At 29.0% G+C, this 110,641-nt stretch carries 103 protein-coding genes and 1 CRISPR repeat array; of the genes, 20 read left to right on the top strand and 83 right to left on the bottom strand.

Annotated elements, in window-relative coordinates; translation table 11 throughout:
• Window positions 1-302 precede the first annotated feature (302 nt).
• Complete coding sequence (locus TR13x_RS06105; RefSeq protein ID WP_054871018.1) at window positions 303-893, top strand: hypothetical protein; 591 nt, start codon at window positions 303-305, stop codon at window positions 891-893.
• A gap of 88 nt (window positions 894-981) precedes the next feature.
• On the opposite strand, the gene pelG is transcribed toward TR13x_RS06105, so the two are convergent.
• From pelG to TR13x_RS06075, 6 genes are read right to left on the bottom strand one after another with little or no spacing between them, the layout of a single operon-like run.
• The gene (gene pelG, locus TR13x_RS06100; protein WP_054871017.1) at window positions 982-2,436 is read right to left on the bottom strand and encodes an exopolysaccharide Pel transporter PelG; all 1,455 of its coding nucleotides are present in this window, start codon (window positions 2,434-2,436) and stop codon (window positions 982-984) included.
• Window positions 2,437-2,440: 4 nt separating this feature from the next.
• Entirely contained in the window at window positions 2,441-3,853 is a 1,413-nt protein-coding gene (gene pelF / locus TR13x_RS06095) for a GT4 family glycosyltransferase PelF (protein ID WP_054871016.1), read from the bottom strand.
• A gap of 12 nt (window positions 3,854-3,865) precedes the next feature.
• The gene (locus tag TR13x_RS06090; protein ID WP_054871015.1) at window positions 3,866-4,831 is read right to left on the bottom strand and encodes a hypothetical protein; all 966 of its coding nucleotides are present in this window, start codon (window positions 4,829-4,831) and stop codon (window positions 3,866-3,868) included.
• A gap of 8 nt (window positions 4,832-4,839) precedes the next feature.
• Window positions 4,840-6,666 (bottom strand): DUF2194 domain-containing protein, encoded by a 1,827-nt coding sequence (locus tag TR13x_RS06085; protein ID WP_054871014.1) that lies wholly within the window; start codon window positions 6,664-6,666, stop codon window positions 4,840-4,842.
• A complete protein-coding gene (locus TR13x_RS06080) occupies window positions 6,663-7,889 on the bottom strand; it encodes a GAF domain-containing protein (protein WP_054871013.1) in 1,227 nt (408 codons plus the stop codon). The genes TR13x_RS06085 and TR13x_RS06080 overlap by 4 nt, the downstream gene beginning before the upstream one ends.
• Window positions 7,882-8,805 carry an NAD-dependent epimerase/dehydratase family protein gene (locus TR13x_RS06075; RefSeq protein ID WP_054871012.1) on the bottom strand — a complete coding sequence of 308 codons (924 nt, stop codon included), beginning with the start codon at window positions 8,803-8,805 and terminating at the stop codon, window positions 7,882-7,884. Before TR13x_RS06075 ends, TR13x_RS06080 begins: the two co-directional genes overlap by 8 nt.
• 146 nt (window positions 8,806-8,951) lie before the next feature.
• Between TR13x_RS06075 and TR13x_RS06070 the strand changes: the two genes are divergently transcribed.
• From TR13x_RS06070 to hcp, 3 genes are all read left to right on the top strand, one after another.
• A complete protein-coding gene (locus tag TR13x_RS06070; protein WP_054871011.1) occupies window positions 8,952-10,583 on the top strand; it encodes an MBL fold metallo-hydrolase RNA specificity domain-containing protein in 1,632 nt (543 codons plus the stop codon).
• 101 nt (window positions 10,584-10,684) lie between these two features.
• On the top strand, window positions 10,685-10,948 hold the full coding sequence (locus TR13x_RS06065) for a hypothetical protein (RefSeq protein ID WP_054871010.1): 264 nt from the start codon (window positions 10,685-10,687) through the stop codon (window positions 10,946-10,948).
• Window positions 10,949-11,082: 134 nt separating this feature from the next.
• The gene (hcp, locus tag TR13x_RS06060) at window positions 11,083-12,729 is read left to right on the top strand and encodes a hydroxylamine reductase (RefSeq protein ID WP_200905826.1); all 1,647 of its coding nucleotides are present in this window, start codon (window positions 11,083-11,085) and stop codon (window positions 12,727-12,729) included.
• A gap of 44 nt (window positions 12,730-12,773) precedes the next feature.
• Here hcp and TR13x_RS06055 read toward each other — a convergent pair whose 3' ends face one another.
• The 14 genes from TR13x_RS06055 to TR13x_RS05990 all read right to left on the bottom strand — a co-directional run bounded on the left by TR13x_RS06055 (window position 12,774) and on the right by TR13x_RS05990 (window position 25,555).
• A complete protein-coding gene (locus TR13x_RS06055; RefSeq protein ID WP_054871009.1) occupies window positions 12,774-14,189 on the bottom strand; it encodes a nitrogen regulation protein NR(II) in 1,416 nt (471 codons plus the stop codon).
• Window positions 14,190-14,348: 159 nt separating this feature from the next.
• The gene (locus tag TR13x_RS06050) at window positions 14,349-14,657 is read right to left on the bottom strand and encodes a YHS domain-containing protein (RefSeq protein WP_054871008.1); all 309 of its coding nucleotides are present in this window, start codon (window positions 14,655-14,657) and stop codon (window positions 14,349-14,351) included.
• A 119-nt stretch (window positions 14,658-14,776) separates the two neighbouring features.
• A complete protein-coding gene (locus TR13x_RS06045) occupies window positions 14,777-14,986 on the bottom strand; it encodes a heavy-metal-associated domain-containing protein (protein WP_054871007.1) in 210 nt (69 codons plus the stop codon).
• A 23-nt stretch (window positions 14,987-15,009) separates the two neighbouring features.
• The gene (locus TR13x_RS06040; RefSeq protein WP_054871006.1) at window positions 15,010-17,466 is read right to left on the bottom strand and encodes a heavy metal translocating P-type ATPase; all 2,457 of its coding nucleotides are present in this window, start codon (window positions 17,464-17,466) and stop codon (window positions 15,010-15,012) included.
• 242 nt (window positions 17,467-17,708) lie between these two features.
• Window positions 17,709-19,967: a hypothetical protein gene (locus tag TR13x_RS06035; RefSeq protein ID WP_054871005.1), complete on the bottom strand. Its 2,259-nt coding sequence runs from the start codon at window positions 19,965-19,967 to the stop codon at window positions 17,709-17,711.
• Between the two features lie 21 nt (window positions 19,968-19,988).
• Window positions 19,989-20,228 carry a DUF2933 domain-containing protein gene (locus TR13x_RS06030; protein ID WP_054871004.1) on the bottom strand — a complete coding sequence of 80 codons (240 nt, stop codon included), beginning with the start codon at window positions 20,226-20,228 and terminating at the stop codon, window positions 19,989-19,991.
• 12 nt (window positions 20,229-20,240) lie between these two features.
• Entirely contained in the window at window positions 20,241-20,489 is a 249-nt protein-coding gene (locus tag TR13x_RS06025; RefSeq protein WP_054871003.1) for a zinc ribbon domain-containing protein, read from the bottom strand.
• A 210-nt stretch (window positions 20,490-20,699) separates the two neighbouring features.
• Window positions 20,700-22,124 carry a HAMP domain-containing sensor histidine kinase gene (locus TR13x_RS06020; RefSeq protein ID WP_054871002.1) on the bottom strand — a complete coding sequence of 475 codons (1,425 nt, stop codon included), beginning with the start codon at window positions 22,122-22,124 and terminating at the stop codon, window positions 20,700-20,702.
• Between the two features lie 2 nt (window positions 22,125-22,126).
• The gene (locus TR13x_RS06015; RefSeq protein WP_054871001.1) at window positions 22,127-22,819 is read right to left on the bottom strand and encodes a response regulator transcription factor; all 693 of its coding nucleotides are present in this window, start codon (window positions 22,817-22,819) and stop codon (window positions 22,127-22,129) included.
• Between the two features lie 83 nt (window positions 22,820-22,902).
• Window positions 22,903-23,130, bottom strand: a complete 228-nt coding sequence (locus tag TR13x_RS06010; protein ID WP_054871000.1) for an SHOCT domain-containing protein — start codon at window positions 23,128-23,130, stop codon at window positions 22,903-22,905.
• A 14-nt stretch (window positions 23,131-23,144) separates the two neighbouring features.
• A complete protein-coding gene (locus TR13x_RS11395) occupies window positions 23,145-23,357 on the bottom strand; it encodes an SHOCT domain-containing protein (protein WP_304438592.1) in 213 nt (70 codons plus the stop codon).
• Between the two features lie 11 nt (window positions 23,358-23,368).
• Window positions 23,369-24,175, bottom strand: coding sequence for a hypothetical protein (locus TR13x_RS06000; protein WP_054870998.1), 807 nt, complete (start codon window positions 24,173-24,175; stop codon window positions 23,369-23,371).
• Window positions 24,176-24,191: 16 nt separating this feature from the next.
• The gene (locus TR13x_RS05995; protein ID WP_054870997.1) at window positions 24,192-24,848 is read right to left on the bottom strand and encodes a hypothetical protein; all 657 of its coding nucleotides are present in this window, start codon (window positions 24,846-24,848) and stop codon (window positions 24,192-24,194) included.
• Entirely contained in the window at window positions 24,848-25,555 is a 708-nt protein-coding gene (locus tag TR13x_RS05990) for a PspA/IM30 family protein (protein ID WP_054870996.1), read from the bottom strand. Before TR13x_RS05990 ends, TR13x_RS05995 begins: the two co-directional genes overlap by 1 nt.
• A 178-nt stretch (window positions 25,556-25,733) precedes the next feature.
• Between TR13x_RS05990 and TR13x_RS05985 the strand changes: the two genes are divergently transcribed.
• Window positions 25,734-26,186, top strand: a complete 453-nt coding sequence (locus TR13x_RS05985) for a hypothetical protein (protein WP_054870995.1) — start codon at window positions 25,734-25,736, stop codon at window positions 26,184-26,186.
• 62 nt (window positions 26,187-26,248) lie between these two features.
• On the opposite strand, the gene TR13x_RS11350 is transcribed toward TR13x_RS05985, so the two are convergent.
• From TR13x_RS11350 to phnD, 5 genes are all read right to left on the bottom strand, one after another.
• Entirely contained in the window at window positions 26,249-26,371 is a 123-nt protein-coding gene (locus tag TR13x_RS11350) for an LDCC motif putative metal-binding protein (RefSeq protein ID WP_255351314.1), read from the bottom strand.
• 197 nt (window positions 26,372-26,568) lie between these two features.
• Entirely contained in the window at window positions 26,569-27,918 is a 1,350-nt protein-coding gene (locus tag TR13x_RS05980; protein ID WP_082394807.1) for a sigma-54 dependent transcriptional regulator, read from the bottom strand.
• 118 nt (window positions 27,919-28,036) lie between these two features.
• Entirely contained in the window at window positions 28,037-28,783 is a 747-nt protein-coding gene (gene phnC, locus TR13x_RS05975; protein WP_054870994.1) for a phosphonate ABC transporter ATP-binding protein, read from the bottom strand.
• Entirely contained in the window at window positions 28,783-29,550 is a 768-nt protein-coding gene (phnE, locus tag TR13x_RS05970) for a phosphonate ABC transporter, permease protein PhnE (RefSeq protein WP_054870993.1), read from the bottom strand. The genes phnC and phnE overlap by 1 nt, the downstream gene beginning before the upstream one ends.
• Before the next feature lie 106 nt (window positions 29,551-29,656).
• On the bottom strand, window positions 29,657-30,550 hold the full coding sequence (phnD, locus tag TR13x_RS05965; protein ID WP_054870992.1) for a phosphate/phosphite/phosphonate ABC transporter substrate-binding protein: 894 nt from the start codon (window positions 30,548-30,550) through the stop codon (window positions 29,657-29,659).
• 280 nt (window positions 30,551-30,830) lie between these two features.
• Here phnD and TR13x_RS05960 point away from each other — a divergent pair, with 280 nt between their 5' ends.
• Genes TR13x_RS05960 through TR13x_RS05950 form a run of 3 tightly spaced genes read left to right on the top strand, consistent with a single transcriptional unit; the run spans window position 30,831 to window position 33,074 of the window.
• Complete coding sequence (locus TR13x_RS05960; RefSeq protein WP_054870991.1) at window positions 30,831-31,478, top strand: class I SAM-dependent methyltransferase; 648 nt, start codon at window positions 30,831-30,833, stop codon at window positions 31,476-31,478.
• Between the two features lie 2 nt (window positions 31,479-31,480).
• Entirely contained in the window at window positions 31,481-31,942 is a 462-nt protein-coding gene (locus TR13x_RS05955; RefSeq protein ID WP_054870990.1) for an S-ribosylhomocysteine lyase, read from the top strand.
• Between the two features lies 1 nt (window position 31,943).
• Complete coding sequence (locus TR13x_RS05950; protein WP_054870989.1) at window positions 31,944-33,074, top strand: bifunctional cystathionine gamma-lyase/homocysteine desulfhydrase; 1,131 nt, start codon at window positions 31,944-31,946, stop codon at window positions 33,072-33,074.
• A 15-nt stretch (window positions 33,075-33,089) separates the two neighbouring features.
• Here the strand turns inward: TR13x_RS05950 and TR13x_RS05945 are convergent, their stop codons facing one another.
• From TR13x_RS05945 to TR13x_RS05930, 4 genes are read right to left on the bottom strand one after another with little or no spacing between them, the layout of a single operon-like run.
• Window positions 33,090-34,046, bottom strand: coding sequence for an ABC transporter ATP-binding protein (locus TR13x_RS05945; RefSeq protein WP_054870988.1), 957 nt, complete (start codon window positions 34,044-34,046; stop codon window positions 33,090-33,092).
• On the bottom strand, window positions 34,009-35,745 hold the full coding sequence (locus TR13x_RS05940; protein ID WP_242851734.1) for an iron ABC transporter permease: 1,737 nt from the start codon (window positions 35,743-35,745) through the stop codon (window positions 34,009-34,011). Before TR13x_RS05940 ends, TR13x_RS05945 begins: the two co-directional genes overlap by 38 nt.
• Window positions 35,711-36,751 (bottom strand): ABC transporter substrate-binding protein, encoded by a 1,041-nt coding sequence (locus tag TR13x_RS05935; RefSeq protein ID WP_054870987.1) that lies wholly within the window; start codon window positions 36,749-36,751, stop codon window positions 35,711-35,713. Before TR13x_RS05935 ends, TR13x_RS05940 begins: the two co-directional genes overlap by 35 nt.
• A complete protein-coding gene (locus tag TR13x_RS05930) occupies window positions 36,748-37,392 on the bottom strand; it encodes a PHP domain-containing protein (protein WP_054870986.1) in 645 nt (214 codons plus the stop codon). The genes TR13x_RS05935 and TR13x_RS05930 overlap by 4 nt, the downstream gene beginning before the upstream one ends.
• Before the next feature lie 216 nt (window positions 37,393-37,608).
• Between TR13x_RS05930 and TR13x_RS05925 the strand changes: the two genes are divergently transcribed.
• From TR13x_RS05925 to TR13x_RS05910, 4 genes are all read left to right on the top strand, one after another.
• Complete coding sequence (locus tag TR13x_RS05925; RefSeq protein WP_054870985.1) at window positions 37,609-38,079, top strand: spore coat protein; 471 nt, start codon at window positions 37,609-37,611, stop codon at window positions 38,077-38,079.
• Between the two features lie 327 nt (window positions 38,080-38,406).
• On the top strand, window positions 38,407-38,661 hold the full coding sequence (locus TR13x_RS05920; protein WP_054870984.1) for a TM1266 family iron-only hydrogenase system putative regulator: 255 nt from the start codon (window positions 38,407-38,409) through the stop codon (window positions 38,659-38,661).
• A 60-nt stretch (window positions 38,662-38,721) separates the two neighbouring features.
• On the top strand, window positions 38,722-40,140 hold the full coding sequence (gene hydG, locus TR13x_RS05915; RefSeq protein WP_054870983.1) for a [FeFe] hydrogenase H-cluster radical SAM maturase HydG: 1,419 nt from the start codon (window positions 38,722-38,724) through the stop codon (window positions 40,138-40,140).
• Window positions 40,141-40,289: 149 nt separating this feature from the next.
• Window positions 40,290-41,084, top strand: a complete 795-nt coding sequence (locus TR13x_RS05910) for a glycosyltransferase family 2 protein (protein ID WP_054870982.1) — start codon at window positions 40,290-40,292, stop codon at window positions 41,082-41,084.
• Window positions 41,085-41,106: 22 nt separating this feature from the next.
• On the opposite strand, the gene TR13x_RS05905 is transcribed toward TR13x_RS05910, so the two are convergent.
• The 9 genes from TR13x_RS05905 to TR13x_RS05865 form a co-directional block, all read right to left on the bottom strand.
• Window positions 41,107-42,414, bottom strand: a complete 1,308-nt coding sequence (locus TR13x_RS05905; protein ID WP_054870981.1) for a UDP-glucose/GDP-mannose dehydrogenase family protein — start codon at window positions 42,412-42,414, stop codon at window positions 41,107-41,109.
• Between the two features lie 535 nt (window positions 42,415-42,949).
• Window positions 42,950-44,242 (bottom strand): VTT domain-containing protein, encoded by a 1,293-nt coding sequence (locus tag TR13x_RS05900; RefSeq protein ID WP_054870980.1) that lies wholly within the window; start codon window positions 44,240-44,242, stop codon window positions 42,950-42,952.
• Between the two features lie 238 nt (window positions 44,243-44,480).
• Entirely contained in the window at window positions 44,481-45,059 is a 579-nt protein-coding gene (locus TR13x_RS05895; RefSeq protein WP_242851733.1) for an undecaprenyl-diphosphatase, read from the bottom strand.
• Window positions 45,060-45,126: 67 nt separating this feature from the next.
• Window positions 45,127-47,376: a glycosyltransferase gene (locus TR13x_RS05890; protein ID WP_054870979.1), complete on the bottom strand. Its 2,250-nt coding sequence runs from the start codon at window positions 47,374-47,376 to the stop codon at window positions 45,127-45,129.
• A 32-nt stretch (window positions 47,377-47,408) separates the two neighbouring features.
• A complete protein-coding gene (locus tag TR13x_RS05885) occupies window positions 47,409-48,494 on the bottom strand; it encodes a lysylphosphatidylglycerol synthase transmembrane domain-containing protein (protein ID WP_161802934.1) in 1,086 nt (361 codons plus the stop codon).
• Window positions 48,495-48,626: 132 nt separating this feature from the next.
• Window positions 48,627-49,931, bottom strand: coding sequence for a phosphatase PAP2 family protein (locus TR13x_RS05880; protein ID WP_054870977.1), 1,305 nt, complete (start codon window positions 49,929-49,931; stop codon window positions 48,627-48,629).
• A gap of 46 nt (window positions 49,932-49,977) precedes the next feature.
• A complete protein-coding gene (locus TR13x_RS05875) occupies window positions 49,978-50,901 on the bottom strand; it encodes a zinc ribbon domain-containing protein (RefSeq protein ID WP_054870976.1) in 924 nt (307 codons plus the stop codon).
• Window positions 50,901-51,179, bottom strand: a complete 279-nt coding sequence (locus TR13x_RS05870; RefSeq protein WP_054870975.1) for a hypothetical protein — start codon at window positions 51,177-51,179, stop codon at window positions 50,901-50,903. Before TR13x_RS05870 ends, TR13x_RS05875 begins: the two co-directional genes overlap by 1 nt.
• A gap of 1 nt (window position 51,180) precedes the next feature.
• Window positions 51,181-51,726 carry an RNA polymerase sigma factor gene (locus tag TR13x_RS05865; protein WP_054870974.1) on the bottom strand — a complete coding sequence of 182 codons (546 nt, stop codon included), beginning with the start codon at window positions 51,724-51,726 and terminating at the stop codon, window positions 51,181-51,183.
• Window positions 51,727-52,582: 856 nt separating this feature from the next.
• On the opposite strand from TR13x_RS05865, the gene TR13x_RS05860 reads away from it, so the two are divergent.
• A complete protein-coding gene (locus TR13x_RS05860) occupies window positions 52,583-53,416 on the top strand; it encodes a glycosyltransferase (protein WP_054870973.1) in 834 nt (277 codons plus the stop codon).
• Between the two features lie 251 nt (window positions 53,417-53,667).
• Window positions 53,668-55,029, top strand: a complete 1,362-nt coding sequence (locus tag TR13x_RS05855; RefSeq protein WP_054870972.1) for a D-serine ammonia-lyase — start codon at window positions 53,668-53,670, stop codon at window positions 55,027-55,029.
• Window positions 55,030-55,147: 118 nt separating this feature from the next.
• On the opposite strand, the gene TR13x_RS05850 is transcribed toward TR13x_RS05855, so the two are convergent.
• From TR13x_RS05850 to TR13x_RS05640, 43 genes are all read right to left on the bottom strand, one after another.
• Entirely contained in the window at window positions 55,148-55,564 is a 417-nt protein-coding gene (locus tag TR13x_RS05850; protein WP_054870971.1) for a ferritin family protein, read from the bottom strand.
• 155 nt (window positions 55,565-55,719) lie between these two features.
• A complete protein-coding gene (larB, locus tag TR13x_RS05845; RefSeq protein ID WP_054870970.1) occupies window positions 55,720-56,466 on the bottom strand; it encodes a nickel pincer cofactor biosynthesis protein LarB in 747 nt (248 codons plus the stop codon).
• A 24-nt stretch (window positions 56,467-56,490) separates the two neighbouring features.
• Window positions 56,491-57,297: an ATP-dependent sacrificial sulfur transferase LarE gene (gene larE, locus TR13x_RS05840; protein WP_054870969.1), complete on the bottom strand. Its 807-nt coding sequence runs from the start codon at window positions 57,295-57,297 to the stop codon at window positions 56,491-56,493.
• The gene (gene larC / locus TR13x_RS05835) at window positions 57,287-58,531 is read right to left on the bottom strand and encodes a nickel pincer cofactor biosynthesis protein LarC (protein ID WP_054870968.1); all 1,245 of its coding nucleotides are present in this window, start codon (window positions 58,529-58,531) and stop codon (window positions 57,287-57,289) included. The genes larE and larC overlap by 11 nt, the downstream gene beginning before the upstream one ends.
• 30 nt (window positions 58,532-58,561) lie before the next feature.
• Complete coding sequence (locus tag TR13x_RS05830) at window positions 58,562-59,287, bottom strand: energy-coupling factor ABC transporter ATP-binding protein (protein WP_054870967.1); 726 nt, start codon at window positions 59,285-59,287, stop codon at window positions 58,562-58,564.
• 22 nt (window positions 59,288-59,309) lie between these two features.
• The gene (locus TR13x_RS05825; protein ID WP_054870966.1) at window positions 59,310-60,110 is read right to left on the bottom strand and encodes an energy-coupling factor transporter transmembrane protein EcfT; all 801 of its coding nucleotides are present in this window, start codon (window positions 60,108-60,110) and stop codon (window positions 59,310-59,312) included.
• An 8-nt stretch (window positions 60,111-60,118) separates the two neighbouring features.
• On the bottom strand, window positions 60,119-61,123 hold the full coding sequence (gene cbiM / locus TR13x_RS05820; RefSeq protein ID WP_054870965.1) for a cobalt transporter CbiM: 1,005 nt from the start codon (window positions 61,121-61,123) through the stop codon (window positions 60,119-60,121).
• Window positions 61,124-61,684: 561 nt separating this feature from the next.
• A complete protein-coding gene (locus TR13x_RS05815) occupies window positions 61,685-61,927 on the bottom strand; it encodes a DUF2164 domain-containing protein (RefSeq protein ID WP_082394805.1) in 243 nt (80 codons plus the stop codon).
• Window positions 61,920-62,780, bottom strand: coding sequence for a hypothetical protein (locus tag TR13x_RS05810; RefSeq protein WP_054870964.1), 861 nt, complete (start codon window positions 62,778-62,780; stop codon window positions 61,920-61,922). Before TR13x_RS05810 ends, TR13x_RS05815 begins: the two co-directional genes overlap by 8 nt.
• Entirely contained in the window at window positions 62,767-63,636 is an 870-nt protein-coding gene (locus TR13x_RS05805; protein WP_054870963.1) for an ImmA/IrrE family metallo-endopeptidase, read from the bottom strand. The genes TR13x_RS05810 and TR13x_RS05805 overlap by 14 nt, the downstream gene beginning before the upstream one ends.
• Window positions 63,637-63,644: 8 nt before the next feature.
• On the bottom strand, window positions 63,645-63,977 hold the full coding sequence (locus TR13x_RS05800; protein WP_054870962.1) for a helix-turn-helix domain-containing protein: 333 nt from the start codon (window positions 63,975-63,977) through the stop codon (window positions 63,645-63,647).
• Between the two features lie 178 nt (window positions 63,978-64,155).
• On the bottom strand, window positions 64,156-65,430 hold the full coding sequence (locus tag TR13x_RS05795; RefSeq protein ID WP_054870961.1) for an MFS transporter: 1,275 nt from the start codon (window positions 65,428-65,430) through the stop codon (window positions 64,156-64,158).
• 161 nt (window positions 65,431-65,591) lie between these two features.
• The gene (locus tag TR13x_RS11160) at window positions 65,592-66,419 is read right to left on the bottom strand and encodes a pyridoxamine 5'-phosphate oxidase family protein (protein ID WP_161802933.1); all 828 of its coding nucleotides are present in this window, start codon (window positions 66,417-66,419) and stop codon (window positions 65,592-65,594) included.
• 416 nt (window positions 66,420-66,835) lie between these two features.
• The gene (glmS, locus tag TR13x_RS05785) at window positions 66,836-68,662 is read right to left on the bottom strand and encodes a glutamine--fructose-6-phosphate transaminase (isomerizing) (RefSeq protein ID WP_054870960.1); all 1,827 of its coding nucleotides are present in this window, start codon (window positions 68,660-68,662) and stop codon (window positions 66,836-66,838) included.
• Between the two features lie 364 nt (window positions 68,663-69,026).
• Complete coding sequence (gene glmM / locus TR13x_RS05780; RefSeq protein WP_054870959.1) at window positions 69,027-70,373, bottom strand: phosphoglucosamine mutase; 1,347 nt, start codon at window positions 70,371-70,373, stop codon at window positions 69,027-69,029.
• Between the two features lie 159 nt (window positions 70,374-70,532).
• Window positions 70,533-72,881, bottom strand: coding sequence for a glycoside hydrolase family 65 protein (locus tag TR13x_RS05775; protein WP_054870958.1), 2,349 nt, complete (start codon window positions 72,879-72,881; stop codon window positions 70,533-70,535).
• Between the two features lie 211 nt (window positions 72,882-73,092).
• The gene (locus tag TR13x_RS05770; RefSeq protein ID WP_242851732.1) at window positions 73,093-74,499 is read right to left on the bottom strand and encodes an ABC transporter substrate-binding protein; all 1,407 of its coding nucleotides are present in this window, start codon (window positions 74,497-74,499) and stop codon (window positions 73,093-73,095) included.
• A gap of 129 nt (window positions 74,500-74,628) precedes the next feature.
• Window positions 74,629-75,501, bottom strand: coding sequence for a carbohydrate ABC transporter permease (locus tag TR13x_RS05765; protein WP_242851731.1), 873 nt, complete (start codon window positions 75,499-75,501; stop codon window positions 74,629-74,631).
• On the bottom strand, window positions 75,498-76,571 hold the full coding sequence (locus TR13x_RS05760) for a carbohydrate ABC transporter permease (RefSeq protein WP_054870957.1): 1,074 nt from the start codon (window positions 76,569-76,571) through the stop codon (window positions 75,498-75,500). The genes TR13x_RS05765 and TR13x_RS05760 overlap by 4 nt, the downstream gene beginning before the upstream one ends.
• Window positions 76,572-76,712: 141 nt before the next feature.
• Entirely contained in the window at window positions 76,713-77,723 is a 1,011-nt protein-coding gene (gene galT / locus TR13x_RS05755) for a galactose-1-phosphate uridylyltransferase (protein ID WP_054870956.1), read from the bottom strand.
• On the bottom strand, window positions 77,723-79,207 hold the full coding sequence (locus TR13x_RS05750; RefSeq protein WP_054870955.1) for a glycosyltransferase: 1,485 nt from the start codon (window positions 79,205-79,207) through the stop codon (window positions 77,723-77,725). Before TR13x_RS05750 ends, galT begins: the two co-directional genes overlap by 1 nt.
• A gap of 10 nt (window positions 79,208-79,217) precedes the next feature.
• Entirely contained in the window at window positions 79,218-80,180 is a 963-nt protein-coding gene (locus TR13x_RS05745) for a carbohydrate kinase family protein (protein WP_054870954.1), read from the bottom strand.
• Window positions 80,181-80,329: 149 nt separating this feature from the next.
• A complete protein-coding gene (locus tag TR13x_RS05740) occupies window positions 80,330-81,331 on the bottom strand; it encodes a LacI family DNA-binding transcriptional regulator (RefSeq protein WP_054870953.1) in 1,002 nt (333 codons plus the stop codon).
• A 169-nt stretch (window positions 81,332-81,500) separates the two neighbouring features.
• Window positions 81,501-82,388 (bottom strand): YitT family protein, encoded by an 888-nt coding sequence (locus TR13x_RS05735; protein WP_242851730.1) that lies wholly within the window; start codon window positions 82,386-82,388, stop codon window positions 81,501-81,503.
• 148 nt (window positions 82,389-82,536) lie between these two features.
• Window positions 82,537-83,076 carry a 2-oxoacid:acceptor oxidoreductase family protein gene (locus TR13x_RS05730; RefSeq protein ID WP_054870952.1) on the bottom strand — a complete coding sequence of 180 codons (540 nt, stop codon included), beginning with the start codon at window positions 83,074-83,076 and terminating at the stop codon, window positions 82,537-82,539.
• Window position 83,077: 1 nt separating this feature from the next.
• The gene (locus TR13x_RS05725; protein ID WP_054870951.1) at window positions 83,078-83,824 is read right to left on the bottom strand and encodes a thiamine pyrophosphate-dependent enzyme; all 747 of its coding nucleotides are present in this window, start codon (window positions 83,822-83,824) and stop codon (window positions 83,078-83,080) included.
• Window positions 83,824-84,885, bottom strand: a complete 1,062-nt coding sequence (locus tag TR13x_RS05720) for a 3-methyl-2-oxobutanoate dehydrogenase subunit VorB (protein WP_054870950.1) — start codon at window positions 84,883-84,885, stop codon at window positions 83,824-83,826. Before TR13x_RS05720 ends, TR13x_RS05725 begins: the two co-directional genes overlap by 1 nt.
• Window positions 84,886-84,905: 20 nt before the next feature.
• Complete coding sequence (locus tag TR13x_RS05715; RefSeq protein WP_054870949.1) at window positions 84,906-85,136, bottom strand: 4Fe-4S dicluster domain-containing protein; 231 nt, start codon at window positions 85,134-85,136, stop codon at window positions 84,906-84,908.
• 134 nt (window positions 85,137-85,270) lie between these two features.
• Window positions 85,271-85,945, bottom strand: a complete 675-nt coding sequence (locus TR13x_RS05710; RefSeq protein ID WP_054870948.1) for an ATP-binding protein — start codon at window positions 85,943-85,945, stop codon at window positions 85,271-85,273.
• Between the two features lie 11 nt (window positions 85,946-85,956).
• Window positions 85,957-87,033, bottom strand: a complete 1,077-nt coding sequence (gene buk / locus TR13x_RS05705) for a butyrate kinase (protein WP_054870947.1) — start codon at window positions 87,031-87,033, stop codon at window positions 85,957-85,959.
• 14 nt (window positions 87,034-87,047) lie between these two features.
• Window positions 87,048-87,953 carry a phosphate butyryltransferase gene (gene ptb / locus TR13x_RS05700; protein ID WP_054870946.1) on the bottom strand — a complete coding sequence of 302 codons (906 nt, stop codon included), beginning with the start codon at window positions 87,951-87,953 and terminating at the stop codon, window positions 87,048-87,050.
• On the bottom strand, window positions 87,946-89,037 hold the full coding sequence (gene buk, locus TR13x_RS05695) for a butyrate kinase (RefSeq protein WP_054870945.1): 1,092 nt from the start codon (window positions 89,035-89,037) through the stop codon (window positions 87,946-87,948). Before buk (TR13x_RS05695) ends, ptb begins: the two co-directional genes overlap by 8 nt.
• 226 nt (window positions 89,038-89,263) lie before the next feature.
• A complete protein-coding gene (locus TR13x_RS05690) occupies window positions 89,264-90,982 on the bottom strand; it encodes a sigma-54-dependent Fis family transcriptional regulator (RefSeq protein WP_054870944.1) in 1,719 nt (572 codons plus the stop codon).
• A gap of 17 nt (window positions 90,983-90,999) precedes the next feature.
• Entirely contained in the window at window positions 91,000-92,238 is a 1,239-nt protein-coding gene (locus TR13x_RS05685) for a YbbR-like domain-containing protein (protein ID WP_054870943.1), read from the bottom strand.
• Window positions 92,219-93,052 (bottom strand): diadenylate cyclase CdaA, encoded by an 834-nt coding sequence (gene cdaA / locus TR13x_RS05680; RefSeq protein WP_054870942.1) that lies wholly within the window; start codon window positions 93,050-93,052, stop codon window positions 92,219-92,221. Before cdaA ends, TR13x_RS05685 begins: the two co-directional genes overlap by 20 nt.
• Window positions 93,053-93,145: 93 nt before the next feature.
• On the bottom strand, window positions 93,146-94,348 hold the full coding sequence (locus tag TR13x_RS05675; RefSeq protein WP_054870941.1) for a CapA family protein: 1,203 nt from the start codon (window positions 94,346-94,348) through the stop codon (window positions 93,146-93,148).
• Between the two features lie 69 nt (window positions 94,349-94,417).
• Entirely contained in the window at window positions 94,418-95,131 is a 714-nt protein-coding gene (locus TR13x_RS05670; protein ID WP_255351313.1) for a PrsW family intramembrane metalloprotease, read from the bottom strand.
• A gap of 231 nt (window positions 95,132-95,362) precedes the next feature.
• Window positions 95,363-95,971, bottom strand: a complete 609-nt coding sequence (locus tag TR13x_RS05665) for a DUF5317 domain-containing protein (RefSeq protein ID WP_054870939.1) — start codon at window positions 95,969-95,971, stop codon at window positions 95,363-95,365.
• A complete protein-coding gene (locus TR13x_RS05660) occupies window positions 95,961-97,247 on the bottom strand; it encodes an HD-GYP domain-containing protein (RefSeq protein ID WP_054870938.1) in 1,287 nt (428 codons plus the stop codon). Before TR13x_RS05660 ends, TR13x_RS05665 begins: the two co-directional genes overlap by 11 nt.
• A gap of 262 nt (window positions 97,248-97,509) precedes the next feature.
• Window positions 97,510-98,139, bottom strand: coding sequence for a hypothetical protein (locus TR13x_RS05655; RefSeq protein WP_054870937.1), 630 nt, complete (start codon window positions 98,137-98,139; stop codon window positions 97,510-97,512).
• 166 nt (window positions 98,140-98,305) lie between these two features.
• Complete coding sequence (locus tag TR13x_RS05650; RefSeq protein WP_054870936.1) at window positions 98,306-98,857, bottom strand: rubrerythrin family protein; 552 nt, start codon at window positions 98,855-98,857, stop codon at window positions 98,306-98,308.
• 111 nt (window positions 98,858-98,968) lie between these two features.
• Window positions 98,969-101,473: a CoA-disulfide reductase gene (locus TR13x_RS05645; protein WP_054870935.1), complete on the bottom strand. Its 2,505-nt coding sequence runs from the start codon at window positions 101,471-101,473 to the stop codon at window positions 98,969-98,971.
• Between the two features lie 92 nt (window positions 101,474-101,565).
• A complete protein-coding gene (locus tag TR13x_RS05640; RefSeq protein ID WP_242851729.1) occupies window positions 101,566-101,799 on the bottom strand; it encodes a helix-turn-helix transcriptional regulator in 234 nt (77 codons plus the stop codon).
• 429 nt (window positions 101,800-102,228) lie between these two features.
• Here TR13x_RS05640 and TR13x_RS05635 point away from each other — a divergent pair, with 429 nt between their 5' ends.
• Together TR13x_RS05635 and TR13x_RS05630 are read left to right on the top strand one after the other, a co-directional pair.
• On the top strand, window positions 102,229-103,434 hold the full coding sequence (locus TR13x_RS05635; RefSeq protein WP_054870933.1) for a DUF1576 domain-containing protein: 1,206 nt from the start codon (window positions 102,229-102,231) through the stop codon (window positions 103,432-103,434).
• A 1-nt stretch (window position 103,435) separates the two neighbouring features.
• Window positions 103,436-103,777: a hypothetical protein gene (locus TR13x_RS05630; RefSeq protein WP_054870932.1), complete on the top strand. Its 342-nt coding sequence runs from the start codon at window positions 103,436-103,438 to the stop codon at window positions 103,775-103,777.
• A gap of 28 nt (window positions 103,778-103,805) precedes the next feature.
• On the opposite strand, the gene TR13x_RS05625 is transcribed toward TR13x_RS05630, so the two are convergent.
• Window positions 103,806-104,207 (bottom strand): arsenate reductase ArsC, encoded by a 402-nt coding sequence (locus TR13x_RS05625; RefSeq protein WP_054870931.1) that lies wholly within the window; start codon window positions 104,205-104,207, stop codon window positions 103,806-103,808.
• A gap of 229 nt (window positions 104,208-104,436) precedes the next feature.
• Here TR13x_RS05625 and TR13x_RS10940 point away from each other — a divergent pair, with 229 nt between their 5' ends.
• Genes TR13x_RS10940 through TR13x_RS05615 form a run of 3 tightly spaced genes read left to right on the top strand, consistent with a single transcriptional unit; the run spans window position 104,437 to window position 105,438 of the window.
• Window positions 104,437-104,580, top strand: a complete 144-nt coding sequence (locus TR13x_RS10940) for a spore coat associated protein CotJA (RefSeq protein WP_082394809.1) — start codon at window positions 104,437-104,439, stop codon at window positions 104,578-104,580.
• Window positions 104,581-104,599: 19 nt separating this feature from the next.
• Window positions 104,600-104,851 carry a spore coat protein CotJB gene (locus TR13x_RS05620; protein WP_054870930.1) on the top strand — a complete coding sequence of 84 codons (252 nt, stop codon included), beginning with the start codon at window positions 104,600-104,602 and terminating at the stop codon, window positions 104,849-104,851.
• 14 nt (window positions 104,852-104,865) lie between these two features.
• Window positions 104,866-105,438, top strand: a complete 573-nt coding sequence (locus TR13x_RS05615) for a manganese catalase family protein (RefSeq protein ID WP_054870929.1) — start codon at window positions 104,866-104,868, stop codon at window positions 105,436-105,438.
• An 89-nt stretch (window positions 105,439-105,527) separates the two neighbouring features.
• On the opposite strand, the gene TR13x_RS05610 is transcribed toward TR13x_RS05615, so the two are convergent.
• Window positions 105,528-107,156, bottom strand: coding sequence for a methyl-accepting chemotaxis protein (locus tag TR13x_RS05610; RefSeq protein WP_054870928.1), 1,629 nt, complete (start codon window positions 107,154-107,156; stop codon window positions 105,528-105,530).
• A gap of 165 nt (window positions 107,157-107,321) precedes the next feature.
• Here TR13x_RS05610 and TR13x_RS05605 point away from each other — a divergent pair, with 165 nt between their 5' ends.
• Window positions 107,322-107,828 (top strand): flavin reductase family protein, encoded by a 507-nt coding sequence (locus tag TR13x_RS05605; protein ID WP_054870927.1) that lies wholly within the window; start codon window positions 107,322-107,324, stop codon window positions 107,826-107,828.
• 162 nt (window positions 107,829-107,990) lie between these two features.
• A CRISPR array of direct repeats spans window positions 107,991-110,604; the repeat unit is 29 nt; unit sequence ATTTACATTCCACATAGTTAATATAAAAC.
• Between the last annotated feature and the right edge of the window lie 37 nt (window positions 110,605-110,641).

The following is a 110,641-nucleotide window of genomic DNA, read 5'->3' as shown; positions in this document are numbered from 1 at the left end:
CTTAAATAGCAAACAATAGTACAAAAGTACTAAATAAGCATTGTTTACAAATAATAGAAATAATATTACAATAAAGTTAAATGAATCAATCAACACAAAAAATTTACAAGTATGCAAAAAAGTATGATTTAACAGAAACTTTAGAAGCGAATATTGATGCTTAATTTAGTAACTGTATTTGAAAACACAAAAGTAACTGCTAATAACGTTATATTGCAAGGTATTATGTATGAGTTAGATGATGGAGAATTGAGAGGGTAAAAAATTTAGTAATAATTATATTTATTTAGATATAAAGGAGGATGATTAAAATTAAAACAAGCAAAAGATATTTTGTCCTATTTGGTTTGCTTACAATTTCTACTTTTTACTTTGCACTTTTATTGTATGCTATATATCACCCCCCTTTATTAGTTTCGGGTGCTATTGGCGGATATAGCAGAACAGATACTATTAAAAAGGAACTTACCGCTGGAATAAATATTGAGAATCAGGGAATATTCCCGATAAAAATAAAAGATGTTATTTTAAAAGATTATAACGGTATTAATATTGAAGAAATATATATAGTGAAGTATGATACAACAAAGGTAAGTACAGGAAAAGTGGTCTTAGGAGAATTTAAGTTTAATAATTATATAAATAAAGTATATAACAGGTATGTGTTCCCAAATTGGATGATACCAAATACAATTTACAAAAATAAATATGGAAATGTAAGCTATCCAAAACTATACGAGTATGCGATTTTATATAATGTAAAAACAACTCAGAAAAAGTTCTTGTGGCCCCGTAGTATAAAGATTATATATATGTATTTAGGAAAGAAATTTGTTGTTGAGTTTAACTTTATTTTTTCAATTTCTACTGCTAAAAATGTGCTTTTAAATTAATTAAAACAGCATTAAAAATAATTATATATACTATTTTTCTAATTTCCTTCAAAATAATTCTTAATGATCTAGTTTATAATTTTATTATTTAATACATCTTTTTATTCAACATATCAGCTAGCCAGATAAAAAAACCTTTTTCTTTTGCTTTAAATAATGGCTGCATAGCAAAAGTATAATAAGTGATTCTTCTTATAACGTATATTAAAACTATTACAGCTGCAATCAGTGTAATAAATGAACCTAAAAAATAGCCAAAACCATAGAATTTTACTCCTTTAGGTATAAAGTAATAAGTAAAAGCAGTATTTGATAATAAAAACATTAAAGATACAAATAGAGCTTGCTTTCTCATTTCAAAATATAAAAGTATAAGTATTATAAGTAATACAAAAACATTACATAATGAACCTAAAGCACTTATTCTAAATATGTCCCTTACTATAAGAGGTATACCTAAAAAAGTAAATATTTTACTAGATAAGACTATAATAGTTAAAGTTATTATAGTCTGTGTTTCCATTGTATATATTAACTGCCTATTTATAGAACGCTCCATTTCTTGCCTTGCAATTTCAATCTGTTCATATGTTCCATCCTTTGCTACTAATCCGTAATATTTTTTATATTTATCGTAAAATTCTGTTTCAATAGATACCATAAATAATATCATTGTTGGAATTACTGTTAAATAAGCTAAAAAAACAGCACTATCATAAAGCGGTGCATATTTATATGTTTGATAAATATCTACTCCTAGCGGGCTATACCACATCATAATATCATCAATCCAAAGCCCTAATGTATAAAAAAATCCAATATAAAATAAGCTCGGTAGTCTGCTCATATAGCTAATAAAATCAAATTCAAAATTATTTCCATAAAAGAAAGTTGTTAAAAAACTATACATCAATATAAGATAAGTAAGCATTATTCCTGTCAAGTAACTTAGTAAAATATTACTTGCTATACTGTACTCTTTAAAAGGTATAGGATAATATACAAAAACAATTGTAAGAATAACAGATATACATCCTCCGTAAATAAACGCCTTTGATATTATTAAATAATTTTTTACTGCACTCAAATAAACCATTAATATCCATATCAAAGAAACTAAAACAAAAAGTGAGAGCGACATATATTTGTAATATATAGGTAAATTCTTATTGTAATAGTAAGTAAAAGCTATTATAAAACTTATAAACGCTATAATTTTGCTCAATCCCTTAAAAGATGCACGTATATAACCATAATCCTTAATATAGAGCTTGTCAGATATATATCTTGTAATAATAATTTGCCATGGAGCAGTAATAATCTGAGAAAAAACAAAACTATATACAATAGTTCCCATAAACAAATCTCTTTGAGCAATATCATCGAAGTAATAATCAGTTAAAAAAAGTAATATATTCACAGTAATAACTGCAGCAATCCATGGCCCAGCAGAAACTAAAGCAGAATATATATAAGCCTTTGTGCGTTTTGAATACATTTCCTCTTTGAACAATTTTTTCAAAGCAAATCCTATGCCTGCCATTTAATCACCTTAATTCATGGTATATTTTAGAATACCTCTTTATTAGCTTTTCTTTTGTATAATACTTTTCTACTCTTTTCCTTCCATTTAAACTCATTTGCTGACTTAATTCTTTATTTTTCAAGATTCTTATAATTGCATCTGCAGTTTCATTTGGAGATACTGGTTTAGTCACAATACCAGCAAGTCCTATATCATCATTTTTAGTTCCTTCAATTAACTCTCCACATGAACCTACATCTGTTGCAACAATAGGTATGCCAGAAGCCATCCCTTCCAATATAACTAAAGGCTGACCTTCTGAAATTGATGTTAATACCAAAACATCCATCTTAGAAAGATAATTTTTTATATCTACTCTTCCTGTTATGATGATATTTTTTTTCAATTTTAAAGTTTCAATCAAGTTTAGGCATTCATTATAATACTCTTTATCTTCATCATAAGGACCTATTAAATATAATTTTGAATTAGGAATTTTTGTATTAACTATTTTAAAAGCTCTAATCAATGTCTTTACATCTTTTATAGGAACAATTCTTAAAATTGCACCTACATTAAACCCTTCATGTTTCTCTTTTTTTACTTTATATCTTTCTATGTCAACACCATTTGGTATTACTATAGTCTTATGATGCTCTGAGCCAAGTTCTAACTGTATGTTTCTATTTCTTTCAAATAGAGAAATAACTCTATCAGCTGTCTTATAAGCACCTGTTGAAATAAAATAGAAAAAATCAATCCAAATATTTTTATATATACCTTGTACCCATTTTGATTTAATAATTTCTTCTTCTCTCTCTCTGGCATATATTCCATGTTCAGTTAATATAAATGGTTTATTATATTTTACTTTCGAAACTACTCCTAATAATCCAGCGTACCCCGTTGATACTGAATGATATATATCAGCTTTCGGTATTTCTGTTTGAATAATATTTATCATAGGCAAAAACATTGATCTCATAGTCCAAAAAAATCTATTAAAGCCCTCATGTCTATATTTTTCTTGATACAATTTCAATAATATATTCCAAAAGGTTTGGCTTTTTAAAAACTCTACACAATCCCCTATTTTCTTTCTATTAGCTATAATACTAATAACTGTTTCCCAATTTACATCATTATTAAATCTTAAAAATGCTTCTAATTCATTTAACTTGTCTTTACTAATATGAGGTTCTCTCATTCTTTTTTTAGGTGATATATTTTGATAACCATTTAAATATACTGTTTTTATCTCTATAACATTTTTAGGTATATCATATTTATATTTCAATTTTTCGACTTCAGAAGGCATTACTGAAAGTATTTTGAAATTTATTTCTTTCATCTCTGTAACCAGTTGATGTATCCAAGATGCTACTCCACCAGGAATATACGGGTAAGAACCTTCTGATATAATACATACTTCCATTATTCTCTCTCCCTATAACCAGTAATTTATTATTCCCTCATATTTTTCAGGTATTTTTATTTCTAATTCTCTAATTTTTTTAGCTATATTTGAAACCATTTTATAATTTTTTAAATTATAATAAATCTTCATTAAATAGAAATATGTCTCAAATTTTGGAGAAAAATTCTCAAAAAGCCTTTTTATTAAATAAAAACAGTCATCAAATTTACTTAATTTAATATTAATATCTATCATTTTAAGCAGAATTTCATAATTATCGTTAAACCTATCAATATTATCTTCTAATAGATTTAAATACTCTTTTAAGTAGATTTTTAAAGATTCGTCATCTAAAAGACCAGAATTAATATAGCTATCATACAGTTCAATTATTTCTACTAAAGTATTTACCTCATTACTTTGTATATACTTTTGTTTTAATATAAATAGATTTCTCTCATATTCCTGTTCAAATAAATTGAGAGTAGATGCAGCATAATGAACGACCTCAGGGTCTTCATCTAGCAAAGCTGTTCTTAAAATATATACTTTTATTTCCATATCATTATCAATCAATTCAATTATCGCTTCTTTTTTCTCACTGCTTGGAGAATATTTCAATTTATCATACATACTTAACAAGTTTAATTCTTTATTAATATTTATTTTCTTTATATTCTCTAATTCATTCTTATAATGAACATATTTTTCATATTCTTTTATCAAACCATTTTTCTTCGCATAACTTTCTAACATAATATTAATAGTCGTAATAAAAATCATACCTATACCAGGTAAAAATAAAGCAATATAAAAAGGTAGTGCTTTTGAGTCTTTAAAAACCTTTTTACTGAGAATAAATAATATACAAACAAAAACTATATGCAAAACCACTAGTGTACTAAAAGCTATATTTCGAAAGAAAAAATAATTAATTGAAATCATAGTGTCTAATATTGTTAATATTAAATATATAATAAACTCAAATACTCTCATAATATCACCTATTCCAAAATAACTTTCACTACTGGACTCCTACCTTCTATTAAATATAAATTTCTATCCTTATCTATCAGCTTATAATAACCACCTTCTACTTTTTTTACCTTTTCTTTAGACCTTAAAAAATGATATATTGGCACAACTCCATTTTCATAATATATGTAAATTGTATTATCAACTTTTTTTGTATAAACTTTTAATTTTTCTAATTTCAAATAATTGATATATGCTTCATAGTCAGTCATAGGAACTAAAAATGGAAAATTATTATATACCTCTTTAATAATCCGTTCAAAATTTTTCTCCAATTTTCTCCATGTCATACCTTTAGATCTCTCTACATCCAACAAATCATCAGGATGTATAAAATGATTAAATATTCCATAATGGGCTATACCATTATAAATATCCCACATCAATTTTTTATCATAATGGTATCCAGCACTTATTCTAGGAAAATCATATGTATCTGGTATATCAGGGTCTTTTCCAAACTCCTGATATAATACGCTTTTTTCTTTTTCACCTGTATATAATCCTGCAAAAACTTTAACATCCTTAAATACCTTTTTTACTGCAATTTTACCATCTCTTGAAATTATATTAGACGGTGGTACATAAGTAAAAATCTTAACATCACCAAACAGCTTTTCAAGCTCACCCTTTAGCACCTTAAGTCCTTCTTCTATTGTTTTAAAAGATTCCCATGGCGTATAACTGTATTTTTCAAACTCCATTTGCCCTTTTAAAGCCAATGAATTATGATTATATCCATGTATTCCTATTTCTCCATTAAGCTCAGCTAATTTTCTTCCAAAATATTTTATATCATTTAGCTCCTGCTTATTTAGTTTCCTTATTGGGCTCGTAGTATCATTAGAATATGTTCCAATAACAAGTCCAGTATATTTCAAATTATATTTTTCAGCTAAATTGTATAAAAAAGACCACCAAATATTTCTATAAAATTGCCGATTGTTCATATGATACTGATTATATATAATCTCATCTCTACCTGGTTTTATAGGTGCTGGAAAATCATCAATATCGACTATTTTCCCATTAAATATAGTTGTTAAAAAATAATCATTTATATATGACGTATACTGAAGCAATAAACCTCTATTTGCTTTATCCATCAGTAAAGTTGAATTAACATATAACACCTTTCCTCTTCCATACTCATGTATCCATACAATCGGTCGTTTTTCTGCAACAGCTAAAATATTAACATCTTTATCTAAGTCTACATCCAAAATGGAATTTGATACTTTTTTATCTTTTATTTCTATCTCATCTAATCCGGGGAAAAACTTTACCATAGACTTGTATCCTTCAACAATACCATTTGAAAAACCTCTATTTTGTGCAATTCCTATCATTTTATCAAATGGAGGATAATATCCTCTTACTAAAAATACTGCCTTACCCCCGTTATTTATATACTCTAAAATACTTTTATAATTTTTTAATTCATATACTCTTTCAGTACCTATAACTAATAAATCATCATGTTTTAACTTTTTTATCTCTTCAGCTACTTTATCGGAATCTATTTTTAAGTAATTACAATTCAGTTTCGCCATTTTGAATGTATAGAAAATGTTTTTATACAAATCTTTTGATCCTTTATCTTTGTCAGAAAAAAGTACTAATATTTTATTGTAGCTATTTGGTATTTCAGTACTTATATATTTAAAATCAATAGCTTTTTCTTTTTGCCTTATTCCAAAAATATTTTCTAAAATCTCACTTCTAAATACTTGAATCAAAGTAGCCGACAGCAAAACTACTGTTAATATAATAACTAGATTTTTTCGGTTTTTCATTTTACCCTCTCCAGTTTATAGCTAAATTTACTTAGTATCTTTTCGTTAATTAAATCTAAATTGTTAGTTTTTGTTGCTGGTAATAATACATATACAATATCATTTTCATCATCATATCCTATTACATCTGTTTTTCTTAAAATCTGTCTGAAATTAATGTCCAAAATGTTTAAATCTATTTCTTTCCTTTTATAAGCAAGTAAACAGTATTCAAGTTTAAATTTTCTTTTTCGCTTTTTCTCTTCTTCCAATCTTGCAACAAATCTATCAAATTTCATAATACGAGTACCATCATAATAATAATCTTTATTTATGTCTTCTTCTATCTCTATAGCACTAACTAATGCTTTATTTATCCATTCTACAATTACTTTAAATAGATTATAAGAATAATCAGTAACCTCTTCAAAATTCATCTCATCTATATTTATTATCGCTATAACCTTGTCCTCTTTTATCAATGGAGCAGACATTATAGGAAAATCGTCGTTACAATTTATGTCATGTTTAATAACCTTTTTTTCAAAAATTAAAAGCTTGTAGCATTCATCTTCATCTACTTTTATAGAATTTCTTATTTCTTCAGTAAAATCTCCAACTTTAATTTTTAATCTCAAATACTCCTGCCTATCATCTACAGTGTAAATAGATATACTTTTTGCTCCTAAAAACTTAGATAAAATACCTAAAGTTTCTGTGTACACTTCTTCCGGATTGAGCTTAACTAACGAAGATGCTGCTTCAAATAATGAAATTATACTGTACTGAGCACCAATAATCTGCTTCTTCATTTGCTCTCTAATAAATGTACTTTTCTCATATAATTCCTTTAGCTCCTCATAGTTCTTTTTTAACAAATCAAACTCCAAATTCATATTTTTTAATTGAAATTCATAATTATCCTTAAATCTACCTAAAATTACAGCAGATAAATAGAACATTAACAAAAACTTATAGTAACTAAAATCAATTAAAAATATATAAAGGTCCTTACCTAATAGGTAATAAACATATACATAAACTAAAGAGGAAATTGTCGCACTAATAAGCCCTAAGTAATTACCATACCTCAATGCCATCATTGAAGTGACTATAAGAAGTGGGTGCAAATTTAATGTAAGAAAATTCTCTTTAATTGGACTTAACCTATAAAATATAATAAATATAAAAAAATCTATAATAATAGTTTCTATCAAACAATATCTTAACTTTTTTTTATTCAAAAGAACCACTCCTATAAAAATCTACCGTTCTTATTAATCCGTTATATAAAGAATATTTGGGCTTCCAGCCAATACGTTTATATGCTCTATTTATATTAAAAAAAGAGTGTTTGATATCTCCTTTTCTCTCTGAATTATATAAAGGTTCAATCTGAGTATGTAGTATTTTCTTTAGCATATCAATTAAATCATTTATTGATATTTCTACTCCTGAACCAATATTTAGTATTTCATTGTTTCCTCTTTCCATAGCAAGAATATTAGCTTCTATTACATCATCAACAAAAATGAAATCTCTTGTTTGCATTCCATCTCCATATATAATAGGATTTTTTTTGTTCAATATTAAATCTATAAATTTCCCTATTACACCGCCTTCTCCTCTTTTATTTTGCCGTATACCATACACATTAGCATATCGTAAAATAATATATTTAAATCCGTACAATTTGCTATATAACTTTATATAGTTTTCTGCTGTATATTTAGATAATCCATAAAAAGAAATTATATTTATCGGATGATCTTCATCAATTCCCAAATACTTGGGTTCACCATAAACAGCTGCTGATGAAGAATAAATAAACTTTCTTACATTATATTTCTTACAGCTTTCCAAAATGTTAATTGTACCAGCTATATTAACATCACTATCAAACTTAGGATTAATTATAGATTTATTTACATCTACTTGAGCAGCTAAGTGATATACTATATCAAATTTTTCTTCTGCAAATACTTTTATTATATTTTTTTCTCGAATATCCATATTATAAAATTTAGCTTTTGGACTTACATATTTCTTATCCCCTGTATATAAATTATCGATTACCACAACTTCATGATTTAAAGCTAACAGCTTGTCAACTAAATTTGCCCCAATAAATCCAGCACCACCTGTAACCAAAACTTTCATACATAGCTCACCCGCTTAGTTTATTCTATTTAAATATATTACCCTTAAAAATACATATAATTCATTAAAGAATACATATTTCCAATTTAAATCATATATAAATGGGTATATATTATATATATTTTTTAAAGTTAGGAGGAGTGGGAATGAAAATACATTTTTATGGAGCTGCTGAAGTCGTAACAGGCTCTAATCATTTGATTACAACAGATAAACACAAAATTCTAATTGACTGTGGTCTGTTTCAAGGTAGTGAAGAACTAGAAAAATTAAATTACAAGGATTTTGAATATAATCCTTCTGAAATTGATTTTGTTTTACTTAGTCATGCTCACATAGACCATAGTGGTAGAATTCCAAAGTTAGTAAAAGAGGGTTTTAAAGGCAAAATAATTTGTACAAAAGCAACCTATGATTTATGTAAAATTATGCTATTAGATAGTGGGCATATACAAGAATCAGATACAAAATGGCTTAACAAAAAACGCCTACGTGCTGGTAAAACTCCTGTTAAACCTCTATACACAGTTGAAGATGCTAGAATAAGCTTAAACTACTTTGAACCTGTTTTGTATGACCAAAAAATTGATCTAAACGAAAACATACAAGTCAGATTTAGAGATGCTGGTCATTTGCTTGGTTCATCAATAATAGAATTATGGATTACAGAAAAGAATAAGACAGTAAAAATAGTTTATTCTGGCGACTTAGGAATGAAAAATAAACCTATACTAAGAGACCCAGAACTTATAGAAGAAGCAAACTATTTAATTGTTGAATCAACATATGGTGATAGACTTCACGAAAGCGTTGCTGAAAGAGCTAATAAATTAATAGAAATAATAGATAAAACTACATCACGAGGTGGAACAGTTATTATCCCTTCATTTGCTGTAGGAAGAACTCAAGAATTAATCTATGAATTAAATAACTATTATGAGCATTTAGACATTGTAGAAACATATAAGAAAATACCTATCTATGTAGATAGCCCAATGGCAGTTTCAGCTACTAAAGTTTTTAAAGAAAACCCCTACTGCTTTGATGATGAAGCCAAAAAACTCATACTAAGTGGAGATAATCCTTTTGAATTCGAAAATCTTTATTTCGTTAATGACCAAAAAGAATCTATGCGTCTGAATGAATACGATTATCCAAAAGTTATTATTTCAGCTAGTGGAATGTGTACTGCTGGTAGAATTAGACATCATCTTAAGCATAACCTTTGGAAAAAAGAAAATAGTGTTATTTTTGTAGGTTACCAAGCAGAAGGTACTTTAGGCAGAATTCTTAAAGATGGTGTGAAAAAGGTCAAAATACTAGGAGAAGAAATAAAAGTTTTAGCTGAAATATACAGCATTGAGGGTTTCTCTGGCCACGCTGACCAAAAAGGTTTAATGGACTGGTTAAAAGGATTTAAAAAATTCCCTGAAAAAGTTTTTGTAGTCCATGGTGAAGAACATTCTGCTAAGAAATTAGCAGAATTAATTAAGAAAACTTTTAATGTCGATGCTGTCGTACCAAATATAGGTTATATATATGAATTTAAAGATAATGAAACAAAGATTTACCAAGGCGAAATATTAGAACCTCTTAAAAAGAAAGAAAACATTAAAAAAGAACTTCAAGAAGTATATAATCAGTTTGAAGTTTTAGTTGCTAATACTGAAAAAATTATTGACGAAGAAATATTAAAAAAAGATTATGATAATTTAAAAAATAAACTTATAGAATTACAGCAAAAATTACTAGATATTAGTATTCTTTTAGGAGATTAATATAATGGATTTTAGCAAAATCTTCTTTTTAATTTATTTAAATCGAAGATTTTGTTATAATATTATAATAAAGTTGAAAAAAATATATATGGAGGGATAATATGTCAAAAATAATTTTAGGTCTGCAAATTGACAATCGCTTCGAGGAAGTATCTGAAGTACAAAAAATATTGACTGATTACGGATGTATTATTAAAACCAGATTAGGCTTACATCAGCAAACAGAGGATAATAACAGCTGTACAGAGAAAGGATTAATAATACTTGAATTAACTAATAATTGTGGTGATAAATGTAACGAATTAGAACAAAAATTAAGTTCAATAAATGGTGTTATAGTTAGAAAAATGGATTTCTCTTATTAATTTATATTTAAAAAGACTTCTATTGGTCGAGCTAATAGAAGTCTTTTTCTTTTTGTGATTCAAATCACTGAATTATTTCTGATAATTGGGTAAATTATAATTAAGAATCTAAAAAAATAATAGGAGGGGTAATTGTGGATAGACAAATGTTCTGTTTTCAATGCGAACAAACAGTAGGTGGAAAAGGCTGTGTTAAAATAGGTGTTTGTGGTAAAGACCCAGAAGTTGCAGCCTTACAAGACTTACTTGTTTATTTATTAAAAGGAATAGGTTATTATGGACAGAAAGCATTAGAAAAAGGTAAGAAAATTGATGAAGAAACTAACAAGTTTGTTATGGATGCAATGTTTGCTACTTTAACTAATGTTAACTTCGATGCTGAAAGATTCGTTGAATATATTAAAAAAGCTGATGAAGTAAAAGAAAATCTTAAAGAATTGGCTGGAGATATTGAAGGATCTATCCCAGAAGCTGCAAGTTACAAAGTACCTTCAACAAAAGAAGAAATGATAAATGATGCAAAGAAAGTTGGAGTAATGGCTGACGAAAATTTAGATCAAGACATTCGATCACTTAGAGAATTACTTATCTACGGTTTAAAAGGAATGGCTGCTTACGCACATCATGCTTATGTTTTAGGTAAAACTGATGAAACTGTAAATAATTTCTTCTACAAAGGACTAGCAGCTACTTTAGATAATAATTTGACTATAGACGATTTATTTAATCTAAATATGGAATTAGGTCAAGTTAACTTTAAATGTATGGAATTATTAGATAGCGCTAATACTGGTGCTTATGGCAACCCTGAACCAACTGAGGTATTAATAACTAAGAAAAAAGGACCTTTTATAATAGTTTCTGGCCACGACTTAAAAGATTTAAAAGAACTTCTTGAACAAACAGAAGGCAAAGGTATAAATATTTATACTCACGGAGAAATGTTACCAGCTCATGCATATCCTGAACTTAAAAAATATCCACATTTAGTCGGTAACTACGGTGGCGCATGGCAAGATCAACAAAAAGAATTCGACAATATACCTGGTGCAATATTAATGACAACAAACTGTTTACAAAAACCTAGGGATAGCTATAAAGATAGAATATTTACTACTAGCATAGTAGGTTGGCCTGATGTAGCTCATATAGAAGAGGTAAATGGTAAAAAAGATTTTACACCTTTAATAGAAAAAGCTTTAGAACTTGGAGGTTGGCAAGAAGACGAAGAAGAAAAGAAAATTTTAGTAGGATTCGGTCATAATACAGTATTAAGTCTATCCGACAAAATTATTGAAGCTGTGAAAAAAGGTGATATTAAACACTTCTTCTTAATAGGTGGATGTGATGGTGCTAGACCAGGAAGAAATTATTATACTGAATTTGCAGAAAAAACACCAAAGGATACAATAATTTTAACATTAGCTTGTGGAAAATATAGATTCAATAAAAAAGATTTTGGTACAATTGGAGAATTCCCAAGATTATTAGATGTTGGTCAATGTAATGATGCTTATTCAGCTATAAAAATTGCAGTTGCTCTTGCAGAAGCTTTTGAATGTGATGTAAACGAACTACCTCTATCAATAATACTATCATGGTATGAACAAAAAGCGGTATGTATCCTTCTTACATTATTATCATTAAATATCAAAAATATCTATCTTGGACCAACTTTACCAGCTTTCGTTTCACCAAACGTATTGCAAGTATTAGTTGATAAATTCAATATAAAACCTACTTCAAATGTAGAAGCTGATATGAAAGAAATATTAGGCTAATCTAAAAGGCTATCTCGATCGAGATAGCCTTTTTAGATTAGATTTTATAATTTAGTTGGTAAAAAAATATCAAATTTTGTACCAATTCCTGGTTTGCTAGAAACTTCAATATATCCACCATGTTCATCAATAATTCTATGAGTTATAGATAATCCAAGTCCAGTTCCAGTATCTTTAGTTGTATAAAACGGTTCAAATATTTTTTCCAGTTCATTTCTCTGTATACCTGTCCCGTTATCTTCAAATGATACCTTAACCCAATTATCTTTTATATTTAAACTTATGTTTAAACAACCTCCTTCAGGCATTGCTTGTACAGAATTGAATATAATATTTATAAAAGCTTGTTTTATTTTTTCTGCATCTATTAATATCTTTATATCTACTTTAGATGTATAGATAATTTTAACACCATGTTGTTGAGCATACTTTTTAGTAAGCATGATTACTTCTTTTATAAGTTTATCTATACTTTGAGTTTTTATCTGATTTACATTAGGCTTAGCAAAATCCAACAAGCCTTTAATTACCATATTAGCTCTATCTACTTCATGAACTATAATTTCGAGACCCTCTTTTATTTCAGCATTTTCTATATCTTTAACTACAGTCTGAGATATAGTCTTTATAATTCCTAATGGATTCCTTATTTCATGAGCAATCCCAGATGCAAGCTGTCCAACTGCTGATAGTTTTTCTGCTCTCCTCACTTGATTTTCTAATTTCCTTATCTGCGAAATATCCTCAAGTACAATAACTACTCCTTCTATTCTATTTAGGATATTATGCAATGGATAAGCAAATAATTTTACATAAATATTAGTTTTATCTTTTGAATTACATTTAGTAACAATATTCACTTTTTTATTAAAAGTCAGTACATCTTTTAAAGTTTTTTCAATCTTATCATACTCTACAAATAAAATATCTAATCCCTTACCTATGCATGTTTCATCTAAACCTAATAATTTTTTTCCTTCTTTATTTATCAATTGTATTTTTAAATCTTTATCAACTGCTATAAGAACATTAGTTATACTATCTAATATATTTTGAGTAAAATTTTCAAGATCGGTCAATTTTCTAATCTGCATCTCTAATATCTTTTTCTTTTTGAAATCTGCTTCAACTAAAAATCCAGTAACCGTACCTATAAAAATAAACATAACTATTTCTAAAAAATGATTTAAAATAGACATATTTATTTTCTGTAATGATAATATCTCTGGAAAGATTAAAGGTGTACCATATAAGATAGAAACTATTATTGATGTAAATAGCCCTCCCTTTAATCTGAATTTAAATGAAGAAATTATTATGGGAATATAAAATAATCTCCTGTGGAAATCGTGTATATCCCATCTAGCTGGTATAATTGAATAATGAAGCATTGTTATAATCACAATACTTATACTAATAAAAATAATGTCTATTATCTCTTTTTTACTAAATCTCTTCATTTTAATTCTCCTTTAAAGGTATATATTCCATATGGATTTTTTTAAATATCTCTAATAGTTATTATAATACATAATATTTATAATTTTGGAACAAAAAAAGGATAGATTTTTAAATCCATCCTTTAAATTAGAAATATTGTATATAACACTAGTACTATGCTATTTAACATTGTTAAATAATTTCTTTTCGCTAAATTTTTCTTCACATTCCCTACTACAAAAATAATATGTGTGGCCATTAATAGTTTTTCTTATTGAGTTACTCTTACTAACATACATACCACATACAGGGTCTTTAGCTGTATCTAATGCGTGCATATTGTTGTGGTTATCTTTATGCATGTCGTGTTCACTATGATGCTGATGTGTTGTATGACTACCATGTGAGTGGCCTCCACAACATCCTCCACCTCTTCTCATCATATAAAACATCAATACTACAAATCCTATAGCTAGTAATATATTCATTTTTTTCCTCCTTTTAATAAATAAAATGATTTATTAGATAATACCAAATTTTTCATTCTAATTTTCTAAAATTTACTATTTAGTTTATATTTAATAGAGCTCCATATAGGAGCTCTACATTACTCTATTGATACAGCTTTATAACCTGCTTCTTCAACTGCTTTTGCTAATTTAGAATCATCTACTTCATGTGCTAACTCTACTACTGCCTTTTTCTCTGCAACATCAACATCAGCAACTTTAACTCCACATACATTTTCTAATTCTTTCTTTACACGACCTGCGCAATGTCCACAAGTCATTCCTTCAATAACAATTGTTTTTTTCATAATAACCCCTCCTAAATTTTTATTTATTTATTTTTAGCTGGCTTAAAGCCTTTTAATCTTAAAGCATTTGATAATACTGAAACTGAACTAAGTGACATAGCAGCTGCTGCAAACATTGGATTTAGTTTTGGTCCTCCAAATATATACAATAGTCCTGCTGCTATTGGGATACCTGCTGCATTGTATGCAAATGCCCAGAATAAATTTTGTTTTATATTTCTTATTGTAGCTTTACTTAGCTGAATAGCTGTTACTACATCCATAAGGTCACTCTTCATCAACACTATGTCTGCTGATTCCATAGCAACATCTGTACCAGAACCAATAGCAATACCAACGTCAGCTTGTGCTAATGCAGGAGCATCATTTATACCATCTCCAACCATTGCAACTTTTTTACCTTTTTCTTGAAGCTTTTTAACTTCATTAGCCTTATCTTGTGGTAAAACCTCAGCTAAAACTATATCTATTCCTACTTGTCTAGCTATAGCTTCAGCTGTTCTTCTATTATCACCAGTAATCATTGCTACTTCTATTCCCATACTATGAAGTTTCTTAATGGCTTCTACACTACTTTCCTTCACTACGTCTGCTACTGCTATGATACCAACTAGTTTATTATTAATAGCAACAAACATTGGTGTCTTACCTTCATTTGCAAGTCTGTCAGACTCTTCTTGAAGAGTTATTTCAATATTTCTATCATTCATTAGTTTTTTATTTCCTAAAAGTATGTCTTTACCTTCTATCGTAACTTCTATACCATGTCCTGGTATAGCTTGGAATTTTTCTATTTTTTTCAATTGTAGTTCTTTTTCCTCTGCTTTTTTTACAATTGCTTCACCTAGTGGATGCTCAGATCCTTTTTCCGCAGATGCAGCAATTACTAATAGTTCATCTTTATCAAATCCATCTATTGTTATAATATCTGTTACAGCTGGTTTACCCTTTGTTATAGTTCCTGTTTTATCAAATACTATAGTATCTATTTTATGAGCTGTTTCTAATGGCTCTCCACCTTTAATTAATACTCCATATTCTGCGCCTTTTCCAGTTCCAACCATTATTGCTGTTGGTGTAGCTAATCCAAGTGCACAAGGGCATGCTATAACTAGTACTGCGATAAAAATTGTTAAGGCGAACACAGGTGTTGCACCTGATATATACCATGCCAAACCTGATAAAATTGCTATTACAATTACAATAGGTACAAAATATCCTGAAATAACATCTGCCAACTTCGCTATTGGAGCTTTTGAACCTTGTGCGTCTTCAACAAGTTTTATTATTTGAGCCAATGCAGTATCTTTACCAACCTTTGTAGCTTTAAATTTAATTGTTCCATTTTTATTTAAAGTTGCACCTATTACCTTATCTCCGACATTTTTTTCAACTGGCATACTTTCACCAGTAAGCATCGATTCATCTACTGATGTATGTCCTTCTATAACAATTCCATCAACTGCTATCTTTTCACCAGGTTTTACTAAGATAATGTCCCCAACTTCAACTTCTTCTATAGGTATAGTTTTTTCTTTTCCATCTTGTATTACTGTAGCAGTCTTTGGTTGTAATCCCATCAATTTCTTAATCGCTTCAGAAGTCTTACCTTTTGTAACAGATTCTAAATATTTACCTAATAATATAAGTGTAATAATTACTCCTGCAGTTTCAAAATATATATCTTGTGCATATTGTACATTTCCTTGTATAATCTCATATATACCATATATTCCATATAAAATTGCTGCAGATGTACCAATAGCTATTAGTGAATCCATGTTAGGATTCTTTCTAATTAATGCTTTAAAACCTACTGTGTAAAACTTATTACCAGCTATAACTATTGGAATTGTTAATAAAAACTGTACTAATACAAAGTTTAATGGATTTATAGATGGATCAATTACTTTTGGTAATGGTAGTCCTATTAGATGTCCCATCGCTATGTATAAAAGTGGTACTGTAAATATAGCTGATGTTACAAATTTTCTCCAAAGTGTATTCATTTCTTTTATTCTGCGTTGTTTCTCTACATCTTCAGTTTGTGTTTCAATCTCAAGTGCTTCGTAACCAGCTTTCTTTATAGCTGTTTTTATATCAGAAATCCTTGTTTTATAAGGATCATATTTAACACTAGCTCTTTCTGTAGCAAAATTTACACTTACTTGTTTTACTCCTTCTAATTTGTTTATTTCTTTTTCAATAGCCTTTGCACAGGAAGCACAAGTCATACCACCAATTGGTATTATAACTTCTCTAACATCTACTTCTTCATCTGCACTATATCCTGCATCTTTTACCGCATTTTTTATATCACTTATACTAACTTTTGATTCATCAAATTTAACTTTTAACTTTTCTGTAGCAAAATTTACGTTAGCAGCTTCTACCCCATTAAGTTTATTTACGCTTTTTTCAATAGCTTTTGCGCATGATGCACAAGTCATACCATTAATTTTTAGCATTGCTTCTCTCATATCAGTTTTCCCTCCTCCTTTATCCTTTTATATAATAAATTATTTCATAATGCCTCCCTCCCCATAAGGGGTGGGTTATTTTGATTATAACACATACTTATTATTTAATCAAGTATATATCTATTTATATTTTTATATTACCCATTAAAAATCATATCTATCATTTTTTCGACTTTTTTTAGCTTATTTTTTATATAAATTATTTCTTCCTTAAATACTTATTTGAATAGTAATTATCTTATTTATTCCAATAATTTGAATATAAATATAGATAAATACATCAATGCTCCAAATAGCATAGTTATTGTAAAACCGAAATTCATAGATATTATTAGAGAAAGTACAGAACCCATAACAGACATAATTCCATTTACACCCAACATAAGTGGTATATATTCTTCTTGTTCTTTGTCTTTCAATCTTAGTATTCCTTTTGGAAAAGCCATTCCCATAAAAAATCCAAGTGGAAACAAAGTTATTGTTAATATTAATAATTTATATATTTCTTTAAAATCCTTATATAGTTTTACACTATTAGGCAATATAATTAATAAAGATATAATCAAAATAGGTATAAAAATGAAAACTATATCTCTATGCTTAATGGTAGTCTTGAATATTTTCTTATTACTAAAATAACTACCTATACCACAGCTCAATAATAGAGAAAATACTGTATAACTAAAAGCGCGTATTGGATTACCTAATAATAATATACTTTTCTGAATTAAAGATATTTCTATTAGCATAAATCCTATTCCTATTGCACTAAAATAAAATAATGGTCTTAAATCACGTATATTACGAGTAAAAGTTCTAAATAATGCTACTATAATTATGCTTATTAGAATGATTAGAATTTGTAATATATTAGGTACACCTTTTTTGAAATCATAAAAAAACGGTTTATTATCTATTGTAGGTTTTGCATTAAAATATAATTTATCGTACATTTCTTCAAGTGTCCATTTTCCTAAAACCAAATCTTCATATAAATCCATATTTTTAATACCTGGCATATTTAGAATAATTCTGTCCTGCTTTACTGCTGCATTATATATATTTTCAATTTCTTCTGTTGTAAAAGGTTTTTTCTTAAAAATAACAATAGGCATATTTATTCTGTTTTCATGCTTTTCCATCATCGAGTTTGTTATATTATTAATCACTATAAAATGTTTTAAAATATCTTTTTGATTAACACCAGCATCCAAAAGAGTTTCAATACCAGTATTTATTCCTCTTACCATATCAAATGTGCCATGAAACATAAAGCTTAAATAGCCATCATCTTTTAAATGATCAAAATAAATTTTAAACGCTTCTTTTGTATATAAAAAATTTTCTGTTAAACTTAAGCCACCATAACCGATTGCTTTTGACATTACCATTGATAAATAAATATTATTATATTTTTTATTTGTATTTTCAATAAAAGTTCTACCGTCTTCAACAAATAAATTAACACCCTCATAATTGTAAATATCACCATTAAAATCTTTATAAGCATTAACAGTATCCACTATTGAAGAATTTATTTCTACAGCATCTATATTTTTACTACCTCCTAAAATTGCAAGTAAAACATCTTTTCCTCCACCTGGACCAATCAGTAACGTATCTTCATTATTACCGATAGTAAATGGTAAATAATTAATCTCTTCTTTTAGATAACTTACTTCATCAAGGTTACCATTAAACCTTATCATTGGAGCACTTGCTCCCCCATCTGTTATGATTATTTTTTCTCTATCATTATTCTCTATTACATCAGTTCTAGAAATAGAATCCCAACTAGAAAATACTATATTTACTTCTTCATTACTATTTTGTCTAATATGTTCAATGACTGTTATTGGGCTTGTAAGATATGAAGTAAAATTGTTTTCTAATTCTAATAAAATATTCTTCTGTATTAATAATGTACTTGTTAAAATTAAGAATGATATTAAAACATATTTCATTTTTTTAGTTCCAAACTTAATACTAAATAAAACACCTGAAAATATGCTAAAGATAATAATAACAAACAAAGTCCTCATAAAACTCAAATTATCCATTAAAGGTATTATAATAACACTTCCTAATGTAGAACCTAATAGATCTGCAAAATATAGTTTATTACTAATACTACTATACTTTAGAAATACTAATGCTAATATCATTCCTCCTATAACAAAAGGTATGCTAGTTATAAGTGAATAGATTAAATAAATCTTTATATAAGGTAACTTATAAATTATAATAATACTAATAAAAAAAGAAAAAGCTAATGTCAAAGCTAGTTTTTCTAGTGAATATTTTTTTCTAGTTTTATAAATAATTAATCCCCCAAAACATAATCCCAATACAGCTAATGATATCGTCAAAAATACAAAATGGTAAAATAATATTGTTGAAAATAATCTTGTAATTAACATTTCATATACAAACAATGATATTGATAAGAAAAAAATTGCTAATAATTCTAATAATATATTTTTATGACTTAAACTATTCATTTGAATCTCCTTTCCGTCATCTTAATCTATGTCTTCTATTTTCTCATTTTCTTGATTATTAGATTGATCTTCATTACCGTTTTTGTGCATTCTTATCATCATAAATACATGCATTAAAGGACATAATAAAAATACAAGCCAATAATAATTATTTGGCCTTCTATCAAAATTGGTTAACAATATTATCAATCCAATTGGTATTAAGCATGATAATAGCATTATAAATAAATGCTTGACTTGTCCATGTTTTCCTTTATCCATAGTAACACCTCTTTAATAGTTTTTATTTTTATCATCTCTACAAAACGGGCAATATCGCCAATTAATCTCTATTAATCTACCACAAGTTTCACATCTTTTCTTGAGCTTTTCATTGCAATAGGGACAGTAAATCGACTCATATTCAACCTCCTTTTTACAATATATACATTTTGCTTTATGCTTACTAAATTTATATTCTTTATCTATTGATGATAAAAAATAAACAATTATACCCAAAGCAAAATATGCAAATAAAATCATTAACATCACTTCCTTCATAAAGAAGTATATATAATATTATTTGCAATTTTCATACCAACAAGAATTAAAATTTAATAAATCTATTAAATCCACCTTATAAAGTCATCAAAAAAACTGATAATCACAAAGATTATCAGTTCATTCTTCTAATACATGTATCAAATCCTACACACTAAGTGTAGTAAAACATAAATTGTAAGACTACTTTTTCTATTTTAAATCCTTATAAAATATTACAGTAAACTTACTTCCTTTACCTAATTCACTTTCTACTTCTATTCTTCCATTATGAGCTTCAACAAGTGTTTTAGCTATAGTTAAACCAATACCTGTACCACCAGTTTTTCTACTTCTTGATTTATCACTTCTATAAAACCTCTCAAATATATAAGGTATATCTTTTTTAGGTATTCCTATACCTGTATCTTTAATAATTATACTTACCTTTTCTTCATTTTCTTCTAAAGCAACATATACTTGCCCTTCTGGATTTGTAAATTTCAAAGCATTAGAAAGTATATTAATAATTATTTGACTTACTTTATCTTTATCTGCATTTATAAAAACATTTTCTTTTACAAAACTATTAAGTTTAATATTTTTATTTTGAAATTGATACTTATAACTTTCTATTATTTCATTTAATAATTTAGATAAATTAATTTTTTTAATTTCTAGCGTAATTCTATGTTTCTCTATATCTGTTAAATATTTTAATTGCTCTACCAGTTTAATTAACCTAACAACTTCACTTTTACAAATATTTAATCTTTCTTGTGTAGGTTCCCAAATACCATCACTTATTGCTTCAATGTGACTTTGTAATATAGTTAAAGGCGTTCTTAGTTCATGAGATATATCCGCAGTTAATCTTTTTCTTAATGATTCCTGCTCTTTTAAAGATTCTGCAAGATGGTTTATTGATTTTGAAAGTTCTTGTAGTTCTGTTATATTATTAGATATTAAAACTTTAGTATCTAAATTACCTCTTCGTATATCATTAGCTGCTCTTGTTATTTTTAGAATAGGTTTTGAAATAATCTTAGAAGAATAAATTCCTAATATAAATGCAATAAATAAAGATATTACTGCAGCATAAATAATTGAATTGTTTATTCCTCTTGCAAATTCTAATTCTCTTTTAGATACTAAAAATGGACCATAATAACCAATCTCAGCTATTGCAACATCTTTACCATTAACTTCTATTTTATATTTTTTGGTCACATAATTTCTTGTTCTCATTGGCCCCCCCATCATAAATCTATCCATTTTACGCATCATATCATATCCCATTTTTCCCATCATTTCATTATGCATCTCAAACATATCTGATTCCATATAATGTGTAAAAATAATATTACCATCAAGGTCTTTAATAACTATATCAAAACCATTTATAAGGGGTGACTTACTGATATTATTCAGATTTTTTTCGGTCCATTTATTATCTATTGAATAAGTATATTTAATAAGTCCAATAATTTCATTAACCCTATTTGTTAGTTCATCCTTCATATATATGTCAAATTTCCTGAATAGAGTTATATTAGTTATTATGCTTACTAATATTATAGAAAGAAAAGTTGCTCCTAAAATAATTAGTATTAATCTTGTCCTTAGTTTTCGAAACATTTTTAATCCTCCAAAAATTTATATCCAACTCCATACACTGTTATTATATATTTATTTTCTTCATCCTCTATTTTGTGTCTAAGATTTTTTATATGTGCATCAATAGTTCTATCATATCCATCATAATCGTATCCCAATACTTTATCTATAAGTTCTTCCCTAGTAAATACTTTTCCAAGATTCTTAGCTAACACTGTCAATAGCTTAAATTCTTTTGGTGTCAATTTTATTAGTTTTCCACGTTTTTTAACTTCCATTTTATTAATGTCAATTACTAAATCTCCATTATTAAACTCAATTACATCAGCTTTTATAAACTCGTTACTAATTCTTCTAAATATCGCTCTTACCCGTGCTACAAGCTCTTTTGGACTGAATGGTTTTATCATATAATCATCTGCACCTATATCTAATCCGTTTATTCTATCCATTTCATCAACTTTGGCAGTCAACATAAGTATTGGTACTTCTGACTTGATTCTTATTTGTTTACAAACTTCTTCGCCAGGTAAATCAGGTAACATTAAATCAAGTACTATAAAATCTATTGCTTCTTTATTAAATACGTCTAAAGCCTCTTTTCCATTATATGCAGTAAATACATTATACCCTTCTTTTTGTAAATAAGCTTTTACAACATTTATTATTTGTTCCTCATCATCAACTAACAGAATATTTTTTTTGAATGAATCCATAATAACACCTCTACAATTAACCTTATTCTCTATACAAGAACACTATAATGTCCAGTATCTTCCAATACTGGACATTATATTAATTAAGATTTTAAGATTTTCTTTTTATGTTTATATTCTTCTTCACTAATTTCGCCATTTACATATTTCTCTTTTAATATCTCTAAAGCTTTACTTGAGCTTCTATAACTATGCTCTCTATTAATTAATTTTATAAACAATATAGTAATACCTACAACAACTAATATTTTTATTAAGCTCATGCCTAGCATCCAATACCATGCATTACTATATCCATACATATGCCACATATAAATCCCTCCTATTAATCATTTAACATTTTCTTCTTTCTTTCATATTCCTCTTCTGTAATTTCGCCTTTTGCATATCGTTCTTTTAGTATCTCTAATGCATCGCTTTTATCACGGTTTCCATAGTACTTTCTTTCATTTGCATATCTAAATATGAAATATATAGCTATACCTAATAAAAGTAGACCTAATATTCCTCCACCCATCATTCCAAAACCCATCATCATAGTCATCCCTCCTATTTTTCTTCATGTACTGATATTATTTTATCCAATTGTCCATGCCATGTATGATACCATACATCGCCTGTATAATAGTTTACACTTAACATACCTACAGTTTGATTATCTTTATTAACATGGAATGTATAATATCCATAAAATTCATGTCCTTCATTTGCTACAGAAAAATCTTTATTCATAAAACTTTTTACATATTCATCTGCTATTTTTATAGCTCTGTTTCTATCAATCTTTTTTATATTTTGCATATTAAAATTTCTATTACTATAGTTCCACATTCCAGATCCCATCATTCCAAAACCAAACTGAGCATGCATGCCATATTTTTCATTCCACATCATATTTGGTCCTGGTTCAGGATATATATATCCTGTATATGGGTTAACTAACAATTCCATAGCACCTTTTCCTGTATCCTTTTCTTCTACAGATACATAATATTCTGTATCTGTAAATACAAATATGTCACCTATCTCTAAATTTTTGTCATAGCTCTTTAAATAATTATTTATATTTTTCTTAATTTCATCTAATGGCATCTTCTCATTCATATTATCTATATTATTTGAAAAAACATTTGGCATCGCCATCATTCTTGGTGCACCCATCATATTCATCATGCCTGACATACCATTATATCCATTATTCCACATATACCCGTTAACGGTATTATATCTATACCCATTCATTGCTCCTTTAAACATTGAATATTGCCATGCATCTGCTAAAGCTATTGCCCCAGCTGCTAGTGTTATTATTAATATTGAAATCAAAGACCAAGTAATTTTTTTATTTACTCTCATATTAAATACCTCCTTTTCACTTGTTTAAATCCATTTTTATATTTAATATTTCATCTTTTAATTTTAATGCTTCTAACTCTAATTCTTTTGTTTCTAAAGTTTTAATCATATTATCAATTTCATCTAATTCCTTTTGTAACTCATCTTTTCGTTTTTCTAAGCTCTGTATATTTTCTTCAATATTTAGTTTTATACGAATATATTCCTCAGCAGTATCTTCACTTGATTTAACCACTGTTTCTGCTAAAGCTTCTACTCTTTCTTTTTCTTTTTTTAATTCTTCTAATCTTAACGATAATTTTTTCTGGACATTTTGTATTTTTTCTTTAGATTCTTTTAATTTATCTATCTTGTATTTGTATTTATTTTTTTGTTGGTTAATATTATTAACAGTTTCATCTGTTTCTCTATTTTCAGAATTCATTCTTTTTATGCGTATATTTACTAACTCATCAAAAGTTATAGTCATATTATATATTCTTTGTTTATATATACTGTATTCATTATCATCAATAAGACCTTCTGCATACATTTTCTTTAAAACCATCAATTTTTCATCTGTATCGTCTTGTCTATAGTGATTGTGACTATCTGGATTACATGTGCTATATCTTCTTGAATGTTCATAATAATCAAATGCTCTAAATAATCCTCTATGTCCACCGCAACCCATTATTCAACATCTCCTTTTTTTAACCTTAGTTTTAAATTTTCTAATTCTTGTTTTATTTTCTCATCTCTTTGAACTTTATTTAATTCTTCTTCTAAATTGTCTAGCTTATCTAATCCATCAAGGTTTTCTATTTCAATAAGTTCATTCATTGCAGCTACTTTTGCATTTTTTTCTCGAATTTTATTTTCTGCTCTTGTTATTCGCTCATTAATTTCTGTCATATCTGTAGATATTCCTGTAATTATTTCCTTAACTGTTATTTGTGCATCTGCTGCACGATTCATTGCAATTAGCTCTTCTTTTTTAATTTCTAATTGTTTAACACTTGTTTCTAGTTGTTCTTTATTTTGTCTAATTAGTCTTAGTTTTTCCTGTATCTGTTGTATATCTAATGTTATTTTATTCTTTTGTTCTATTAAATCTTGTTTCTTCTCTAATGCGGCTTTTGCTAAATCCTCACGTCCTAATGATATTGATAATTCAGCTTGCTCATCTGCTAGTTTTATTTTACCGTTTATGTCTTCAAGTTCACTCTCTAGCTTCTTTTTAATTGTTGTAACCTCTAAAAGTGACTTTTTAATTTTTTTAATTTGCTCTCTCATTTCTTTAAGTGAAAACTCTAGTGCTTCTTCTGGATTCTCTATTTCATCTAATAATGCATTAGCTTTTGCATTAAAAATTGATTTTAATCTTGTAAATATATCCATTGAGCATCCTCCCTTTCTATCTCTTGTTATGTTCATTATATAACTCATTTGTGAAGAAATTATGAAATTAATATTATTTTAGTTTTTTGTTTTTTATAATCAATCAGCAAATCTATCTTCCTTTTATTGGTTTATTAATATATAATAATTTTATAAATAATCTAAAGGAGGTTACTCTATGAAAAAGCTTATTCGAAATATCATTGTTGTAACGATTATTTCTTTTTTATTCCAATATGCTTGGGAATATTGGCAATGTGGAATTTTTTATACTGTAACTGATTATGGTAACCACACTAGATTAATGTCAAGTGCAACTTTTGGTGACATAGTTATGACATTAATATTGTATGGATTATTAGTGTTAGTAAATCATGATATTAATTGGATAATTAAGAAGTGGAATTTTAAAGAATTTATTATCATTGGGTTATATGCTTTATTTTTAAGCTTTTACTTTGAAATCAGTGCGCTGTATACAGGAAGATGGAGTTATAGTAGCAAAATGCCACTATTCCCAAACACAAACATAGGTTTAGTACCTGTCATTCAGCTTTTAATATTATTCCCTTTAACCTTTTTAATAAGTAAAATTATTATACGATACCTTGAAAGAAAATCTTCTTTTTAAAATAAAGCTTAAAAAAGTGACATCTAGTTATTGATGTCACTTTTTTCTTTGGTAGTTAGATATTATTTTTTCCTTACATTATTATCTTTTTTATTTAATTCACAGCAGTCCATTCTTCCAGTTCCGAAATTCTTTTTATTTGCCTCTTCAATTTTTTTTAATAGTCTTTCAAACCACTTTTTCATGGTTTCTCCTCCTCACATATATTTTATATTTATAATTTTACGCAAATAACGTGCCAAATTATTTAATTGAATATTACACACATTTATTTATTTAATTGTATTATATCCTACAAAATGCATTTTTAACGTGTGTGATATAATACATAATCTCTAACACTAGCAAAAATCCTCGCTCATAAAGAGCGAGGTTAAATTTATCATTTTAAATTATATTTCTCCATTCTGTATAATAATGTATGTCTAGTAATACCTAATAATTTTGCTGCTTTTGTTTGATTGAAATTTGTTTTTTCTAACGCTTGTAATATTAAACTCCTTTCAACTTCTTCTAATGAAATCCCTTCATCAGGTAAACTAAAATAAGTATCAGCAAAATTTTCTCTTCGCTTTATCTCATCAGGTAGTATATTTTCTTCTATTTCTTCTCCTGATGAAAGAATTACACATCTCTCTATTACATTTTGCAATTCTCTAATATTTCCCTTCCAATCATATTGTATAAATTTATCTAAGACTTTCTTACTTATTCTCATTTTGCGTTTACCCATTTGGCGTGAATACTTTTCTATAAAATAATCTATAAGTACTGGTATATCTTCTTTTCTGTCTCTTAAAGGAGGTATATAAAGAGGTATAACATTTAGCCTATAATACAAATCTTCTCTAAATTTATTCTCTTCAACCATTTTCCTTAAATCTCTATTAGTTGCAGCTATAATCCTAGTATCAATCTTAATAGTCTGTGCTCCTCCAACTCTTTCAAATTCTTTTTCTTGTAAAACTCTTAATAACTTCACTTGCATAGCAGGGCTTATCTCACCTATTTCATCTAAAAATATTGTTCCTCCCTGTGCCCTATCAAATTTTCCTAGCTTACGAGATGTAGCTCCAGTAAAAGCTCCCTTTTCATAACCGAATAATTCACTTTCTAATAAACTTTCTGGCAATGCTGCACAATTTATTTTTATAAATGGACCATTTTTTCTTTTACTATACTCATGAATTGCATTTGCTATCAATTCTTTGCCTGTACCACTCTCACCTAATATTAAAACTGTGGCATCAGTCGGAGCAACTTTATGCACTATATCTAACACTGCTTCCATTTTACTACTCTTATATATTATCGTGCCTGTATTTTCCTTTATTTTTTCTTTCAAATAATTAACTTCATCATTTAAATTTTTATAGTCAAGTGCCTTTTTAATTACTATTTTCAGCTCATCTATATCAAAAGGCTTTGATATATAGTCTAATGCTCCTATTTTCATAGCTTCTACTGCCGTTTGTGTAGTACCATGAGCAGTTAGAATAATAACTGGTATTTTGGAATTATATTCTTTAATTCTCCTTAAAGCTTCAATACCATCCATTTCTGGCATTTTTAAATCAAGCAACACTAAACTAGGCTCTTTTTCTATAAAAACTTCAACTGCTTTCCTACCATTTTCTGCCGTTATAATATCGTATCCTTCTTTACTTAATGCTCTCTTAAGGGCCCATATCATATTTTTTTCATCATCAGCTATAAGGATTCTTTTATTCACTATATTCACCTACTTTTTTGAAATAAAAGCAAGTATACATGATTCAAATTATTTGCAATATACTTAACTATATCATACATTATATAAACACTTTAATACAACTTAATATAAATAATTTTTAAGCTTCCTTAAGATATATACATTTTATCCTTTCTTCATCTAATTGATTTGGAGGCCCATCAAATACTATCTTACCTTTATTTATACCAATTATTCGTGTTGAAAATCTTTTTGCCAACTCAATACTATGAAGGTTTATAATCATCGTAATATTTTTTTCTTTGTTAATCTTTTTTAATAACTCCATTACAAATACAGAAGTTATTGGATCTAAACTAGAAACAGGCTCATCTCCCAATATTATGTCAGGTTCTTGAACTAATGCTCTTGCTATACCTACTCTCTGTTGCTGCCCACCACTTAAATCCCTAACTTTTACACTCATATATTTTTCTAATTCTACTGTTTTCAATGCTATTTTTGCCATTTCTATTTCTTTTTCATCAAATTTCTTGCCTAAAATTTCAATAAATGACTTATATCCAAATCTTCCAACTAATACATTAGTTATTACATCTAATCTATCTATTAGATTATAATTTTGAAATATCATTCCTACCCTTTGCCTATATTTTTTTAACTTTCCTTTATTAAACTCAAGTATATCTTCTCCATTAAAAAAAATATTTCCTAAAGTAGGTTCTATTAGACGATTAATACATCTAATTAATGTAGATTTACCCGACCCACTTAGTCCAAGTACGCTAATAAATTCACCTTTTTCAATCGATAAAGATATACCTTTTAAAGCATAATCTTTACTAGTATCATACCTTTTATACAAATCTTTTATTTCTAACTGCATTATATCACCCTTTGTCTTATATATCCTCCTAAATAATCAATTATAACTACCATTATCATAATTACTATTACATCTACTGCTACCTTATTGTATTGAAAGATCCTAAAATGAATACTTAAAAGCTGTCCAATTCCACCTGCTCCAACTAACCCCAATACCAAAGAGGATCTTACACTAACTTCTAATCTATAAAAAGCATTTGATAAAATAACAGGAATTATTTGTGGTAATATACCATAAATAATAACAGCATAATTATCAGCACCTGTAGATTTTACTGCTTCTTGAGGTCCTATATCTGCAGCTTCAATTATCTCTGATATCATCTTGCCTAGAACCCCTATATTGTGAATAGTTAGCGCTAATACCCCTGCAAACGGTCCCAAACTAACTGTAGGTACAAATATAAGAGCAAAAACTATTTCAGGGACTGAACGAAGAAAGCTTAAAAAGCTTCTTGTTACATTAAATAAGAATAAGTTAGGAGTAGTATTAAATGCTGCTAAAAAGCTTAATGGCAATGCAATAATTATAGCTAAAAAAGTACCCATTATTGCAATTTGTATAGTAGTAATAGATTCTTTAATAACTATAGGTAATATACTCCAATCAGGTTTTAAGAAGCTTTTTTTAACAAAATCGATAGTATTCCCCAAATCTCTAAAAAGCAGTGGGTTGAACTCTGTACCCACTGCACTCCAAATCAAAACTAACATAATAATGACTGTTATAATATGTTTCTTATTAAAATTTAAATGCACTTTCATATTTGATCCCTCTTTTTTTATAATCCATTTGTGAATAATTTTGAATATAATTTGCACAATGGATTTCAACAAAATCTACCTTAATTTATTTAAATCGAAGATTTTGTTATATCCTTCCTGCTTCTTTTGCTGCTTTTCTTATTGGCTCATAATCTTTATCATTAGCTCTAGTAAATCCATCAGCTCCGAATACATCTAATATTTCTTGGTCCTTAATTTCTAAAAATGCTTGTATAAGCTTTTCCTTTAATTCCACAGGAAAACCATTTTTTACTGCCCAAGGATATTGAAATAACTTATTGGACTTCCAAATAACTTTGAATTTACTTGCATCTATTACATTATTTTTCTTCATTATTTCAAATATTGCACTATCTATTGCTCCAGCATCCATTTTCTTATTTTCTATAGCTTTTGCTGTTGCATCGTGGCTACCAGTATAAACTACATTTTTAAAATCATAGTCTATTTCACTTCTAAATACACCAAGTTCTTTAAACTTAATACTTGGAATTAAAGACCCTGAAGTAGAATTAGGATCTCCAAAAGCAAACTCTACATTTTTAACATCTTTTATAAGATCTTCAATACTGTTATATGGAGAATCATTTGGAACTATTATGTACGAATAATAATAAGGTTCACCGTTAATAAGCATTGTAACTATAGCTTCTGCATTACTTTTTTCATGAGCTATTACATAAGTTAAAGGTCCGAAATAAGCTAAATCAACCTTTCCATAATTCATAGCTTCAACAACTCCATTATAGTCTGAATACACATTAACCTCTACATTCATATTTAACTTATTGCTTAAATACCTCCCCAACTTATCCATTGCAGCTTTCATCTTTCCTTGATTCTGAGCTGGTATAACTCCGATAACTAATTTATCTTGACTTATTTGTTGTTCATTATTAACGCTAGTACTATCATTACTACAAGCTAATAATGAAAAAGTTAAACTCAATACTAAAACAATTAATAATATTTTTTTCATTCGTTTTTTCCACCTTTCCCTATCGATTTAGTCGGACATTTCATATTTATTATATTTGTTAAAAGCATTAATATCTAATAGTTTTTTTCTATAACTATTTTAAAAAATATAATTTTTATTAATAGGAAAAATTTGGTTATATATTGAAACTAATAAAAAAATATGATAAACTAATTCCTACTATTCCTATATGTTTTTGAGTATTTATGTTATAATATAAATCAAACTAATATATTTTATATATTAACATTGTGATTTCTAATTTGAGAGGAGGTTAAATATGCCTGACTTTAATAAATTATTTGACGAATGGGCTAAATCTTATGATAAAACTGTATATGGTACTGATAATGAATATGTAGAAGTTTTCCAAAACTATGAAGATATTCTTAAATATATATCAGATGAAGTTGCAGATAAAAACGGTATAATCGTTGAAATAGGTGTAGGAACTGGAAATTTAACTAAATTGCTTTATGAAAAAAATTTAAATGTAGTTGGAATTGAACCATCTAAAGAAATGAGAAAAATAGCTAAAGAAAAATTGCCAAATATAGATATCTTAGATGGACATTTTTTATCAATACCTATAGATAAAAAAGTAGATGCAATAGTTACTTCATATGCTTTCCACCATTTAACTTATGATGAAAAAAAGAAAGCCTTAGAATATCTTGATAAAAAATTGAATAATAATGGAAAGATAGTAATTGCCGATACTATGTTTGAATCCATTGAATACAAAAAAAACTTATTAAAATATGTAGAATTAAATGAATGTTTTAATCTTCTTAATGACTTAAAAACTGAATATTACGAGCTATTAGATGACTTATGTGTTCTATTTAAAGAATTAAACTACTCTTATTCATTAAAAAAGATGAATAAATACGTATGGGTAATATCTGCTGTAAAAGGAGGTTATTAAATATGGAAAATATAATTGTTGAAAGCTTTAAGCTAGACCATACTAAAGTAAAAGCTCCATATGTAAGGAAATGTGGAGTTATTACAACACCTAAAGGAGACAGTATTTCAAAGTTTGATTTAAGATTTACACAGCCTAATCTTGAAGCAATACCTACAGGAGCTGTTCATGCAATAGAACACTTATTAGCAGGTTTTATTAGAGAAGAACTTGATAATGTTGTAGACATATCTCCTATGGGATGTCGAACAGGTTTTTATTTAATAATTGTTGGTGAAATAAACGAAAACGAAGTAGCACTTGCACTTATAAAATCTTTAGAGAAAATTCTATTAGCTAAAGAAATTCCAGCAGTAAATCCAATACAATGTGGGAATTATAGAGATATGTCACTATTTGGAGCTAAAGAATATTCTAAGCAAGTATTAAATGGCCTTAAAGAAAAATATATGAAGGAGGAATAAAATGAAATTTAATTCGCTTGTAATTCATGGTGGTATAGATGGAGACGAAAAAACAGGAGCAGTTACTGTTCCTATTTATCAAACTTCAACATATCGTCAAAAAAGAGTTGGGCAGCACAGTGGATATGAGTACTCAAGAACAGGTAATCCAACACGTGAAGCTTTAGAAAAACTAATTTCAGATTTAGAAGGTGGTTTTAGAGGTTTTGCATTTAGTTCTGGTATGGCAGCTATATCTTCAGTTTTAATGTTATTTAAATCAGGTGACCATATAATTTTAAGTGACGATGTTTATGGAGGAACATTTAGAGTTGTAGATAAAGTTTTTAAAAATTTTGGTTTAGAATATGATTTTATTAATACTAGTGATACAAACAATATATCTAAATATATAAAAGAAAATACAAAAGCTATCTATATAGAAACACCTACAAACCCTCTAATGAAATTAACAGATATTAAACAGGTTGCTAAAATAGCAAAAGAAAATAATTTACTTCTTATTGTTGATAATACATTTATGACTCCATATCTGCAAAAACCTATTGAGTTAGGAGCAGATATTGTAATTCATAGTGCAACAAAGTACCTAGGTGGCCATAGTGACTTAGTTGCAGGTTTAGTTATCGTAAATAACGAAGAACTTGGAGATAAAATGCACTTTATTCAAAATTCAGTAGGTGCAATACTTGGACCTTTTGATAGTTGGCTTTTAATTAAAGGTATTAAGACGCTTCATGTACGTATGGATAGACACTGTGAAAATGCTGAAAAAATAGTTAAGTGGCTTAAAGAACAAGAATGGGTTAAGAAAATATATTATCCAGGTATTGACATAAATAAAAATGAACTTATGCAAATGAAAAAATTTGGTGGAATGATTTCATTCGAAGTTGCTAATGAAGAATATCTAAATAAACTACTATCAAATTTAGAAGTTATTACACTAGCAGAAAGTCTTGGAGGAATTGAAAGCTTAATTTCTGTTCCTGCCAAAATGACTCATGCTTCAATCCCAGCAGAGATTAGAGCTGAGCTTGGTATAACTGATACATTAGTTAGACTTTCAGTAGGTATTGAAGACGTTGAAGATATTATTAATGATTTAGATATAACTTCTAAAAAAATATAGCCTGACTATGTCGGGCTATTTTTTTATTGCTGCATCATCTAAAAACGATAAATATACACTTTCTCCTACAAACCATTCCTTGTCATTATTACTTAAAACATCAGCTTGTATTACACTATTTTTAACTTTTACATAATACGTTACAAATGCGCCCATAAACTGTTTCTGCAATACTAAGCCTTGATATTTTCCATCTAGCTCAGAAAGTTTAACATTCTCTGGCCTAACTATAATCTTTTCTCCACTTTCAGCTTTTATTATATTAATCCTTCCTATAAAGTCAGCTACAAATTGACTTTTAGGATGACAATAAATATCTTTTGGTGTTCCTACTTGTTCTACTTTTCCTTTATTCATTATTACAATTCTATCTGAAATACTAAGAGCCTCTTCTTGATCATGAGTTACATATAGCATGGTAATACCTAATTGAAACTGTATATTCTTAATTTCATTTCTCATTTTAATCCTTAATTTTGCATCTAAATTACTTAGAGGCTCATCTAATAATAAAACTTTAGGATTCATTATAAGAGCTCTTGCTAAAGCAACTCTTTGTTGCTCTCCTCCACTTAATTGTGAAATATCTTTATGGCTATAATGTTTTAACCCTACTATTTCAAGCATATTTTCTCCTTTTAATAAAGCTTCCTTTTTGCCAATCCCCTTATATTTCAAACCATATATTACATTCTGAATTACATTCATGTGCGGAAAAAGAGCATAGCTTTGAAACACAGTTGAAGTAGGTCTTTTATTAGGAGGATAATTAGTTATATCTACATCATCAAGAATTATTGAACCTTTAGTAGGAGATAAAAACCCACCTATCATCTTTAATGTCGTGGTTTTCCCACACCCACTAGGCCCTAATATTGAAACTAGTTCTCCCTTATTAATGTCTAAATTTAAATCTTTAACAGCATAAATTGAATCAAACTCTTTGGTTAATTGTCTCAATTGTAGATACATACTGCGTCCCCCCATTACTACTGTAAGAATTTTTCTTTTTCTTTAAAACCAACCAAGAAAAGCTAATATTTATTATTAATACAGAAATAATAATCAAATTAGCAAAAACAGCCCCAAGTCCAATGTCTCCATTCTTAATAGCATCAAACATCTCTACAGTTGCAACTTTAGATTCAGGTGAAACAAGAAAAATAATTGCTCCGATTGTTGTCATAGTTGCAGTAAAAGTATTTATAAAACTTACTAAAAACGCAGGCTTAACAGCTGGCATAATAATATCTTTAAGAACGTGAAGTTCTCGTGCTCCCAAATCCATTGCGCTGTATTCCAATTCGGGATTTAACTGACTTAAAACCGCTGTTCCAGCTTTTGTCCCTATAGGTAGCTGACGATAAATACAATTGACTACAACGATAAAAGCAGTTCCTGTAAAAGCTAAAGGATAATCATGAAAAGCTAATATATAACCTATACCAAAAAAAGTACCTGGTATCATAAATGGTAATGTTGCAATAAAATCTATCATCTGCCAACCAATAATCTTTTTTCTTTCAGTAATATATGATATAAGTATTCCTACAGCACTACCTAACAACCCAGCAATCAGAGAATATTTAAGACTGCGAACAAAACTATTTAATCTCCTAATATTTAATGCCTTCACATGTCTTAAACTTAGAGAAAAATCTACTCCCCAAGTCTTGGCAAAAGCACCATAAAAAATAGTTAAATATTTTAACACCATTAGTATTACAAAGGACCAAGTAATTACAGCTAAAAAAATATTAATCCATCTAGATAATTTTATCTCACGATCTCCCAAACTAACAGTTTTTGTTGAAAAAAACTGTGACTTACCCATAATAAAACGATAAACAATAAATATTACTAACGCAGGTAATAGAAGTAATGTACTCATAGCAGCAGCCTTTGGCATATTATATAGCCCAATAACATTTAAATATGCCTCTGTTGCTAATACGCTAAATCCTCCTCCAATAATAATCGGTGTACCAAAATCAGAAAGAGACCTTATAAAAACAAGCAATACAGTAGCTATAATTCCTGGCTTAGCTAATGGTATAGTTACTTTCATTAATGTTTGAAAACTACTAGCTCCCAGATCCATTGATGCCTGTTCAAGACTTCTATCAATCCCTCTTAAAACACCAATAATCAACAAAGCCGCTAAAGAAGTAAACCCTATAGATTGCATCAATACAATACCATGCCATCCATATGGATTTACAGATAAGCCAAGCAATTTATAAGTTATTATACCTCTTTTGCCAAATAGCATTATATATGCTAATGAAGAAACAAATGGAGGAGAAATCATCGTCAACAATAATATAGAAAAAACTACTCTTTTCCCTCTATTATTTGAATGTGTTATAAATAAAGCTATACATAAACCTAAAAATACAGCTAGTAAAGTCGAAAGTAACGCAATAAACAAACTATTAATTAATAGCTGCCTATTTTCTGTGAATATTTGTTTATAATTGCTAAGATCTAATATTCCATTATAATAAACACTTTCAAATAATACAGCTACTATAGGCCAAAGTATAAAAATTAATAATCCACTAATTACTAGCAGATAAATAGCTATTCTAAAAAAATTATGAAATGGGGTATCTAATTTAGATACCCCAGAATATCTAGTTGCCAAATCTTTGTTTCCATTCTTCAACAATAGAATCCCTCTCTTTTCCAGCAACTTCAAAGTTTATATCCATTAATTTAGCATCTTTAATCCCTTTCAATACTTCAGGTAACTCTATACCTTCTCTTGTAGGTACCCTAGGACAATTATCTCTTAGTACTTTTTGGCCTTTCTCAGATAAACACCAATCAACAAATGCCTTGGCTCCTTCTAAGTTTTCAGCTCCTTTTAATATTGCAACTGGAGATGGCCACCATGGAGTCCCATCCTTAGGAAATACTGATACTATTGGATATCCCTCCGCTTTTAGTTTTTCACCTGTATCAGGAGCTAATCCAACTATAACTTCTCCTAAAGCTGCTTTCTTTGGAGGTTCACTACCTCTCTTTGCATAATATGGTATGTTTTTATCTAACTCTTCTAAATATGCCCAACCTTTTTCTTTCCCCATTGTTTGTAAAATGCAACTTAATATAGTATAAGCTGTACCTGATATTGACGGATTAGACATTAATATCTCATCTTTAAATTCTGGTTTTAATAAGTCCGTCCATTTTTGAGGTATTTCAATGCCTTTTTCTTTACTTACTTGTTCATTAACTATAAAGTTAACTGTTACTAAAGAAACTCCAGTCCAATATCCATCTTTGTCTTTAAATTGAACAGGAACCTTTTCTGCTTCTTTAGATACATATTTTTCTAATAACCCGTCGTTTTTAGCAGCTATAAAACTGTCTACTCCACCACCAAACCATACATCTGCTAACGGCTTACCTTTTTCTGCTCTAATACGTGCTAAAACTTCACCTGAAGACATCCCTAAATACTCAACTTTTATACCTGTATCCTTTTCAAATTCTGAAAAAATCTGATCCTTGCCACCATAAGCAGCAAACACCTTAATAGTTGTACCTTTTAGAGAATTTGTACTTGCATTTGTTTCAGTATTAGTTGCTTTCTCACTATTAGTACCACAACCAATAACAAGCAAAGATAACATTGCGATAATTAGAATTAATGATAGGCTTTTCTTCATATCCTTTCCTCCTTCAAAAATTTAATCTCTTGAAAACTGTTTATATCTACACATTTCACAGGTGAAACTTTCCTGTGTTTAATAGCATCAATTAAATCTTTTTCATCTCTTATTCCATCAGGAAACAAAGTAGCATATCTTCCTATTCTTTCAAGTTTATGAGCATCACTACCACCTAAACAAGGCAAGCTTAACTCTTTTGCTAAATCAAAAGCTTTAATATTTTGAAATAATTCTGTATTGCCATTGAAAACCTCTATCCCTGATAATCTGCCTAACCTTCTTATATTATCACCCATACCTCGTCCATTATCTCTATAAGGATGAGCACTAATTGCAATACCACCTGCTTTTGAAACTAATGAAATCAATTCATTTGCACTCATTTTTTGTTTTGGAACTTCTTCCAACCCAAAAACTAACAAATCTCCTTCATAAGTTAAAATCTCTACACCAACAATAACTAAAAAATCATGTTTCCTAGACAATTCTATTGCTTTATAAGTTATATCTTTACTTTCATGATCTGTAATACAAATCCCATCAAGTCCAATAGACTTTGCCTTTACAATAGCCTCTTCTAATTCAATATCGCTACATGACGAATATTCTTTAGTATGTATATGTATATCTATCAGCACAATACATCACCCTTCCAACATGGACATTTTAAAGTAATCATATTACTTTTACAAATTGAGTTTTTTTATACTTAATCTTATTTAAATAAAAATTATTTATAGTAATTAATTGCAATAATTTAATCAAAAGCACACTATTAAACATGAGAATAAATGCTGAATACTTATGAATAATAACTTTATATGTTGTAAAAAATAACTCAAGGAGGTGGTTTAATGCAAATTAGTCAAAAAGAAAGAATGCTTTTAGAAGACCAAAAAAATCAAGAAGAAATATGCGTAAAAAAATATCAAAATTATGCTAATCAAGCACAAGATCCACAATTAAAACAGTTATTTAATAAAATTGCGACCGAGGAACAACATCATTATGACATTATTAATCAAATACTTAATGGTCAACAGCCTAACCTTAATCACCCACAACCAAATCAACCTATGCCTCAAGGAGGCCAAATACAACAAACTAGTCCTCAAAGCACTATGAATAATCTTGCAGATAAAGTTTTATGTAGCGATCTATTGGCTACTGAAAAACATGTATCAGGAACTTATGATACTGTAATATTCGAATGTGCAAATCCAACTATTAGGCAAGCACTTCAACATATACAAAAAGATGAGCAACACCATGGAAAAGAACTTTTCGATTATATGAATAGCCATGGAATGTATAATGTTAAATAAGTTCTTTTAATAATTTAAGTTAATTTTTTGTAGTATGTTATAAATTATTCGAATATATAGACAACAGTCTGCATATTTGTTATAATAATGACAAATGATTCTGCTATGATGGTTTTCCGTCATGGTGGATAAATAAAAATCCAACCTAATTACGAGGATTTTCCGAGTAAAAGGGGAAGGAATCATAACACGATTTTCATAGTGCCTAGAGACATTTATTATATGTCATTTCTTAGTACGATAGATGATAGAAATAGGCTTTTGACTAGTGTATGTAAAAACCTTCCGTATTTTACGGAAGGTTTTTTTAGCATAAGGAGGTGTGCTATGAAAAATAGAATAGGCGTTATAGGTATTGTTGTAGAAAATATAGAAAATGCAGATAAAGTAAACTCAATACTCCACGACTATGCAAACATCATTATTGGAAGAATGGGAGTGCCATATAGAGAAAAAAACGTTTCAGTTATTTCTCTTATAGTTGATGGAACTTCTGATGAAATAAGTGCTATGACAGGCAAACTAGGAAAAGTAAAAGGCGTAAACGTTAAATCAGCATTAACAAAAGTTAAAATAACGTAATTTAATAATTTCAATCAGTTTTTACTTAAATCTAATTAATCTATAGGGGGTTTTAAAAAAATGAAAGAATATAGAGCTGAAGATTTTATTGTACATTCTGAAATTCTTGAATCTATAGAATATGGTAAGAAAAAAGCACAAGATAAAGAATATGTTAGAAGCATTTTAGAAAAAGCAAAAACATGCAAAGGGTTAACTCATAGAGAAGCAGCTGTATTACTTAACATAGAAGATGAAGATATATTAGAAGAAATGTACAAGACAGCAAGACATATTAAAGAAACAATATATGGTAAAAGAATAGTTCTTTTTGCACCTTTATATGTAAGCAATTATTGCGTTAATAACTGCGAATATTGTGGATATAAACACTCAAACAAAAACTTTAAAAGAAAAAAACTAACTATGCAAGAACTTGAGGAAGAAGTTAAAGTCCTAGAATCTCTAGGACATAAGAGACTAGCTTTAGAAGCAGGTGAAGACCCTGTAAATTGTACTTTAGATTATATTATCGATTGTATAAAAACTATTTATTCAATAAAATTTGATAATGGAAGTATTAGAAGAATTAATGTTAATATAGCAGCTACAACTGTAGAGAATTATAAAAGATTAAAGGAAGCTGAAATAGGAACATACATCTTATTCCAAGAAACATATCATAAACCAACATATGAAAAAGTTCATCCAAAAGGACCTAAACATGATTATAACTGGCACACAACAGCTATGGACAGAGCTTTTCAAGCAGGAATTGATGATGTAGGTCTAGGTGTTCTTTACGGACTTTATGATTATAAATACGAAACAATCGCACTATTAATGCATGCTGAACATCTAGATAGTGTTTACGGAGTAGGTCCTCATACAATATCCGTTCCGAGATTAAGACCTGCAGAGGGTGTTGATATAAATAATTACCCATATCTTGTTTCAGATGACGACTTCAAAAAAATTGTTGCAATTATTAGATTAGCTGTGCCTTATACTGGAATGATACTTTCAACTAGAGAAGCTCCAAAGTATAGAGATGAAGTTTTATCTCTTGGTATATCACAAATTAGTGCTGGTTCATGTACAGGGGTAGGAGGTTATGTTGAAGAATATCAACACAAACATCACGATGATGAGAAACCTCAATTTGAAGTAGAAGATCATCGTTCACCAATAGAAATTTTAAAAAGCTTATGCAAATCTGGTTATATACCAAGCTATTGTACAGCTTGCTACAGAGAAGGTAGAACTGGTGAAAGATTCATGGCACTAGCTAAAGCTGGACAAATTCATAACGTATGTTTACCTAATGCACTATTAACTTTTAAAGAATTCTTACTAGATTATGCTGATGAAGAATTAAAAGAACTTGGAAGAAAAACTATAAAAGAAGCTATAAAACAAATACCTAAAGAATCTGCAAGAAAAGCTACAATCAAGTATTTAGAAAGAATAGAAAACGGTGAAAGAGACCTTAGATTCTAATATCTTAAGCACCTAGATTAACTTAATCTAGGTGCTTTAATTATGATTATTTAACATATATTAATGATAATACATATAAGTATTACAAAGAATGTACTGATTTTAACCTTAATAATATCTAGTTAAATATCTACAGGAGGTTGCAAAATGTGAAAAATCAATATCATCCTGTTAACAAATCATTAGATAATTTTATAGTCAAAAAATTGCTTAAAAGATATAAAAAACTAATATTAGACAATAGTTTTGTTTATCCAAGTGTTTCAATAATTACATGCACTATGCGTCCAAATTATATTGATAATGTCTTCAATAATTATGCAAGACAAGATTACGAGAAAAAAGAATTAATTATAATCTTAAATAATAATTATATGGATATTAATTTATGGAAAGAAAAAGCCAGTCAATATAAAAATGTTAAAGTTTTTCAATTAGATGAAAAAACTTCTCTAGGGGAATGTTTAAACTTCGGAGTTAAACAGTCAAATAACGAAATAATTGCAAAATTTGATGACGATGATTACTATGGTCCAAAATATTTGAGAGAATCGGTAAAAGCTTTTAGTTATACTAATGCAGGTTTAATTGGAAAAGCAGCGTCCTTTGTATATTTTGAAAAGTATAAAATTTTAGCAATAAGGTCTCCAATGTTAGAAAATCGTTATGTTAAGCATATAGATGGTCCTACTATGCTTATTAAACGTGAGGTTTTCGATAAAGTAAAATTTGCTAATATACCAAGAGGTGTTGACACTCGGTTTTCAAAGGATTGTTTAAAAAAAGGAATTAAGTTATATTCAATAGATAAATTCCATCATGTTTATGTAAGACACAGCTCTAGTTTTGAACATACATGGAAAGTAAGTAATGAAAAACTATTAAGTAGATGTAAAATTGTAAGAAGAAATGTAACAAATTTCTCTAAATATGTAGATGTTTAGAAGTAGAAAGAGGCAAAATCTATCACTGTAGATTTTGCCTCTTTCTACCTATTGAAAAATAAATTATTCCGCTACTTTTAACTTTATTTAAATCTAAAGTATTTCTTCCATCAATAAAAACGGGTTCTTTCATTTTCAACTTAGCCTTTTCTAAATCCATTGAAGATATTTCTTTCCACTCTGTACATATGATTGCACATGAAGACCCTTCTAAACTATCATATAAATTCGCATAATAATTTATATAAGGAAATATTTTCTTTATTTCACCTGAAGCCTTAGGGTCATAACATTTTACTACAGCTTTCATATCTAATAATTCTCTTATTATATACAACGAAGGAGCTTCTCTTATATCATCAGTATCTGGCTTAAAAGTAAGACCTAAAATAGTTATCACTTTGCCTTCTAATTTTTTATAATAATTTAAAAGTATCTTTATAGGTAAAATTCTTTGATTATTATTTACCTCAATAGCACTCTTTACAATCTTAAAATTACATCCATACTTTTCAGCTATTTTCACTAAAGCTTTTGTGTCTTTAGGAAAACATGAACCACCAAAACCTATTCCTGCTTTTAGAAACTCATGCGATATTCTTTTATCTAACCCCATCGCATAAGATATTGCTTCAATATCAGCTCCTACCTTATCACAAAGATTTGCTACTTCGTTAATAAAAGATATTTTTATTGCTAGAAAAGCATTGGAAGCATATTTAATAAGTTCAGCAGTCTCAGGTGTTGTAAATACTATTTGTGTATTAAAAGACTTGTAAAGCTTTTCCATAATCTTTTTAGCTCTTTCAGAATCGAATCCTATTACTATTCTATCTGCATTTAAAAAATCATATATAGCCTTACCTTCTCTCAAAAATTCTGGATTTGATACTACATCAAAATTTTCTTTGTTTACTCCTTTATCTACAAGTAATTGCTTTATATATTTTTGAGTTCCAACAGGTACAGTACTCTTATTTACAATAACCTTGTAGCTTTTAATATATTTACAAATATTTATTATAACTTCATTGACCTGAGATAAATCTACCTCCCAATTTTCTAATGTTGGAGTTCCAACAGCTATAAAAATTACATCAGATTTTTCTACAGCTAGCTTAATATTATCAGTAAATATTATGTTTCTGCTTTGTAAACATTCTTTTAACAATTCTTCTAAACCTTCTTCATATAATGTTGGTATTCCTCTGTTTAGTTTAGCAATCTTCTCTATATCTTTATCAACACATATTACATTATTATTTTTTTTACAAAATCCTAATGCTGATACTAACCCTACATATCCAGCACCTATCACACTAACATTCATAGGTTCACCTTCTTTTACTAACAAATATCCAATATTTAACCTTATAATACATATTATGAATTAAGTATCTTAAAGTGAAAAATATTAAACAAGCCTGATCACAATAGTTTTAAGCTTCATATAATAAACTAGAAAAATAGTAAATATATTAGTTTTGTTTATTCCCTCTTAAACATAAAACTCTTAATAAAGTGTTAGAAATGTCTATATTAAGAAAAATTTTTCAATAGCCATTCATTCAAATAATACATCTCAAAATACATCCTCTTCTTTTAAAAGAACAAAAAAACAGTAGAAAATATTAGATAAATACAAAATATATTGAAAGTTATTATTTAAAGAAAAACACCTAGGTGAAATCTAGGTGTTTTTTAATTCTCGTCTATATAACTATATAACGATTCTATCACAAAATCGTGATTAAATTTAAATTACACTCAATGATATAGCTATATCTTTTGCTATTTAATTTATTAAATATGAATTGCTATCAAATATATGCTTAACTCAAAATTCCTCTCACCATACAATTTAACTATAATTGCACCTTTGGTAATATACGAAAAATTTCCAATAGCACAATATTGAGACTTAGCCATACACCACCAAAAACATATCCTGCAACTACATCGCTTGGAAATTGGACTTGAAAGAACAAAACACTTACACCTGTAAAAAAACAAACAGCCAAACTGATGATAATAGCTATAGTTTTCAACCAAACTTTCTTAGTATGACGTACTATCAAAAATGCAGCAAAACCATATGCAACCACTGCTACTAAAGATTGTTCACTTGGAAAAGTATATTTTATTTTCTCAGGTAGAGATAAACCTAACGGACCTAAACGGTGGAAAATAAGCCTTAATACTTCTTCTAAAAATTCACCTCCTATAATTGTAATTAAAAGAAATCGAATCTCAAGCAGCTTATCTACACCTTTAATTATAATCCAAATAAATACTAATGTAATTAATAGTATCAAAACTTTTATTGATGTCATTAACCCAAGCAATCTCATAATATATGACCATTTTTCTGTAAAAATAAATCTTATCAAGAAGGCTACAATACTATCAAATTGGATAAATTCATTTGATAAAAAATCTTGAATAATACCAATAACAAGTACAGAAAGTCCTAAAAATACTACCGCTACACTTGTTATTGCAACTTTTACTTTTCCAAGAGAATGAAATATCACTATTACACTATTAAGTAAACTAATTACAAATTCTGTAATTTGAAGTTTGTAGCTTTTATAAAGATAAACAATAATCATAACCACAGCTATAAATAAACTTCCGATAATCAAATATTTTCTAATAAAACTGTGAAATTTCTCCCAATCAGGTCCAAGAATTTTCCCTAAAGAAATAAAAGTACCAGTCCAAATAAAAGCTCCAATATATGCTCTTAATGCAAACTTCTTATAATGGATTTTTGTTATGCCTGAAAAATATCCTGTTATATGTCTAAGCCCAGGTATGAAGTATGCTATTATTAATAGTTTATTTCCGTATCTTTTAAACCACTTTGATGTTTTTTCCAACCTTTTCGGGCCTAAATGAATGTAAGAACCGTATTTATAAAAAAATGAAAAACCTAATGTAAATCCTATTAGATAGGATATTGTTATTCCTAATATTACTCCAACAGTGGCCATAAGAATACTAATAGACCAATTTAACTTCCCTTCAAAAACAAGAAAACCACAATAAGTCATCAGTGCTTCTCCAGGCACTGGAAAAGCAATTAGTTCAATCATTAGTGAAACTAGTAAAACTATATATCCATAATGATTAAGCAACTCTGTTATAAACTGCAACTTATATCCTCCTAATCTCCATAAATTCTAGTATATAATTATTTTTTCATAATTTGAATTATCTATTTTATATAAGTATCTTAATTATTCCAACATAATCTACTACAAATTTCTATATTTTTGTAATCGATAATAGACAACAAAGAAGTATTCTCCTTGCTATTATTAAATACTTTAACATATATTACCTAACTATGTGCTCTAAGCTTCTTAAATTACTAATAATTAATAATTTTGTTTATTTTGTTAAAGTTACATATTTTATTAAAAATTCTTCAATTTTTAAGTAACCCTCATTAATTTTATCCTGTAATACATACATGTATACATAATTTGATATCAATACAATAAAGTAACTTCCAAGCACATCCATTGGAAAATGATGTCCAACATAAATTCTTGAAACTCCAACTAAAAAGGATATTAATATTAATATCCTACCATAAATTCTATAGTGATTAGTAATGCCTAATGCTATACTCATAGTTCCTATAGCATGGTCACTAGGAAATGATGCGTCAACAGCATGTGGTAATAATAAATTTACTTTATAATTAACAAAAGGTCTCGGCTCGTAATAAAAAATTCCTATCATATAACTTATAAATAAATTGATAACTGTTATTACAAATGTGCTTATTGCAATACATCTCAATCTTTTATCTTTTCTATGAACTCCACATAAGTATAGTACAGCAAGTCCAATTATAAATACTAATGGAACATATTTTGAAAATAAAATCATTATTTTATCAAGTAATGTACATTCGTGTACAAGTCCATTTATTGCTTTAAATATAGCTATATTCATCTTCATTGATATATCCTCCTCCATTTTTGTGATAAGTGTATGGATATCCTTTCTCCCTCTATTCTACGAAATACTATTCTTTTGCATCAGAGGTGAGTTTTCTATTTTCTATTATTCTAAGATATACCTTAGTTGCACTTTCTGCCATTTTTTCTATAGAAAATAGTTTTGAAAAAACATAAGCATTTTCTGACATTTTTTTTAGTTTGTCTGGATTTTCCATTAAATAAATAATTTTTTCTGACCAATTTCGTATATCTGCTTTGGTTTTAAATCCATTGTCTCCATTACTAATAACGTCTTCAATTCCACTAGAACGAATTGCTACCACAGGACATTTTCCTGCCATTGCCTCAAGTAAAACCATCCCCTGTGTTTCTGATTGAGAAGCAAAAACAAAAATATCTGAAGCCATATAATATTTATAAATTTCTCTAGGACTTATCTCGCCAACTAAATAGACCACATCCTTTAGATTACTACTTTCAATTATCTCTAAAAGGTTTCCCTTTTCAGGCCCTTCCCCTACTATAATGCATTTGAAAGGAATGTTTGTACAATCTTTTATATATTTTACTCCCTCTAAAAGAAAATATAGATTCTTTTCTTTAGTTAACCGAGAAACAGAACATAAAATAATATTATTTTTCTTTTTATATTTTTGTTTAAGTTCTTCTATTTCTTTATTGTCTATAGAATAATATTCTTCAAAATCAATTCCTGTAGGTAAAATTTCTATATATTTACTTACTCCAATATTTCTTAAATATTCTTTTGCCGTATTAGTAGGAGCAAGTACAGCATCGCATTTTTTAGAAAATCTTCTAATTATATAATGAGAAATTTTATTTTTAAACAAAGCGCGTCCCCAATAAGGTATATTGTGTGCATATTTATCAAGTCTTGTATGATAGGTTAAAACAACTGGTACTTTATATTTTTTCGCAAGTTTTACTCCTTTCGAACCCATCCAAAATGGATGATGTACATGAACTACATCAATCTGATGGGAAATAAATTGTTCTTCAATTTTTCGTGAAAATACATTAGCAATTGGAAAATTAAAATTCTTAGTTCTATAATAAGTTAACAATTTACATCTTATAGTATTATTATTTTCATATTGATATGATGTAGGGTATTCAGGTGCATATATATATACCTGATGCCCTTGTTTTTTAAGCCCCTTTGCTAAACGATCTATAGAAATAGGTACTCCTCCTATGAAAGGGAAATAATTATTGGTAAACATAGCTATATTTAGTTTTTTATTATTTGGTATATGTTCTAATTCATCATCAAATTTTCTATAATAATCTACATCTTCTGTAGCTTTGTTAATAATTATGATACCAATAAGCACTAAAACACTTATAACAAGAATAAAATTATTAAAATTCATATAAAAAAAAGAATTTACATAAACCCATATATTATCTAGTATCTGGAAAATAATTGAATTCGTAGCTTTTTCCAACCTTACAATACTATATTTTATACCACTTGATTTTACATTTACCTTAATATAGTAATATAAACTATCTTCATTATTAATTAGTAATCTTTCCCCTCCACCACCACTAATAAAATAAGATACACTATCAATATTTCCACGATTGAAAATTTCCGCATTAGAAGCAAAAACTGCTGTTACATTATATTTTGAAAAAGTTTCTCTTAAAAACTGTCGATAGGATGCACTCTTTATATATTTATCTTTAAAATTAAATTGCAAATTACTATCTATTATATAAGGTAGTTTATTCATAAAAACGAACCGATATCTATATTTTTGTGCATTGATTAGTTCTTTTATAAGCCACTCTCGTTGCCAAGCTTCAGTAGTTTCACCAGTAGTATCTAAAAAAATAAAGTAAGAATCATTGACATTAAAGGAAAAATACAATGGGCCAAAATGTTTATAAAATCGTAAGGTCCCACCATCTGAAACTTCATTATCTCCAATACCCATAATAACTGGTATCTTTAATTTTTTTAAACTTTTACTTAACATCCTATATTTATCCTCAGCACCATCCGCAATTGCATTTCCTGTAGATATTACAAAATCAAGATTATCATTATTAATTTTATTTACTAACTTTTTATCAAAAGCATTTATCGAACTTTTAGTATTTCCTAAAACCGCAAAAGAAAACCCATCATCTTTCTTGTCTAGTTTTTGCACCTCTTTTATATTATTAATATTTAATGAATAAAAATCTGGCTCAAAAACAAAATAATATAATTTAGAAATAATAATGATAAGTAAAATAAAAATATCAAAATATAAACATATTCTTAAGATAAATCTATTTTGCATAGATTTTCCTCCTAAATAACTCATATATTACTCTACCTATTAGCTTTTTTAAAATTAGTACATATCATTTCCATATAAAAAATAACAGCTCCTATAATCATCCCAACATATATCGTAAAAAATCTCCAAGCAAATGTGAGCACAAGAAGATCGGAGTTTTTAATATAATTTGAAAATACTGCTATATAACTAGCTTCAGCAAAAACTGTAGCCCCAGGAGTAGGTGTAAAATACATAAAAAAAGTAATAATAATTTGAAAAGAAATAATTGTTATAGGTGAAATATGATAATTTAACCCTGTAATAAGAATCACCGAAAACACAAAAAAAGAAAAAAGAAATAATAACATAGAAGCAATAGATAAAAAAATATTTTTGGGATTACCTTTAAAAAATGCTTTTATACTCTGTGTAAAAGCATCAATCTCCTTAAAAGAACGGCTAATCAGTTTTTTAAATTTATTAGAAGAAATTATCTGCTTGCTTTGTAAGAAATATAAAAATTTATATGTGATTTTTTTAATTTTTTCTGTTTTATTAATCATTTTATATATAGCATAAAACATAATAATATAACCCAAAGTGAATATAAAAAAAACCTTTGAACCACTGAAAGTAAACATATGAAATAAATTTTTTTCTATGATAAGTACTATTGGTGTAACAATAATAAGAAAAGCCGTAGCTATAGTAGTTCTTATAGAAGTAGCAGCAATAGCATCGCTTAAAGAAACTCCTTCTTTATTTAAAAAATATATTTGAACAAATCCTCCACCTGTCGCAAATGGAGTAATATTAGATATAAACATATTGATAAATACTAACTTAAAGATATGTTTAAACTTGATTTTAACTTCTAATGTTTTTAAAACATAAAATAAACGCAAACCGTCAAAAACAAAGTACATAATTAAAAGAACAATTAATTTAAACATTGTCTGATAGGAATATAGTTTAATTGTAGTAATAAATGTATTACCACTAAAATGATGGTAAATAAATGAAAATGACAAAAATGAAGTTAAGATAAAAACAAGTGCAAACATAGAGTAAGTAAATACATTTGACGAAAGAACTCTTTCAGAAGCTTTATGCAAGTTATTTTGATCTATTTTCAACTTTGAATCTAGCATTGACTTTTTCCCCTTTACTTTTTAATCTTGATACTTTATTTTCGTTACTAAATTTTATTATTTATAGTAGTTATTTAATTTCATTTTAACCATCCAAAAAGACTTCATTTTCACTGTTTACAAGGATTGTTTTTTTCTCCATAATGTTTGTTTTTTGTAACATAATCCCTTATATATTACAATACTTGATGATGCCCAGAAAGTACCTGCGATCCATCCTGCCAATATATCACTTAAATAATGAACCCCAACGTATATCCTACTTAACCCAACAAATATTGAATAAATAAAAATAAATGTACTTATTGCTACAGCAAACTTCTTATTTTTTATATAATTAAAAACATAATAAATAAGTAGAAATGAAAAACCCATAAATACCATAGCATGACCACTTGGGAAACTATAACCTGAAGCCTTAACAAGCCACAAACCAGAAAGCCTTGGTCTTTTAAAAATTATTTTTAATATCTGGTTAAGTCCCCATCCTACTAAGGTATTCAACGAAAAGAATATAGCATCATTTCTTTTTTTAAAATAAATTAGAATAAATGATATAATCAATGTAATCAACATTACTGAAATAAAGTTACCTGTTATACTTAACATCTTAAAAACATTATTTAATATTGTATTCCTTATACTATAAACATAACTAAATGCTAATGCATCAAATTTCCAATTTCCTATTGTTAAGTAATCTTCTATCATTGCTGAAAATATAAATAATGACAATATTGATATTAAAAAATATCTCACTGTTTCATCATATTTGTTATACTTCAATGTAAATATGCGTAGTTTATTAAATATTCTTTTAATATTTATTAAAACCTCTGTATTTCCGACTTTTTCTATAGATTTCTTTTTATTCCAAATATAATATATCAATACATATAATGTAGCAACTGCAACTGTTATAAACTCAAAATAGTTTTCAAGATAATATTTTGAAGTATCTCCAAATAAAAATATAAAAAATCCTTCAAGAAAAAATCTTGCTCCCCTACCAATTATAGAAGCTATTACCAATGAAACTATCTTAACATTAAAAGCACCTGATGATAATGTAAAAACTTTATAAGGAACTGGAGTAAAACCTGCTACTACAATAGCCCTTACCCCATATTTTTCAAAGTATTCTTGTACCTTATTTAATTTCTCATTTTTAATAAATCTTTTAAGCAATGGTTTACCAAATCTTCTACCCATAATATGACCGAAAATACCGCCAAAAACAGATGATATTGTTGTAACTAAAGCATAAAATAATGCAAATTTCCTATTCATTAATGCCATTGGAATAAGCAAAACATCTGGTGGTATAGGAAAAAAAGATGATTCTGCAAATGATAAAACAGCAAGTCCTACAACACCATATCTTTGAATAATCTGTACAAAATTAATAAATATCTCTTTCAAAAGTTACCACTCCTATATATGCTACTGCATTTAAATTATCAACATACTATAAAAGCTTATTACCACATTTACTACAGTATTTATCATATTTCTGAATAATATTACCACAATTGTTACATGTTCTACTTATTCTAGTACCACACTTAGTACAATATATATTTTCTTTGCTCTGCATAAAACCACATTTATAACATATCTTATTGTTTTGCTTAAACATTGTGTAAATAATTAACCCTAATAAATTAGTTAATAACACAATAAGCCCCCATAAAGAAGGATTATTTAATTTTTTACTAGCATCTTTATATACCCATAATGCTAAACCAAGCCAATATATAATAATTATTAATCCTATTATAATCCCTGTAATCTCTAATAATCTTTCTCCATATGGTATTGGATTTACAGTTCTTATGATAAATAACTTGTTAGCAGTGTCTTTATCAACTATATAATTCAACAAATATATCTCTTTTGCTGCTAAATCTCTTTCAAATGAAAATTCTTCATAAATATCCAACTCTATTTTTCTACTGTTTTTTATATAATCTTTATTTAAAATAATATCCTCTTTTTTTACAACTTTATATAAAACATCTCTATTTATATTATCTTGAAGATATTTTCTATTGAATTCATATGGTGTAAATTGTAATTTTGTTTTATTACCTACAAGATTATTATTAACTCTAAAAACAATATTATTGTTTTTATCTAGTATGATAATATTCTTTATATCCTTTGAATCTGAAGCTAATTCAGTAAGCTGTAGTTTCAGCTTGTCATTTATACCTTCTTTTTCAAAAGTATCAGAAACTCTTTCGTAATCAATTGCCATATATATTTTATCTTTAGAAACGTATACTATAGCAAATAAACATAAAGTAAGAAGTAAAATTGAGAAAAACAAATATAATCTTAAAAATTTTTTAAAATTTAATTTATTAATGAAATTCTCTAACTTATTCATTATGTCAACCTCCCCTTATTAAGGTTAAATATTAAAGGTGTAACAAAAATTAATGCTAGTCCTTGATATATAAAAAAGACAAATAAAATGTTTAAATTAAATATCTTAAAAAACACCTGTATCAAAAAAGTAAATAAAACCAACAAACAGCTTGAAAAAAATATTTTCTTTAGTTTTAGTTCCCACTGCTTTTCTTTAAGTTCCATACACTTCATGTCAATCTCCTTATCTAATACTGCTAATAATATAGCTGTATCTCTTTCATCAATTTCTTTCATATCATTCTCTCCTTCCAAACATTTTTCTCAATTTAACAATCCCATTGTGTATTCTACTTTTTACAGTTTTAGGTTTTAACTCTAGTATATCTCCGATTTCTTTAAGTGTTAGTCCTTCTATATATTTCATTTTGATAACGAGTTTCTGTTCTTCTGTTAATTTTCCCATTTTTTCTATAATATCCTGTCCAAACATTTTATCAATAACAATATTTTCAACGTTAATACTAAAATCTTCAATATCAAAATTTTTATTTATAGGTATAACCTTCTTAAATTTATTTTCTTTTCTTAGGTAATCAATATATAAGTTTTTAGCTATAGCAACAGCATATGTTGAAAATTTAGCTTTTCTATCTATATCAAATTTATCAATATTTCTTATTATCTTTAAAAATGTATCTTGAGTTAAATCCTCTGCTAACTGTTCATCTTCAGCTATTTTGACAAGAAACTTATATATAAAGGGATGATACTTACTTATAAGTTCTTGAAAAGCCTCTTTATCTCCTTTTTGACATCTTTTAATAAGTTTTTTATCCTCCATGTGTCACCCACCTTCTACCAGGATAAGTATTCTGCCCAAAATAATTTAAAAACTTTTCTGTTTTAACAATATAACTAGAATTGCCAAAGTAATAAAAATATCACAACTGAACCTATTAGAATTCCAATAATAAATAATATTGTTCCTAAAATGGTACTAAATATATACTCTCCATATACTTAAGTAACTTCATTATAGATAAAAAATAATACAACCTACATTATCTGTAAATGCAAAAATCTCTATATTATTTAGAGTAATATAATCCAATAATTTTAATTTATTTCTTTATACTTACCCCTAACTAGCAATAAATTTAATATATTCTCTTATACTTATTACACGTTTTAAAAAATATTAGGTTGCAAAAAGATAACTTTTTTTGTAACGGTTTTAACTAATAAACTTTACTCAATCTCCTTCTCAAACTATTTTAAATACAACTGTTAACTAAAAAATCGTCTAAAAATTCAAAACCAAAGACCATGAATGAACGCAGTCAAAGTACTATATTCGTTCATAGGTTTAGTACGACTTTTATATTGTTTGAATAAGTACTTTTATTTCAATAACATTATTTGAACATAAAACAAAATCGGATATTAAAGGTTTTTTATCTCAAATATTTTTTTATATTAAATAATGTTAATAACTATTTTTCTAACTTTCTCACTTCTATCATAAGTACACCTTCTTTTATTGACGAATACCCAATATTTAACTTTTTAATATATATTATGAGTTAGGTATCTTAAAGTAGGGAATATTAAACAAGTCTAATCACAATAGTTTTAAACTTCATATAATAAACTAGAAAAATACTTTCAAACTTTAAACTTAAATTGAGGTGTTTAAAATGACTAAATCAAAAAAAGTCAAACTCAAGTCAAACAAGAGCAAAACCTTCAATTTAAATAAATTAAGAAGACCTGTAAATAAGATTATAATTAAAAGAAAGATAGATAATAAGAAAAGATATATATCTGGAACTAAGAGAATTATAATTGATATGTGTTTTAATGCTCATCCGTTTAGCGATAAAAGATTTACAGAAAAATGGATAAAACAAAGAATAGCGATATTTATGAATTATACTTTGCAAAGCTTAAAAGCACAAACCAATCAAAACTTCGTTGCTTTAATAAAATATCATGATAAAACAAAATCTATAATAGAAAAGGCTCTTTCTAAATATGAACCTCTTCCTAATAATATTCAATTTGTAAATCAAAACGAATACGAATCTAAGATAATTGAATATATTAAAGGATACGATTATCTATATCTTGTACGTCTAGATTGTGATGATATGTATCATAAAACATTTATACAGCAGCTATTTGATTATAAACCTCGATTAAATACTCAAGTCTTAATTAATCAAAAAGGTTATGTATATGATTCTATACTAAAAAGATTAGCAAGAACTGAAATCAAGTCTCCTCCATTTTATACTCTAATTTATAAAGTAAGTGACTATTTAAATGGGAAACGTTATAAAATGCCAGGGGGTCACACTTATGCAATTAAACTTCCTCATGAAATATTAAGAAAAAGAAATTTTGTAATAGTTGTTCATTCAAATAATACATCCAAAAATACCTCATCTTCTTTTAATCGAGCTAAGGAACATAAAAAAATATTAGATAAAGATAAAATCCAAAATATATTAAAGGATTTTATGAGATAAAAATATAACTTAAGCAGGCAACCCATACACATAGTATAGGTTGCCTTTAAAAACATTTATTTAATAGAAATATTTAAAAATTATTATGTATCTATTTGCTCTTAAATAATGTATAATTTTAAAAAAAGAAAACATTCATTCTTGGAAGGAATTCAATAATACTATATAAAAATATTTTAAGACGATATTTCTCTAATTATATTAGATATTTTGTTAACAGCTTATGAAAAACAAAAAAAGAGGTGCTTATTTTGGAAAATAAATTGATAGCAGGAAGAAGTTTGAAAGAATGGATACAGGAATTTCCACTGCTAAATGACATAATTAATACTAAGGAAGTATTTTGGATAAATCCAAAATATGAAAAATTCGATATAGCAATTAAAAACATCCCATTAAATGAAAAGGATGTAAAGGATGCCGAAGACAGATTAAACCGTTTTGCTCCACTCATATCCAAGCTTTTTCCTGAAACAAAGAATTTGAATGGAATAATAGAATCTCCATTAGTTAGAATTCCTAAAACGCAAGAAGCCTTGGAAAAAATGTTTGAAATAAAAATCCCTGGACATATGCTATTAAAATGCGACTCTCATCTTGCTATTGCTGGTTCTATTAAGGCAAGAGGTGGAATTTATGAAGTACTAAAACATGCAGAAGAATTAGCAATTAAACATAATATGTTAAATTTGGATGATGATTATTCAATTATGGACAGCGAAAAATTTAGAGAATTTTTTAATCAATATACTATACAAGTTGGTTCTACCGGGAATTTAGGTCTTAGTATTGGTATTATGAGTGCAAAATTAGGTTTTAAAGTAGTTGTTCACATGTCTGCCGACGCTAAAAAGTGGAAAAAGGACTTGTTGAGAAGTAAAGGAGTAGAAGTTATAGAATATGAATCAGATTACAGTAAGGCTGTAGAAGAAGGCAGAAGATTATCTAATTCAAATCCTATGAGTTATTTTATAGATGATGAAAATTCTAAAGACCTTTTCCTCGGCTATAGCGTTGCAGCAATAAGACTAAAGAAACAACTTGAAGAAATGAATATAGTTGTAGATAGTAAGCATCCTTTATTCGTATATTTACCCTGTGGCGTTGGTGGAGGTCCAGGTGGAGTTGCCTTTGGACTTAAGCTGTTATTTAAAGATAATGTCTATTGCTTCTTTGCTGAACCGACTCATTCTCCATGTATGCTTTTAGGTTTATTAACTGATAAGCATAATGAAATATCTGTTCAAGACTTTGGAATCGATAATATAACTGAAGCTGACGGTCTTGCAGTTGGAAGACCTTCTGGCTTTGTTGGAAAAATATTGAGAAACTTAATTAGCGGTGTATATACTGTTGAAGATGATAAACTTTATAGGCTTCTCAGTACCTTAGCAGATTGTGAAAATATATATTTAGAGCCTTCGGCCTTAGCTGGAATACCAGGTGTAATTGATTTACTCAAAAGCAGTTCTTTGGAAGAGTTTCTAAGGAAAAATGAATTGTACGGCAAGGTGGCAAATGCAACTCATATTGCATGGGCTACCGGCGGAAGCCTTGTACCTAAGGATGTTATGAATGAATATTATAAAAAGGGTATTTTGAAGAAAAATTAAACTTCATCTCTTTATTTGTCATGGAATAGAAAATAGTATTTGCGTTTAACATAAAAAAACGGCTATCTGAAATAAAACTTCACATAGCCGTTTTTATTTTATTTGCTTATAAATATGTTTATTTACACTTATTTTTTGTATATAGATAGTTTAGATGAGCCGCATGCTCATTCTCATCTGTAAAAGCTTCAAAAAATAAACTTCTAACATACGGATTTATATTAGATAAATAAATATCTCTATAGAATTCATAAGCATCTAACTCATCTAATATAGCTTGTTCTACACCCTGTAAATAGTTATCAAATTCAGGCATATTAATTGGTGGTATAGTTGGCTGTCTTCCTGTCATCATCATATATAAATGCCTAAAGTTATTATAATGTTTTTTCTCATCTTTATAAAATGCTCTTATTATATCAGCTTCTTCTTGATTTGGTGCCATTTTAATAAGTCTTTCATAATATTTTATAGCTTCTAGCTCACCTTTCATAGCCTGTACTAATTGGTTGGGAGTAATACCATAATAGTACATAAAAACCCCTCCAGCTATTCTTCTACTTTAATCTATGTATTAAACAATATATTGTTACTAGCTTTTGTTAAAACAAAAAAACACCTAGACTTTTAAATCTAGGTGCTATTAGACTCCACAATAACTTGATACACTTTTAGACTAAAATACTCTTATTAAAGCTTATTAATTATACTAGCAATATATGCCGCTCCAAATCCATTATCTATATTTACTACACTTACCCCACTAGCACAACTATTTAGCATAGATAAAAGCGAAGAAAGTCCTCCAAAATTTGCTCCATAACCAACACTTGTAGGTACAGCTATAATTGGCTTATCTACAAGTCCACCTACAACACTAGCAAGAGCCCCTTCCATTCCAGCAACAACAATTATTACTTTTGCCCCCCTTATAATATCTAGCTTAGCCAATAATCTATGTATTCCTGCTACTCCTACATCAATAACTTTTTCCACCTTATTTCCAAGAATCTTCGCAGTCTCTGCTGCTTCTTCTACTACTGGCAAGTCGGATGTTCCTGCTGCAACTATGGCTATATAACTATCAGTATATTTTTCTTCTGTTCTTCTTATTGTAATTATTCTCCCTAACTTATTATAATTAGCATCTTTACATATCTCATTAACTGCTCTATACATTTCTTCATTAGCACGAGTAGCTATTATATTTTTATTCTTTGTAAGCATGAACTCTACTATGCTCTTAACCTGCTCTACTGTTTTCCCTTCGCAATATATAACTTCTGGGTAACCTACTCTAATTTCTCTATGATTATCTATTTTAGCAAAACCCAAATCTTTATAAGGCAAATCTTTTAACCTTTCCAGTGCATCTTCTATTTCAATCTCACCATTTTTAACTCTTTCGAGCATTTCTCTCATATCTTGCAGGTTCATACATTTTCCTCCTATGAGATTACATTATTTTGTTAAAATTGTCTCATTAAAACTACCAGTTCTATAACCTTCTAAATCTAATGTTATATATTTAAATCCAATTTTTTTAAATTCTTTAGAAATTTCATCTAAAATTTCCTCATTAAATAGCTTACTTCTTTCATTCTTTCCAACTTCAATTCTTGCTAAATCCTTATGGCATCTCACCCTTACAGCTCTAATTCCAATATCCATCAAATATTTTTCTGCATTCTCTATTTTCTGAAAATCTTCTACATTCAGTTCATTACCATAAGGTATTCTAGTAAGAAGACATGCATATGGTGGTTTATCCCAAGTCTTAAGTCCTAACTCTTTGGACAGTTTTCTTATTTCTTCTTTAGTCAATTTACATTCAAGTAGAGGACTTTTAATATTTAATTCTTCCAAAGCTTTTAATCCTGGTCTATAATCTTTTGTATCATCAAAGTTTGTCCCATCAATTACATAATTGTACCCTTCTTTTTCTGCAATTGATTTTATAATACTAAAAACAGCCTTTTTACATAAATAACATCTATTCTCTGGATTATTTCTAATTTCATCTATAATAGGTACTTTTATAATTTCATAATTAATACCTAATTCATTAACTAACTCTTTTGCCTCTTCAACTTCCCATTTAGGTATATATGGAGAAAGTATTGTAACTGCTTTCACATTATCTCCTAAAGCTTCTTTTGCAGCTTTGAGTAAAAATGTACTATCTACTCCTCCTGAAAATGCCAAAACTACCCTTTCTAAATCCTTCAAATAATTCATCAGTTTTAAATATTTTTCATTATTTATCATTTGAAGCACCTCCTATTTTATTGTAAACTTCCTTATAAATTTCTCCAATAGGTATATTGTTTTCTACTGCTAGTCTTCTGCAATCTTCATATTCTGGTTTAAATTTGATTTTCTCTCCTTTGTAATATGAATTTTTCACTGTTACTTCTCCATAATTTGTACTAACCTTTGAAAAATCCCTTTCTAGCATTATCTTTTCAACCTCATATTTTCTAATACCTATTGAAGTAGTCTCTTTAAAAATTACTTCTTGTATGGCTTTTATGTCCTTCTCTCTAACTAAAACACTTAATTTTACTGCTATTCTTCCTTTTTTCATAATTATAGGTGTCTTAAATACATCTAGCGCTCCTTTATCAAAAAGTTTTTCCTCTATATAGCTATATATTTCTGGATTCATGTCATCTATATTGGTTTCTAATATGTATTGTTTGATATATGAATTAGATTCTGTTTTTTTTTCTTCATTTTCTCTTGCTATATAAACCCTTAAAACATTAGGTATTTTTAAATCTCTACTTCCTATTCCATAGCCAATTTTTTCTATAGTAAAATTCATCTCATCTGTAAACTCATCCACATTAACAGCTAGAATTGCTGCACCTGTAGGTGTAGTTGTTTCGAAAGGTGCTATCCCTGACTTAATTGGAATGCCTTTTAGTATTTCAACAGTTGCTGGAGCAGGTACTGGAATCAATCCATGAGCACACTTTACAAAACCTCCACCTAATTGTACATGTGATGCCATAATTTTATCTACCTTTAGGTAGTCTATACATATTGCTGCTCCCACAATATCTACTATAGAATCTACAGCTCCTACCTCGTGAAAATGAACTTCATATAAAGATTTTCCATGTACTTTTGCTTCAGCTTGTGCAATTTTTCTAAACATATCTATACTCAATTTTTTTACATTTTCATTTAAACTACTTGAATTTATTATATATTCAATATCCTTTAGATTTCTATGAGCATGACTATGACTGTGGCTGTGAGTATGGTCATGATGGTCATGAGAGTGGTCATGCTTATTTTTCAAAATCACATCTACCTTTGTTCCATCAATCCCTTTTTTATTCTCTCTTCTTATCCTTATTTCATATTCTGAATCCAAATTCAATTTTGAAAGCTCATTAATTAAATATTCCTTACCTACTCCTAAATCAATCATAGCACCTAAATTCATATCCCCACTTATTCCTGAAAAACAATCATAGTAAAGTATCTTCATAATTCATCTCTCCCATATCGTTTTGTTCTTCTACTTAATATTATGTTTTATTAGAAATTCTTCATCTTGTATAACTGCTTCATAACAATCATCCCGTATAATACGATGATCTTCAGAAAATACAATAGCACGCTTAAAAACTCCTTGTACATACTCAAAGTCATGGGTTGCACAAATAATTGTCTTTCCAGCTTCATTTAGTTTAATTAAAAGTTCTTTTAAAAACTTTTTGCCTTTGGGATCTACACCACTCATGGGTTCATCTAAAGTGAGTACTTCTGGATTCATTGAAAGAACACTTGCTATTGCAACTCTCTTTTTTTCCCCAACACTTAAATTATATGGATGTTCATATTTTATCTTTTCTATATTCAAAATATTGAGGCAGTCATTAACTCTTTTATTAACCTCTTTTTCTGATAAACCCATCTGCATTGGTCCAAACGCTATTTCTTCAAATACTGTAGAGCAAAAAAGCTGAGCATCTGGATTTTGAAATACAAAACCAATTCTCTTATGAAATAGCTTTGAAAATCTAGTATCATTTAATTTTTTCTCTGTTATTTCCTCTCCATTAAATAAATATTTACCTTTATTAGGAAACACAATGCCATTTAAAATCTTTAAAAAAGTAGATTTACCACTTCCGTTAGGTCCTATTATGGCCACAGATTCCTTTTCTTTTATGTTCACTGAAATATTATCAAGTGCAATCCGGTCTTTATATTTAAAGGTTAAATTTTCTACAACAATCATCTTGTGGCCTCCCTGTTAGAAATTATAAATAATTAGTAACTAAAAATATCACAACAAGTGATATATTAACTATACAATATAATAAATCTGCCTTTTTAAAGCTGAATTTCATCTGAATAGTATACTCTCCAACAAAACCTCTGCATTCCATAGCAGAAAACATTTCTTCACTCATTTGCTTAGATTTTAGAAATAAGTTTCCAATTATCCTAAAAAGGGAATTATATTTATCATAATTTTTCCCAACAGATCTAATCTTTAAAGCATATAATAAATTAACTGAATACTCTCCTAGTAACACAATATACTTAATAGTAATTTCCATAACCCAAATAAATAAGTCTGGTATAAATAATAGCTTTAATGATTTAGTAATTTGATTCCATTTAGTTGTATAGGATAAACAATTGACTAAAATAATATTTACAATTATTTTTTGTAAAAGTAATAAATTATTAGCTATATTCCCTCTTAGCATAGACGGAATTAACATAATAAGAGTAAAAAGTGGAATAACTAGGCTAGTTACTAAAATATTACTCCTTTCTTCAGCATCAAGAATTAAAATATTTGCAAAAGCATATACATTCATGACTAATACATATATAAAACTTCTCGATAAAGACAAAAGCACTAAGCTTAAAATGGTAAAAAACACCTTCAAAGTAGGATTCAAGCTATAAACAAACTTATGTCTTTTTATACCACTTCGCCTAATTCTAGAAAGTACTTTTAATATTGAAATAATACTTTTATCTATGAATTTATTACTTTCTTTTTCTGGTACATATTCATCCTTAACTAAAAGCCACTCTTCAATCATGTACTCACCTACATAATATCTTTATTTAAATCACCTAAGTCTTTATTTTTTCCTTTAAATCTTCTAATACTCATAAGTCTAGTAATACTAAGAATTAATACCACACCTACTACTGCTGAAATAAAATATGCTATAAATTCTTGAATATCTAGTATGGTGTAGTCAGGCATTAAAGCATTAAAATGAAATCCATTTTCAATGCCCTTTGGTATAAAACCCAATAACTCTTTTATTTCTTCACTACCCCATTCACCCCAAGCTACCCCTGTAGCTAAAATACCTAAAGGACTAAGTACAATTAGAGACATTATTAATCCATATATAGGTTTAATTTTTTTAATAGTACCTTCATATATGACTTCTGGAGAAACCTTTTTCACATAACCATAAACAGCAGCAGTTACTAATCCTTCTAAAACACCAGCTACCAATAGATGAGGGATCATCATAGCTGGAATAGATATATCTAAGCCATACGGACTATACAATGGGAGACCAGATCCATCCTTAAAAAGTATAGGCTGAATTCCAAGCTGTATTGCAGTAAGAAGAGCAGCTAAATTTAACGATACATATCCTGCAATAAAAGCTGCAATATATTCTCCCTTATTATTAGATACTTTGTCTTTCACAAATCTAAATATGTAGTATCCAACAAAAGGCATAGCAAAAGCCATATTAAAGCTGTTAGCTGCTAAAGATAGGATTCCTCCATCTCCGAAAAATAGAGCCTGAACTGCTAAAGCAATTGTAACTGCAATAGTTGCAGAAAATGGTCCAAGAAGAATAGCTACTAAAGTAGCTCCTACTGCGTGACCAGTGGTTCCTCCTGGTAAAGGAATATTAAACATCATAATCAGAAATGAAAATGCTGCACAAATGCCAAGTAGAGGCATCTTTTGTCTAGACATTTCTTTTTTTATATTTATAGTCGCTTTTCTCCATATTGGAATCATTGCTGCTCCTAAAGTAGCACAAGTAGAAGGACTTAAATAATTATCTGGAATATGCATAATTACTCCTGATTTCTAAGCTTGTTATTTAATCTATCTTTTAAGCAGAAACCAGGATATCCACCACCTTTCTTTATGGAGTTTTTTATAAAATTCAATAACTATTCGACAATATCTAATTTTAAGGAGCATGAAAATTAAGTCGCATTAATAAAAATAACCATGAATAATTTTCTATAATTACGAAAACCTTCATGGTTTTAGCTGTATTTTATTAAATTTTCCAAATTTAAATAAAATCATTTAATATATAAATTGAGTTTTCATTCCTCTAAATAGACATTAAATACATTTGAACAAATAAAGCTTTCATAGCTTTAGTATCAGTTATTAGTTAATTTACATTTTTTCATTAAGCAACATTAGTCTTAACATATAGAGATCTATAAGGGATTCTTCCCTAATGTAATGACTTCTATATCATCACATTTCAACACTCTATAGTATAAGTAATCCTATTAAATAATAATATATTATATCTAAATAAAAATCAATTTATCTGATAACTTCTGAACTATTTTGATATTTAAAATAATTATATTTCTAATTAATACTTTTTCTTCAACTCTTTCGCTTATATATTTGAATTCCAAGTAAATCTTCTATTTGTCCACTCATATATTGATATGAATCATAGACTCCTTGATTATAAAATTCTGGAGCAAGTTCTTCAATAAAAAAATCTAAAATTAAAGAAGCAGCTAAATCACCTAATTCTTCATCTCTTTCATTTAAAAAATATTTTTTTATTGATTCAATCATTTCTTTTCTTCTATCTTGACTTAATTTAATCCTATTATTCAAAAGTTTTCCTCCTCCTAATCCTCATAGTAAACTCCTCTCTAATTCGAGAACATTGCTCATCATTTAATAAATAATCAAATAAACATTTCCTTATTGAATAATCTACATTATTTTTATCAATCCTTGAATAAAGGCAACTTAAGCAATTTCCAATATTCTTACTTGCTAAACTAGAAATTTCATATTCTATCTCTTTACTATTACAATACGATATATCAGTATAATAATCCAAATAGCCTTGAACCAATTGTTCAAAATTTTGTATCCTATTATTTTCAAATTCTATAAATCTTGGTATATCATTATTATTTCGCTCCATATATATTCTAAAGTATTCAAAAGGATGTTCCTCTCTAGCAAAAGACTTATAAAGACTTTTAGCAGTTTTTTTATCATTTTTATTTTTAGCATTTAAGAATAATAGATAGGCAAAATCTTGTATTGTAATACATTTTAAACCTTTAAAGTATTTTGATTCAGTAATAAATCTCCATACAGTTGTATCTTGTGAAGAAAGAATAAATACATTGTTAAATTTAGCATATAATAGAGTTTTATATTCACCAAGATCTTTTAAATCTTCTATATTAAAAGAATCTTTAAGTTCTTTATCACATTCTTCAAATAATTTCTTTCCTATTTCATCAGTAGGAAAATTATCCTCCACATAAGTAATATTAGAGACATCTGAAACCGATAACAACTCATCCTTTATGGCTTGTCCGATAACTTCGTTATAAACTTCTTTATGTATTATAATATTTTCAAAAAAACGAAATAAAAACTTCAGTTGTCCCTTAAAATTTATCAGAATATTAGCATCAAAAAGGACAGGCTCACTAATTTTCATCATCTTCATCATCTCCTGTCCTAAAACTTGAAAAATCAATATCTATTGGCTTTATTTCTGGTTTTACAACTCTAAAATCCTCAAGCGTCTTATCATATTTTTTTATTATACTTTCTAATTTGCTAATTGTAATGATATTATTCCGATATACATCATAAGCAATCTTTGGTACATTTAAAGAATGATATTTTCTTCTATTGGAATGTTCAAGTTCATTAATACGCTTACACATTTCATCGTCTAGCATTTTGCAGTATTCTAAAATTTGTTCATCATAGCTCTTAAGTTTTTCAAATTCTTTTTTTCCTATTATTCCTAATTCTTTAAGTCTTTTTAAGATTGTTTTATAAGGAATCTCATATTCATACTGGAGTTCAGTAATTTTAAGAACAAGATCTTCTTCCAAGTATTTTTTTCTTTTAAAATTACTAAATCTATCCTCAATTACACTTCTTGGCATTAAAAATGCAGCCGCAAAATAATTCGCCTTAATTTCTTCGATATTTGAACCTGTATCATCAATGCTTTCAGAAATATCTTGGTCATTGCAAACTATAAACTTATCTATACTTTTTTCCTTTAAATAAATCAAATGATATAGTTCATGTGCAGTAGCAAACACCTGAAAACTCAAACTAAAACTTGTATTCACAAAAATCTGAATTATCTCTCCTTGTTTTCTTGTAAATCCAGCAATTTTTCTAGTCTTTAATGGATAAAGCAATATATATGAATCATAAATGTTTTCTATATAACTAAATATTTTAAGTCCAATTGGAGATTCATCACCTAAGTCATATATCCTACGCTGCTCTAAAGCCTGCTTCTCAATTTTTTCTATCTCTTTTAGTGATAACATAAAACCTCCTAAATTCGTTCTCTCATGTTTTTTAGTGTTATTGCTTCATCCATCATTGATAATATCATTTGGATTTCTTCAATATCACTATTATCTAAGTTCTTATCTCTTTTCATATACATAACAATATCCTCTTGAACTTTATTAATACCTAGAATATAGTCTGCAGACACATTATAAAAACTTGTTATTTTTCGAAGCTCCTCAACATCAATTGATTTTTTGTCATTTTCTAGTTTGCTATAAGTTGAAGGATTAATATCAAGTAAAGAACAAAGTTCTTTTGCATTTAACCCTTTAGATTCTCTTAATTTTCTAATCCTTTCTCCAATTGTTTTCATAATAATCCCTCCTAACACTAGTATATGTTATTATTTCTATTTTAGCAATAATTATTATGAAATACTTATTATAAATTTCTATTTTGTAATTTATTTTCAAATCCTCTTACATAATAAAGAGTAATATATACAAAGAGATGGTTGGATACAACAGAACCGTCCCTTTGTACCCCAGATATCAGCCTGAACTAGCAGTTTCACACGCTCTTAAAATATTTACTCTAAAAATCGTATAAACAATCCAAACAACACTCATTGCTAAAAATGTAATTATAGCTAATGTAAGAAAATTAATTTTATCAATTATATAACTACCAACAATCGTAGAGATTGGCATAATAGCCATAGAAAATGTTGTAATAAATGAGTCGACTTTACCAATCATGTGTGAAGGAACTTCTCTTTGCATATAAACTAATGTTGGTACATTTATATATACAATTATAGCTCCATAACAGGCTTGTAATATCAAATGTATTATGAAAAATAATTCAAAATAAGTTATTCCTTCTAAAAAAAGTACCATATTTATTACTAATAAAACTACATAAATAGTTTTAAATGTAATCCCTCTGTAATAATGATTGATAATATTAACAAAATCATACTTGCCAATAAATTTTGTCATTATTATTGAACCAATTGCTGTAAGAGATGCTGCTGTTGATAAGTAAATTGGATCAACTTTAATCAATTGATTAAAAAGGTAAGTGAATCCATTTCTTGCTAATGGTTCGTATATAAAGTTAGAAAAAATAGAAATCATTGTAATAAAGAATAATGACTTTAGTTTAAAAAGAAATTTCATACCTTCTTTCAGGTCAGTTAGAATTAGTTTTAATTCAATTTTATTATAATTCTCTTCCTTAGTATTTACATTAATGAACATCTCAAATATACCTGAAATAATAAAACTTAGTCCGTTAAATAGCATAATACCTTCAATTCCGATTAGCTTATACAAAGCTCCAGCAAAAAAAATACCTAGAATCCTTTTAACATTATTAATCAAATATATAAACGAATAACCATCTGTAAGTTCTTTTTTACTTATAACAAACCTAATAGCAGCAGTAGATGAAGGTATAAACAAAGCATCACATAATACGTGAATAGCAGTACTGATATATAGTGAAATTAAGATTAAATTTATATCGCTAGTTTTCATAATAACTAATAAATTAATGAATATTGATACTCCTCGGATAAAATCACAATAAATTAATACTTTAATTCTGTCTAATCTATCACTAATTGCGCCACCAACTGCTGCAGAAGTAACATATAGTAGCAATCTAAATGATAAAAAATAACCAACAATCACTGCTGAATTTGTTAATGATAATAAGTACCATGCAAGAGAAAACATATAAAATTGACTACCAATATCTGAAACAAATTTTCCCCAAAATAACTTACTATAGTTTTTATTTTTAAAGATATTCTTATTCATTTTTTCCTCCTTCGCCTATCACTATAAAAAGACTCAAAAGAACGGTTATCTTGTTTCCTGATGCCTTTCTTCTTTATTCTCGTCACCTTGAAAAAATTATTCTATTTATCTCATTAAATTTTTTGAATACAACAGAACCATCTCCATATTTCCAACTGTCACTATTTACTGTTATCATAATACTTTCTATATGCCCTTCCATTTCTAAAATCTAAAAACTCCCTAAAAGCTCTCCCATTTTTATACTTCCATGCTGTAACAAATTTTGGCTCAATTTCTATAACTACTTCATTTTCCATATGAGAATATGCATTAAAAGAACCATTATGTACTTTTTTAAATACTTCTATAAAATTTCTATTTTCTTCTGCAAATGGATGCCCTTTTATTTTCGCATATCCCTCAATTTGAAAATTATCAACACATAAAGCTACATTAGGATTACTTTTTATCTGTTCATACTTTAAGAAAGTTCTATCTGTTTGAAAATATATTTTTGAATTTATTACAACACAACTTACACTTCTTGCAGTAACTCTATTATCTTTACTTGTTGCAAGTACCATAAATTTTTTTATCTTAACTAAGTCTATAAATTCTCTTTTTAAAACATCAAATTCTACTAATTCACCATCTATATCTTTTTCAACCTCATTCTCATACATAATTATTTCTGTTTCAAAAAATCTCTCTTGAAACTCTACTAATGCTCTAATCTGGTCTTTATTATACATATTTAAGTCTTTACAAACCACCAATTTATCTTCATTATCATTTTTTCTCTGTATTATTGCAGTAACATATCCTTCATAGTATTCTAGTGGTTTAAATTCACCTAAAACATAGGCATCTATTTCTTCTCCATCCCCTGAAACTGTATTAGAAAGATATCCATAGTTTATTGGATATATAAATTCATGTTCTGGATGTTTAGACCCTAATGGTCTATCCACAACTACTATAACTTTTTTCCCTAAATATTTTTTCACTGTTTATCTCCTTCTTTCACATTTTAATTATAGTGTTTATAGTTCTCTTATATATTTTCTTGTATCTTCTGGTTTGTGAGCAATAAAATTAGTCTGCAAGAATGTTCTAAAAGATTGATTTCTGATATTTCTCTTTTATATGCATATCTAACAAGTTCTTTTATCGAATCTTTCGTGTTGCTATATTAATAAATTCAACAAAGTATTCTAGTCCCCTTCATTTTTTTATGATTTCTTCTAATATTTACCTAAAAATAGTTTTTAAGAAATTGTCTTAAGTCTTATAACTTTAGAGTTACAAAAAAATCATGAACGGATGCAGTTAAATTCCACATCACATTCATGATTTCTCATACAACAATTTTCTTATTAAAATCTACATATACCTACATTATTCCCCAGGAAATAATGTTTTTTTACTCAACTGTTACGCTTTTAGCTAAATTTCTTGGTTTGTCTACATCACAACCTCTCATTACTGCTACATAATAAGCTAGTAGTTGAAGAGGTATAACGCTTAGAACTGAAGTTAATTCGTCTATAACATCTGGAATATATATTACAGTATCTGCTGTTTTCTCAATTTCTTTATTTCTTTCTTTAGCTAAAGCTATTACATATGCACCTCTAGCTTTTACTTCCTTTATATTGCTTAACATCTTATCATATAGTCTTTCTTGAGTAGCTATAGCTATAACTGGTGTTCCTTCTTCTATTAAAGCGATTGTTCCATGTTTTAATTCTCCAGCAGCCATTGCTTCTGAATGGATATATGAAATCTCTTTAAGTTTTAATGAACCCTCTCTTGCTACATCATAATCTATACCTCTACCTATGAAGAATACACTTTGTGCTTTATATATTTTTTCACTTGCTTTTTTGATTAGCTCTGTATTATCTAATATTTTTTGAGCTTTTTCTGAAAGATTTCTTAATTCGTTCAATACTTTGTTATATTCTTCTTTGTCGATAGTTCCCTTCTTAACTGCCATATCAAGAGCTATTAAAGCCATTGAAACTAATTGTGTTGTATAAGCCTTAGTTGAAGCAACGGCAATTTCTGGACCAGCCCAAGTGTAAAACACTTCGTCAGCTTCTCTTGATATTGTACTTCCTACTACATTTGTTACAGCATATACTTTTGCATTATTTTTCTTAGCAAGTCTTAAAGCTGCTAATGTATCAGCAGTTTCTCCAGATTGACTTACTACTATCATTAGAGCATTTTCATCAATAAATGGATTGCTATATCTAAATTCTGATGCTACATCTGCAATTACAGGTATCTTTACATATTTTTCAATTAGAACTTTACCAAGCAAACCTGCATGATATGCTGTACCGCAAGCTATAATATAAACTCTATTTATTTTATCTAATTCTTCCTTTGTAATGTTTATATCATCAAGTTTTATTACATTATCTTTATTAATTCTTGGTGAAAGAGTATCTTTTATTGCTTTAGGCTGTTCATAAATTTCTTTTATCATAAAGTGGTCATATCCACCTTTTTCTGCTGCTTCTACATCCCAGTTAACTGTGAAAACTTCTTTTTCTACAGGTTTTCCATTAAGCTGCATTATTTTGATATTGTCTTTTTCTACAACTGCCATTTCTCCATCTTCTAATATATAAACATCTCTAGTGTATTTTAATATTGCAGGTATATCAGATGCTATAAAGTTTTCTCCTTTTCCTATTCCTATTATTAATGGACTGTCTTTTCTTACTGCAATTAATTTATCAGGATTATCTCTGCAAATTACTCCTAAAGCAAAAGCTCCCTCAAGTCTTGATACTGCTTTTTTCACAGCTTCTAATAAATCATCATCGAAGTAATAATCTATTAAATGAGATATAACTTCTGTATCTGTCTCTGAAACAAATTTATATCCTTTTTCCTGTAGTTCTTCTTTAAGCTCCATAAAGTTTTCAATTATACCGTTGTGAACTACAGCTATATCCCCTGTTACATTAGTATGAGGATGTGCATTCTTATCTGATGGTTCACCATGTGTAGCCCATCTTGTATGACCAATACCAACATTAGCATTAAACTCTTCTTCACTTAACCTTTCTCTTAAAACTGAAAGTCTTCCTTTATATTTTCTTACCTTTAATTGCCCTTTATCAAATACTGCTATACCAGCAGAATCATATCCTCTATACTCAAGCTTTTCAAGCCCTTCAACTAATATTTCATGGGCTTTTTTACTACCTATATATCCAACAATTCCACACATAATAACACTCCTTTTTGTCATTTATCATGAATTATACACGATACTTGCTACCATCTCTATCATGTTTAGAGGCACGACAAACTAACCCATTGGAAATGGGTTTATTAATCCACCCGATTCCTTTTGTCCCCATAATCGCTTATGGGTTTTGTAGAATCTTTAACGGTGGTGGTTACACCGCAGGGCATCCGCCGAAAATTCGATAAACCCTGTCCTCGTCAACTTAAAAGTAATACTTTTAAGTCCTGGCGCTTTTTATTCAATTGTCTATCTTTATCTTATAAGCATCACCCCTTTCAAATTAGGGTACAGCATACAGGGTACAGAGAACGTCAACTGTCCCCTGTCAACTGTTATCTGTTCTCTATGAAAGTCTTTCTTCTATAAGTTTTGCTAATCTTTGGGCCATTTTTTTAATTTCTTCTTCATTTTTTCCTTCAATCATAACACGAACTAATGGCTCTGTACCAGATGGTCTTATTAAAACTCTTCCTGTGTCTTCTAAACTTTTTTCTATCTTCTCAATTTCATTTCTAATTATTTCATCTTCAAGATATTTTTGCTTTTTATCATTAGGTACTTTAGCATTTACTAGTACTTGAGGTAATGTCGACATTATTTTAGCAAGCTTAGAAAGTTTTTTACCTTTATTTTTTACAACGCTAGTTAATTGTAAGGCAGTTAATACTCCGTCTCCTGTTGTATTATAATCTAAAAATATAATATGTCCTGACTGCTCTCCACCTAAAGAATAATCTTTATTTAACATTTCTTCAAGGACGTATCTATCTCCTACTTTAGTTTTAATAATTTCTATTTCTTTTTCCTTTAGACAAATATCAAGTCCCATATTACTCATAACAGTCGCTACAACTGTATTACCCTTAAGCTTTCCTTTTTCTTTTAATGATATTCCACATATAGCCATTATATGATCGCCATCTACTATCTTACCTTCTTCATCAACTGCTATTAATCTATCAGCATCTCCATCAAATGAAAGCCCTATATCTGCATCTGTTTCTAAAACTAACTTTTGTACCTGCTCTGGATTAGTAGAACCACAATTTACATTTATATTGATACCATTTGGTGCATTATGTATTACTACAACTTCTGCACCTAGCTCTTCAAATATAGTAGGAGCTATTCTGTACGCTGCACCATTACCACAATCCATTGCTACTTTTAGTCCATCTAAATTAGTATCAATAGTGCTTTTTAAAAAGTCAATATATTTTCTTTGGCCATCTTCAACCCTTTTAACTCTTCCAACATTCTCTCCTATAGGACTTAAAGGTATTTCAATGTTATCTAAAATTATTTCTTCTATGTTTCTTTCTATCTCATCATTTAGTTTATATCCTTTTGAATTGAAAAACTTAATACCATTGTATTCTACTGGATTATGTGAAGCTGAAATTACTACTCCTGCATCAGCATTATATGCTCTTGTTAGGTATGCAACTCCTGGTGTTGGTATAATGCCTACAGATAAGACATCTACACCCACAGAACAAATACCTGATATTAATGCCGCTTCTAACATATCACCAGATATTCTTGTGTCCATTCCTACAACAATCTTTGCATCTTTTTTTCCTCTAGTCAGTATATATGCTCCAGCTCTTCCTAATTTAAATGCTAATTCTGGAGTTAATTCTTTATTGGCTATCCCCCTAACTCCATCTGTGCCAAATAATCTCCCCATCAGCGACCCTCCTTATATAACTATACTATTTAATAATAGCATAACTAGTGCATACCCACAAGATTACTTTGCTGAATTATCATGTGTTATTTTGTAAATTATACCAATTGTTAAATATATCAATATTTTTAATTTGTAAAATATTGAAAAACATCGACTTTATTTTTGGATATCTAAACAAATTTCTTGACCTTTCTTTAAATTCACCTTTTGATTTCCATGATAAAATTCTAGCGAATTACCATCTATAAGTTTATAGTTAACTCCTGCTGAATCTACTTTTACTTCAATTTGGCATTCCTTAAATCTTATCCTAAATTTATAACTATCCCATTTTTCAGGTAAATATGGATTAAATCTTAAATTTCCATCATAAACTCTCATACCAGCAAATCCATTTACCACACACATCCAAGTTCCTGCCATACATGCAGTATGAATACCATGTTGAGAATTATTATGATAATTATCTAAATCAATTCGAGCTGTTTGCATGAAATAGTTATATGCTTTTTCGTAGTAACCTATTTCAGATGCTATAATGCTAAAAATACATGACGATAAAGATGAATCGTGAGTTGTAATAGGTTCATAGTAGTCAAAATCTCTTTTCTTTTCTTCTAAAGTAAACTTATCTCCTAATAAAAATAATGCCATTAGAACATCAGCCTGCTTACAAACTTGATGTCTATAAATTACTAAAGGATGATAATGTAATAATAATGGATATTTTTCAGACGGTGTATTTTCAAAATCCCAAATTGGCTTTTCTAAAAAGCTATCGTCTTGAGGATGGATTTTCAACTCCTCATCATAAGGTAAATACATGTTATTTGCTGCTCTTTTCCATTCATTTACTTCTTCTTCCTGTAAACATATTTTTTTAGCTAATTCTATATACTTTTCTTTATATTTCTCTTTTAAAAGTTTTGCTATATCATAAGCATACTCTAAGTGCATTTTAGCCATATAATTCGTATAACAGTTATTATTAACTATAGCAGTATATTCATCTGGCCCTGTTACACAATCTATACAGAATTTATTATTTTTCTTAGGAATATAACTTCCTAAATCAGCCCATAACCTAGCTGTCTCAAACAAAATTTCTGCCCCAAAATCTAATAAAAATTCTACATCTCCTGTAACTTCCACATACTTTTTTAATGCATAAATAATATCAGCATTAATATGATACTGAGCAGTACCAGCTGGATAATAAGCTGAACATTCCTCTCCATCTATAGTTCTCCAAGGATAAAGAGCTCCCTTTTCATGTGCCATTTCTCTTGCTCTCTGCCTTGCCTTATCTAAAATTCTGTATCTATATTCTAATAATTTTCTACTTATTTCAGGATATGTGTACAAGAAAAATGGAAGTATATATATTTCAGTATCCCAAAAATAATGTCCTTCATATCCTTCTCCAGTAAGTCCTTTAGCAGCTATATTAGTTTTACCATCTCTTCCAACAGACTGAAGTAATTGATATTGATTGTATCTAATTCCCTGCTGTAACGCTTTATCTCCTTTTATTTCAATACATGCTTGTTTCCAAAAATCTTCTAGAAACTCTCTTTGTGAAATTAATATTTTTTCAAAACCATTTTTCTTTGCTTGAAGCAACGTTTCTTTTGCTCTAGAAAGTAATTCATATGTTGGATAGTCCTTAGAAGTATAATAAGTAATATATTTTTTTAACACTATCCTTTCTCCCTCTTTAGCATCAATTATATATTTTGCTCTAACCATTTGAGATGGACTATCTTCTAATCTATAATTACTTTCTGTTTGTAAATCATTCTCCATTGCACAAACTAATACAAATTCAGTGTTAGTAGTTTTCTGTGTAATTGCTCCAAAACTCTTTTCTTGATGTTTACTTAATATTTTTAGTACTTGTTCATTTAAAGCTGAACCTACTCTAGGATCACCATTGCTTACTTGATTCTTAACTTCGCCATCTAAAGCAGATATAATTGTTATTTCTCCATTAAAATTAAGAGGGGTTACTTCATAGTTAATTGCAGCTAAATGCTTATTTTCTAAAGATACAACTCTTTTAATAACTATTTGAACTCTTTTACGAGCAGATGTTTCCCAAACTATTTTCCTGGTTAACACTCCTTCTTTCATATCTAAAGTCCTGTTGTAAGAAAGAATATTACCAGTAAACATATTAAACTCTTCGCCATCTATATATAGCTTAATTATCTTGCTATTTGTCACATTTAACATAGTTTGACTTTTTTTAGCATAACCATATGCCTCTTCACCATATTTAATAGGATGAGATTCATAAAATCCATTAAGATATGTACCTTCCAAAGAAGTCCCCTCTGGACCATAATAACCTTCTTCAAAATTACCTCTCATTCCTATGTATCCATTTCCTAAAGAAAATATGGTTTCATCCAAATAATTACTTTCAACATCAAATTTTTCTTCGATGATACGCCATTCGTCTAAAGGATATAGTCTTTGTTTATATAATTTATCTGTTGTCAAATATATTCCACCTTTCACTTAAATTTTTACATATAAAATAGGAATATTACCTTAAATTCATATTTAATTAAATAAATTAGTCTTCTACCCGAAAGTTTAATAACTAGTTTGTTAGCTTTCGGGCATGAAGACTAATTTAAATAAAATAATACGTTTAGTTTACTATATTATATCAATTAAATCAAAGACTAATTACTTAATAGTAGTTATATTAATTTTTAGGCTCACCAATCTCAAAGCCAGTTAAATCTTGTAAATCTAATTCAAGTTCTTCTAGAGCTGTCTGTGCATCTTTTTCACCAGTTAATACAGAGTAAACTGACTTGAAGAAAAGAGTTGAAACGTTGTTGTAATTTGGTGAAGTAGCTGTTGATGGACGAGCTACTGCGTTAATAAATACATCATACAATCTACCCATAAAAGGATTAGCCTTTAAAACATCCTTATCTGAATAAAGTTCTTTAATAGTTGGGTTAAATGAACCCTCTATCGCTCTCATTTTTTGTACTTCATAAGAAGCTAAGTATAATGCTACATCTGCTGCTATTTCTTTATGTTTACTATACTTACTAACTGCTAATTGCCATCCGCCAAGTGTAGCTGCTCCTGATCCACTCTTACCAGCAGGCAATGGAGCAACGTCGAATTTACCTTTAATCGCACTATCATCAGCATTACCTAAACTGTAAGCATATGGCCAGTTACGCATAAATGCAGCATTTCCTGCTTGCCACATATTACGTGCATCTTCTTCAGCCATACCTGTTACTCCATCAGGAGAAATAGTTCCTACCCAACTAGCTGCTTTATTGATAATTTCAATTGCGTTTGGATTGTTAATTGTTATTTTCTTGTCAGGACTAATAATAGTTCCTCCACCATTAGAATATATCCATTCTAAAGCGTCACAAGTAAGCCCTTCATATGCATCTCCTTGCCATACATAACCCCAGAAATCACTATTACCTTCAGCACGTTCTCCATCTTGAATTATTTTAGCAGCTCTTTCTAGTTCATCCCATGTTTTAGGTACTTCTAAGTTGTATTTTTCTAATAAATCTTTCCTATAGTAAAGTAAACCAGCATCTGTAAACCAAGGTATAGCAACTAGCTTACCGTCAACAGTATTATTTTTAATTATAGCATCAAAATGCTTATCAACTACATCTTTTGCACCATATTTATATAAGTCAACAAAGTGCTCAGCTAAATCTCCTGGCCAAATAACGTCTATTTGATATATGTCTATATCTGGGCTCTTAGCTTCAAGGAATTGTAGATATAATCCTAATCTATCCTGAGCTAAATCTGGAGTATCTAAAACTTTTACTTCAACATTAGGGTGTTTTTTAGTATACATTTCAGCTGCTCTCTTTGTTAATTCAAGTTCATTACCTACAGCTCCACCTGCTATTGTAATAACAATTTTATCTTCAGCAGATGAACTATCGCTCTGTGATTCATCAGTTTTACTGTCATTAGTATTTGTAGCTTCAGTAGTTGTAGCATTTGACTCTTGATTTTCTACTTTACTATCACTGCATCCAACAGTTAATAAAGACACTGATAAAATTAATATCATCATTAAAGCTATAAAAGTTTTTTTCTTAATAAACATTTAAATTCCCCCTTTAAAAAGTTATTTTTTCTAGATCATTACAATTTGCTAACCTATATTTAATACAATCCATCCTCCTTTCCAACACAAAGTTTTATACTAAGCAGATATATCAAAATATCTACTTATTTAGCCTTTAACTGCACCAGCTGTTAAACCTGCAATAATTTTTCTCTGGAATATTAATACAAGTACTACAATCGGTATAGTAACTATAACTGCTGCTGCCATAATTTCACCGAATGGCTCTTGCCTTGCTATACTTCCAGTAAAATATGATATAGCAACTGGAACTGTTCTTGAGCTTGGATCTATTGATGTAAATGTCAATGCAAATAAATACTCGTTCCACGCTGCTATAAAAGATAATAATCCAGTTGTTACCAATGCTGGAGCTGTCAAAGGTAACAAAATCATTCTAAAAGTCTGAAATGGAGTTGCTCCATCGATTTGAGCTGATTCCATTATCTCAACAGGTAAATCTTTAAAGAATGAAGTCATAACCCAAGTTGTAAATGGTAGAGTAAATATCATATAAGATAGTATCATACTAAGTTTAGCACCCATGCCTATCTTAGTAATTACTGCATATAAACCAGCTAATATAGTTACTTGTGGAAACATTGTCATAGCTAGTATTATATAAAGATATGCCTTTTTGCCTCTAAATCTAAGTTTGCCAAGAGCAAAAGCAGCAAATGATCCAACTGTCAATGCTAATAGAGTAGTTGATGTTGCTACGACAGTACTATTCAAAAGTCCTCTTACAAATTGACCATCTTTAATGACAGCTATATAGTTTTGAAAAGTTGGTGAAACTTTCATTGTATTAGGATCACGTGGAACAAATGTAGCTGGTGTCATCTGTAATTGTCCTTCTGATTTTAGTGATGAATTTACAGCCCAATAGAAGGGGAATAACATATAGATGAATATAAAGCAAATTAAAGCATAAAACCCTATTCTCTTGATTATATAGTTAACATTCCTTTTTTTCATCATTCGGAATCTACCCCCAATAACTTAATATATGACACGGCAAATACTGCGATTAGCACAAATATAATAACTCCAATAGCTGAAGCTAGTCCCATATTTCTATTTCCTATAAGCTGAAAATAATTATAACTTGCCATAGAATACTTCCTACTAGATAAAAGAACCTGGAAAACATCAAATACTCTTAGTGCATCTAAAGTTCTGAAAACTAAAGCTACTGCTATCGTTGGTTTTAGTAGTGGAAGCGTTATGGTAAAAAATTGTTTTAGTTTACTCGCTCCATCTATTTCTGCTGCTTCATATAATGTATTTGGTATAAGCTGTAATCCTGCTAACAATAGTAAAGCCATAAAAGGAGTTGTTTTCCAAACATCAACTGCTATTAAAGAAGGTAGTTGTAATTTTTCATTAGTTAAAAAAGCTATCTGTCCATTTCCTATTCCGATTTTGTCAAGTATAGTGTTGAAAAGTCCAACTCTACTTGGTTGTAGCATCCATTCCCACATACGAGCAGAAACTACTGTAATCACTGCCCAAGGTACTAACATTACAGTTCTCATAGCACCTCTACCATAAAAATTACTGTTAACTACCAAAGCAATAGCTAATCCGAGTACAGTTTCTAAAGCAACAGATATAATAGTAAAAATAACTGTATTACTAATAGATGAAATAAAATTTGGATCTGTAACTCCTATGACAAACCTTTTCCCCATAAAGCTAAACTGAGTTAACTCTTTGTATCTGTAAGGTTTCCTTGGTAAAACTCTAATAGGTCTCTCATATAACGGTCTATTAGTTTTTGAATCTATTTTTTGATTACCATTTTCGTCAGTAATAGGTGGTAATTCTTTAATAGTAACACTTAGTAATTTCTTATAGTTTTCCAATCCTATAAAGTTAGTTTCTTTAGTAGCACTGGCAAAGGTTTTATCTGTAAAACTTGTATAGAAGACTTGTCCTAACGGATATATCGCAATAATAATTAATATTAAAAAAGTAGGTAACAATAGCTTAATTGCAAGTCTTTCTTCTTGTTTGGCTAGACTTGTTATTTGTTTATTTTTTTTCATTAAATTTCCCCCCTCATTACAATTTACAAACTATATTGTTTATACTTATTTCCTTTGTTAAAATGCAAATTTTGTAACCGGTTTCCTCAAGCATAATAAATTATGCTGTATAGATTAGAATAAATGTGACTTTTGCTGCATTTATTTTTGTTTTTCTGATTTTACATCAAATTTTAAATACTGAGCTGCATTTTCTGGAGGCACAGCATTAACCATAATTCCAGTTCCTAATTCAAAACCAGCTTGATTAGAAAGTCTAGGGACTATATGTATATGAACATTGTATTTATCATCCATGTCATATCTTCCCTTTGGTAATGAATGAACAATCATATTAAATGGAATAACACCTAGAACTTGCTTGTATTTCTGAAATAATCTCTCCATTAAGATTGATAATTCATTTATTTCAGTATCTTTTATTTTTTCAAATCTAGATAAATTCTTAAATATTATTTCAACTTCATAATTATAAGCTGATGCAAATGGAGCAATTATGCTAAAGTTTTCTGAATTGTAAATAACTCTTTCATCTCTATTAAGTTCACTCTCAATAATAAACTCAAAAATATTTTTCTTATTACTATTATAAAATTCCTTAGCGTTTCTAAGCTCTATTTCGATATTTTCTGGTACGATGGGTACTGTAATAATTTGTGCATGTGAGTGAACAAGCGATGCTCCAGCCTTTTTTAGATTATTCTTAAATAAACTTACGTATGAAGTAAATTCAAATTTAAGTAATTTTTCAAATCTATTTTTATACATTCTTAAGATATTATTAAAATCATTACTTTTCATATTGAAAAAGCTTTTATTGTGTTTGTTGCTCTCAATTAGAACTTCGTGAATTCCTACTCCATTCTTTTTAATAAATATATCTTCGTTATTCTCCAGAACTTCACTTGTTTTTGACAAAATTGGAAATTTATTTGGTATAGCTCTGACTACCCATTTATCATCAGATTGTATTCTGAACTGTTCGGGAGGAGTCATTTCTTCATTCCCTAGACACAACGGACATTTTTCATCATATTCACTTAAATTCTCAAATTCATCATTATCTGACTTTAAATCCGAAGGTCTTTTACTTCTTTCAACTGCAATCACTACTTGGTTCCCTGTTAGAATGTTTTTCCTTAGCTCTGGCATTAATTATCACCATCCAAATATATTTTTTTTAGCCAGTCAAGAGATATCACATTTTCCTTTACAGGATTTAAGAAGTATTGATGTATTTCTAGCTTCTTGTAATCTTGTTTATTGTCTAATTTTTCCTTAATAGCTTTTATATATCCCTTCGCAGTACTGTTCCATGTATACTTACTCTTTACTCTATATAATCCTTGTCTTTGATAGTAGTCATAGTTATTGAAAACTTCAATCAAACCTTCTGCAATACTCTTAGGGTTTGAAGCATCTACTAATACTCCAAATTTTTCGTTACCTTCCTTTAAAACTTCTGATGGCCCGCCATTTTGTGTAACTGCAACTGGCAAACCACAAGCCATTGCCTCAATAGGTGCTAATCCAAAAGGTTCATAAAGAGCAGTTAATGAAAATACCGATTTTCTTCTACTTAACTCTCTATAGCAAGCAGCCAACTGTTTTTGACTATTCAAACTAAACATGCTTACTTTCCCTTTTAAATTATTCTTATTTATTATATCCATTATTTCATCTAAAATCTTCTTTTCATCTCCCTTTGCAGATGAATAATCAACAAAAGGATTATCAATCCCTCTGAGTGTAATAATTAAGTTTGCCCTCTCTTGTAATTCATGACTTTGTGCATAAGCTTTAACTAAACCTATATGATTTTTTTTAGGGTCTAATCTACTTGCAGCAATTATTGCTGGTAAGTTTTGTCTATCAGCATCTAAGTCTCTTTTAAATACATTCTTAATCTTTTCTATAATAACTGGGTCTTCTTCATTTTGACTATCGATCGAGAATATCTCTGTATTAGCCCCCGGTGGAACTACTCTAAATTTATTATCATCGCTAATATCAACAGCATTTTTATACGCTCTATGCCCGTATTGTTCCATTCTTTCTTGAAGGGTACTTACAAAATTTACTGCTGAATTTGCCATGCTAATTCTTTCAGCCATTATTCTCTTGGAGAAATTATATTTTTTATCTAACTCTTCAATATTTTTTTCATTTACATTTAGTTTATCCATCTTTTGAGCACCTAAAGAATGTCCTGTAAAAGAATACGGAATACCTGTTTTTTCATACATAATTGCTCCAGCAATTCCTCCATCACCATAATGTGTTGTTATAAAATCTGGCATTTCACCTTCTTTTTTATAAAAATCTATTATATTGTCAACATATTCATTTAAATGCTCCCATAAAAGCTCTTTATTTAGGAACTTTTTTCCGCCAAAAGGTATTCTAATAATCCTTACATTTTGAGCACCTTCATAATAATCAAAAGTGCTTTCAAATCCTTTCCATTCATCATCGATTATCTGTCTTGTAATAATATCAACCTTATATCCTAACTTTCCCATTGCTATTGCAACTTCTTTTACATAAACAAGCTGTCCTCCAAAATCAGGATGTTCAGTCCAATAAAGATCGTTTTTATCGAAGTTTCCTTGTGGGTTTAAAAAAGCTATTCTCACGGTTTCCCTCCTATAAACTGTAAATCTTTTCTATCTGTGTAAAGTGTGGAAGCTCTATGACTGCTCCCATATGCTTGAGTTTATATGCACTAGTAGCCAATCCTAATTCAACAGATTCTTTTATTGTTTTATTATTCAATATACCTAAATAAAACCCTGACCAAAATGCGTCGCCTGCCCCAGTTGTGTCAACTACTTCAGTTGCAAGAGAGCTAAATTTCATACATTCTTTTTTATTTGCAACAATCAAACCATATTTACCTAATGTCATGATAACCAATTTAGGCCCTAGCTCTAAAAATTTATCAATATATACTTCTACTGTCCCTTCCCCAAACAAATGAAAAGCATCGTCATATGAAGGTTTAATTATATCGACCTTTTCAATAATAGCCTTAACATATGAAGCTCCATCATGACCTTTTTCCCATAATATTTTTCTATAGTTTGGATCAAAACATATCAAAGCTCCTTCATCTTTAGCTACTTCAATAATTTTTTCAATTGTATTCCTAGAAGTGCTATATGATATTGGCCATGATGAAAAATGAATAATTTTTGTATCTTTAATAAGCTTATCAATAGTTTCGTTATAAGTGATTTTCTTTTCAGCATCTCTATAAGCAATAAATTTTGGTGTTGTTTTGCTCTTATTTACTATTACCATAGAAGTATTACTATCATCATCGAATTCTATTCCAGAAGTATCAACACCATTTTCGTTTAACTTGTCCACTAAAAACCTACCAAAATCATCGTTCCCTACTTTTGATATTAAAGAAGATTTTGCACCAAGATTTTTAACATTTATAGCTAAATTGCCCGGTGAACCACCAAAAAATTTTTCAAAACTCTTACAATTCAAATCGTCACTGTATTCAGTTGATATCATATCAATGAGTATCTCTCCAACTGCTGTAACATCTATGGTTTTATCTTCTCTTAAATTCACTTTTTCATTTAATTGCAACACTATTTTTTCACCTCTTAACCTTTTTTCCTACTAAATATACATCTTTATTTTATCGAGACTTGAAATTATTAAATCTTGTTAAAAATCGTAAGTTCTAGTATAAAAAAATCATGAATTTAGTAAACCGGTTTCCTGTGTCTTTAAAAAAATTATATTCTTCTTTTAGTGCTCTGTCTTACTTCAAGCTCTGTTGGCATTATTATATCTTTTACTTCTTTTCCTTCTAATTGGTCAAAAATCATTTTTATAGCTGTAGTTCCCATTTCCAATATAGGCTGAGCAATTGTTGTAATTGATGGAACAAATATTGAAGCCATTGGTATCCCATCAAAGCCTATTATTGATATATCGTCTGGAACCTTAAAGCCGCTATCCATGATACATTTTATCGCACCAATTGCCATACTATCACTTGCGCAAAAAACAGCTGTTGGTATATCTCTTAGAGAAAGTAGTTTCCCCATTGCCTTATAACCATCGTTTATTGTAAAATTCCCTTCTACTACTAAATCTTCATTGAATTCTATTCCATTATCTTCTAATGCTTTTTTATATCCCTCAAATCTATTTAATCCAACTGACTTATTATTTAATGGTCCTCTAATCATTCCAATTCTATTATGATTTAAGTTTATTAAGTAATTTACTGCTTCATAGGATGCTTTAAAATTGTCAACATCTACACATGGTATGTTTAATTCTTCTATTTTTCTATTTACAATTACAACTGGTTTTCTAAAATTCCTAAAAAAATCAACATGTTCCTCAACTATTTTACTTGTAAGAAATATAATTCCTTCAACCTCTTGTTCACTCAATATATTTAAATATTGAATTTCCTTAGTATGGTCAAAATATGTGTTGCAAAGTAAAATGTTGTATGATTTGCTTCCTGCATAATCTTGTATTCCTCTTACAAGCTCTGAAAAAAAAGAGTTTGAAACATCTGGAATAACAACACCAATTAAATTAGTCTTTTTATTTGCAAGACTCCTAGCCAATAAACTCGGCTTGTAATTTGTATCTTCAATAGCTTTTAAAACCTTTTTCCTTACCTCTTCACTTACAGGCTTGCTGTTGTTCAAAACTCTAGAAACAGTTGATTTTGATACTCCAGCTATTCTTGCGATATCACTAATAGTAACCTTCATATTTTTCACCCTATTTTTTATTTAAATAGTTCATATTTTATAACTCGATTATATGCAATCGGTTTCCTATTGTCAATATAAATTTATATTTTTCTCTAAATTTTTTGAAAATCTTATGTGAACAGAATCAATATCATAGTTAAAAAAAAGGTAAGGATTAAACCTTACCTTATATTCCAACACTCTTAAACCCTTTACCTTTTACTTCTTGTATATTATTGATTGTCATAAAAGCATTAGGGTCTACTTGTTCAACTATCTCTTTTAGCTTTCCAACTTGAGTCGATGTTACTATACAATAAATTACATTTTTATTATTCTTAGTATATCCACCTTCTCCTTTAAGGAAAGTAACTCCTCTTTGTAACTTCTTCTGTATTGCTTCTCCTAGCTCTTGAGATTTATCTGATATTATTATTACATTTTTCTTAGTGTCTAATCCTTCCTGTACCTTATCAACTATCTTATATGCTGTATATAACGCTATAAGCGTATACATTGCTGGTTTTAATCCGAATAATGCTGAAGATGATGCTATAATTATTGTATTAACTCCCATTAATCCTGTTCCAATATTTATATTATATTTTTTCTTAAATATTGCAGCTATAATATCTAATCCACCTTGTGATGTTCTATTTCTAAACATAAGTCCCATACCTAAACCATTTAGTACACCACCAAAAATAGCTGCAAGCAATATATCATCCATCATTATAAGTTGATCAATTCCTCTAGTTAACTCAAGTAAAAAAGACAAAGTTAGCATTGATATAAAGCTATACGTTGTAAATCTTTTGTCTATAATCCTAGAACCAATTATAAAAATTGGTACATTAATAAGAAATATAATAAGTCCGATTGGTAAATCAGTTAAAAAATGAATCATTATTGCTATTCCACCAACTCCACCACTTAGCAAGTGATTTGGTACGAAAAAACCATTAAATGCAATTGCACAAAACAGATTTCCCAATAAAATGAATACAAATTTGCTTGTATAATCCATTAGATTTACAGAAGTAGAAGTGGAAGACATTCTTTTAGCAATTTGCAACTTACATACCCTCTTTTCATTCTAGGGATATACCCTATTTTTTTACCATCATTATACTCCCACTTAAGTAGTATTTCAATATGTTTATTGAAATTTATTTATGAAAAAAATGAAACAAAAAGAACCGACCAAATTAGGTCGGTCCGTACTATTTTCTTACTAATTCTGCTCCTTTTTCAAGAGCTTTTTCATTTAATGGAATTAAATGAGCTTTAGTTTTTCCAAATACTTTCTTTAAAGCTTCTATTACTGATTCAACTTTAACAGCTTTAGTTAATTCTAAGTAAGCGCCTAACATAACCATATTAGCAACTTTGCTGTTACCTAACTCTACAGCTATCTCATTTGCTGGAATGTAATAAGCGTTTATATCATCTCTCTCTGCTTTCTTATCTATTAATGAACTATTTATTAATAAGTTTCCATCTTTAACAATGAAGCCTTCGAACTTGTCTAATGATGGTCTGTTCATAACTATAGCGGCAGTAGCTTCTGTTACTATAGGTGAACCTACTGGTTCATCTGAAACTATAACGTTACAGTTCGCAGTACCTCCACGCATTTCTGGTCCGTAAGATGGAAGCCATGATACATTTTTACCTTCTATCATACCTGCATAAGTCAATAGCTGACCCATTGACATAACACCTTGACCACCGAATCCTGCCATTATTACTCTTTCTTCCATCTTATTTCACCTCCTCAGGCGTTCTGAAGTTTCCTAATGGATAATAAGGTATCATATTTTCTTCAAGCCACTTTAATGATTCAGTTGGAGTTAATCCCCAGTTAGTTGGACAAGTTGATAAAACCTCAACTATTCCGAAACCTTCGCCTGCTAACTGAACTTCAAATGCCTTCTTGATAGCTTTCTTAGCTTTTCTAATATTAGCAGGATTATGAACTGATACTCTCTCAACAAATTTAGCTCCGTGAATTGTAGCAAGCATTTCTGATACTTTTAACGGTCTACCTGCATGATTTTCATCTCTACCATATGGAGCTGTTGTAGCTTTTTGTCCAACTAATGTTGTTGGAGCCATTTGTCCACCAGTCATACCATAAATAGCATTGTTAACAAATATTGTAGTTATTTTTTCTCCACGATGAGCAGCATGGATAATCTCAGCAGTACCTATTGAAGCTAAGTCTCCATCTCCTTGATAAGTGAACACTACGCTGTCAGGATGAATTCTCTTTATACCAGTAGCAACAGCTGGTGCTCTACCGTGAGCAGCTTCATGCATATCACAGTTAAAATAATCATAAGCAAAAACTGAACATCCAACTGGAGCCACACCAATCGCTTTACCTAATACCCCTAATTCCTCTAAAACTTCCGCTACTAGTCTGTGAATTATACCGTGTGTACAACCAGGACAATAGTGGAATGGCTTATCTGTTAAACCTTTTGTCTTTTCAAAAACCTTAGCCATTACATTTCACCCCCTGCTATCTTCTTTATCTCAGCTACTATAGCATCTGGCTCTGGTACCATACCACCAGTTCTACCATAGAAGTAAACTGGTTTTCTACCATTTATAGCTATTTTAACATCATCTATCATTTGTCCAGTACTCATTTCTACTGTTAATATTCCTTTAGTTTTATCGCTTATCTTTTCGAAAGCTTCATCTGGGAATGGCCATAATGTTATTGGTCTGATTAAACCAACTTTTAATCCTTCAGCTTCGCACTTAGCTATAGCGTTTTTAACTACCCTTGAAGTAGTTCCATAAGCTACAACTACTACATCTGCATCTTCAAGGTTGTAAGTTTCATATCTTACTTCATTTTCTTTTATAACTTTATATTTTTCTTCTAATCTCCAAACGTGATCTTCTAGTTCTTTTGGATCTATGAATAATGAGTTTATGATATTTGGTTTTCTTTGTCCTTTTGTTCCAGTAGTTGCCCAATCTTTTGGTGGTAAATTTCTCTTCTTAGGCTCTTTAAATTCAACTGGTTCCATCATCTGACCAATCATACCATCTCCTACAACCATTACAGGGATTCTATATTGGTCAGCTACATCAAATGCTTCCATAACTAAATCAACAGTTTCTTGTAATGTAGCAGGTGCATATACAACTGTTCTATAGTCTCCGTTTCCACCACCTCTAGTGGATTGATAATAGTCTGACTGAGCAGGTTGAATACCGCCTAAACCAGGACCTCCTCTAACTATGTTAACAATTACACATGGTAATTCTGCACCAGCTATATATGAAATGCCTTCTTGTTTTAATGCTATACCAGGGCTTGATGAAGAAGTCATTACTCTTGCACCAGCTCCTGCTGCACCATATACCATATTTATTGCAGCTACCTCACTCTCAGCTTGTAAAAATACTCCACCAACTTTTGGTAGCTCTCTAGCCATATATTCAGGAAGCTCATTTTGTGGTGTAATTGGGTAACCGAAGAAATATTTACAACCAGCTTTAATAGCTGCTGCACCTATGGCTTCGTTACCTTTCATTAAAATCTTAGCCATTTATTTTCCCTCCTTAATAATTATTTTTCTATTATTCTCTCAACTTCTATAACAACATCAGGACAAATTGTTGCACAGTTTCCACAGCCTATACACTTATCCATTTCGATAACTGTAGCTGGGTGATAACCTTTAATATTAATCTTTTCTTTGTTCATTACAACAATGTTAACTGGACATGCAGTTGTACATAATTCACAACCTTTACATAAATCTTCTTTGAATGTTACCTTTCCTCTAGCTTTAGCCATTTACAACCCTCCCCATTAATCAAATAATTTTAAATTTTAAATGTTAAATGCTAAATAACTATACTTATTATTTTATTTAATTTTATTTAAAATTTACAATTTAACATTTACAATTCTAATTGCACATAGTGCAATTAGAGCATCCATTCTTCCCTCATATAAAGTGTTATTGGGAAGATTTGCCCTTTAAGGTTTGATGGAAGTTCTTTAGCTACATGTTCTAATGCAACTACATATTTAATTGGAATATTCAATTTTTTAGATACTTCTTCTGCTAATTTTTGACCCCTTAAAACATCTTCTACTGTAGTACTTTTTAGTAGATGTGTATTATTGATAAGCCCTGTTACTTTTGCTCTTGAAGCCATTTCGATTCCTCTCAAGTACTTAATAGTATTCTCTACATCCTGAGTTTCAGGTCTATTAGCATTTATAACAAATAACATATCATATTTGCCTTCTTTGAAATAATTATGATATCTTCCAAGAGCTCTAGCTCCAACAGGGTCTCCACCCACATCTAGTATTACATCATAACTTTCATCTTGTAATGGAGCAAAAATCTCAGCTGATACAGCAGGTACATCTGCTGCAGCGGCATTAATTGAACTTCCTATTACCTTAATACCCATTTCAGATAATAAACTTTCTTTTTCTCTACTTCTAAAGTACGGATTAACAACATCTAAATCTGCTAACGCAACTTTTTTTCCACTTTTAGCTAATTTTACTGCATAATTTACTGCAAACTCTGTCTTTCCACTTCCATAGTGTCCAGTTATTATTCTGATTCTCTTATCGTTTAACATAAAATCCACCTCTAATTATATACCTTTGCTTCTTCTTCTCCTCTTAATACTCTTAAGCCACCTTCTGCTAGAGCTATCATTTCATCTTCACCTGGATATACAAACACTTTTGAAATGAAGCTTACTCTATCTATAATCCACTTTGTAAATTCTTTATCATATGCTATACCACCTGTTAGTATTATCCCATCAACTTTACCTTCTAATACTGAAGCTAAGCTACCAATTTCTTTAGCAACTTGGTAAGCCATAGCTTTATAAACAAGCTCTGCCTTCTTATCTCCATTTTGAATCATTTTAACTACTTCTCTAGCATCATTTGTTCCAAGGTATGCAACTAAACCACCATTACCTTTAATTTTCTTCTTCATTTCTGCTAATGTATATTTTCCTGAGAAGCAAAGTTTAGCTAAATCCCCTACTGGAAGTCCTCCAGCTCTTTCTGGTGAAAATGGTCCTTCACCATCTAATGCATTATTAACATCTACAACTCTACCTTTTTTATGAGCTCCTACAGAAACTCCTCCACCTAGATGAGCTACTATTAGGTTTACTTCATCGTAAGCTTTTCCTAATTCTTTTGCTGCTCTTCTAGCTACAGCCTTTTGGTTTAATGCATGGAAAATACTCTTTCTTTCTAATTCTGGCATACCTGATATTCTAGCTACATCTTCCATTTCATCAACAACAACTGGGTCAACTATAAATGCTGGTATGTTTAATTGAGATGCTATCTCATGTGCTAAAATACCACCTAAGTTTGATGCATGCTCGCCAAGAACACCAACTTTTAAATCTTCAATCATTCTTTCATTTACTTTATAAGTTCCACCATCTATTGGCTTAAGTAATCCACCTCTACCAACTACAGCACTTAATTTAGTTAAATTAATACCTTTCTCATTTAGTGTTTCAAGTATAATATTTTTTCTGAATTCATACTGATCATATATTTTTTCATATTTTGCTAATTCTTCAGTAGAATGTCTTAAAGTCTCTTCTAAAACTGGCTTTTCATTGTCATATATCGCTATTTTTGTAGAAGTTGAACCAGGATTTATAATAAGCAATCTGAATACTTCACTCATATTTACTCTCCTTTCTATTTGTTAGTAGCCATTAATACACCAAGAGCTATTGAATTTAGCTTAGCACTTTCACTATCAGCTCTTGAAGTTAAAACTACAGGAGCTTTTGCACCTACGATTACACCTGCATTTTGTGCCTTTGATAAGAATACTAAAGATTTATAAAGTACATTACCTGCTTCAATATATGGCATTAATAATATGTCAGCATCTCCAGCTACAGGATGCTCTATTCCTTTATGCTTTGCAGCTTCTTTCGATATTGCATTGTCTAATGCAAAAGGTCCTCCAACAATACATCCTGTAATCTCACCATTTTTATTCATTTCTTCTAGTTTTTCTGCATCAACAGTAGCAGGCATTTTAGGATTAACTTTTTCTTTTGCACAAATTACTGCTACCTTTGGATTTTCAATATCTAGTGAGTGAGCTACAAATACTGCATTTTCAATAATTTGTTTTTTCTGTTCTAGATTTGGTGCTATATTCATTGCTGCATCTGTTACAAATAAAATCTTATCGTAAGTATCAATATCAAATACTGCAACGTGGCTTAATACTTTACCTGTTCTAAGTCCTATTTCTTCATCTAAAACAGCTTTTAGTATTATTGAAGTATCAACTAATCCTTTCATTACCATATGAGCTTTACCGCTGCTTACAAGCTCAACAGCTTTTCTTGAAGCTTCTTTTAAATCTTTTAAATCTATTACTTCAAAATCATCTAAATTCATTCCTATTTCACTAGCTATTTGGGTTATTTTCTCTTTGTCACCAACTAATATTGCATCAGCTATTCCCATTTCTTTAGCTTCTTTAACTGCAATAAGAACTTCTTTATCTTGTGCAGCTGCAACTGAGATAGTTTTAGGTCCTCTCTCTTTAGCTAACCTTAAAACATCCTCAAAACCTCTAATCATCTATTTTCACCTCATTTTCATAAATTTTTTCCTTCTCTTTACCTGAAAGCACTCTTAAAACTCCACCATTTAATGCTTCCATCTCATCTTCACCTGGATAAACAATAACAGGTGCTATAAAGCTAACCATATTCTTAATATAATCTGTTAATAAATCAGAATATGCTAAGCCTCCTGTCAATATAATTCTATCAACCTTACCTTCTAAAACAGTTGCCATAGCCCCTATTTCTTTTCCGATTTGGTAAGCCATCGCATCAAATACTAATTTTGCTTTTTTGTCTCCATTTTTAATCATTTCAACTACTTCTTTGGCATCATTAGTTCCTAGGTATCCTACTAGACCACCTTTTCCTCTAAGCTTAGTTTTAATTTCCTTGTAAGTATATTTTCCTGAATAACACATCTTTATTAAATCTCCTACAGGAAGACCTCCTGTTCTCTCTGGTGAGAAAGGTCCCATTTCATTTGCATTGTTTACATCAACTAATTTACCTTTTTTAACTGGTGCTACTGAAATACCTCCACCAAGATGCGCAACTATTAAGTTTAAATCCACAAGCTCTTTACCTAATTCTTCAGCCGCTCTGTGTGATACAGCTTTGATATTCAATGCATGTAATAATGATCTTCTTGGTATTTCAGGCATACCTGAAATTCTAGCTATATCATCAAATTCATCAACTGCAACAGGGTCTACTATGTATGCTTTAATCCCTTCTTTATCCGCTATACCTTTTGCTAACATTCCACCTAAGTTTGAAGCGTGTTCACCTTGCACTCCTGCTTTTAAATCTTGAATCATCTTTTCTGTTACTAGGTATGTTCCCCCAGGCATTGGACGCAGTAGTCCTCCTCTACCTACAACAGCAACTAAAGATGAAGTTTCAATCCCTTCTTCTTTTAGCCAATCCATTATAAGTTTAAGTCTATATTCATACTGGTCTGTTATTTTATCAAATTTCTCTAATTCACTTGTTTTATGTTCAATTTTCTTTAGGATAACCTTTTCCTTCCCCTGATAAATAGCAACTTTTGTTGAAGTTGAACCAGGGTTAATAGCAAGTACATATTTTCTTTCCATTATTTCACCCCTTATTTTTTTCTAATGTTTATTGTATGCAATATATATGCCAACTATAATAACGAAAAAACTTTTTAAAAATAAAAGCTAGAATAATTCATTTAACATAAACAGAGCTGTAAAGGTTTGTCCTTTACAGCTTGCAGTTGTTTTATATTGAATTTATTGTGCAAATTTTTGCATGCATTTTTTTGCATAGTTTGTTTGTTTTGCATATTTTTGCACACTAATTTATGTTGTATTTTTCCATTTTATAGTATAGACTTCTAATAGAAATTCCTAAAGCTTTTGCTGTTTTAGTTTTATTGTTATTATACTTTTTAAGAGTTTTAATTATTAGTTCTTTCTCTAATTTTGATACAGCTTCTTCTAATGTTATATCCTCTAAATCATCAATATGCTCAGTTTGAACTATTTTTTGTCTCTCATATTTAACATTAGAATCTATCAATGGTATATGCTGCACATCAATAACATTCTCACAATGTTTCATGTTTATTATTGCTCTACCAATAATATTTTCTAACTCCCTAACATTTCCAGGCCAATCGTGTTTTTTTAGAATATCTACTGCTTCTTTAGTAATATCATTAATCCTTCTACCATATTCCTGATTAAATTTTTTAATAAAATGTATAACTAAATGATATATGTCATCTTTTCTATAGCGTAATGCAGGTATATTAATTGGTATAAAATTTAATCTATAATACAAATCTTCTCTAAATTTCCCTTCTTCTACAGCCTTTTCTAAATCCAAATTCGTAGCAGTAATTATTCTAACATCAATAGTTATAGGTTTTGTGCCTCCTACTCTTACAATTTCTCTTTCCTGCAAAACCCTTAAAAGCTTAGCTTGTGTATTTAAGCTTATATCTCCAATTTCGTCTAAAAAGATAGTCCCACCATTCGCCTGTTCAAATAATCCCTTTTTTCCTCCTTTTTTTGCCCCTGTGAAAGCTCCTTCTTCATATCCAAATAGCTCACTTTCTAGCAAACTTTCGCTTAAAGCCGCACAATTAACTCTAACAAACTGACTAAATTTCCTATCACTTTCATTATGGATTGCATGCGCAAATAATTCTTTACCTGTACCACTTTCACCTCTTAATATAACCGTAGCTGGAGTACTTGCTGCTTTTTTAGCTTTCTCAATTGCTTTAAGTATTAATTCATTTTGCCCGACAATATCATCAAATGTATATTTAGCTTCTAGCTTTCTAATTATCTGCTTTGCTACATTTAGCTCTTTATTTAACTTTATAATCTCAGATACATCATGCAGAACTCCGACGCTACCTCTTAGTTCCCCATCAACTATAATTGGTGCAGCTGTAGCTATTACTTCCCTTTTATTCGAACCTACAATTAATCTAGCATTTTTTATAGGCTTTTTAGTAGCCAAGACTTTCATATGGACACTCTGACCTTCTACCAAATCTACAGTTGCAGGTTTCCCTAATACATCTTCCTCACTTAGACCAGTAAGCTCAGTATATGCAGGGTTAACCATAACATTTATTCCGTTTTGATCTACTACTGAAATAGCATCTTGGGTAGAATTGAAAATAGCCTCAAGCATACTCTGTATTTCTTTTAAATTTGTTATCTGAGTAGCTAAATCTAATATGTCTGTAACATCTCTAAAGACAGCTACGGCACCTATTATTTCTCCATTTTCATCCTTTACTGGCATTCTATTAGTAACTATTTTTATATTGCCTAAATCTTGCTGTCTATTTAATTCATAATCTCCAGTTTTTAATATATGCATAAGTCTTGTGTTTAATATAACTTCTTTTACAGGTTTACCTAAAGCATATTTACTATCAATACCAGTTAATTTCTCAGCGGCTTTATTAAATAAAGTTATTACACCTCGCTTGTCTACTGCAATCATTGCATCATGGGTAGAATCAAGTATTACTTCTAATTCTCTTCTCAAACCAGCCCACCTCATGTCTAAAAAGTTGAATTTTCAGCTGTTCTCTTTTTTAAATATATCTTAAAAACCTTTGGATTTAATTTTATTATCTCAACATTAGAAGGCTTTTTAATTTCTATATCTACATCATGTAGCCCTTCTTTTAATTCAGTAAGATCTACGTTTAATTTTATATCATCTTTTGTTAATAGATTCATAGTACTTTCAACAGCTGCAAAAGTAACTGTTATCTTTTGGCCAGATTTATTTTTATCTATTTCTAACCCTGGATCTAAATTGTTAAAGTTAATCTCATCTATATTAAACTCGAATGTTTTTTCAACTTTCTTTTCAATCTCTACTGTAACATTTACTGAATCATTTTCATTAACTACTTCTATTCCTTCAGGTAAAATCAAAGGAGTAATTTTAGTTATACTTTTAGCAATATAATCGACATTTACAGGCTCTGTTTCTATTGTTTTTATATCTTTTATTACTTCCTCTGAACCTCTAATTTTTACATAGTCAGGTTCTGAAGTAACATTTTTTATTTCATATCCTATTAAAGGGCTACCTGTAATTTGTGGTTTAATTGGAACGTTCTTCACCTTTAATATAGGTATTTTAACATCTACAATATTTGGTTCTTTAGTAATACCTTCTACTTCATCGCCTCTATCATTTACAGCTTTTAAAGGTACGCTTGTAATTATATCTTCAGTTGAATTATCTAAATTTACATATGCAATAACATTTGTAACTGAATTAACCCATGTTCTTGGTCCTTTAATATAAACTGTGCTTGGCTTTACTATTCCTTTTCCTGCACTATACCCTATACCTTCTTTTCCTGTTAATCTCAATATAATAGGTTTTTGTTTCTGTACAATTTTATCAAATTTAAAAACAGCCTGTTTAGGATAATAATCTTCTATTTCTATTCTACTATCATGAGTCCTTACTTCAATATCAACTCTATGCGAACCCTCTTTATATCCACTCAAATCCGCCTGTGCTACTATATCATCTGCAGTTACATCTATTAATTCTTTTCTCCTACCAGAAAGCTTAACTTTTACTGTTATTTCTTTTGGCTCCATTAGAGTTATTCCTGAAAGTTCCAAAGTGTCAAGATTTACTAATTCTACTTTAATGTTTTCAATTTCTTTCGTTATTTTGGGATTCACATCACTCATAACATAAGTCCACAATATAACTGCGAAAAAAACGGCTATTATTTTTATAGTAATATTCCTATTCTTGATTTTCGCCATTTTTTATCCTCCATTTAATAAATAGTCCCCGTCTCATTTCATTATTAATATAAATATCCTCTAATATTTTTTCTAACGTTTTAATGTCAACGTAACGAGAAAGTTTACCATTATCAGCAATTGATATAACACCAGTTTCTTCTGAAACTATTATAGCCAATGCATCTGATTTTTCAGTTATCCCTAGTGCTGCTCTATGTCTTGTACCTAAATCTTTACTAAGATTCATATTTTCGGTTAATGGCAAAAAGCAGCCAGCAGCTTTTACAATATCGTCTTTTATTATTACAGCGCCATCATGTAGTGGTGTATTAGGTATAAAAATATTGATTAAAAGACCACTTGATACTTTTCCATTAATCAAAGTACCTGTTTCTGCTACCTCATTTAAACCTGTTGTTCTTTCTAACACTATTAAAGCTCCTATTTTCTGCCTTGATAAAGACGCTACAGCTTCTAATATTTCGTTTATAATGTTTCGAATGTCCTCATCTTCTATTTCAATAATTGGCTTCGTTAAAAATCTGCTTCTACCAATATACTCTAATGCTCTTCTTAATTCTGGTTGGAAAACTATAAGTAGGGCAATTACTCCAACTGTCATGGTTCTTTCAAGAATCCAGTTTATCGTAAATAGTTGAAGCCATTCACTTACCTTAGTAGCAACTAATAAAACTATGATACCTTTAATTAATTGTTCAGCTCGCGTCTCTCTAATAAGCATAAAAAGCTTATAAAAAGCAAAAGCCACTATAGCAATATCTATAATATCTCTTATTCTAATATTTACAAATAATTCCTTTAAAAACTGCATTTTAACACCCCTGGATATTTTTCTACCTAAATAAAATTATACAATATATATTACTTGGTATAAATACATAAACAATATTTTGGGTATAGTGTTCTATTGTAGTTCACTTTGATTAATAGTACTCATTGTAGCTTTATATGATATTTTTAACTTATTTAACAAATTTTCACTAATTCCTTCTACTTCTTCATTTAAATAATCAGTAGTCGGTAAAATTTCATATTTATATTTGCCATTAGATATATATCTATTTACCCACGTAGGAATATATTCTACGTTTTTAATTTTAGAGTTATTATGTACAAGGTCTTTTTCCAAGTGAATCTTAACTATAACACCATCTTCTGTATATCTATTTTTTATAGTTTCGTATCTTTGATTAGAAATAAAGTTACCCATAGAATATATCACATATTTTACTCGTCCATTTATTGTTTTCAACTCGGCTTTCTGTATAACATGAGGGTGACTTCCTAATATAATGTCTGCTCCCCAATCAAACATCTTTTGTGCTAACGAAAGCTGAAATTCAGATGGTTTTCTCTGATATTCGTTACCCCAATGAATAATTATCACCACAATATCTGCTTGTTCTCTTGCAAACCTTATATCCTCTTTAATCTTATCTTCATCTATAAAATTAATCATGTATTTTAATTCTTCTTCTGTTAGCCTTGATTCAAGCCCATTACAACCATAGGTATATGACATAAATGCTACCTTAATCCCCTTGACATCTTCAATAAGTACTCCTTTTACAGGTTCTTTATATGTCCCAACATTTTTTAGCCCAAATTGCTGTATATTTTCTATAGTTTCAATCAATCCTTCTTTACCTTCATCCAAACTATGATTGTTTGCAGTTGATAAGATATCGAATCCTATGTCTTTAAGTGTTCTTATAGCTGATTTGGGAGTATTGAAAGTAGGATAACCTCTATACCCGTGTTCTGGCCCTGCAGTTACCGTTTCAAAATTACCTATAGCTAAATCTGCGCCTTTGATGTATTTTTTTACTGATTTAAACATATCATCAAAATTGTACTCTCCACTTTTTACGTCGAGTGCACTTTTTATTTGTGGAGTGTGAAACATTATGTCTCCAGTTGCTACAATAGTTGCTTGAACCTTGTAATCTTGTTTAAGCTGCATTTCTAATACTTCATCAGGCTTTTTATAGCATACAAGTATATTTTTAGGGCTTGTCTTATATTTATCTGTAATATATCCTGTTAAAAAAAGAGAAATAAATAAAAAAAGTGTAGAAATACTCAAAATTAATCTTTTTCTTTTCATACAAGCCACCTTTACTGTTTTTCTTCCTAATTCTATTTTAAACCTTTTATTCCTGTTTGTTAATTAAAATTATTTTTCTTTATTTATTCTATTAAATCTTTCTCTTGATTCGATTATATATCTATTTAATTTAGACTGACTGTTTTTCCAAATATATACTAGGTATGGAATAAATAATACTACTAAAATTGGTACTCTAGACATTAATATAAAATCAAATATCCCATGAATAATAACTGGTACAAATAAAGATTTTTTTAGATTTAATTCTTTTTCTGTCAAATCATTTGTAAATTTTGATATAGAAAGATAATAGCCCATAGTTACTGCAAAAATTGCATGTGCTGGTACTGAAAGTATCCCTCTATATAGACCAACATAAGAGTTATAACTAAACCTGAAAACTACATACATAATATTTTCTACCGTAGCAAAACCTAAAGCTGAAAATATTGAGTATACTATGCCATCAAGCTTTTCATCAAAATATTTACTATTATATACAAGTCTTAATACTACTTCTCTTTTGAAAAACTCTTCTGTAAAACCTGCAACTACAAATGCTGTATAAAATGTACTTAATATCCCAGTAAAAAAATTAATAGTACCTAAAAACCTTTCTACTATAATAGTCGGAATAACAGATAAAGCGCCAAAAATAAATGTTTTCAGCAAAAGAGATATCGGTTCTCTATCATATCTATCACTGAGATAAACTGCATATGCAATTGATATAGCAGGAGTTATCGCTATTATAAAAAGTCTTATAAGCAAATCTTTCATCCTTTCAAAATACAAATAATATGCATTTTATTTATATTATTGACAATAAAACGTATGTTATACTTTTTATATTGGGTACTAGGTACTGGGTACTAAGTACTGAGAATAGGGGACAGGGAATAGAAATGTAAAATTGAAAGTTTAAAATGTAAAATTAATCAACAGTAGATTGTAAATTGTCAATTGTATTCTACAGTATTAAAAAAGAGAGTATTTCTACTCTCTTAATTCCTAATTTTTCTTGTATTCAAATTTTATCATTTTAGTCTTTCTTGAAAAAATACCCTTTTTAGTCATTGCCCCTTGTATAAAAAAGAATATTCCAAGACCTAAAAAGATGTCTCCTATACTTATAATTTTAGGAAATGGATATGGCTTTATTAGTGGTATGATATCTCCTAAAATAGGAAGTCTAGTAGAATCTGTTATTAATGTATGTGTTATTATCATATCCTTTTTTAACATCTCTAAATTAGATATTAAATTTGCTGCTTTCAATCCTTCAGGTGATACAGGCATTCTACCACCGTTTGCAACAATAACTATAAAATTAAGAAGTGTTCCAATAAAGACTAATATCATAGATTTATTTTTAAAGTTAAGCATAAGTGCAACAAAAATTAAAATGTAAGATAAGCTATGTACATAAATAAAATATTTATCAACAAAAGTACTTATTACTCCAATATGCTTTATTTTTAAATATACACTCGTAAATTCAAGTATAAAGCCTAAAACAAAAAGATACCAACATCTAATCTGTACTTTCCCAATGTTTTCTAGTTTTCCCCCTCTAACCTTACCTACAACTAGAGAAGTTGCCATTGACTCAATTAGCATTAGCCAGCATCCCCTTCTCATTATCATTTTTCATTACTTTTACAAACATCTTAGCAAATTCTGGATTAAATTGTGTTCCGGCATTTTTTTCAATCTCACTAAGTGCTACTTCTTTTGACAATGCCTTTCTATAAGGTCTATCAGATGTCATTGCATCATATACATCAGCTATTGCAAGTATTGCTGCTTCTACAGGGATTTCATTTTCTTTAAGCCCATCAGGATACCCTTTACCATCATATCTTTCATGATGGTGTCTTACTATGTCTGAAACTTCTTTTAAGAAATTAACTCCTTTTAATATTTCAGCACCTATTGATGGATGTTGTTTTATTTTCTGATATTCTTCTTCAGTAAGTTTACCTGGCTTTTTTAATATTTGATCGTCAATACCTATTTTCCCTATATCATGTAAAATTGCTGCATTCTTTATATTTTCGATTTTTCTGTCAGAAAGGTTCAATGCTCTAGCTAACTTAACTGCATACATACCTACCCTATCAGCATGACCCCTAGTATATGCATCTTTTGCCTCCATTGCATTTGTAAGCGCTTGAATAGTCTCCATATATACATGCCTCATATCCATATATAGTTTATATGAATATCTTGCTAATAATAGTGGACCGAAAAATATCACTACTGCAAATGCTCCTAATGCAAAATAAGCTAGAGCTATTATTAATCCCAACGTACCTATGGCAGCAGTATTTGGTATAATCCATCTAAGATTTTTCATCCATATTTTAACAATGTTTTGTCCACTTAAAATCGACATTAATTCTGCCATTATTGTTGTACTTAAAAGAATATATACAATGAAAGTCGATAAAATTGGAAGAGGATTTTTTATAAAATTGCCACTTCCTACAACTCCTCCTGACTTTATATAAACAATACCAGAAATTCCAATCACAATAATTATTTGTGAAACATTGAATATAGTCTTATACATTGGGGTATTAAATAAGTGTAAATACTTTCTGCCTGGCGCTTTTACTACTCTAAATAAAAAGCCAAAAGCAGTTACTAACGCACCTACTAATGGTCCTCCTATTATTATCGAGGCTAAGCTTATAGCAAAGCCTACTGATACTGCTCCTTCATTAGGTAAAGGTATAGGCAGAGATTCTGCTATTATTGATAGCAAAATAAAAGTTAATAAGAACTCTAAATCAAAATTAGTATTGTTTATATACAATAAATAAAATACTATAAAAGAAGTCAAAAACAAAAATAATATATAATGCTTCAATCTACGAGGTATGTTTCGCATAACGTCCTCCTTTTTATTATTAGGCCGGCTTAATACTTTAAAGAAAACTAATGATATATTATAACCAAGAAAGATTTGCTCCACTAGCTAATACTAAAGCTAATAAGCTTACTAATACCATTAATACTTTTTTCATCGAATATAGCCCCCTTTATGATTTTTTCTGTTGGCTCGCTATTCCAACAGGCTATACTCGCTTCGCTAAAGAGAAAAAAAGAGTTTAAGTAAGTTTTTTTTAAGAAAAAAATAAAAGTTAGCCGGCCTAATTACCACTGTAATGTCTAATAATGCTTCTATTTATTGCATCTAATGTTGCCTTTACTACTGCTTCCTTTTTGTCTCTATTGACAAAAGCACAACCTGATAGCAGCTTTTCATGGTTAGTAGTAACAAAAGTAATAGCTGAAACTATAACCTCTCGTCCTGCTAACCCAACAGTTTTTATATCTTCAAGTATGAAATTGTCCTCAATTCCTAAAAATTTCTCAACTGCCTTTAATGCAGCTGTTCCAAGAAGTCTTTGAGAATTTGAAACTGTATTTACCCCTGATACTTCTCCTTCAAAAATCTCTTCATCTTTTTCTAATATAACCTTAATATTTGCTCTTGTTCCTGACGTTGAAAACTCAATTGTCTTTAATTTTAATCTAAAATCCTTACTCTCAGCTGCTTTTTCATCAATTTGAGCAATACTTATTTTTTTATGATCTATATCTAAACCAAATCTTGATATTAAACCTGACTGCACATCTCTAGAAACCTGTTTTGGGCTTCTTTTTATGTCTGAAAGTATATGTATTTCTTGAATGTTACCGTTTTCATCGGCAACGACTTTACATGAAAGAACAGATTTAATTTGACTTATAAATTGTTCTATGTCCTTCATAATCATATTATCACCTTCACTCACTTTTTTGGACTAACTTATTTATTCTACAAGATATTTTATTCTACAAGATATTGTTTTTTCCTTTAATTTTTTTCTTAAATTATCAAAAAAAAATTAAAAACATCCCAAAGCGGGATGTTTTGGGATGTTTTTTTGTTATTTTTTAACTCTATTTACTAAAAGTTTTAAACTTTTCAGTTTTAACACCACAAATTGGACATTTTTCAGGAGCTTCTCCTTCTACAGTATAACCACAAATTTCACATACATGTAAATCGCCAAATTCTACATCTTTGCCAGAATCTACAGCTTCTTTTGCTTTAGTGAAAAGTGCTGCATGTGTCTTTTCTGCCTCATATGCATATTGCATTGAGATTGTAGCTCTCTTTTCTCCTTGCATTTTAGATACTTCTATAAAAGCAGGATACATCTGCTCAACTTCAAAATTCTCTCCATCTATAGCTCCTTGTAAGTTTTCTGAAGTACTGCCTATTCCAAATCCAGCTCCTGCAGTAACTGAAAAGTCTCCTTTTTCATCTTTTAAAGTCTTAAAATGACTTGTAGCATGAATTTCTTCAGCAAATGATACTGCTCTAAATAATCTTGCTACATTACTAAATCCTTCCTCTTCTGCTTTAGCTGCCCATACTTTATATCTCATATGAGCTTGGCTCTCTCCACCATATGCTGAACGTAAATTTGATGCTGTCATTGCATTCATATTTGTATACCCCCTACCCTAGTTTTTCTTGTCGAATTCATTAATACCCCTACATAAAATCTTTAAACAACTTTTTGAAATAAAAGAGGGAACAAAATCCCTCTTTTAATACTAGATAAATAAATTAACATTCGACTCTTCAGCTGCTCCTAAATAACTAGCAACTCCACCTATTTCTACACCGTCTATTAACTCTTCTCTAGTTATTCCCATTACATCCATAGACATATTACATGCTACTAATCTTATACCCTGCTTCTTAGCTTTTTCCATTAACTCTTCTAATGAAGAAATATTTTTCTTCTTCATTACACTTCTTATCATTTTAGCGCCTATGCCCATCATGTTCATTTGTGATAATTTTAATTTTTTACTTCCTCTTGGCATCATCATACCAAACATTTTATCCATTAAACCTTTTTCTACCTTTACTTTTTCTGGTTTTCTTAATATATTAAGTCCCCAGAACGTAAAGAACATTGTAACCTTTCTGCCCATAGCAGCTGCACCATTTGCAATTATAAATGAAGCTATTGCCTTGTCTAAATCTCCACTAAATACAATTATTGTTTTACCATCATTTGCAGTCTGTACTACATTGTTATTACTGCTATCTTTAACAATGTTTGCACCTCTACCCTTTCTAATAAAAGCTACAAACTCTTTTGGTCTTTTTTCAGTCTTTATCAAAGTATTACCAGTTCTTTTGCACCAATTTTTTATATCATTCACAAAACCAGGGTCTGTCGCGGTTACTTCTAGAATATCTCCATTTTCTAATGCCTTCATTTTTTCGTATACCTGCATTACCGGTCCTGGACACTGAAGGCCACAAGCATTTAGCTTTATAGTTTTTCCTTCTAGATTATTTATATCTATTTCTTCTGGTTCTCCACCTTCATTAAAGTCTGCATTTAAGTCAAAAGTAACTCCTCCACATTTTGAAGCTTCATCTTGACAGAAGATACAACTATAAGTTGTATATCCTCCACTTAAATTCTTAACTTTCTTAAAACCATTTTGTTTTAAAATTCTAGCTGCTAAATATCCTCTAAGTCCTATAGCACAATATGGTATTATTAATTTTTCCTTATCTAATTCATTCAATCTATTTCTTAACTCATCTAATGGTATATTAATTGAACCTTCGATATATCCTAATTCTCTTTCAATTTCATCTCTAACATCAAGAATAATTACTTCATTTTTATCTAATTTTTCTAGCTCATTGCACATTATAACATCTACGTCTCTTTTTAATATGTTCTCTGCTGTAAAACCTACCATGTTCACAGGGTCTTTTGCTGATGAGTAAGGTGGTGCATAAGCAAGCTCTAATTCTTTAAGGTCGTAAATTGTACCCCCAAATCTTATTGCAGATGCAATAACGTCTATTCTCTTATCTACACCATCATAACCTACAATTTGAGCACCTAATATTTTTCCTTTTAGGTTAAATATTAATTTTATTGTCATTGGTATTGCTCCAGGATAATATCCTGCATGTGATTTTGAATGAATAAGTGCTATTTTGTAGTCTTTACCATATTTTTTGCCCATTCTATTCAATATTTTTTCATTATTACCAGTTGAAGCAACTGTTAAATCAAATACCTTTGCTATTGAAGTACCTTGTGTTCCTTTATATTTTTCTAATCTACCTGCTATGTTGTTTGCTACTATTCTACCTTGTTTATTTGCAGGTCCAGCTAGTGGTATCATAGTCTTAGCACCATTTACAAAATCAACTACTTCAATTGCATCTCCTATAGCAAAGATATTTTTATCTGATGTTCTTAGATACTCATCAACAATTATTCCACCTCTTTGATTAACCTCAAGGCCACAATCCATAGCTAATTTGCTGTCTGGCCTTACTCCAATTGCAAGTATTACTATGTCAGCATCTAAAGTCTTACCACTTTGAAGTGTTACTTTAGTTATACCATCTTTATATTCAAATTCTTTTACTCCGTCTTTTAAATATAATTTTACATCTTTAGATTTAATGTGTTGATGAACAATTTGAGCCATGTCAAAATCAATAGGACCCATGACTTGGTCTGCCATTTCTACAATAGAGACTTCTAAACCTCTATCATAGAGATTTTCTGCCATTTCTATACCGATAAATCCGCCACCAACTACTACTGCACGCTTAGGCTTTTTATTGTCTACACATTCTTTTATTGCATCCGTATCAGGTATATTTCTTAAAGTAAATATATTAGGTGAGTCAATACCTGGGATAGGTGGTTTAATTGGACTAGCACCTGGAGATAATACTAAATAATCATATGATTCCTTATATATTTTTCCGCTGTTTAAATCTTTTACTTTTACTTCCTTTTTCTCTCTGTCTATTGATAACACTTCGTTTTTGACTCTTACATCAATGTTAAATTTTGATTTCATTTTTTCTGGAGTCTGAACTAATAAGGCATCTCTTTGCTCGATTGTACCACCAATATAATAAGGCAATCCACAGTTTGCAAATGAAATATGCTCACCTTTCTCAAACATAATAATTTCAGCAGTTTCATCAAGCCTTCTTAATCTAGCTGCCGTAGAAGCTCCTCCAGCTACACCACCTACAATTAAAACTTTCTTTGACATGAAAATTCCTCCTCGTTAATCATTTAATTAATATATATTAATAATTAAATTATATTGTTAAAAAAAATACAAAAACAAGTACGAAAAACAAACTAAAATATAGCCTTCAAAATTTTTCTAACATCTTCATTAACTAGATAGTATTTAATCTCTACGCCGTACCTTCTTCCTTCAACAACACCAGCTGCTTTTAATTTTGCTAAATGCTGTGATATTGTTGATTGAGGCATATTTAAACAATTTTGTATTTTAGTCACATTACATCCTTCATCATCTAAAAGTCCTTTAACTATGCATAATCTTACTGGATGTGCAATAGCCTTCAATATATCGGCTTTTTTAGTTAATTCTTCAATTTGATTTACTACATCTTTTATAAGTCATCACCTCGTTCTATCTCTATATCTTAATATTACAATATATAAAAAGATTTGTCAATTTGTTATAATCCATACTATGGATTATAACAAAATCTACCTTATAGTTTATTAAAATTAAGATTTTGTTTTATTTTATTTAAATCGTAGATTTTATTGTATTTATATTGCTATATTTATGGTAAAATAGTATAAACACATCTGAATTTACTATATCATATCTTAATCTGTTAGTCACTCCATTGAAATTAATTCTTTTAACCTTATTTGTGTCATGATTTATGTACTCAATCCCTTTTTCTTTTAATATTTTATAAAAAATTATTGGAGGTGTTTTAACTGAAAAAAAGAGATTTTAATAAAAAAGGAATAATAATTATGCTTTTACTACCGATTTCTTTTATAGTACTAGCTTTTATTCTTGATACCCCTTCTAATATATTAAAAGGGATTTTAGAAATAATAGTTAGCCCTGATATTTTGCTTACTGACTACATTAAAGTTGGAGGAATAGGTGCTACTTTAATTAATTCTGCTATCCTTACTTTAGTGAATATTTATATTATATGGAAACTAAAAATAAATATTAATGGTCCAATTATATCAGCTATTTTTACAATTATGGGATTCGCCTTTTTTGGTAAAAATATATTTAATGTTTGGCCAGTATATGTAGGAGGCTATTTATACTCTAAATATCAAAAAACTCATTTTAAAAACGTAATGCTAATCGTTATGTTTACTACTGCATTATCTCCTCTAGTAAACGAACTTGCTTACGGTTTAAATCTTCCTATACCAACTGGTTTAGTTTTAGGTGTTTTTGTCGGAATATTAGTTGGTTTTATTATGCCTCCACTTTCAGCTCATATGGTAAGAGTACATGATGGTTACAACCTATACAATATTGGCTTTACAGCTGGATTAATAGGTACAATAATTATGTCTATAATGAGAAGTTACGGATTCGCTACAAACAGTAAAATGATATTAAGTAGTGAATATGATATGTTTTTCAAAATATTTTTTGCAATATTCTTCTTAATTTTAATTGTTTTAGGTTTTATGTTTAATAATAAAAGTTTTAAAGGATATAAAAGACTCATTTGGTTTACTGGAAGGCTTATCACAGATTTTACACAACTAACAGGCTTTGGTTTAACTTTAATCAATATGGGATTAATGGGACTAATAGGTATACTTTATGTTATAATAACAGGTGGGGTAATTAATGGCCCTGTTATAGGTGGATTATTAACTCTTGTAGGTTTTTCATCTTTTGGTAAACATCCTAAAAACTCTATACCAATTTTAATAGGTGTTTTAATAGGTAGTGTTTTAATTACTAAAGAAGTAAATCCAACTATTTTAGTAATCACTGGTCTATTCGGAACTACTATAGCTCCTATTTCAGGAACTTATGGTTATTTAGCAGGAATACTTGCTGGATTTGTTCATTTATCTGTGGTAATGAATGTAGGATATCTTCATGGAGGGATTAATTTATATAATAATGGTTTTTCAGGTGGTATTGTTGCTACTATACTAGTGCCAATTATTGATGCTTTCAAGAAGGAGGATTAATATGAAACATGAGATAAAAAGAATATCAAAAATTCTTGATGAGTTAATTACTTTCTGTTTTCTCCACGGTACGAACAACATGAATATATCATTAGAAAATCATGAAGATTATTTTAAGATACATCTTGAAAGTGATAATATAGATTGCAATGATGTTAGGGTTCAGCAACTTAAAGAACTTTTAAACTACCCAAGACAATCAGAAGTAGAAGAATATTATTGGGAATTAGCTGGTGAATGTGATAGCGACACAGAACTTACTCTTGTAGGAATGATGGTGGATAAAGCAGAAGTAAACTTTGACGGAACTTCTCTATCTATAACTTTATATAGGAATAAATAAAGCATAAAATAAGAGGGATATAAATCCCTCATATTTTTTTGCTTTTCACTCTTTCTATAAGGTCTTCTACCTTTTCTTTAATAATATCTCTTGCTTTTCTAAATTCTTCTATAGGACCACCAGAAGGATCTTCAAGCCCCCAATCCTCGCTATAGTCACATGGTACATAAGGACATATTACACCACAGCCCATAGTTATTAAGATATCTATTTTTTCAGGTATATCTGATAAAAGTTTAGGATAATGGTCACTCATATTAATTCCAACTTCTTCCATAACTTGAACTGCTTTGGGCTTAACTTCTGGATACTCTTCTGTCCCTGCTGAATACACCTCTAATACATCTTTACCTAAATGTTTTGCCCAAGCTTCTGCCATCTGTGATCGGCAAGAATTATGAACACAAACAAAAGCAACTTTTTTCTTCACTAAAAGTCCTCCTTCTAAACTAGTACTCCAATAGGCAGCTTTGTCTTGCAATTTGTTTAGATACATTCAAATATCTCTATGTATAGATTATCATATGACAAATTTATAAGTCAATGTGATTTCTTTAAAGTATAGCTCTTAAGAAAATAAAGCATTAGTCACAGATATGCTTAAATAAGCGTAATATATTACTACAAAATATAATATTTCAGGAGGGGTAATAGTGGACATGAAAAAATATCCTTATTATAAACTTGCTAAAGCATATATTCCCTATCAAATAATGGGTAAAATATATTGTCCTGAAGAAGCATTAATGAAAGGAACTATTTTCCCTGAGCTATATATGCCTTATAAAGCTGTTAAGAAGTAATAATTTGGAGGTGTGTTTTGTGGATTCAAACCAATTGGATATGCTAAAAGAAATAATGGAAATATGCTTTTGCTTAACTGATATAAACTTATACCTTGATACTCATCCAAATGATGAAAGGGCTGTAGCTCTTCACAATACTTTTTCAAAGAAATATAAAGAACTTACAAATATGTATAGTATGAAATATGGACCTCTAACTAATTACGACCTAAGTAAATATCCATGGGAATATACCAAAAGCCCTTGGCCATGGGAAATAGAATATTGATAGGAGGTTAAATTATGTGGATTTATGAAAAGAAGCTACAATATCCTGTTAGAGTAGATACTTGCAATCCAACTCTCGCAGCTATGATATTAGAGCAGTTTGGAGGTCCAGATGGAGAACTTTCAGCAGGTATTAGATATTTAACACAAAGATGGGCAATGCCTACTGATCAAGCAAAAGGTATTTTAACTGATATAGGAACTGAAGAGTTTGCACATTGGGAAATTATAGGAACTATCGTATGGAAACTTATAAAAGACGTTCCTATAAAAGATATAGAAGGTACTCCTCTTGAAGCACACTATGTAAATCATGGTAAAAGTCCATTTCCTCATGATGCTGCAGGATATGCTTGGACTGCTACATTTATACAATCTAAAGATGATCCTATAGCAAATCTTCACGAAGATATGGCAGCTGAGCAAAAAGCTAGGGCAACTTATGAATATTTAATCAATATTTGCGACGATCCTGGCGTTAAAGATGCTTTAAGATTCTTAAGAGAAAGAGAAATTGTACACTTCCAAAGATTCGGTGAAACATTAGACATTGTACAAGAATGCTTAAATAGCAAAAAATACTATTAAACTACTCTTGTAATTAAATAACCCCTTAAAGTAGATAATTGTTTTTATGCTATCTACTTTAAGGGGTTTTATTTACACAGTATTTAACTTTAAAGTTTTACATCACCAACAACCACACCATTTACTTGGCCGTTAAATATTATTGGAATAGCAATTGTAACACAGTAATCATCAGTCATAACAGAAATATAAGGTTTAGAAATATACGAATTACCTTTCATAGCTTCTTTAAAGTAAGATCTGTGAGTTAAATTATCTACATCAATAGCTATAGTAGAACCCTTTACATCCCCTTTAGAATCTAATACAACAACTACTTCAAAGAGTTTATCAAATTTTCTACTTATATTGTCAATAAAGTTTCGTGCCTTTTCTTCATCTTCTGGATTATCTAGTCCATACTCTACTGTTAAATCCTTCAGAGTTTTTTCTGCATCCTTTATCCTTTTTTCATCATCTTTACCAATTTTATAACTACCTTCAACTTCTCTGATAAACTCAGTTAATTCTTTTGACATATTAGTCAGCTTTTCAACTGACTTAGAAATTACCTTAACCAAATTAACTTCTTCTTGAGTAGAAGCATTTATTTCTTCCATCCCTGCTGCAGTCTGTTGTGTAACCGCAGATATTTCTTCCATAAGCTCATCTACTTTACGGGCATTTAAAATGCCATTTTCTGATAGCTTTAAAATCTCTTCTGTAGAATCTAAAGTAGCATCAGACGTCTGTTTAACTTTATCAAACAATTCCTTAAATTCTTCAGCATACCGTACGTTCTTTTTCATATCTTTAACCTGCATTTCAATATGTTCAGCTATAAGATCTATTCTTTGAGATATATTCTCTACTATCTGTCTTATTTTTGAAGCTGATTTTTCAGATTCTTCTGCTAATTTCCTAACTTCTTCAGCCACTACTGCAAATCCTTTACCTACTTCACCTGCTCTTGCTGCTTCTATTGCGGCATTTAATGCTAAAAGATTTGTTTGCTCACTTATTCCACTAACTATAGCTATTATATCTTTTATTTTCTTAGCATCATGATTTAAGTTATCTATTTCAATAGCTAGTCCCTCATTATTTTTTTCGCTATTCTCTAGATTATTAATTAATCCTTGAAGTTTTTCTCCAGATTCATTTATCTTTTCTTTCATTTCTCTTGTCATTGAATACGTATTCTCAGCAAAGTTAGCAATTGTCTGAGAACTTTCAACAATCTGTATAGTACTATTTTTAGTATTCATAGCCCTTTCAGCTTGAAATTCAAGTCCTTGAGAAATTTCATTTATAGTTATTGATATCTCTTCAATAGACTTGCTTACTACCTCACAATCTTTTGCTATACTACCTGAATAAGTAAAAACTTTATCTGAAGCAACGAGTATTTTACCTACTAAACTTCTGATATTAGCTATCATGTTGTTTAACGATGCTACCATCTCTTTAAATGTTTTATCATAGCCATTTTTTATAGTTTGAGTAAGACTGCCTTGTGCCACTCTACTTACTAATTCACTCGATTTTACAACATATGCCTTTTGAAACTTTCCCATTAATAACGTAAATCCATAAGGAACAACTAAAGCTACTACAGCTATTATCGCAAGTTCAAGACTTGTCAATTCTAAAACGTAATTGCTCCCTGTTATTATCCAAGGCATAGCTACCCCCAATAAAAATACTATAAATGCTGTAATAAAAAACTTTAATTTCATTTAAATCCCTCCCCACTTTAATTTAAATAATTCGACTAATAAATTCAAAAGTCCTGTTAATTTAAAATTTAATTTTAATATTTTCAAAATAATATATTAAATCTTAGATGTAAAATAAAAATAAGTGTTATATAATGATATAAAGAATTATTAGGAGGTAAGCTTATGTATAGAGATATTGCTTATTACGAATATTCAAAAGAGATGCTTAAGCAACTACCAAAAGGAGCTTTTTTAACTGTTAAACACGAAGATAAGATTAATACAATGACTATAGGTTGGGGAAATATCGGATTTATTTGGAATAAACCAATTTTCACTGTAGCTGTTCGTTATTCAAGATATACATATGAGCTTTTAGAAAAAGCAAAAGAGTTTACAATAAGTGTTCCATTAAATAAAGATTTGAAAAAAGAGTTAGCTTTCTGTGGTACAAAATCAGGAAGAGATTTTGATAAATTTAAAGAGTGTAATTTATCATGTGAAAATGGTAAAGTTTTATCAACTCCTATTGTTGGAGATTGTGAATTACATTATGAATGTAGAGTGGTCTATCAACAGGCTATGGAACCAGCACTAGTTGATGGGGATATAAAACAGAATTTTTATCCAAATCAAAACTATCATATTTTATACTACGGTGAAATAGTTGCTTGTTACATAAAAGAATAAAAAAAGGTAGATGATCAATTCATCTACCTAAATTTATATTTTTCATAGTTAATGTAGAATCAACTACTCTTATACTTGTTATGAAAAATGTTACACCTTTTATTTCCGCATAGTTAGTATAAAACACGAATGATTGATAACCTGAGTGGTAATACCAGACCTATTTACATTCCACATAGTTAATATAAAACTTCATTTTTAATAAACTTAACCTAGCTTTACATAGCTGTATTTACATTCCACATAGTTAATATAAAACATAAAAGATATTATTAAAGTAGCAACATCAATTTTAAAATTTACATTCCACATAGTTAATATAAAACATTAGAAAATGTAGTTGAATTAGTTGTAAGGAGTAGATTTACATTCCACATAGTTAATATAAAACCCTGAATATCTTTCCTGAATAATCCCTGACTTATAAAGATTTACATTCCACATAGTTAATATAAAACGTCAAACCCATCAGCATCAATATTTTCTCTGCTCCATTTACATTCCACATAGTTAATATAAAACTTTATTCTTTGACCTTTGTTTCCTAATATGATTCTTCCATTTACATTCCACATAGTTAATATAAAACATTTTTACTATTATTAAGTTGGTCATCAAGTTCAGCCGAATTTACATTCCACATAGTTAATATAAAACCCCCAAGTACTATTTTTAAGTACCACTTCTCTTTCAAGATTTACATTCCACATAGTTAATATAAAACATGTGCTGAAATTGAAGAAGAATACGAAAGAGAACAATTTACATTCCACATAGTTAATATAAAACTTTAGAGTCAGCTGCATTAGTTGTTTTTATAAATAGATTTACATTCCACATAGTTAATATAAAACTTTGACTTTTATTAACGCTATTTCTCTTAAAATATTCATTTACATTCCACATAGTTAATATAAAACCCTGGATGATTAGTCCAGCTGTTTTTTTTGTCAATAATTTACATTCCACATAGTTAATATAAAACATACTGCTTTACAAATTCATAGTCTACTATATCCCCATTTACATTCCACATAGTTAATATAAAACATTTATACAAGTGAAAAGGGAATAAGAGATAGAATAAATTTACATTCCACATAGTTAATATAAAACATACTGCTTTACAAATTCATAGTCTACTATATCCCCATTTACATTCCACATAGTTAATATAAAACATTTATACAAGTGAAAAGGGAATAAGAGATAGAATAAATTTACATTCCACATAGTTAATATAAAACATTTCATCTGTCATATATGCTCCATGTTTTCTGATTGAATTTACATTCCACATAGTTAATATAAAACGCATAACATATTCTCATATACTCATGCTGTTCTAGACCATTTACATTCCACATAGTTAATATAAAACCCAATGGTACAGTAGTATATTACATGAATAGTTGGAGATTTACATTCCACATAGTTAATATAAAACTTAAAAGAATTTTACCCATATTATTTATCCCCTTTCTTAATTTACATTCCACATAGTTAATATAAAACTTAAATACTTTAACTGATATGTTAGGAAGTCCTCCAGTATTTACATTCCACATAGTTAATATAAAACATTTCATCTGTCATATATGCTCCATGTTTTCTGATTGAATTTACATTCCACATAGTTAATATAAAACGCATAACATATTCTCATATACTCATGCTGTTCTAGACCATTTACATTCCACATAGTTAATATAAAACCCAATGGTACAGTAGTATATTACATGAATAGTTGGAGATTTACATTCCACATAGTTAATATAAAACTTAAAAGAATTTTACCCATATTATTTATCCCCTTTCTTAATTTACATTCCACATAGTTAATATAAAACTTAAATACTTTAACTGATATGTTAGGAAGTCCTCCAGTATTTACATTCCACATAGTTAATATAAAACATTCTCTAACTTAATGTTAGTTAACACTTTAACATTATTTACATTCCACATAGTTAATATAAAACGGTTGTTTAAGGGGCAAAATGATTTTAGTTATTATCATTTACATTCCACATAGTTAATATAAAACCTCAACTTGTACTGGTGCTTGACCCTCTATTATTTCAACATTTACATTCCACATAGTTAATATAAAACTTACAGAATTTTGACAATACACAGACAACTGAATCGTCATTTACATTCCACATAGTTAATATAAAACGATGTATTAAAAATGACAAATAGTTTAATATTGATATATTTACATTCCACATAGTTAATATAAAACATCTGTTTGTATAAATGAACTTCTCATCAAAGATATATTTACATTCCACATAGTTAATATAAAACTGTATCTGTTAAATCAACATTTTCATAATCCCCCATGTCATTTACATTCCACATAGTTAATATAAAACTCTAAAGTTAGCCAAGTATATCCTTCGTTTGGTTTTTTATTTACATTCCACATAGTTAATATAAAACTTATCTATCGAGCTTCTCAAATTACCTGTATCAACAATTTACATTCCACATAGTTAATATAAAACTCTAAAGTTAGCCAAGTATATCCTTCGTTTGGTTTTTTATTTACATTCCACATAGTTAATATAAAACTTATCTATCGAGCTTCTCAAATTACCTGTATCAACAATTTACATTCCACATAGTTAATATAAAACTATGTCAACATTCCCGCTTGCTACTTCTTGACTGTCATTTACATTCCACATAGTTAATATAAAACTAATTATTAATTACTTGCTTACTGTACTAGCTGCTGTATTTACATTCCACATAGTTAATATAAAACTTTCTGTAATAGCTTCATCCATTAAATCTCCTACTTT

The sequence above is a fragment of the Caloranaerobacter sp. TR13 genome, assembly GCF_001316435.1.
In the GTDB taxonomy this organism is placed as follows: domain Bacteria; phylum Bacillota; class Clostridia; order Tissierellales; family Thermohalobacteraceae; genus Caloranaerobacter.
The sequence above is the reverse complement of the archived record's forward strand: the minus strand, read 5'-3'. Positions and strand labels throughout refer to the sequence as shown.

Coding starts and splice junctions, on each gene's coding strand:
- TR13x_RS06105 (WP_054871018.1), top strand. CDS start 303: ATGATTAAAATTAAAACAAGCAAAAGATATTTTGTCCTATTTGGTTTG.
- pelG (WP_054871017.1), bottom strand. CDS start 2,436: ATGGCAGGCATAGGATTTGCTTTGAAAAAATTGTTCAAAGAGGAAATG.
- pelF (WP_054871016.1), bottom strand. CDS start 3,853: ATGGAAGTATGTATTATATCAGAAGGTTCTTACCCGTATATTCCTGGT.
- TR13x_RS06090 (WP_054871015.1), bottom strand. CDS start 4,831: ATGAGAGTATTTGAGTTTATTATATATTTAATATTAACAATATTAGAC.
- TR13x_RS06085 (WP_054871014.1), bottom strand. CDS start 6,666: ATGAAAAACCGAAAAAATCTAGTTATTATATTAACAGTAGTTTTGCTG.
- TR13x_RS06075 (WP_054871012.1), bottom strand. CDS start 8,805: ATGAAAGTTTTGGTTACAGGTGGTGCTGGATTTATTGGGGCAAATTTA.
- TR13x_RS06070 (WP_054871011.1), top strand. CDS start 8,952: ATGAAAATACATTTTTATGGAGCTGCTGAAGTCGTAACAGGCTCTAAT.
- TR13x_RS06065 (WP_054871010.1), top strand. CDS start 10,685: ATGTCAAAAATAATTTTAGGTCTGCAAATTGACAATCGCTTCGAGGAA.
- TR13x_RS06055 (WP_054871009.1), bottom strand. CDS start 14,189: ATGAAGAGATTTAGTAAAAAAGAGATAATAGACATTATTTTTATTAGT.
- TR13x_RS06050 (WP_054871008.1), bottom strand. CDS start 14,657: ATGAATATATTACTAGCTATAGGATTTGTAGTATTGATGTTTTATATG.
- TR13x_RS06045 (WP_054871007.1), bottom strand. CDS start 14,986: ATGAAAAAAACAATTGTTATTGAAGGAATGACTTGTGGACATTGCGCA.
- TR13x_RS06040 (WP_054871006.1), bottom strand. CDS start 17,466: ATGAGAGAAGCAATGCTAAAAATTAATGGTATGACTTGTGCATCATGC.
- TR13x_RS06035 (WP_054871005.1), bottom strand. CDS start 19,967: ATGAATAGTTTAAGTCATAAAAATATATTATTAGAATTATTAGCAATT.
- TR13x_RS06030 (WP_054871004.1), bottom strand. CDS start 20,228: ATGGATAAAGGAAAACATGGACAAGTCAAGCATTTATTTATAATGCTA.
- TR13x_RS06025 (WP_054871003.1), bottom strand. CDS start 20,489: ATGATTTTATTTGCATATTTTGCTTTGGGTATAATTGTTTATTTTTTA.
- TR13x_RS06020 (WP_054871002.1), bottom strand. CDS start 22,124: ATGTTTCGAAAACTAAGGACAAGATTAATACTAATTATTTTAGGAGCA.
- TR13x_RS06015 (WP_054871001.1), bottom strand. CDS start 22,819: ATGGATTCATTCAAAAAAAATATTCTGTTAGTTGATGATGAGGAACAA.
- TR13x_RS06010 (WP_054871000.1), bottom strand. CDS start 23,130: ATGTGGCATATGTATGGATATAGTAATGCATGGTATTGGATGCTAGGC.
- TR13x_RS11395 (WP_304438592.1), bottom strand. CDS start 23,357: ATGATGATGGGTTTTGGAATGATGGGTGGAGGAATATTAGGTCTACTT.
- TR13x_RS06000 (WP_054870998.1), bottom strand. CDS start 24,175: ATGAGAGTAAATAAAAAAATTACTTGGTCTTTGATTTCAATATTAATA.
- TR13x_RS05995 (WP_054870997.1), bottom strand. CDS start 24,848: ATGGGTTGCGGTGGACATAGAGGATTATTTAGAGCATTTGATTATTAT.
- TR13x_RS05990 (WP_054870996.1), bottom strand. CDS start 25,555: ATGGATATATTTACAAGATTAAAATCAATTTTTAATGCAAAAGCTAAT.
- TR13x_RS05985 (WP_054870995.1), top strand. CDS start 25,734: ATGAAAAAGCTTATTCGAAATATCATTGTTGTAACGATTATTTCTTTT.
- TR13x_RS11350 (WP_255351314.1), bottom strand. CDS start 26,371: ATGAAAAAGTGGTTTGAAAGACTATTAAAAAAAATTGAAGAGGCAAAT.
- phnC (WP_054870994.1), bottom strand. CDS start 28,783: ATGCAGTTAGAAATAAAAGATTTGTATAAAAGGTATGATACTAGTAAA.
- phnE (WP_054870993.1), bottom strand. CDS start 29,550: ATGAAAGTGCATTTAAATTTTAATAAGAAACATATTATAACAGTCATT.
- phnD (WP_054870992.1), bottom strand. CDS start 30,550: ATGAAAAAAATATTATTAATTGTTTTAGTATTGAGTTTAACTTTTTCA.
- TR13x_RS05960 (WP_054870991.1), top strand. CDS start 30,831: ATGCCTGACTTTAATAAATTATTTGACGAATGGGCTAAATCTTATGAT.
- TR13x_RS05955 (WP_054870990.1), top strand. CDS start 31,481: ATGGAAAATATAATTGTTGAAAGCTTTAAGCTAGACCATACTAAAGTA.
- TR13x_RS05950 (WP_054870989.1), top strand. CDS start 31,944: ATGAAATTTAATTCGCTTGTAATTCATGGTGGTATAGATGGAGACGAA.
- TR13x_RS05945 (WP_054870988.1), bottom strand. CDS start 34,046: ATGTATCTACAATTGAGACAATTAACCAAAGAGTTTGATTCAATTTAT.
- TR13x_RS05935 (WP_054870987.1), bottom strand. CDS start 36,751: ATGAAGAAAAGCCTATCATTAATTCTAATTATCGCAATGTTATCTTTG.
- TR13x_RS05925 (WP_054870985.1), top strand. CDS start 37,609: ATGCAAATTAGTCAAAAAGAAAGAATGCTTTTAGAAGACCAAAAAAAT.
- TR13x_RS05920 (WP_054870984.1), top strand. CDS start 38,407: ATGAAAAATAGAATAGGCGTTATAGGTATTGTTGTAGAAAATATAGAA.
- hydG (WP_054870983.1), top strand. CDS start 38,722: ATGAAAGAATATAGAGCTGAAGATTTTATTGTACATTCTGAAATTCTT.
- TR13x_RS05905 (WP_054870981.1), bottom strand. CDS start 42,414: ATGAATGTTAGTGTGATAGGTGCTGGATATGTAGGGTTAGTATCAGCA.
- TR13x_RS05895 (WP_242851733.1), bottom strand. CDS start 45,059: ATGAAGATGAATATAGCTATATTTAAAGCAATAAATGGACTTGTACAC.
- TR13x_RS05890 (WP_054870979.1), bottom strand. CDS start 47,376: ATGCAAAATAGATTTATCTTAAGAATATGTTTATATTTTGATATTTTT.
- TR13x_RS05875 (WP_054870976.1), bottom strand. CDS start 50,901: ATGAATAAGTTAGAGAATTTCATTAATAAATTAAATTTTAAAAAATTT.
- TR13x_RS05870 (WP_054870975.1), bottom strand. CDS start 51,179: ATGAAAGAAATTGATGAAAGAGATACAGCTATATTATTAGCAGTATTA.
- TR13x_RS05865 (WP_054870974.1), bottom strand. CDS start 51,726: ATGGAGGATAAAAAACTTATTAAAAGATGTCAAAAAGGAGATAAAGAG.
- TR13x_RS05860 (WP_054870973.1), top strand. CDS start 52,583: ATGACTAAATCAAAAAAAGTCAAACTCAAGTCAAACAAGAGCAAAACC.
- TR13x_RS05850 (WP_054870971.1), bottom strand. CDS start 55,564: ATGTACTATTATGGTATTACTCCCAACCAATTAGTACAGGCTATGAAA.
- larB (WP_054870970.1), bottom strand. CDS start 56,466: ATGAACCTGCAAGATATGAGAGAAATGCTCGAAAGAGTTAAAAATGGT.
- larE (WP_054870969.1), bottom strand. CDS start 57,297: ATGATAAATAATGAAAAATATTTAAAACTGATGAATTATTTGAAGGAT.
- larC (WP_054870968.1), bottom strand. CDS start 58,531: ATGAAGATACTTTACTATGATTGTTTTTCAGGAATAAGTGGGGATATG.
- TR13x_RS05830 (WP_054870967.1), bottom strand. CDS start 59,287: ATGATTGTTGTAGAAAATTTAACCTTTAAATATAAAGACCGGATTGCA.
- TR13x_RS05825 (WP_054870966.1), bottom strand. CDS start 60,110: ATGATTGAAGAGTGGCTTTTAGTTAAGGATGAATATGTACCAGAAAAA.
- cbiM (WP_054870965.1), bottom strand. CDS start 61,123: ATGCATATTCCAGATAATTATTTAAGTCCTTCTACTTGTGCTACTTTA.
- TR13x_RS05810 (WP_054870964.1), bottom strand. CDS start 62,780: ATGATGAAAATTAGTGAGCCTGTCCTTTTTGATGCTAATATTCTGATA.
- TR13x_RS05805 (WP_054870963.1), bottom strand. CDS start 63,636: ATGTTATCACTAAAAGAGATAGAAAAAATTGAGAAGCAGGCTTTAGAG.
- TR13x_RS05800 (WP_054870962.1), bottom strand. CDS start 63,977: ATGAAAACAATTGGAGAAAGGATTAGAAAATTAAGAGAATCTAAAGGG.
- TR13x_RS05795 (WP_054870961.1), bottom strand. CDS start 65,430: ATGAATAAGAATATCTTTAAAAATAAAAACTATAGTAAGTTATTTTGG.
- glmS (WP_054870960.1), bottom strand. CDS start 68,662: ATGTGTGGAATTGTTGGATATATAGGTAGTAAAAAAGCCCATGAAATA.
- glmM (WP_054870959.1), bottom strand. CDS start 70,373: ATGGGGAGATTATTTGGCACAGATGGAGTTAGGGGGATAGCCAATAAA.
- TR13x_RS05770 (WP_242851732.1), bottom strand. CDS start 74,499: ATGTTTATTAAGAAAAAAACTTTTATAGCTTTAATGATGATATTAATT.
- TR13x_RS05765 (WP_242851731.1), bottom strand. CDS start 75,501: ATGATGAAAAAAAGGAATGTTAACTATATAATCAAGAGAATAGGGTTT.
- TR13x_RS05760 (WP_054870957.1), bottom strand. CDS start 76,571: ATGAAAAAAAATAAACAAATAACAAGTCTAGCCAAACAAGAAGAAAGA.
- galT (WP_054870956.1), bottom strand. CDS start 77,723: ATGCCAGAGCTAAGGAAAAACATTCTAACAGGGAACCAAGTAGTGATT.
- TR13x_RS05740 (WP_054870953.1), bottom strand. CDS start 81,331: ATGAAGGTTACTATTAGTGATATCGCAAGAATAGCTGGAGTATCAAAA.
- TR13x_RS05730 (WP_054870952.1), bottom strand. CDS start 83,076: ATGGAAGAAAGAGTAATAATGGCAGGATTCGGTGGTCAAGGTGTTATG.
- TR13x_RS05725 (WP_054870951.1), bottom strand. CDS start 83,824: ATGGCTAAGGTTTTTGAAAAGACAAAAGGTTTAACAGATAAGCCATTC.
- TR13x_RS05720 (WP_054870950.1), bottom strand. CDS start 84,885: ATGGCTAAGATTTTAATGAAAGGTAACGAAGCCATAGGTGCAGCAGCT.
- TR13x_RS05715 (WP_054870949.1), bottom strand. CDS start 85,136: ATGGCTAAAGCTAGAGGAAAGGTAACATTCAAAGAAGATTTATGTAAA.
- TR13x_RS05710 (WP_054870948.1), bottom strand. CDS start 85,945: ATGTTAAACGATAAGAGAATCAGAATAATAACTGGACACTATGGAAGT.
- buk (WP_054870947.1), bottom strand. CDS start 87,033: ATGAGTGAAGTATTCAGATTGCTTATTATAAATCCTGGTTCAACTTCT.
- ptb (WP_054870946.1), bottom strand. CDS start 87,953: ATGATTAGAGGTTTTGAGGATGTTTTAAGGTTAGCTAAAGAGAGAGGA.
- buk (WP_054870945.1), bottom strand. CDS start 89,037: ATGGAAAGAAAATATGTACTTGCTATTAACCCTGGTTCAACTTCAACA.
- TR13x_RS05685 (WP_054870943.1), bottom strand. CDS start 92,238: ATGGCGAAAATCAAGAATAGGAATATTACTATAAAAATAATAGCCGTT.
- cdaA (WP_054870942.1), bottom strand. CDS start 93,052: ATGCAGTTTTTAAAGGAATTATTTGTAAATATTAGAATAAGAGATATT.
- TR13x_RS05675 (WP_054870941.1), bottom strand. CDS start 94,348: ATGAAAAGAAAAAGATTAATTTTGAGTATTTCTACACTTTTTTTATTT.
- TR13x_RS05670 (WP_255351313.1), bottom strand. CDS start 95,131: ATGAAAGATTTGCTTATAAGACTTTTTATAATAGCGATAACTCCTGCT.
- TR13x_RS05665 (WP_054870939.1), bottom strand. CDS start 95,971: ATGCTAATTGAGTCAATGGCAACTTCTCTAGTTGTAGGTAAGGTTAGA.
- TR13x_RS05660 (WP_054870938.1), bottom strand. CDS start 97,247: ATGCGAAACATACCTCGTAGATTGAAGCATTATATATTATTTTTGTTT.
- TR13x_RS05655 (WP_054870937.1), bottom strand. CDS start 98,139: ATGATTATGAAGGACATAGAACAATTTATAAGTCAAATTAAATCTGTT.
- TR13x_RS05650 (WP_054870936.1), bottom strand. CDS start 98,857: ATGAATGCAATGACAGCATCAAATTTACGTTCAGCATATGGTGGAGAG.
- TR13x_RS05645 (WP_054870935.1), bottom strand. CDS start 101,473: ATGTCAAAGAAAGTTTTAATTGTAGGTGGTGTAGCTGGAGGAGCTTCT.
- TR13x_RS05635 (WP_054870933.1), top strand. CDS start 102,229: ATGCTTTTACTACCGATTTCTTTTATAGTACTAGCTTTTATTCTTGAT.
- TR13x_RS05630 (WP_054870932.1), top strand. CDS start 103,436: ATGAAACATGAGATAAAAAGAATATCAAAAATTCTTGATGAGTTAATT.
- TR13x_RS10940 (WP_082394809.1), top strand. CDS start 104,437: ATGAAAAAATATCCTTATTATAAACTTGCTAAAGCATATATTCCCTAT.
- TR13x_RS05615 (WP_054870929.1), top strand. CDS start 104,866: ATGTGGATTTATGAAAAGAAGCTACAATATCCTGTTAGAGTAGATACT.
- TR13x_RS05610 (WP_054870928.1), bottom strand. CDS start 107,156: ATGAAATTAAAGTTTTTTATTACAGCATTTATAGTATTTTTATTGGGG.
- TR13x_RS05605 (WP_054870927.1), top strand. CDS start 107,322: ATGTATAGAGATATTGCTTATTACGAATATTCAAAAGAGATGCTTAAG.